The organism is Nocardiopsis sp. NPDC055551 (assembly GCF_053619415.1).
In genome coordinates this window covers 1-115,343 of sequence record NZ_JBSHJJ010000011.1, presented here as the reverse complement: position 1 = coordinate 115,343, position 115,343 = coordinate 1, and the positions used below count along the sequence as shown (strand labels likewise).

General features: G+C 69.6%; 99 protein-coding genes and 1 pseudogene (1 of these 100 running past the window's edge). 58 read left to right on the top strand and 42 right to left on the bottom strand.

Annotated features, from left to right (window positions below):
- A protein-coding gene (locus ACWGSK_RS20245) for a choline/carnitine O-acyltransferase (RefSeq protein WP_452456426.1) crosses the window boundary here: on the top strand, positions 1-1,442 show its 3' portion. The gene continues 382 nt to the left of window position 1, outside the view; only the last 1,442 of its 1,824 coding nucleotides appear in the window; the start codon falls outside the window, past its left edge; it ends in the stop codon at positions 1,440-1,442.
- A gap of 147 nt (positions 1,443-1,589) precedes the next feature.
- Here the strand turns inward: ACWGSK_RS20245 and ACWGSK_RS20240 are convergent, their stop codons facing one another.
- Positions 1,590-2,840 (bottom strand): hypothetical protein, encoded by a 1,251-nt coding sequence (locus ACWGSK_RS20240; RefSeq protein ID WP_358505301.1) that lies wholly within the window; start codon positions 2,838-2,840, stop codon positions 1,590-1,592.
- A gap of 579 nt (positions 2,841-3,419) precedes the next feature.
- Here ACWGSK_RS20240 and ACWGSK_RS20235 point away from each other — a divergent pair.
- Together ACWGSK_RS20235 and ACWGSK_RS20230 are read left to right on the top strand one after the other, a co-directional pair.
- The gene (locus ACWGSK_RS20235; protein WP_358505298.1) at positions 3,420-3,905 is read left to right on the top strand and encodes a GNAT family N-acetyltransferase; all 486 of its coding nucleotides are present in this window, start codon (positions 3,420-3,422) and stop codon (positions 3,903-3,905) included.
- A pseudogene (locus ACWGSK_RS20230) lies at positions 3,902-4,378 on the top strand (amidase family protein); the annotation flags it as partial. The gene ACWGSK_RS20235 and the pseudogene ACWGSK_RS20230, both read left to right, overlap by 4 nt.
- A gap of 73 nt (positions 4,379-4,451) precedes the next feature.
- Here ACWGSK_RS20230 and ACWGSK_RS20225 read toward each other — a convergent pair.
- A complete protein-coding gene (locus ACWGSK_RS20225; protein WP_452456425.1) occupies positions 4,452-5,927 on the bottom strand; it encodes a hypothetical protein in 1,476 nt (491 codons plus the stop codon).
- Positions 5,928-6,444: 517 nt separating this feature from the next.
- On the opposite strand from ACWGSK_RS20225, the gene ACWGSK_RS20220 reads away from it, so the two are divergent.
- Both ACWGSK_RS20220 and ACWGSK_RS20215 read left to right on the top strand, forming a co-directional pair.
- Positions 6,445-7,662 (top strand): FxsB family cyclophane-forming radical SAM/SPASM peptide maturase, encoded by a 1,218-nt coding sequence (locus tag ACWGSK_RS20220; RefSeq protein ID WP_358505292.1) that lies wholly within the window; start codon positions 6,445-6,447, stop codon positions 7,660-7,662.
- Complete coding sequence (locus ACWGSK_RS20215) at positions 7,663-8,976, top strand: HEXXH motif domain-containing protein (RefSeq protein ID WP_358505289.1); 1,314 nt, start codon at positions 7,663-7,665, stop codon at positions 8,974-8,976.
- Between the two features lie 49 nt (positions 8,977-9,025).
- Here ACWGSK_RS20215 and fxsT read toward each other — a convergent pair whose 3' ends face one another.
- Positions 9,026-11,581, bottom strand: coding sequence for an FxSxx-COOH system tetratricopeptide repeat protein (fxsT, locus tag ACWGSK_RS20210; protein ID WP_358505286.1), 2,556 nt, complete (start codon positions 11,579-11,581; stop codon positions 9,026-9,028).
- Between the two features lie 259 nt (positions 11,582-11,840).
- Between fxsT and fxsA the strand changes: the two genes are divergently transcribed.
- Complete coding sequence (fxsA, locus tag ACWGSK_RS20205) at positions 11,841-12,014, top strand: FxSxx-COOH cyclophane-containing RiPP peptide (RefSeq protein WP_452456424.1); 174 nt, start codon at positions 11,841-11,843, stop codon at positions 12,012-12,014.
- A gap of 252 nt (positions 12,015-12,266) precedes the next feature.
- Positions 12,267-13,973: an ATP-binding protein gene (locus ACWGSK_RS20200; protein WP_358505280.1), complete on the top strand. Its 1,707-nt coding sequence runs from the start codon at positions 12,267-12,269 to the stop codon at positions 13,971-13,973.
- Positions 13,974-14,376: 403 nt separating this feature from the next.
- Here the strand turns inward: ACWGSK_RS20200 and ACWGSK_RS20195 are convergent, their stop codons facing one another.
- On the bottom strand, positions 14,377-15,813 hold the full coding sequence (locus tag ACWGSK_RS20195; protein WP_452456423.1) for an MFS transporter: 1,437 nt from the start codon (positions 15,811-15,813) through the stop codon (positions 14,377-14,379).
- Positions 15,814-15,928: 115 nt separating this feature from the next.
- On the opposite strand from ACWGSK_RS20195, the gene ACWGSK_RS20190 reads away from it, so the two are divergent.
- Both ACWGSK_RS20190 and ACWGSK_RS20185 read left to right on the top strand, forming a co-directional pair.
- The gene (locus ACWGSK_RS20190; RefSeq protein ID WP_452456422.1) at positions 15,929-16,096 is read left to right on the top strand and encodes a hypothetical protein; all 168 of its coding nucleotides are present in this window, start codon (positions 15,929-15,931) and stop codon (positions 16,094-16,096) included.
- A gap of 56 nt (positions 16,097-16,152) precedes the next feature.
- On the top strand, positions 16,153-16,602 hold the full coding sequence (locus ACWGSK_RS20185) for a pyridoxamine 5'-phosphate oxidase family protein (protein ID WP_358505274.1): 450 nt from the start codon (positions 16,153-16,155) through the stop codon (positions 16,600-16,602).
- Positions 16,603-16,647: 45 nt separating this feature from the next.
- On the opposite strand, the gene ACWGSK_RS20180 is transcribed toward ACWGSK_RS20185, so the two are convergent.
- From ACWGSK_RS20180 to ACWGSK_RS20145, 8 genes are all read right to left on the bottom strand, one after another.
- Positions 16,648-17,772: an AAA family ATPase gene (locus ACWGSK_RS20180; RefSeq protein WP_358505271.1), complete on the bottom strand. Its 1,125-nt coding sequence runs from the start codon at positions 17,770-17,772 to the stop codon at positions 16,648-16,650.
- A complete protein-coding gene (locus tag ACWGSK_RS20175; RefSeq protein WP_358505268.1) occupies positions 17,756-18,541 on the bottom strand; it encodes an RNA ligase family protein in 786 nt (261 codons plus the stop codon). The genes ACWGSK_RS20180 and ACWGSK_RS20175 overlap by 17 nt, the downstream gene beginning before the upstream one ends.
- Positions 18,542-18,644: 103 nt before the next feature.
- Entirely contained in the window at positions 18,645-19,928 is a 1,284-nt protein-coding gene (locus ACWGSK_RS20170; RefSeq protein ID WP_452456421.1) for a DUF2786 domain-containing protein, read from the bottom strand.
- 78 nt (positions 19,929-20,006) lie between these two features.
- Complete coding sequence (locus tag ACWGSK_RS20165; protein ID WP_358505265.1) at positions 20,007-20,798, bottom strand: SAM-dependent methyltransferase; 792 nt, start codon at positions 20,796-20,798, stop codon at positions 20,007-20,009.
- A 204-nt stretch (positions 20,799-21,002) separates the two neighbouring features.
- Positions 21,003-22,172: an alpha/beta hydrolase family protein gene (locus ACWGSK_RS20160; protein WP_358505262.1), complete on the bottom strand. Its 1,170-nt coding sequence runs from the start codon at positions 22,170-22,172 to the stop codon at positions 21,003-21,005.
- Positions 22,173-22,334: 162 nt separating this feature from the next.
- Complete coding sequence (locus ACWGSK_RS20155; RefSeq protein WP_358505259.1) at positions 22,335-22,979, bottom strand: LutC/YkgG family protein; 645 nt, start codon at positions 22,977-22,979, stop codon at positions 22,335-22,337.
- Positions 22,979-24,406 carry a lactate utilization protein B gene (locus ACWGSK_RS20150; RefSeq protein WP_358505256.1) on the bottom strand — a complete coding sequence of 476 codons (1,428 nt, stop codon included), beginning with the start codon at positions 24,404-24,406 and terminating at the stop codon, positions 22,979-22,981. The genes ACWGSK_RS20155 and ACWGSK_RS20150 overlap by 1 nt, the downstream gene beginning before the upstream one ends.
- Complete coding sequence (locus ACWGSK_RS20145) at positions 24,403-25,143, bottom strand: (Fe-S)-binding protein (protein ID WP_358505253.1); 741 nt, start codon at positions 25,141-25,143, stop codon at positions 24,403-24,405. The genes ACWGSK_RS20150 and ACWGSK_RS20145 overlap by 4 nt, the downstream gene beginning before the upstream one ends.
- A gap of 159 nt (positions 25,144-25,302) precedes the next feature.
- On the opposite strand from ACWGSK_RS20145, the gene ACWGSK_RS20140 reads away from it, so the two are divergent.
- A complete protein-coding gene (locus ACWGSK_RS20140; protein WP_358505250.1) occupies positions 25,303-26,079 on the top strand; it encodes a FadR/GntR family transcriptional regulator in 777 nt (258 codons plus the stop codon).
- A gap of 43 nt (positions 26,080-26,122) precedes the next feature.
- Here the strand turns inward: ACWGSK_RS20140 and ACWGSK_RS20135 are convergent, their stop codons facing one another.
- The gene (locus ACWGSK_RS20135; RefSeq protein ID WP_452456420.1) at positions 26,123-26,437 is read right to left on the bottom strand and encodes a hypothetical protein; all 315 of its coding nucleotides are present in this window, start codon (positions 26,435-26,437) and stop codon (positions 26,123-26,125) included.
- Between the two features lie 164 nt (positions 26,438-26,601).
- Between ACWGSK_RS20135 and ACWGSK_RS20130 the strand changes: the two genes are divergently transcribed.
- The 6 genes from ACWGSK_RS20130 to ACWGSK_RS20105 all read left to right on the top strand — a co-directional run bounded on the left by ACWGSK_RS20130 (position 26,602) and on the right by ACWGSK_RS20105 (position 35,445).
- Positions 26,602-27,471 carry an ion transporter gene (locus ACWGSK_RS20130; RefSeq protein WP_358505245.1) on the top strand — a complete coding sequence of 290 codons (870 nt, stop codon included), beginning with the start codon at positions 26,602-26,604 and terminating at the stop codon, positions 27,469-27,471.
- A 142-nt stretch (positions 27,472-27,613) separates the two neighbouring features.
- On the top strand, positions 27,614-29,302 hold the full coding sequence (pgi, locus tag ACWGSK_RS20125) for a glucose-6-phosphate isomerase (protein ID WP_358505242.1): 1,689 nt from the start codon (positions 27,614-27,616) through the stop codon (positions 29,300-29,302).
- 179 nt (positions 29,303-29,481) lie between these two features.
- On the top strand, positions 29,482-30,507 hold the full coding sequence (locus ACWGSK_RS20120) for an ABC transporter permease (protein ID WP_452456419.1): 1,026 nt from the start codon (positions 29,482-29,484) through the stop codon (positions 30,505-30,507).
- 93 nt (positions 30,508-30,600) lie between these two features.
- Positions 30,601-32,415 carry an ABC transporter substrate-binding protein gene (locus ACWGSK_RS20115; protein ID WP_358505237.1) on the top strand — a complete coding sequence of 605 codons (1,815 nt, stop codon included), beginning with the start codon at positions 30,601-30,603 and terminating at the stop codon, positions 32,413-32,415.
- 195 nt (positions 32,416-32,610) lie between these two features.
- Entirely contained in the window at positions 32,611-33,624 is a 1,014-nt protein-coding gene (locus ACWGSK_RS20110; protein ID WP_358505234.1) for an ABC transporter permease, read from the top strand.
- A 15-nt stretch (positions 33,625-33,639) separates the two neighbouring features.
- Positions 33,640-35,445 (top strand): ABC transporter ATP-binding protein, encoded by a 1,806-nt coding sequence (locus ACWGSK_RS20105; protein WP_358505232.1) that lies wholly within the window; start codon positions 33,640-33,642, stop codon positions 35,443-35,445.
- Between the two features lie 42 nt (positions 35,446-35,487).
- Here ACWGSK_RS20105 and ACWGSK_RS20100 read toward each other — a convergent pair whose 3' ends face one another.
- A complete protein-coding gene (locus ACWGSK_RS20100) occupies positions 35,488-36,120 on the bottom strand; it encodes a TetR/AcrR family transcriptional regulator (RefSeq protein ID WP_358505229.1) in 633 nt (210 codons plus the stop codon).
- Between the two features lie 156 nt (positions 36,121-36,276).
- On the opposite strand from ACWGSK_RS20100, the gene ACWGSK_RS20095 reads away from it, so the two are divergent.
- From ACWGSK_RS20095 to ACWGSK_RS20080, 4 genes are all read left to right on the top strand, one after another.
- On the top strand, positions 36,277-36,663 hold the full coding sequence (locus tag ACWGSK_RS20095) for a hypothetical protein (RefSeq protein ID WP_358505226.1): 387 nt from the start codon (positions 36,277-36,279) through the stop codon (positions 36,661-36,663).
- A gap of 152 nt (positions 36,664-36,815) precedes the next feature.
- Entirely contained in the window at positions 36,816-37,178 is a 363-nt protein-coding gene (locus ACWGSK_RS20090) for a GntR family transcriptional regulator (RefSeq protein WP_358505223.1), read from the top strand.
- A 209-nt stretch (positions 37,179-37,387) separates the two neighbouring features.
- Positions 37,388-37,885 (top strand): hypothetical protein, encoded by a 498-nt coding sequence (locus ACWGSK_RS20085; RefSeq protein ID WP_358505221.1) that lies wholly within the window; start codon positions 37,388-37,390, stop codon positions 37,883-37,885.
- A 71-nt stretch (positions 37,886-37,956) separates the two neighbouring features.
- Complete coding sequence (locus ACWGSK_RS20080) at positions 37,957-38,373, top strand: hypothetical protein (protein WP_358505219.1); 417 nt, start codon at positions 37,957-37,959, stop codon at positions 38,371-38,373.
- A gap of 74 nt (positions 38,374-38,447) precedes the next feature.
- Here ACWGSK_RS20080 and ACWGSK_RS20075 read toward each other — a convergent pair whose 3' ends face one another.
- From ACWGSK_RS20075 to ACWGSK_RS20065, 3 genes are all read right to left on the bottom strand, one after another.
- A complete protein-coding gene (locus tag ACWGSK_RS20075) occupies positions 38,448-38,801 on the bottom strand; it encodes a hypothetical protein (RefSeq protein ID WP_358505216.1) in 354 nt (117 codons plus the stop codon).
- A gap of 168 nt (positions 38,802-38,969) precedes the next feature.
- Positions 38,970-40,379 (bottom strand): RNA polymerase sigma factor, encoded by a 1,410-nt coding sequence (locus ACWGSK_RS20070; RefSeq protein ID WP_452456418.1) that lies wholly within the window; start codon positions 40,377-40,379, stop codon positions 38,970-38,972.
- 589 nt (positions 40,380-40,968) lie between these two features.
- Positions 40,969-42,216 carry an AMP-binding protein gene (locus tag ACWGSK_RS20065; protein WP_452456417.1) on the bottom strand — a complete coding sequence of 416 codons (1,248 nt, stop codon included), beginning with the start codon at positions 42,214-42,216 and terminating at the stop codon, positions 40,969-40,971.
- A 178-nt stretch (positions 42,217-42,394) separates the two neighbouring features.
- On the opposite strand from ACWGSK_RS20065, the gene ACWGSK_RS20060 reads away from it, so the two are divergent.
- A complete protein-coding gene (locus tag ACWGSK_RS20060; RefSeq protein WP_452456416.1) occupies positions 42,395-43,378 on the top strand; it encodes an o-succinylbenzoate synthase in 984 nt (327 codons plus the stop codon).
- A 253-nt stretch (positions 43,379-43,631) separates the two neighbouring features.
- Complete coding sequence (menD, locus tag ACWGSK_RS20055; protein ID WP_358505210.1) at positions 43,632-45,353, top strand: 2-succinyl-5-enolpyruvyl-6-hydroxy-3-cyclohexene-1-carboxylic-acid synthase; 1,722 nt, start codon at positions 43,632-43,634, stop codon at positions 45,351-45,353.
- 66 nt (positions 45,354-45,419) lie between these two features.
- On the opposite strand, the gene ACWGSK_RS20050 is transcribed toward menD, so the two are convergent.
- On the bottom strand, positions 45,420-46,085 hold the full coding sequence (locus ACWGSK_RS20050) for a Uma2 family endonuclease (RefSeq protein ID WP_358505207.1): 666 nt from the start codon (positions 46,083-46,085) through the stop codon (positions 45,420-45,422).
- A gap of 216 nt (positions 46,086-46,301) precedes the next feature.
- Between ACWGSK_RS20050 and ACWGSK_RS20045 the strand changes: the two genes are divergently transcribed.
- Both ACWGSK_RS20045 and ACWGSK_RS20040 read left to right on the top strand, forming a co-directional pair.
- Entirely contained in the window at positions 46,302-46,703 is a 402-nt protein-coding gene (locus ACWGSK_RS20045) for an NUDIX domain-containing protein (RefSeq protein ID WP_358505429.1), read from the top strand.
- Between the two features lie 441 nt (positions 46,704-47,144).
- Entirely contained in the window at positions 47,145-49,169 is a 2,025-nt protein-coding gene (locus tag ACWGSK_RS20040) for a PhoX family protein (protein ID WP_452456415.1), read from the top strand.
- 192 nt (positions 49,170-49,361) lie between these two features.
- Here the strand turns inward: ACWGSK_RS20040 and ACWGSK_RS20035 are convergent, their stop codons facing one another.
- A complete protein-coding gene (locus ACWGSK_RS20035) occupies positions 49,362-50,645 on the bottom strand; it encodes an isochorismate synthase (RefSeq protein WP_358505202.1) in 1,284 nt (427 codons plus the stop codon).
- A 221-nt stretch (positions 50,646-50,866) separates the two neighbouring features.
- Between ACWGSK_RS20035 and ACWGSK_RS20030 the strand changes: the two genes are divergently transcribed.
- The 6 genes from ACWGSK_RS20030 to ACWGSK_RS20005 all read left to right on the top strand — a co-directional run bounded on the left by ACWGSK_RS20030 (position 50,867) and on the right by ACWGSK_RS20005 (position 56,374).
- Positions 50,867-52,501 carry a glycoside hydrolase family 10 protein gene (locus ACWGSK_RS20030; protein WP_358505199.1) on the top strand — a complete coding sequence of 545 codons (1,635 nt, stop codon included), beginning with the start codon at positions 50,867-50,869 and terminating at the stop codon, positions 52,499-52,501.
- A gap of 162 nt (positions 52,502-52,663) precedes the next feature.
- Positions 52,664-53,065 (top strand): TOBE domain-containing protein, encoded by a 402-nt coding sequence (locus ACWGSK_RS20025; RefSeq protein WP_358505196.1) that lies wholly within the window; start codon positions 52,664-52,666, stop codon positions 53,063-53,065.
- Positions 53,058-53,909: a molybdate ABC transporter substrate-binding protein gene (gene modA, locus ACWGSK_RS20020; protein ID WP_358505193.1), complete on the top strand. Its 852-nt coding sequence runs from the start codon at positions 53,058-53,060 to the stop codon at positions 53,907-53,909. The genes ACWGSK_RS20025 and modA overlap by 8 nt, the downstream gene beginning before the upstream one ends.
- Positions 53,906-54,730 carry an ABC transporter permease gene (locus tag ACWGSK_RS20015; protein ID WP_358505190.1) on the top strand — a complete coding sequence of 275 codons (825 nt, stop codon included), beginning with the start codon at positions 53,906-53,908 and terminating at the stop codon, positions 54,728-54,730. Before modA ends, ACWGSK_RS20015 begins: the two co-directional genes overlap by 4 nt.
- On the top strand, positions 54,730-55,830 hold the full coding sequence (locus tag ACWGSK_RS20010) for an ABC transporter ATP-binding protein (protein WP_358505188.1): 1,101 nt from the start codon (positions 54,730-54,732) through the stop codon (positions 55,828-55,830). Before ACWGSK_RS20015 ends, ACWGSK_RS20010 begins: the two co-directional genes overlap by 1 nt.
- A gap of 190 nt (positions 55,831-56,020) precedes the next feature.
- Complete coding sequence (locus ACWGSK_RS20005; protein ID WP_358505185.1) at positions 56,021-56,374, top strand: DUF3040 domain-containing protein; 354 nt, start codon at positions 56,021-56,023, stop codon at positions 56,372-56,374.
- A 254-nt stretch (positions 56,375-56,628) separates the two neighbouring features.
- On the opposite strand, the gene ACWGSK_RS20000 is transcribed toward ACWGSK_RS20005, so the two are convergent.
- The 6 genes from ACWGSK_RS20000 to ACWGSK_RS19975 form a co-directional block, all read right to left on the bottom strand.
- Positions 56,629-57,168, bottom strand: coding sequence for a CAP domain-containing protein (locus ACWGSK_RS20000; protein ID WP_358505182.1), 540 nt, complete (start codon positions 57,166-57,168; stop codon positions 56,629-56,631).
- 136 nt (positions 57,169-57,304) lie between these two features.
- The gene (locus tag ACWGSK_RS19995) at positions 57,305-57,526 is read right to left on the bottom strand and encodes a hypothetical protein (RefSeq protein ID WP_358505180.1); all 222 of its coding nucleotides are present in this window, start codon (positions 57,524-57,526) and stop codon (positions 57,305-57,307) included.
- Between the two features lie 100 nt (positions 57,527-57,626).
- Positions 57,627-57,896, bottom strand: a complete 270-nt coding sequence (locus tag ACWGSK_RS19990) for a hypothetical protein (protein WP_358505177.1) — start codon at positions 57,894-57,896, stop codon at positions 57,627-57,629.
- A 904-nt stretch (positions 57,897-58,800) separates the two neighbouring features.
- Positions 58,801-61,641, bottom strand: a complete 2,841-nt coding sequence (locus tag ACWGSK_RS19985) for a penicillin-binding transpeptidase domain-containing protein (protein WP_452456414.1) — start codon at positions 61,639-61,641, stop codon at positions 58,801-58,803.
- A gap of 384 nt (positions 61,642-62,025) precedes the next feature.
- Positions 62,026-63,372: an FAD-dependent oxidoreductase gene (locus ACWGSK_RS19980; RefSeq protein ID WP_358505426.1), complete on the bottom strand. Its 1,347-nt coding sequence runs from the start codon at positions 63,370-63,372 to the stop codon at positions 62,026-62,028.
- Positions 63,373-63,652: 280 nt separating this feature from the next.
- The gene (locus ACWGSK_RS19975) at positions 63,653-64,336 is read right to left on the bottom strand and encodes a lysophospholipid acyltransferase family protein (protein WP_358505172.1); all 684 of its coding nucleotides are present in this window, start codon (positions 64,334-64,336) and stop codon (positions 63,653-63,655) included.
- Positions 64,337-64,561: 225 nt separating this feature from the next.
- On the opposite strand from ACWGSK_RS19975, the gene ACWGSK_RS19970 reads away from it, so the two are divergent.
- On the top strand, positions 64,562-65,221 hold the full coding sequence (locus ACWGSK_RS19970; RefSeq protein ID WP_358505169.1) for a cyclase family protein: 660 nt from the start codon (positions 64,562-64,564) through the stop codon (positions 65,219-65,221).
- Between the two features lie 23 nt (positions 65,222-65,244).
- On the opposite strand, the gene ACWGSK_RS19965 is transcribed toward ACWGSK_RS19970, so the two are convergent.
- The 3 genes from ACWGSK_RS19965 to ACWGSK_RS19955 all read right to left on the bottom strand — a co-directional run bounded on the left by ACWGSK_RS19965 (position 65,245) and on the right by ACWGSK_RS19955 (position 69,328).
- Positions 65,245-67,332 (bottom strand): FUSC family protein, encoded by a 2,088-nt coding sequence (locus ACWGSK_RS19965; RefSeq protein WP_358505423.1) that lies wholly within the window; start codon positions 67,330-67,332, stop codon positions 65,245-65,247.
- A gap of 99 nt (positions 67,333-67,431) precedes the next feature.
- Positions 67,432-68,634, bottom strand: coding sequence for a coiled-coil domain-containing protein (locus ACWGSK_RS19960; RefSeq protein WP_358505166.1), 1,203 nt, complete (start codon positions 68,632-68,634; stop codon positions 67,432-67,434).
- A 151-nt stretch (positions 68,635-68,785) separates the two neighbouring features.
- On the bottom strand, positions 68,786-69,328 hold the full coding sequence (locus tag ACWGSK_RS19955) for a GNAT family N-acetyltransferase (protein ID WP_358505164.1): 543 nt from the start codon (positions 69,326-69,328) through the stop codon (positions 68,786-68,788).
- Positions 69,329-69,639: 311 nt separating this feature from the next.
- Here ACWGSK_RS19955 and ACWGSK_RS19950 point away from each other — a divergent pair, with 311 nt between their 5' ends.
- A complete protein-coding gene (locus ACWGSK_RS19950) occupies positions 69,640-70,569 on the top strand; it encodes a LysR family transcriptional regulator (RefSeq protein WP_358505160.1) in 930 nt (309 codons plus the stop codon).
- Between the two features lie 34 nt (positions 70,570-70,603).
- Here the strand turns inward: ACWGSK_RS19950 and ACWGSK_RS19945 are convergent, their stop codons facing one another.
- Entirely contained in the window at positions 70,604-71,539 is a 936-nt protein-coding gene (locus ACWGSK_RS19945) for a LysR family transcriptional regulator (RefSeq protein ID WP_452456413.1), read from the bottom strand.
- Between the two features lie 71 nt (positions 71,540-71,610).
- Here ACWGSK_RS19945 and ACWGSK_RS19940 point away from each other — a divergent pair, with 71 nt between their 5' ends.
- Complete coding sequence (locus tag ACWGSK_RS19940) at positions 71,611-72,654, top strand: EamA family transporter (RefSeq protein WP_358505153.1); 1,044 nt, start codon at positions 71,611-71,613, stop codon at positions 72,652-72,654.
- Here the strand turns inward: ACWGSK_RS19940 and ACWGSK_RS19935 are convergent.
- Positions 72,651-72,983, bottom strand: coding sequence for a winged helix-turn-helix domain-containing protein (locus ACWGSK_RS19935; RefSeq protein WP_358505150.1), 333 nt, complete (start codon positions 72,981-72,983; stop codon positions 72,651-72,653). The genes ACWGSK_RS19940 and ACWGSK_RS19935 overlap by 4 nt on opposite strands.
- Entirely contained in the window at positions 72,980-73,429 is a 450-nt protein-coding gene (locus ACWGSK_RS19930) for a hypothetical protein (RefSeq protein WP_358505147.1), read from the bottom strand. The genes ACWGSK_RS19935 and ACWGSK_RS19930 overlap by 4 nt, the downstream gene beginning before the upstream one ends.
- A 129-nt stretch (positions 73,430-73,558) precedes the next feature.
- On the opposite strand from ACWGSK_RS19930, the gene ACWGSK_RS19925 reads away from it, so the two are divergent.
- The 3 genes from ACWGSK_RS19925 to ACWGSK_RS19915 all read left to right on the top strand — a co-directional run bounded on the left by ACWGSK_RS19925 (position 73,559) and on the right by ACWGSK_RS19915 (position 77,189).
- Positions 73,559-75,361, top strand: a complete 1,803-nt coding sequence (locus ACWGSK_RS19925; protein ID WP_358505144.1) for a mediator of RNA polymerase II transcription subunit 21 — start codon at positions 73,559-73,561, stop codon at positions 75,359-75,361.
- A gap of 47 nt (positions 75,362-75,408) precedes the next feature.
- Positions 75,409-76,056 carry an alpha-ketoglutarate-dependent dioxygenase AlkB family protein gene (locus ACWGSK_RS19920; RefSeq protein WP_358505141.1) on the top strand — a complete coding sequence of 216 codons (648 nt, stop codon included), beginning with the start codon at positions 75,409-75,411 and terminating at the stop codon, positions 76,054-76,056.
- 77 nt (positions 76,057-76,133) lie between these two features.
- Positions 76,134-77,189 carry a magnesium and cobalt transport protein CorA gene (locus ACWGSK_RS19915; protein ID WP_358505138.1) on the top strand — a complete coding sequence of 352 codons (1,056 nt, stop codon included), beginning with the start codon at positions 76,134-76,136 and terminating at the stop codon, positions 77,187-77,189.
- Positions 77,190-77,205: 16 nt separating this feature from the next.
- Here the strand turns inward: ACWGSK_RS19915 and ACWGSK_RS19910 are convergent, their stop codons facing one another.
- On the bottom strand, positions 77,206-78,744 hold the full coding sequence (locus ACWGSK_RS19910; RefSeq protein ID WP_452456412.1) for a hypothetical protein: 1,539 nt from the start codon (positions 78,742-78,744) through the stop codon (positions 77,206-77,208).
- A 205-nt stretch (positions 78,745-78,949) separates the two neighbouring features.
- Between ACWGSK_RS19910 and ACWGSK_RS19905 the strand changes: the two genes are divergently transcribed.
- Positions 78,950-80,362 carry a GH1 family beta-glucosidase gene (locus ACWGSK_RS19905; protein ID WP_452456411.1) on the top strand — a complete coding sequence of 471 codons (1,413 nt, stop codon included), beginning with the start codon at positions 78,950-78,952 and terminating at the stop codon, positions 80,360-80,362.
- A 186-nt stretch (positions 80,363-80,548) separates the two neighbouring features.
- Entirely contained in the window at positions 80,549-81,115 is a 567-nt protein-coding gene (locus ACWGSK_RS19900) for a TetR/AcrR family transcriptional regulator (RefSeq protein WP_358505420.1), read from the top strand.
- Between the two features lie 27 nt (positions 81,116-81,142).
- Here the strand turns inward: ACWGSK_RS19900 and ACWGSK_RS19895 are convergent, their stop codons facing one another.
- The 3 genes from ACWGSK_RS19895 to ACWGSK_RS19885 all read right to left on the bottom strand — a co-directional run bounded on the left by ACWGSK_RS19895 (position 81,143) and on the right by ACWGSK_RS19885 (position 84,646).
- Entirely contained in the window at positions 81,143-81,370 is a 228-nt protein-coding gene (locus tag ACWGSK_RS19895) for a hypothetical protein (RefSeq protein ID WP_067605165.1), read from the bottom strand.
- Positions 81,371-81,527: 157 nt separating this feature from the next.
- Positions 81,528-83,792, bottom strand: coding sequence for a transcriptional regulator (locus ACWGSK_RS19890; protein ID WP_358505129.1), 2,265 nt, complete (start codon positions 83,790-83,792; stop codon positions 81,528-81,530).
- Between the two features lie 164 nt (positions 83,793-83,956).
- A complete protein-coding gene (locus tag ACWGSK_RS19885; RefSeq protein ID WP_358505125.1) occupies positions 83,957-84,646 on the bottom strand; it encodes a TetR/AcrR family transcriptional regulator in 690 nt (229 codons plus the stop codon).
- A 142-nt stretch (positions 84,647-84,788) separates the two neighbouring features.
- Here ACWGSK_RS19885 and ACWGSK_RS19880 point away from each other — a divergent pair, with 142 nt between their 5' ends.
- Entirely contained in the window at positions 84,789-86,294 is a 1,506-nt protein-coding gene (locus ACWGSK_RS19880) for an MFS transporter (RefSeq protein WP_358505122.1), read from the top strand.
- Here the strand turns inward: ACWGSK_RS19880 and ACWGSK_RS19875 are convergent.
- Positions 86,235-87,614 (bottom strand): MATE family efflux transporter, encoded by a 1,380-nt coding sequence (locus ACWGSK_RS19875; protein ID WP_358505119.1) that lies wholly within the window; start codon positions 87,612-87,614, stop codon positions 86,235-86,237. The genes ACWGSK_RS19880 and ACWGSK_RS19875 overlap by 60 nt on opposite strands.
- Before the next feature lie 334 nt (positions 87,615-87,948).
- On the opposite strand from ACWGSK_RS19875, the gene ACWGSK_RS19870 reads away from it, so the two are divergent.
- Positions 87,949-88,725 (top strand): hypothetical protein, encoded by a 777-nt coding sequence (locus tag ACWGSK_RS19870; protein ID WP_358505116.1) that lies wholly within the window; start codon positions 87,949-87,951, stop codon positions 88,723-88,725.
- Positions 88,726-88,975: 250 nt separating this feature from the next.
- On the opposite strand, the gene ACWGSK_RS19865 is transcribed toward ACWGSK_RS19870, so the two are convergent.
- Together ACWGSK_RS19865 and ACWGSK_RS19860 are read right to left on the bottom strand one after the other, a co-directional pair.
- Positions 88,976-89,797, bottom strand: a complete 822-nt coding sequence (locus tag ACWGSK_RS19865; RefSeq protein WP_452456410.1) for a nucleotidyltransferase domain-containing protein — start codon at positions 89,795-89,797, stop codon at positions 88,976-88,978.
- A 60-nt stretch (positions 89,798-89,857) separates the two neighbouring features.
- Positions 89,858-90,745 (bottom strand): alpha/beta fold hydrolase, encoded by an 888-nt coding sequence (locus ACWGSK_RS19860; protein ID WP_452456409.1) that lies wholly within the window; start codon positions 90,743-90,745, stop codon positions 89,858-89,860.
- A 50-nt stretch (positions 90,746-90,795) separates the two neighbouring features.
- Here ACWGSK_RS19860 and ACWGSK_RS19855 point away from each other — a divergent pair, with 50 nt between their 5' ends.
- Positions 90,796-91,386: a TetR/AcrR family transcriptional regulator gene (locus tag ACWGSK_RS19855; protein WP_452456408.1), complete on the top strand. Its 591-nt coding sequence runs from the start codon at positions 90,796-90,798 to the stop codon at positions 91,384-91,386.
- Positions 91,387-91,506: 120 nt separating this feature from the next.
- Positions 91,507-92,310, top strand: coding sequence for an SAM-dependent methyltransferase (locus ACWGSK_RS19850; protein WP_358505104.1), 804 nt, complete (start codon positions 91,507-91,509; stop codon positions 92,308-92,310).
- Here ACWGSK_RS19850 and ACWGSK_RS19845 read toward each other — a convergent pair.
- Complete coding sequence (locus ACWGSK_RS19845; RefSeq protein WP_452456407.1) at positions 92,307-93,464, bottom strand: helix-turn-helix domain-containing protein; 1,158 nt, start codon at positions 93,462-93,464, stop codon at positions 92,307-92,309. The two genes, ACWGSK_RS19850 and ACWGSK_RS19845, sit on opposite strands and share 4 nt — an antisense overlap.
- A 183-nt stretch (positions 93,465-93,647) precedes the next feature.
- Between ACWGSK_RS19845 and ACWGSK_RS19840 the strand changes: the two genes are divergently transcribed.
- Positions 93,648-94,916, top strand: coding sequence for a M20 family metallo-hydrolase (locus tag ACWGSK_RS19840; protein WP_452456406.1), 1,269 nt, complete (start codon positions 93,648-93,650; stop codon positions 94,914-94,916).
- A gap of 59 nt (positions 94,917-94,975) precedes the next feature.
- On the opposite strand, the gene ACWGSK_RS19835 is transcribed toward ACWGSK_RS19840, so the two are convergent.
- The gene (locus tag ACWGSK_RS19835) at positions 94,976-96,310 is read right to left on the bottom strand and encodes an MFS transporter (RefSeq protein ID WP_358505095.1); all 1,335 of its coding nucleotides are present in this window, start codon (positions 96,308-96,310) and stop codon (positions 94,976-94,978) included.
- 77 nt (positions 96,311-96,387) lie between these two features.
- On the bottom strand, positions 96,388-98,040 hold the full coding sequence (locus tag ACWGSK_RS19830) for an amidohydrolase (RefSeq protein ID WP_452456405.1): 1,653 nt from the start codon (positions 98,038-98,040) through the stop codon (positions 96,388-96,390).
- Positions 98,041-98,270: 230 nt separating this feature from the next.
- Here ACWGSK_RS19830 and ACWGSK_RS19825 point away from each other — a divergent pair, with 230 nt between their 5' ends.
- Positions 98,271-99,695 carry a serine hydrolase domain-containing protein gene (locus ACWGSK_RS19825; RefSeq protein ID WP_452456404.1) on the top strand — a complete coding sequence of 475 codons (1,425 nt, stop codon included), beginning with the start codon at positions 98,271-98,273 and terminating at the stop codon, positions 99,693-99,695.
- Positions 99,696-99,733: 38 nt separating this feature from the next.
- Here the strand turns inward: ACWGSK_RS19825 and paaK are convergent, their stop codons facing one another.
- A complete protein-coding gene (gene paaK / locus ACWGSK_RS19820; protein ID WP_452456403.1) occupies positions 99,734-101,092 on the bottom strand; it encodes a phenylacetate--CoA ligase PaaK in 1,359 nt (452 codons plus the stop codon).
- A gap of 244 nt (positions 101,093-101,336) precedes the next feature.
- Here paaK and ACWGSK_RS19815 point away from each other — a divergent pair, with 244 nt between their 5' ends.
- From ACWGSK_RS19815 to ACWGSK_RS19750, 14 genes are all read left to right on the top strand, one after another.
- Positions 101,337-102,572 (top strand): thiolase family protein, encoded by a 1,236-nt coding sequence (locus ACWGSK_RS19815; protein ID WP_358505083.1) that lies wholly within the window; start codon positions 101,337-101,339, stop codon positions 102,570-102,572.
- The gene (locus ACWGSK_RS19810; RefSeq protein ID WP_358505078.1) at positions 102,569-103,321 is read left to right on the top strand and encodes an enoyl-CoA hydratase/isomerase family protein; all 753 of its coding nucleotides are present in this window, start codon (positions 102,569-102,571) and stop codon (positions 103,319-103,321) included. Before ACWGSK_RS19815 ends, ACWGSK_RS19810 begins: the two co-directional genes overlap by 4 nt.
- Positions 103,318-104,202, top strand: coding sequence for a 3-hydroxyacyl-CoA dehydrogenase family protein (locus ACWGSK_RS19805; RefSeq protein WP_358505075.1), 885 nt, complete (start codon positions 103,318-103,320; stop codon positions 104,200-104,202). The genes ACWGSK_RS19810 and ACWGSK_RS19805 overlap by 4 nt, the downstream gene beginning before the upstream one ends.
- Complete coding sequence (locus tag ACWGSK_RS19800) at positions 104,199-104,990, top strand: enoyl-CoA hydratase/isomerase family protein (RefSeq protein WP_358505072.1); 792 nt, start codon at positions 104,199-104,201, stop codon at positions 104,988-104,990. Before ACWGSK_RS19805 ends, ACWGSK_RS19800 begins: the two co-directional genes overlap by 4 nt.
- A 112-nt stretch (positions 104,991-105,102) precedes the next feature.
- Entirely contained in the window at positions 105,103-106,077 is a 975-nt protein-coding gene (gene paaA / locus ACWGSK_RS19795) for a 1,2-phenylacetyl-CoA epoxidase subunit PaaA (RefSeq protein WP_358505069.1), read from the top strand.
- On the top strand, positions 106,074-106,385 hold the full coding sequence (gene paaB, locus ACWGSK_RS19790; RefSeq protein ID WP_358505066.1) for a 1,2-phenylacetyl-CoA epoxidase subunit PaaB: 312 nt from the start codon (positions 106,074-106,076) through the stop codon (positions 106,383-106,385). Before paaA ends, paaB begins: the two co-directional genes overlap by 4 nt.
- A 40-nt stretch (positions 106,386-106,425) precedes the next feature.
- Positions 106,426-107,304: a 1,2-phenylacetyl-CoA epoxidase subunit PaaC gene (gene paaC / locus ACWGSK_RS19785; RefSeq protein ID WP_358505063.1), complete on the top strand. Its 879-nt coding sequence runs from the start codon at positions 106,426-106,428 to the stop codon at positions 107,302-107,304.
- A complete protein-coding gene (gene paaD / locus ACWGSK_RS19780) occupies positions 107,298-107,822 on the top strand; it encodes a 1,2-phenylacetyl-CoA epoxidase subunit PaaD (RefSeq protein ID WP_452456402.1) in 525 nt (174 codons plus the stop codon). Before paaC ends, paaD begins: the two co-directional genes overlap by 7 nt.
- Before the next feature lie 2 nt (positions 107,823-107,824).
- Positions 107,825-108,928: a 1,2-phenylacetyl-CoA epoxidase subunit PaaE gene (paaE, locus tag ACWGSK_RS19775; RefSeq protein WP_452456401.1), complete on the top strand. Its 1,104-nt coding sequence runs from the start codon at positions 107,825-107,827 to the stop codon at positions 108,926-108,928.
- A complete protein-coding gene (gene paaI, locus ACWGSK_RS19770; RefSeq protein ID WP_452456400.1) occupies positions 108,925-109,350 on the top strand; it encodes a hydroxyphenylacetyl-CoA thioesterase PaaI in 426 nt (141 codons plus the stop codon). The genes paaE and paaI overlap by 4 nt, the downstream gene beginning before the upstream one ends.
- 202 nt (positions 109,351-109,552) lie before the next feature.
- Complete coding sequence (gene rhaI, locus ACWGSK_RS19765) at positions 109,553-110,716, top strand: L-rhamnose isomerase (RefSeq protein ID WP_452456399.1); 1,164 nt, start codon at positions 109,553-109,555, stop codon at positions 110,714-110,716.
- Positions 110,704-112,809, top strand: coding sequence for a bifunctional aldolase/short-chain dehydrogenase (locus ACWGSK_RS19760; protein ID WP_358505049.1), 2,106 nt, complete (start codon positions 110,704-110,706; stop codon positions 112,807-112,809). Before rhaI ends, ACWGSK_RS19760 begins: the two co-directional genes overlap by 13 nt.
- A 5-nt stretch (positions 112,810-112,814) precedes the next feature.
- A complete protein-coding gene (locus ACWGSK_RS19755; protein ID WP_358505418.1) occupies positions 112,815-114,269 on the top strand; it encodes a rhamnulokinase in 1,455 nt (484 codons plus the stop codon).
- Between the two features lie 220 nt (positions 114,270-114,489).
- Positions 114,490-115,116, top strand: coding sequence for a mycothiol-dependent nitroreductase Rv2466c family protein (locus ACWGSK_RS19750; RefSeq protein ID WP_358505046.1), 627 nt, complete (start codon positions 114,490-114,492; stop codon positions 115,114-115,116).
- The last annotated feature ends 227 nt before the right edge of the window (positions 115,117-115,343 follow it).

Genomic DNA, 115,343 nt, shown 5'->3' with positions numbered 1-115,343 from the left:
AGCGGCGCGTCGACGCCGAAGAGGTGCCCCCGGAGGCGCCACGTGGGCGGCCCCAATCGATGGAACAGCTCAAACGCCTCTTCGGTACGACCCGTATCCCAGGCGAGACGATGGACACCGTCCGCACCCCCTACAGCCCCGAACACCCCGGGCCTTCGCGGGCAAGACACATCATCGTGTTCACCCACGGGCACATGTTCTCCTTCGACGTGCTCGACCCCGACGGTCGCCCCCACACCCCTGACGAGCTGACCACAGGGTTGCGCGAGTTGCTCGCGACCGTGTCCGAACAGACCGCCCCGGGGCAGTCGGTCGGCCACCTGACCACCAAGGATCGGACCGAGTGGGCTCGCAGCAGGTACGCGCTGCTCGAGATCGACTCAGCCAACCTCGCGGCACTGGAGACCGTGGAGACCGCGCTGCTGTGCCTGACCCTGGAGGGGGACACCCCTACCGACGACCGGGCCGCGGCCGCCCGGCTCCTGCACGGTGACAGCGCGAACCGCTGGTTCGACAAGGTCCTCGGCTTCGTGGTCTTCCCCAACGGTCGGGCCGGTCTCAACTGTGAGCACAGCACACTGGACGGCACCACGGCCGCCTCCTTCCTCAACGCGGTCGATGCCTTCTCGGCACCGGAGCGCACCGGCACCGACAGTGGTCGCGTACCCGGGTTCGCTCCGGTGGAGTTCGTCCTCGACGAAGCGCTGCGCGCCGACATCCGTGAGTCCGGTGAGGCCTTCGCCGACTACGCGGCCCAAGGCGTCAACGCCACGTTCAGCAGCCGTGATTTCAACAGTGAACGCGCCAAGGCGCTCGGCGTATCACCCGACGCCTTCATCCAACTGGCCTTCCAACTCGCCCACCAGCGTGCCAAGGGACGACCGGGCGCCACCTACGAGTCGATCTCCAGCCGGCAGTACCACTACGGCCGCACCGAGTCGATGCGTGTGATCACCCCCGAGTCGGTCGCCTTCGTCGAGGCGATGGAGGACCCGGACGCGGACGCGGGCACCCGCGAGGCCGCGGCCCGAGCCGCCGCTCGCGAGCACTCGGCGCGCGCCAAGGGCTGCCAGGTCGGTGAGGGGCCCGAACGGCACTTGTGGACGCTCGAACTCATACGCAGGGACCGTGGTGCCGCGCTCGGAGCCGAGACACCGATGGCCCTGTACGACAGCCCGGGCTGGCGGATCATGCGTTCGGACCACCTGTCCACCAGTTCGGTGCCCTGCCGGTCGGTGAACCTGTGGGGGTTCGGCTCGACCGGCCCCGACTGCATCGGCATCGGGTACATCCTGCTGCCGGAGCGGATCGACCTCCACCTGCACGCTCCGCGAAGCCTGGCCGAGGTGCAGGAGCGCTTCGTCCAAGAACTGGGCGGTGCCTTCGAGGAGCTGGCGGAACTGTTGGCCGACGAGTCGACCATGAGCACGGCCCGGAACTGATCCTTGGCCCCATGGTGTTCACCGTCCGGTGGTTCGAAGCGTGGGCTTCGGACCACCGGACGGCGGGACGTGCGCCCTTCCCTGCCCCGCCGGTCTGCCGGTCAGGGCAGGGAAGGGTGGCAGCGCGTGCGCCGCACCGAGATGGACCTACCCGTTGTAGAACACGGGTGTGCGGCGGGCGGCGCGGGCCGGACGCGGCCCCAACGCGCCCAGGGCGATCGCACTGAGCACGCTGTCCGCGGCCGGATGGCCCGACCCCCACATCAACTTCGTGACGGTCTCCGGATCGCGCCAGAGCTCGCGATCCTCCGGCAACGGCAGTCCCGAATCCACCCGCACGGCGTAGGTGTCGAGCACGGCCATCACCAGTTGCGTGATCCGGACCCGCCCGGTCCGATGCCGGGCGTGCGCCACCCAACCACCCAGGACCGGGTGATCGCGGTAGGTGTCCAGTACTTCGTCGGCCTCGGGCCCCACCCCGCGAAGCACCCGGAAGGCGTGCACACGCAGCCGCCAGTCCGCGGGGTCGGTACAGGCCGCCAACAGCGACCGGGCCGCCTCTCGCGCACAACGCTCGGCGACCCACTCCGCGCCCATCGTCTCGATGTCGACCGACCGTGAGTCCCACAGGAGCAGCAAAAGCGCCCGCGCCGAGAGATCGCAGACCCGCGGATGCTCCAACAGCGGTTCGTCCCGCTCGTGTCGACGACGGGCCATGCCGTGGTCACCCAACCGGGTGATGCGCACCTGGCCGTTCGGGAGGGGCTCAACGGCCCCTGAACGGATCAGGGAGTGCACCGCCGCAGGGACACCTTCGACATCGTCGAGTTCGTGCGCCAACCCCTCCAAGGACCGACCACGGCCGGAGGTGAAGAGGATGTCCAGTACACGAAGAGCCGGATCAGGGCCCGCCAGGACCGGAAGGGCCCGCGACCAGGCCCGCACGAGGCGCTCATCGTCACACCAGATCTCCATGGCGTCCTCGGGCAGGACATCGGAGGCGCTCGTGTACAGGAATCCGGCACGCAGCGCCGCTTCGAACACTCGCGGGATCTCCTTGGGGGTCAAACCCAGCTCGGCGGCCGCCCGGCTCCGGTCCTCGGCGCGGAACCGCTCGGGCCCGCCCCCTCGGACAAGGGGCACCGCCGAACCCACCCACGAGGTCAACCGCAACGCGTCGATCAGGCCAGGGCAACTCCGCGCCTGAAGAGCCGCCTGACCCACCGGTACCAGACGGATGGTCAGTGGACCCTCATCGCGGGTCTGGGGACGCCACCGAAGGTCGACTTCCTCGTCCGACGAGGACATGGTCTCCCCGACGGACGAGTCGAAGGGTTCTCCCCGCTGATCGGACGTTTCGAGAGTGCTTCGGTCCATCGGCGCGGAGGTGGTGTCCACGGTGACCTCCTTGAGCGGTTCACGATGATGTCGACCGGTCGCCGGGGCGGGGATCCGATCGGTCTTGGAACGATCACCGGTCGGCCGCCACATCGCCCTCCGCGTACAGCCATCACTCTCGCCGCGCAGGGGGACGCCCATCCCACAACGGGGCCGACCGGTAGGAGAGGTCTTGGCCCCGTCGTACCGCCGGCACATATCGCTCATCGCGGTACTCGGGGGCCTGGTCCTGGGCGGCGGTTCTTCGGGGACGCCGTGCCTCGAAACCCGCCCGAGGCCCTTCGGGCCTGGAGGGGTGAGGGTGGGACGAGGTTGAAGGAACTCGTTCAGGGTGCGCAACCCCTCCTCGACGACGAGGGAGAGCAGGTACGGAATGGTGCCTCGAAGTAGGCGGAAGCGGACGGGTTCGACGATGGTCATGGCGCCCCACGGGAAGTAGGTGTCGGGATGGTCGTGCCCCCATCGTCGGTGAAATCGGAGAAATCCGCAGAAGGCCTGTGGATAACCTGGTTTTCCCAGGTCAGGGGGGCAAGGGAAAAATGGAGGCGGCGACCGGAACGACTCTGCTTCAATACCGGAATGATGATTCGCACCGCGCTGCCCTCCGAGCACACCGTGATCGGAGACCTGAGGGTTCGGGCCTACCGGGACCAGAGCCTGTTGGACACCGGCCCCTCCTACGCCGACACCTTGCGCGAACTGGGGTGGGACGCCCCGGACGAGGTCATGGCGGCCGTGGAGGGTGACACCGTGTTGGGCACGGTCGTGTACGTGCCCTGGGGGCCGCGCTGTGAGGCGGCGCGAGGGCCACGGGAGGCCGAGATCAGGGCCTTCGCCGTCGCTCCTGAAGCACAACGCCGCGGAATCGGCGCCGCCCTGGTCAAAGCCGTGATCGAACGCGCCGAACGTGACGGGCTCGATCGTCTGGTGTTGTCCACCCAGCAGATCATGATCGGTGCCCGACGCCTGTACGAGACGCACGGTTTCACCCGACTGCCCGAGCGTGACTGGTCCCCGATTCCCGCCGTGGACCTTCTCGTCTACGCCCGGAACCTGAGGGGATGAACGACCCGCGCCCGGACGAGTACGCCGAACTGGACTCCACCGCCCTGGCGGCGACGCTACGGGCCGGGGAGGCCTCACCGGCCGAGGTGGAGTCCGCGGCCAGGGAGTCCCTGACCCGGGCCCACACCGAACTCAACGCCCTGACCCGGCCGTTGTTCGAACCGGCGCTGTCCCATGACCCCCACGGACCCTTGGCCGGGGTGCCCTTCGTGATCAAGGACAGCGGCCCAGTGGCCCGAGGCGTGCCCTTCACCTTGGGCAGCCGGGCCCTGCGCGGCGCGTCGGCCGCCGTGGACCAGGAGGTGATGGCCCGTTTCCGTAAGGCCGGCCTGGTGACGCTGGGCCGGAGCACCGCACCGGAACTGGGGCTGAGCTTCGCCACCGAGTCGGTGCTGTACGGACCCACCCGCAACCCGTGGGACCCCGGACTCGGGGTCGGCGGATCCAGCGGTGGATCGCCGGCCCTGGTGAGCGGAGGCTCGTGCGCCCCGCATCGTGGTTTCGCCTACGGAGCGTGGCGGGTCCCGCCTTATCTGCTCTGGCGGGTCAGTGGCTCGACTCCGACTCCCAGTGCGGACTCGACTCCATGTAGGGCTGACCTTCGGTTCCGAAAGGGAACCCGTACCCACCGTCGGGGTCTTCGGGGAACTCGTGCTCATCAGCGAAGTCGAAGCAGGACTCGTCCTCGAACCGGTCCACACCGGCTCTGACGAAGGGCGACGGTGAGGGATCACGGGGTTCCGAGGAATCGGCCCGCCGCACGGCATCGGTCAGACGCGAGTCCTGACCGGCATACTCCAGGACGGTACCGCCCCGAGGGCGGTCGGTCATGGAACGAACGAAGTCCTCGGGATCATCCGGTGACAAACCGGCGGCGAGAAGTTCACGAGCGGCCTCGGACGGTTCCCGGCCCGCCGACCACTGATCCAGCAGGGGCTCGATGTCGATCGGCCGAGCCGCTGCCGCCAATCCCAGGAGTTCGGTGGAACTCAGCTCCGTGACCGGTGGTGTGGCGGGTACCTCGACCCCACAGGCGCTCAATCGGCGGGCGACGCAGTGGTCGCCCAACCCCGTGATCAGGTGCCGACCGTCGTCGGTCGCCGTCACCGCCCCCAGCTCGGTCAGGACCTCCAACACCCGGGGCAGATACGACTCCGGGTCCGGTTCGGCGCACACGTGGACCAGTTCGTCCGGAGACAGTGCCCTCCCGGTGAGGAAGAGTTCGCCGAGTACCAGGAAGGGTGTGGCCCCGGGCCGGGCGGTCATGCTGGACAGGGCATCGGCCCAGGCGTCGGCGACCGCACCCGGGGTCCTTCCCACCCACGAGTGCGCCGCCGGTCCAGGGCGGGCGTGCAGATAGTCGGTGCGCACCAGGCCCGCGGCGCGGGCGACGGAGAACAGGAACGGGATCTCGCCGGAGGGGACGTCCAGGACCCGGGCCGCCTCGGCGGTGTCGTTCTCGCCGAGAGCGTCGTGCTCGGTGTAGGGGCGAAGCAGAGCCTGCGGGTCCATCCACGCGGACAGTCGCGCGGCCAGGTGCAAGGTGGGGCACGCTCCGGCGCGGATGTCCAGGTCGGCCACGGGCGTGGGCAGGTAGGGGCGCGGTGGTTCGGGGTTCTCGGTCTCCCCATACCCCAGGCGTTCCAGGAGAGGGGCGGCGACCTCCGGTGGCGCCTCGGAGTCCGGCTCGGCGTGATCGGATCGGCTCAGGTCGACCTTCTCGATCGCCGTGCGCAGCCGGCGCGGGGTCTCGGTCGACACCAGGCGTGCGTCGGTGACCAGGTGGTCGCACCAGCTGAGCCAGGTCTCACGGATCAGTTCGGGCAACCGGTCGCGGTGACGGAGCAGGGTCGCCACCTCGTGGACGTCGTCCACGGTCCAGTCACCGGGATCGGTGGCGCCCGTGTCCTGGTGGGCGCTGAGTAGGAGTACCAGTGCCTCGATGTGCAGGGTGGGAGGTTCCTTGACGGTGTGCGCCCAGTCGATGCAGGCGGAGATGGCGGAGAGAAGGCGCTCAGTCATTAGATCTTCACCCAAAGTGACGGGGGTGGCCGAAACGGCATCAGACTAGCCGCACGCGGGGTCCTCGTAGGGGCAAACGTGGAAACCGGTGCCGACCCCGTACGCCCGACATGCCTGTTCGGGCGGTCGCACGGTTCGTGGAGGAACGGTTCGCCATTCCTCGCGGTCGCGGATCGTCATAACGAAGGTGGGTGAAAACCCTGAAAGGGATGGCGAAAGATCCTGGTTCGGGACGTGAGTAGGAAAGGGCTCGCTACCGCGTCGCGGGGTCGGGTAATCATCGAAGTGCCGGCCGGTATCGGCCATGGGGTGGAGTTCGTCGGCCAAGACACTGTCTCGGCCCGTCGCAGGATGAACCTGGACGGATCGGGCGTAAAGGACAGATTGGCGCTACCGGAAGGCGTGGATGGACTACCCACCGGTGAGGTTTGTGGATACCCCATGAGAGTACGTATTCCGGTAAATGCGATGATCAATCGTATTTCGCGCGTGCCCTCACCATAGGAGGACCCCCGGCGTGACAAGGAGTACCGGATCGGAAAGACCCACCGAATGGCCCGAAGACATGGACGTCGACGAACTTCTCGGCCAGGGATGGCGTCCCACACCCTTTCGCGAGTTCATCCTCAAGATCCACAGTCGCTGCAACCTCGCCTGCGACTACTGCTACATGTACGAGATGGCCGACCAGGGTTGGCGCTCCCAACCCAGACGCATGGCCAAGCCCACCGTCGACCGGGTCGCCGGACGCATCGCCGAACACGCCCGCACCCACGGCCGTGACCGTGTCGACGTCGTCCTGCACGGCGGCGAACCCCTGTTGGTGGGCCCCGACCACCTGAGGTACGTCGCCGAGTCGTTGCGCAAGGCCTGTGACCCCGACGTGCAGGTCGCCCTGCGCATGCAGACCAACGGCGTGCTCATCGACCGGCACTACCTCGACCTGTTCGAGGAGTTCGGTATCCGGGTCGGTGTCAGCATCGACGGCGCGCGCGAGGACCACGACCGGCACCGCACCCGCGCCAACGGACGTGGCAGCCACGCCGAGGTACAGACCGGCATCGAACGCCTCAACACCCGCGACCGCCGCCTGTTGTCCGGACTGCTCACCACCGTCGACCTGGAATCGGACCCCGTCGCCACCTTCGAGCACCTGATCGGGTACGGCCCACCCGGCATCGACTTCCTCCTGCCGCACGGCCACTGGGACGAGCCGCCACCGGGATGGTCGCCCACCGAACCCCACTACGGTCGCTGGATGGCAGCGGTGTTCGACCGTTGGTACGGCGCACCCGAACGCGAGACCAACGTCCGCATGTTCAATGAGATCATCCGCTTGCTCTTGGGCGGTCCCTCCCGTGCCGAGAGCATCGGGCTCTCACCGGCCGCGCTGGTGGTCGTTGAGACCGACGGAAGCGTCGAACAGGTCGACAGTCTCAAGTCCGCCTTCGAGGGGGCCGCGCACACCCCCTTGCACACCTTCACCCACCCCTTCGAGGACGCCCTCTACCTGCCCTCGGTGGCCGCCCGCCAGATCGGCGCCCGTGCCCTGAGTCCCACCTGCGCCGCCTGCCCACTGGCCAAGGTGTGCGGCGGCGGGCTCTACCCGCACCGCTACCGCTCCGGCCATGGCTTCCTCAACCCCTCGGTCTACTGCGCCGACCTCTACCACCTGATCACCCACATCCACCGGACCGTGGCCGCGGACGTGGCCCGGATCAGGAAGGAACTCTAGATGCCGGGACCGGTCCCCGACCCGCTGTTCGACGACCTGGCCCGAGGCTCAGGTGGGCGGGCCGCCGCCGTCCACCTGTGCTCCGCGCAGTACGGCAAGCACCTGCTCCTGCTGCGTCGCGTCGTGGACGTCGCCCACGAGACGGGGCACCCCGGGGCCGTACACGCCCGGGACGCCTACGAACTGCTGGCCCGCGCCCAACAACACGCGCCCGACCCGGTCGCGCGGTTGTTGCGCACCCCCACCGTCGGAGTATGGGCACGCCGTACCGCCCTGGCCCTGGCCGGTCACCGCGCCGAACCCGCCCGCGTCGAGGCGCTGTCCGCGCTCGCCGCGGCGGCGGCCCTGCGCGCCGGCTTGGACGCCCGAGTCGAGGTCCCCCTGGACGGCCCGACCGTTCCACTGCCCTCCCTGGGACGTGCCCTGGTCGGCGATGCACCCTCCGCGCTGGTGGAGATCGTCGACGGACGGGCCGCCATCGGGGTGGCGGGCCGGTCCGAGGTGGAGGTCCCCGAGGACCCGCACGAGGACGCCCCCGGATGGCACGCCCTACGAAGACTCGCGGCCGAACACCGAGGTCGGCGACTCGAACTGCTCCTGGACGATCAGGACCCGGACCGCATGCCCGGTACCGACCTGATCGCCCGGCGCCTGGACGCGGAGGAACTGTGCTGGTGGCGAGGCACCCTGCAGCAGGCCTGGGAGTCGCTGGTGGACCATCACTGGACCATCGCGGAGGAGACGTCGACCATCGTCACCACACTCACCCCCATCACCGCGCCGGGCGGCAAGGTGCACACCAGCGCCACGGCCCGGCACGCCTTCGGGAACCTGGGGTTGTCCCGTCCCACCGGGCCGGTGCCGTTCGCGCTCACCTTCGCGCACGAGGTCCAGCACGCCAAGCTCACAGCCCTGCTCGACCTGGTCGACCTGACCCTGCCCGAGGATGGGAGCCGCTACTACGCGCCCTGGCGCCCCGACCCTCGCCCCGCCTCTGGATTGCTGCAGGGTGTGTACGCCCATCTGGGCGTGGCCGGGTTCTGGCGCCGGTACCGGCATGTCACCGAAGGGGAGGAGGCGCGTCGCGCCCATGTGGACTTCGCGCATTGGCGCCGCTCCACGGTCGACGCGGCCCGCGTCTTGGCCGACTCGGGGCGGCTCACCACCGACGGCAAGCGCTTTCTCGCCTTGACCGACCACACCCTGCGGGAGTGGCTGGACGATCCGGTCCCGGACTCGGCCGAACGCGCCGCGCAGGACACGGCCCGCCGCCACCTGGACCGGTGGCGCGCCCGCAACGGGACCTCGGGCTGAGGCCCGAGGTCCCGCAGTAGAGCGGGGCCTCAGGGCTGGTGTGCCGGCCTCACAACAGGGGCGGGTCGAAGTCGGCGACCAGACGGCGGTTCTCCTCGCACGCGCCGGTGAAGGGGTGTTCACGGCCCAGGGCGCGTACATAGGCGTCGTAGGTGTGGTCGGACAGTTCCTTGGCCTCCGTCGACTTCTTCTCTGCTCGCAGGTCCAGCACCAGGTTGGAGGCGCAGGCCAGGCTGTTGGGGTGTTCCTCTCCCACCAACTCGCGGTAGCGACGCAGTGTCCCCTGGCCGAGCCGGGCGGCGTTGTCGGTGTCGCCCAACGCCGCCAGGTCGCCGGCCAGGTTGGTGGCGGCGGCCAGCGTGTAGTGGTGGTTGCGGCCCAGTCGGGCCTCCAAGGCGATCAGCGCACTCTCGTTCATCGACCGGGCTCGCTCCGGGTCACCCAACAGCCTGTACAGGAGTGCCACGTTGCTGGTGCATCCGTGCTTGTAGGGGTGGTCATGGCCATAGGCCTGGGCGTAGCGCAGGTCGGTGTCCTCGGCCAGTTCCAACGCGCCGTCCAGTTCCCCGGTCATCCGCCACAGGTTGGCCAGGCACATCGCCGCGGCCAGGGTGCTGGGGTGGTGGATACCGTGCAGACGCAGGTAACGGGAATGGGCGTCCTGGCCCAGGTCGAGGGCTTCCTCGACCTCCCCGGACAGGCGGCGGGCGATGGCCAGGTCCACCTGGGTGCGCAGGGTGCGAGGGTCCTCCACCCCCAACTGGTCGCGACCGTAGGCCAGGGCGTCTTCGCCCAGGTCGCATGCTTCCGTGTAGTCCCCGGACAGGCGCACCGCCTGTGCCAGCGCGTTCCAGTAGGCGAGCAGAACCGGTGAGCCGCCGGTCGGACCGACCCGCTTGAACAACATGTAGGAACGTTCGTGCCTGGCCTGGGAGCCGCCGAAGTCACTGGTCAACGCGTGGTCCAGGGCGAGGTTGTTCAGAGCCCGCAGGGTGGCGGGGTCGTTGGGGCCGAAGGCCTCCTCGTACTGGCGCAGTACCTCCTCGTCGTGTTCGCGGGCCTTCCAGAAGTCACCGCGGGCACGGTAATCGGCACCGCGGCCGGAGAGCACCGAGAGTGTGTCGGAGTGGTTCGCGCCCAGAACCCGTGTCATCGAGGGAAGGATCGCCCGGTTGATGTCCTGGGCTTCGGTGAACCTGCCCAGGTCGCGCAGCCGGTTGGCGTACTTGGCCTGGGCCCGCAGTACGTGCGGATCCTCGTTGCCCGAGTCGGCGCTCCACTTCTCGATGAACCCTTGTGCGTGCTCGCTCGCGGTCTCGTAGTTGCCCGAGGTGTACAGGAAGTCGAGCATGTTCAACCCGAACTCCCGCACCTGCGGGATGGCGGACTCGGCGACCCGCGCCGGACGCATGTGGGAGAGCAACTCCAGGTAGCGGGCCTGGGAGGCGGGATCGGTGAAGTTCTTGGGGGCCGCGGCGCTGAGCAGCGACCACACCTCCAGTCGGATCTCCTCCTGGGTCTGTTCGTCCAGTTCCTCGCGTACCAGCGCCTGGATCAGCCGGTGCACCTGGACGGTGCGGTTGGAGTTGTCCAGACGGACCAACGCGTACCGTCCCAACTGGCCGATGGCCTTGCTGAGACGGATCGGGTCGGACATCAGCTGTGCCATCTCCGGGCGCACCCTGCCCTCGTCCACGGGGAAGAACAGGTCCCTCGGGATCGGCTCGGGTCCGAAGAAGGCGCAGCACCGCAGGAGTTCCATCGCCTCGGGCAGGTTCTCCTGCAGCTTGGCCACCGACAACTGCCAGGCCGCCGTCATGGGCTGGGGGTACTCGGGCGGCTTGCCCTCCCGGAGCAGGGGACCGGTCCGTTCCGACAACAACCCCAGGTACTCCCCGACCGACATCCCGGTCTCGGACTGCAGCGCACCCGCCTGTTCCAGGGCCAAGGGCAGATGCCCCAACGCCTCGGCCAGCTCGGTGGCCTCGTCGCCGCTGATGCCCCGAGGGATGCGCTTCTTGAGGAACTCCACGCTCTCGTGCTCGGCGAAGACGTTCACGGGGACGGTCTCGGCCACCCCGCCCCACCGGTGGTTGCGCGTGGTGATGAGGACGTGTCCGGGACCTTGGGGGATGACGTCGTTGAGCTCTTCGGGCTCGTCGGCGTTGTCGAAGATGAGCAACCACCGAGAGTAGGGATCACCCTTGCGCAACGCCTCCAGGACCCCGTTGGCGGCCTCCTCCACACCGGTGACGGCGGGCCCCGCCAGTTCCAGGTGCGGCGCCAGGTGAGCCAAGGAGGAGCGGACCAGGCCGGGCTGGTCGGCCATCACCCACCACACCAGGTCGTACTCGTCCCGGAACCGGTGCGCGTACTCCACCGCCATGAGCGTCTTGCCCACGCCGCCGTACCCGTGAAGGGTCCGAGGCACCACCGGCTCGGGGGTGGGTACGACCGCGGTCACCTGGTTGAGCAGGCCAGCGCGTAGTTCGTTGAGTTGTTCGGTGCGTCCGGTGAAGTTCTTGTGGCGCGGTGGAACCCTGCCCCACACCTCCGGGAATCGGCTCCTGCCCTGGCCGGGAAAACGCCCCTGGGAAGTGGTCACTCGGTGTCCTCCGTTTTCACATAGGCCTCACCAGGCTCCCTATTTCTCACACTGTGGAAAAGCCCTGGTGTTGTGTTGTGTCGTTGGAAGTCGCTCGGGAATCACGTGTGAAAACTCAGCGTAGGCGATGATGTTAGTCGGCGACAGGTGTGTGGTAAGAACTCCCTACGACAACCGGTTCGAATGATCACGTGAAAGGGCGGTCCCCACCGTCCTTTCACGGTGGGCTGTCGAAAGACGGTGACACGGAGGGAAGGACATGGCGGAACACGAGTTCGGCGGCGGCACCGCCCTGGTCGACGTCGGCGGGCTGTCCCTGCACGACCTCGACGGAATCGGGGATTCGGTGATCGCGGAGGCCCTGCGCTCGGTACTCGACCCGAGGGAGGCCGGCGCCGAGGTGGTCGCCGGGTTCGTCAACGACCCGGAATGAGAAAACGGGGTATCGGTCACGGGCGCGGACTTCATCCGTGCCCGTTGTCGTCACCCGATCGACAACCATGATTATGTCGCGCTCGTGTTGGGCAAGTTCTCCAGAGAAGCGCGGACACGTTCCATGGTCGGATACAGCCTAAAAGCCACAGGAATGTCGCCGGGGCTCGAAAGAGCGCCTGGTTCGTGGCACTATGGACAGCGCTGTTTCGCGCCAGAACCGTCCTTGTTCTCGCCGGCCGGGAGCCCTTCCATGACACGAGCCGTCCTCGGGCGCGCACACGGTCCCTTCGTCGGGTTGCGCCACTATCTGGCCCGGGACCGCCCGCTCTTCCTCGGCCGAGACGAGGAGACCGAGGCGGTGGCGCGGGCCTGGACCGGGCACCGCCTCACGGTGCTGCACGGCGACAGCGGCGTCGGCAAGACCTCCTTGGTACGGGCCGGCGCGGCTCCCGCTCTGGCCGACCAGGGCCACATGGTGCTGCCCATCGGAGACCTGCGCTTCGACCCCGTTTTCCCCTCCGCGGTGCTACCCGCCCAGAACCCCTACACCCGGGCCCTGCTGGCGGTGTGGAGCCCGGACGAATTCCCCACCCACGTGCCGGGCACCTCGCTCATCGACTTCCTGCGCGCCCGCACCGAAACCGACCGCTACGGTCGCTCTCGCCCCATGTTCGCCGTATTGGACCAGACCGAGCTCCTCCTGCGTCGCTCGCCCGTACCCGAGCGGTGGCGCAAGGACTTCCTGGAGGAACTCTTCGGCGCCCTGGAGGCCCGCGAGGACCTGCATCTGCTGGTGACCGTGCGCAGCGGACACCTCGACGAACTGCGCCGACTCGTCGACAAACGCGAGGTCGAGCACGCCGAGGTCGCACTGGGACCCTTCACCCCGGACACCGCCCGCTCCGTGGTGGCGGGCTGCCTGGCCACGGTGGGATCGCGGATCGGGCCGATGGAACCCGGGCGGCTGGTGGAGGAGGCGCGCACCATCCGCACCTCCGGCGGACGCCCCGACCACCGCACCAAGGACGTCGAACCGGCGCTCGTGCAGTTGCTGGGCCTCACCCTGTGGGAGGAGGCGGCGGAGCAACAGACCACCCTCGTCCCCGAAGACGACACCGAGATCGACCGGGCCCTCACCGAACGTCTGGCCGGGCTCTTGGAGGAATCGGCGGCCGAACACCTGGTCCCACCCGATGTCCCACAGGCCTGGCTGCGCAGACTCGTGGCCTCCGGAGACCGAGGCCCGACCGGCTCCTCGCACGTCGACCCCAACGGCCCCCTGACCCTCGGCATCGTCCACACCCTGGAGGATCGGCGGTTGGTCACCACCCATACCGAGGGCACCACCTGGGTCCTGCGCCACCCCCGCCTGGCCCGACCCCTCATGGGCCTGGCCATGTCCCCCTACGCCCGGGAGATGCGCGCCTGGGGGGAGCAGGACCGGCTGAGTGTGGCGATCAGCGCGCGCACCCGAGGGGAGTTCGTGCTGTCCGCCGAGCACTCCACGCAGGCATTGCGGTCCCGCCCCGCGCCCGGCCCGGGGACACACGCGCTCTTCACCACTCTGTCGGCCGACCTGGCCTTCGAACGAGGCGAACTCCGGGACGCGGCCGAGTACTACGCCGAGGCGGCTCGAACCCGGGAGTCCATCGGTGAGGGCGCCGCGGTGCTCCGCCTTCTGGTGGCCGAGGCGCGCAGCAGGCTCCTGTGCGGAGAACGCGCGAGCGCCCTGAACCTGGTCTCCGCCATCACCGGTCGTGTGCACGGTGACCCCAGTCTGCGGGCCGGTATCGGCCAGGTGCTGTGGCTGGCGGGACAGCCGGAGGCCGCCTTGGACGAGTTGGAGGGTGCCCTTCGGGGCGGAGGTGGTGTCTCCGAGGCGCGGCGTACGCGCGATGAGATCCGAGACGTCGAAGCCAAGGAACAGATGCCCCCGCGACACCGATGGAGGGGGTGAGGAGTGGACCCGACCGTTCTGGTGGCGCTGATCACCGGCGTGGTGACGGCGACCAGCACCCTGGGGGCCACGGCCCTGGCCGCCTGGCGGGCCGAGACGGTGGAGCGATGGCGCGCCGAGCACAATCTCGACTTGGAGCGGGAACGACGGGCGAACGAACGCGAGCGCGCACGCGTACGGGAGGTTCGGCAACGCCTGGAGGACGTTCGCCACGGGGTGCACCGGCTCGACCAGAGCATGCGGCAGATCGGCGCGCTGCGCAGACTCGGACCTCCGGGAGAGGGTGGGAACGACCTGGCCGAGGAGGTGCGCGAGTGCCGAGGACACCTGTACGAGGCGGTGATCGCCGTCGAACGTGTGCGCGACCTGGTGCCGACGAGCGAACAGGAGGCGGTCGACAGGCTCAGGGACGCGGTGGACAGGACCCTGGGCCACGTCCAGGCACGGCCGGATCCGGATGGGGGAGCGGAGCCGGTTCATCGTGAGCTGATGGAGGGGCTTCGGGAGCTCGCGGAGGTGTTCGGGCGGGGCGGGCACGATCTGGTACCCGCTGCGCCTGAGGAACCAGTGTGACGGTCAACGCGACGGACCCGGCGATGACCACCACCAAAAGCAGGGTGGTGTGCACGCCCAGGTGTTCCAACGCGTAGCCCCCGGCCAACAACCCCAGGGGCAGGGCGGCACCGGTGAGGAACCGCAGGGTGCCGGTGAGCCGACCCAACATCCGGGAAGGGACGTGGGCGGTGTGGTAGGTGGTCACGGTGACGTTCATGTGCGCGCCGACGAACCCGATCCCGCCCCAGATCAGCGGCAGGACCACCGTCGTCCAGTCGGGGCCGGCCCGGTCGGCGCTCAGCAGCACCACGGTCAGCACCAGCCACGCCCACGTGCACACCCGCACCATGCGGGCCGGGTTCAGCCGGCGGACCAGGTAAGGCGCGGCGATCGCGCCCAGCAGGCCGCCCGCCCCGGTCGCGGCCAGCACCAGCCCCAGAACGAATGGTGAGATGCCCTCTTGGCTGGTCATCAGCATGATGACCAGCCACACCACCTGGAACAGGGCGTTGGTGACCGTGCACACCATCAGTGAGAGCAGCAGGAAACGATCACCGCGCACCAGGACGAACCCCCCGGCGAGTTCACGGGCCAACCCGATGGCCCTGGATCCGCGTCGACGATCGCGGCGATCACGGTGGGCTCGTCGATTTCGCACCGGTGCGCTCTGTTGGCGCATGGGGGGAAGCAGCAGCGTGGCCCACAGCGACAGCAGGCACACCAGGACGTCGAACAACGCGGGCAGCCCATGCGCCAGCCCGTACAGGGCCCCGCCCAGAGGACGCCCGAGCATCTGGGTGGCGTCGTTGCGCGCCTCGTTCTTGGCGGCGGCCCCTGCCAGTTCCTCGTGTGGGACCAGATGGGGGACGGCGGCGGCGCCCGCGGTGGAGTGCAGGGTTCCGCACACCCCGTGTAGGGCCGAGGCGAGGGCGAGGATCACCACGGGGGCGTCCAGTACCAGGACGGGGGCGACGAACAGGGCCACGCACAGGATGCGCCCGATGAGACCGGCGATCATGACGCTGCGGGGGTCGTGTCGGTCGACCACCAATCCGACCGGGATGTGCAGCAGGGTCCGGGGAACCATCCCCGCCGCCGCGATCCATCCGGCCAGGGAGGGAGAGCCTGTGTGGAACAGTGCCAGGAGCGGGATGGCCAACCCGAACGTCATGGTGCCGAGGCCGGACAGGGCAACGCCGCTCCACAGCAGGGCGAAACGGCGACGCCAATTGACGATCGCCCGTGACGGAGCGGTCTCACCATTGAGTTGGTCTGTGCTGGACATCGCTATCCGTGCCGGTGGTTGAACGGTGTGGCCCAAAAGACCCGAAAAGGACGTTCAGGTGATAAACGCAAATTCGGCACGTGCTGTGTGGTCGAGCCTGTGGTGCCCCGGCCGCGTGATCGACGCCGTTCTCCAAGACAGCGATCATCGTAGCGGGAAAGAATTCACCTTGCCCGTGGTTGTAGAACGTGTGGCGCCGGGTGGCAAGGGGGAAATCGTGATGTGTCGAATTTTTCCCGCGGTTTTGATTCTGTTCGAGCCGAACACGGGTGCGGTCGGTTGACCTGAACCAGGGTCGAGGTCCTAGCCTCCTCCGGTGAACCGAAACGAAGGAGAGCCGTGACCGGTGATGGCGCCCCGAACCTGGCCCCCACACCCCGAAACGTCCTGCGACGCTTGGCGGGCGAGCGCAACGTCTGGCTGTGCACCCTGCGCGCGGACGGCTCCCCGCACTTGGTGCCCGTGTGGTTCGTCCACCTGCGCGAACGCTGGTGGATCGGGGCCTCGACCCGCTCGGTGAAGGTCCGCAACGCATTGCGCGACCCCAGGGTGAGCCTGGCTCTGGAGGATGGTGACCGGCCCGTCGTGGCCCAGGGGCGGGCGACCGTGCGCGAGGACTTCCCCGACGATGTGCTCGCCGCCTTCGAGGAGCGCTACGGCTGGGATCCCCGCACACCCTACGGAGCCGACCCACGCCGATCCCTGCTGGAGGTCGGCGTCACCCGCTGGCTGATGGCCGGTGCCGCCCCCGAGAGCACTCCGTCGGGGACGGCGCCGGACAGCTTCTGAACCCCGACCGATCTCGCCGCGGACGGGTTCGGAGCCGTCGCGGGCTCACGCCGTCGCGTCGTGCACGACCCGGTGGGCCTCGGTCGGATCGGGCGTCTCCCACTTGTGGACCAGACGTCGCATCGCGGCGGTCGGAACAGGGGACGGCCGCCGCGCCATCCGCTCCCGTAGAACCCGGGGCGGGGCCTCCAACGCCATGATCTCCACCCGCGCCCCGTAGTCGGCCGCCAAACCCACGGACCTGTCGCGTAGGTCGCGCGAGACGTGCGTGGCGTTCCAGACGAAGGAACGCCCGGCGCGCAGGTGCTCACGGGCGCGTTCGGTGGCCGCCACGGCGACCGGGCGCTGGTCGGCGGTGGCGGGGATCCCCAGCTCGGCACGGAGCGCGTCCAGACTCACCACGGGCAGATCGGGGCGGTTTTCACCGATCCAGTGGTCCTTGCCCGCACCGGGCAACCCCGACATCACCGTCACGGTGAGCCGGGTGTCGTCGTGGGCGGCGTAATCGGGGTCGCGGTCGGGCTTGCGGAAGAACCAGAACCGGGCATGGTCGGAGGGGAAGTCGCGCGGGCCGTCCAGACAACGCTGCTCTGCGCAGTACTCGGTGTACAGGTCGATGTTCTCCAGCACCTCGGCGGTGTCCCCGCAACAGCGGCCCAAGATGTCGGCGGTGGCCAGCAGCACCAGGTCGTCGTTGCGCGCGGTGAGGCTCACCCGGAACACGATATTGCGCAGGTCGGGGCGTTCTAGGGCCCAGAACGGCACCTGGTGGTGGCGAACCAGGGACGCCACGTGCTCGCGCCAACCGATCGGCGCCCCCGCCTCCCACAGGATGCGGCGCACCATGAGGTCCCCCCGGCGCGAGTGCCCGTGGGCGGTGACACGCCCCTCCCCGTCCCGTCGCGTGCACACGGGCTTGGCCACGTCGTGCAGGAGTACCGCGGCGAACAGGCGCACCCGCTCCGACTCCGGTCTGGCCCGCCACGCGGGCAGCTCGGCCAGCGCCTCACAGGCCATACGGGTGTGCACCTCCACATCGCCTTCGGCGTGATGCACGGGGTCCTGCTCGACCCCGTCCAGGTCGCGCACCCACCCGAAAGCGTCCCGTACGGCGCTCCAATCCAGATCCCAGTGCGGGGGAGCGGGACACAGGTCAGCGAACTCCCGCATAGAGCACCTCCGGGTCGGCCAGGGCGTTGGCGATGAGGGGACGGTCCATCCAGTGGCCGCCCGAATCCGCGAGGGCGGAGGTGAACCCCGAACGCACCCACTTGTACCGGTCGACGGTCAGGTCACCCTCCTCGACCTTGACGTACAGGCCCTCCATGAGGTCGGAGGCGTCGGTCTCGGTCAGCGCCCGCGCGGGGTCGACGCCACCGGCCACCGCCGCCTCGGACAGGATCTCGCGCCAGACTCCACTGCGGTAGAGCGAGGGGCCCACCAACGCGGTGAGTGCGTCGAGGGACGCGATCGGACCCTCATGAAGCACCGGTACCGACACCACCGGGGTACCCGCCAACAACTCACGTCGGCGTCGTGTGGAAAGGAAAGCGTCTTCCACGGTGTCCAGCACGTCGAACTCGCAGAAGTAGTGGGGGAGCGTGTCATAGAACACCGTGTGCTTGGCGTACAGCCACTCCCCGTACAGCACGTAGCGCTCACCCAACCGGGGCCACAACGTCGGGGCCACGGTCGCCGCCCAGGCCTTGAACGGGCCGAACTGGCGCTCGCGTGGACCACCGGTCAGGTAGTGGCCCCGGCTCTGCAACCGCAGTTCACCGCCAGGGCCGAAACCGATCCCCGCGTTGGCCCCGTCGAGTTTCTCCTCCACCACGAGGTGCCGCCCGCGCAGCACGTCGAAGGGCGCCGCGGCCAGGTCGTGGTCGCCGGCCTGAAGCCGCGACCCACGAATGTGCCGGGTGCGGGGGTACTTGTGCATACCGAGGTTCTACCGGTGACGGTCTCCCCGAAGCCACCGGTTTTCCCACGACAGGGGGCCGGCCGGAACCCGGCCGCTCCGGATCCCGGTCGGACCGAGGGACTCAGCGGGTGACACCGCTGCGGGTTCCCAGGGACGCGGCGTCGGCGGCGGCCCTGCCCTCATACCACCCGTCGGGGTCGGCGGGGCCCCGTACCCGCGAGGTGGTCAACGCGCCGAAAGCCTCGTCCACGGCGGCCTCCACCGCGCTCTCCCGCGCGGCGAACACCCGAACCAGGTCGGTGCCGGTCTCGGCGCCGACCGCCTCCTCGGTCGCTCGTGCGGACTCGGTGAGCCGTTCACCGACCCGCACGGCGAACGCCGCCATGAACGAGGCCCGGTAGTCCTTGCGTGCTCCACGCCCGGACCTGTCCCGAGCCGATCCGCTCACCCGCATGGCCTTTTCCGCCTGGACCAACAACGACGTGTAGAGCAGGTCCACCGCCTCCACGTCGCCGGGAAAACCCATCACGGTGCTCAGACCCAGCTCGCGGTGCCACACGGCACGACAGTGGTTGGCCTCGGCCACCTCGTTGAGCAGCACGGCACGGTGCTCGTCGTAGGGGGAGTCCACCGGAAGCCTGCGCGCGGAGGCGGCGTCCGGTTCCTCGGGATCGGCCTCCACCAAGGCCAGGTCGATGCTGTGCCGGGCCATCATCTCCTGGGCTCGGGCGGTCAGTGCCTCGGCCTCTTCGGGGAACTCGGTGGACTCGGCCTTGGCCAGCAACGCCCGAACCCGCTGCAATCGACCCTGGTCCACGGCCGCCGGGGCCCGGGTGCCGGGCCGGAACGTCCCGGGCGGTGGGCCCAGACGACGCATCGGTGGAAGGGTGCGCAGGATCGCCAGCAGCCGCAGCACCACCTCGACCGCCTCGAACCGCATCAGCCCGTGCTCGGCGGACAGGTGGTCCAGATGTCGTTCCTCCGACAGGTGGGCGGTGTCCACACCGAGGGCACGCACCTGCTCGGTCCATCGAGGGTCCACGGTGGCGAGGGAATGGCGTTCAAGGTCGACGGTGACGGCGTCGGCGCACACCGCCGCGGCCAACGCGTCCGCCTCACGCCGCACGTGGCGGACGGTTTCGGCGGGTTGCCAACCGCGTGCCCAGGCGTCGGCCACCCCGAACAGCAGGGTGTCGAAGAGCGAGCGCGCGGCAGCCCCCGCCCAGTGGGTGTCCTCCACGTCGGCCAGGCGAGCCGCTGCGAGGTCCACCCCGGACCCTTCGCGGCGACCGACGATGGCGTCGACGGCTTGGCCGATCACCTCCATGGGGGTGTCGTCGGGGGAGGGCCCGGCCCACTCTTGGACGCCCCGGTCGGTGCCGTGTCGGCGACCTTTCCTGCCCACGTGTTCTCCCTGGTCGAAGGGGACCTGAACCGACAGGCCATCCTACCGGCCGGTACGGGTGGGCTTCGTCCGTGGATGTCAGGGCTTGCGGGCCACGCCTCCGTACTGGGCGGCCTCACGGATCTCTCCGACCCGTGACGGGTCGGGACGCCAGTAGGGGAGGGAGACGACGCCGGGCTCCAACAGCTCCAGACCCTCGAAGTAGGCCTCGACCTGCTCGGGGGAGCGCAGGTGGATGGGCAGGGCGGCGTTCTGGTTCCACGCGACGGCCGAGTCGATGATCTGCTGACTGGTGTTCGTGCTGTCGTTCAGCGCCAGGAAGCTCCCCGAGGGCAGCGCGTCCACGTAGGTGCGAACGAGGGCGTAGAGCTCGTCGTCGGCCGGGTAGTGCACGAGGGTGCCCATGAAGGTCAGCGCGATCGGTTGTGTGAAGTCCAGGTGTTCGCGTGCCTGGGCCAGCAACGCTTCGGGCTGGAGCAGGTCGGCGTCGATGTAGTGGGTGCTGCCCTCGGGGGTGCTGGTGAGCAGGGCTCGGGCGTGGGCCAACACCATGGGGTCGTTGTCCACGTAGACGACCTTGGCGTCCGGCGCGGCAGCCTGGGCGACCTGGTGGGTGTTGTTCGCGGTGGGCAACCCGGTCCCGACGTCGAGGAACTGGCGGACACCCTCTTCCTTGGCGAGGTGGGTGATGGAGCGGATGATGAACTGCCGGTCGGCCCGGGCGATCTCCACGATCTCGGGGAAGGCCTGTTCGATCTGCTCGCCCAGTTCACGGTCGACCGGGTAGTGGTCCTTCCCGCCGAGCCAGTAGTTCCATACCCGGGCGGAGTGGGGGACGGTCGAGTCGATGGCGGGGGTGGCGTCGGTCATGGGTTCCCTTCACGGTGGGCCGCCGTGGTGGCGGGGCAGCCGTATTCTCCCCCTGGGAAAGCGGATTCCACAAGGTCGAAAGCCTTACCCCATCGGGCTTTGAGGCTTCTCGCAGGTGGTGCGGCGCGGTGAACGGAAAAAGTGGGGGCGCCGGTACGTCAGGGTCGACGTGCCGGCGCCCCCACCGGCCGGCGGAGAAGGGCCTCACTCTTCCGGGCCCACCTCGACCAGCTCGGGATGGACGCTCTGCGGGTCGTCCAGGATCGGTTGCTCTCCGCCACGCAGGTGGTGGTCGAAGAACCCGGTGGAGTAGTCGCGCGTGAGCCGCACGCCGTGCTCGGGTTCCAGATCACCGAACTGTGCTCGCCACTGTTCCGGGGTGAGGAGTTCGCGCAGCCCCAACCGGTCCATGATCACGCCTCTGTCCAAGGCGTTGGAGTGACCCGAGTCGGTGACGCGGATCCACTGTCGCCAACCGGTCAGCCCCTCCCAACGCTCGTCCCATCCCTCCCAGGGGTTGCCCTGGTCGTTGGCGAGCAGTGCCAGGGGCCGGTTGATCTCACCCTCCAACTGGGAGGCGTAATAGGGCCCGTCCAGGTTGATTCCGGCGGCCACCCGATCCTCGTCCAACATGCTCTGGGCGACCGCGCTGCCTCCCCAGGAATGCCCGATCATGCCCACGGCCCCGGTGTTCAAAGTGGGCGACCATTCCAGGACCTCGCCCCTTTCCAGCTCGTCGAGCAGGAAGGTGACGTCGGCGGCGCGGGTGCGAGCACCCAGATCCCAGTCCTGGGCCTGGCAGCCGACGCACTCCTCGACCAGCCCGTCGGGGAACTCCACCGGGGCGGCCTCGTTCCGGTGGTCGATCCCCGCCACCGCGAATCCGTGCGAGGCCAACTCCGTGGCGAGCGAGGACGCCCACACCCGGGAGAGCCCGGAGCCGGGGGAGAACAACACCAGCGGCAGATCGGCCTCGTCGATGGGAGCGGTGTCCGGTGAGGTGTGCGTGTCCACCTGGATGAGTGACTCGGCGGGGAGGTCGTCCAGGTCGAGTTCGGCCAGGGTCGCCTCGGCCTCCGCCTCGGTCAGGTAAGGCGCCCGCTCCCCGGTGTCGGCCTCGGTCGGATACCACATCGTCACCATGAGTTCCCGGGCGCCGTCGACCCACGGATCCTCGCGCTCGTCGTCCATCAGGTGGAATTCGGTGCCGCCCACCGCGTATTCGCCGGTGGGTTCGGGCAGGGACACCCGGGGCGGAGTCGGGTGTCCTTCCTCGGCACCGGTCAGGACGGCGCTTTCCGCGCCGCAGCCGGCCACGGTGACCAGGCCGAGCACCCCGGCCAGGGCGCCGATCGTTCGTAGGGGGAATGCCATGCGATCCGTCCCTCGTGTCGACTCCGTTTCCGTCAACGCTAGGGATCCGGGGTCGGCTCGCACGAGAGGGCAGAGTGGAGGAGTGGTCGAGGTCGTGCCTCACCCACCGAGGTAAGGCACGCCCTACCTCGACCGCCCCCATCTGCGACGATCGGGCCGCTCTCAGACCCGGGTCTCCACCAACAACACCTCCAAGGTGCGCGGGCCGTGCACGCCCTCCACCCGGTTGAGTTCGATGTCGCTGGTGGCCGAGGGCCCACTGATCCAGGTGAGGGGCCGTGCCGGATCCAACCGACGCACCCCCTCCGGGACCCCGTCGACGACCTGGTCGGTCCGGACCACGCACAGGTGGTAGTCGGGGACCAGGGTCAGCGCCCGGCGGCCCTGGTCGGGGCCCGCGTCCAGGACGATGGTGCCCGTCTCGGCGATGGCCACCGCGCAACCGGTCACCACCCCGTCGGTGGCGTCCAGGTCGGCCGACGACAAGGGGGCGTCGGGCCCATCGCCCACACGTTCCACAGAGGATCCGGCCAGCCACTCCGGTGGCAACCCCGGTGGGACCACCACACGAGCCGCGCCACGCCGTTCCAGCGCAGCCGCGATCCGAACCGGAAGTTCTTCCTCCGGTACCCGCTCCACCAACGCCTTGTAGTCCAACAAACGATCCACCAGTACCTCCAGGGCGTCCCCCTCGAAGTGGCCGTCGGCGTAGGAGCGGCGTTGGTGACGCTCCACCGGCTCGTCGGCGGGCACGTCGGCCAACGCCGCGCGAACCCGCGCCAGTACACGTTCACGGGAGCCGCCCATCACCGGCCCTCCTCTCGTTCGTTCCACCATGAGCGGAAGGAGCCCTTGGGAATGTCGGGGATGTCCCGGGTGTCGGTCCACTTGCCCGCGAGCCCCGGCAGGTGCTCGGGCACCGCGCCGCGCACCACACCGGCCGCGCGCTGGACCGCGTCCAACGCCATCGAGGAACCGAACACCGCCTCTGCGCCCGCCATCATGGCCTTCTCGCCCAGGGGCGCGTCGGTGGACGCCACCTGTTCGCGCAGGTGCACCAGAACCTCGGGGATATCGATGGCCACCGGGCACACGTCGTAGCAGGCCCCGCACAGCGACGACGCGTACGGCAGCGCACGGTCCACCTCCGAGGACATCCCGCGCAGCTGAGGGCTGAGGATCGCACCGATCGGCCCCGGGTAGACCGAACCGTAGGCGTGCCCTCCGGTGCGTTCGTAGACCGGGCAGATGTTCAGGCACGCCGAGCACCGGATGCAGCGCAGCGCCTGGCGCCCCACGGTGTCGGCGAGCACGTCGGTGCGACCGTTGTCCAACAGCACCAGGTGGAAGTCCTGTGGCCCGTCCCCGGGCGTCACCCCTGTCCAGGTCGAGGTGTAGGGGTTCATCCGCTCACCGGTGGAGGAACGCGGCAACAACTGCATGAACACCTCGAGGTCGGACCACGTGGGCACGATCTTCTCGATGCCCACCACCGAGATGAGCGTCTCCGGCATGGTCAGACACATGCGCCCGTTGCCCTCCGACTCCAAGACCACGAGCGTGCCGGTGTCGGCCACCGCGAAGTTGGCGCCCGACACCGCCACCTTCGCGCGCAGGAACAACTCCCGTAGGTGGACCCGGGCGGCCTCGGCCAGCGCCCGCGGGTCATCGGTCAGGCCCTCCGGTGCGGGGACGCCCCACTCGGCCATCTTGTCCAGGAAGATCTCCCGGATCTGCGCACGACCCAGGTGGATGGCCGGCACCAGGATGTGGGACGGCAGGTCCTCGCCCAACTGCACGATCAGCTCGGCCAGGTCGGTCTCGTAGGCGGTGATGCCCGCAGCCTCCAGGGCGTTGTTGAGCTCGATCTCCTGGGTGGCCATCGACTTGACCTTGACCACCTCGGACTCACCGGTCCGTTTCACCAGGCGGGTGACGATCGCGTTGGCCTCGGTGGCGTCGGCCGCCCAGTGAACGGTTCCGCCCGCGCGGCGGACCGACTCCTCCAACTCCTCGAGGTAGTGGTCCAGGTGGCGCAGGGTGTGGGTCTTGATCGCCTCGCCTTCGGCACGCAGGTGCTGCCAGTCGTCGCCCAGTTCACCGACGACGGCGTCGCGTTTGCCGCGGATCGTGTGCGTGGCCTTGTGCAGGTTGTGCCGGGTGCGTGAATCCGCCACGGCGCCGCGGGCCGCCTCGGGAAAGGGCGGCATGCCCAGGAACGTCGCACTGCTCATAGGTTCGCGTACTCCTTCTCCGTGCTCGCCAGGATCTCCGCGATGTGGGTGATCCGCATGCCCGACCGTTGCCGCGACAGCGTTCCGCCGATGTGCATCAGACATGAGTTGTCCACCGCGCACAGCACCTCGGCGCCGGTCTCCACAGCGTGGCGTGCCTTGTCGAATCCCATCGCGGCGGACACGTCGCCGTTCTTGACCGAGAACGTTCCGCCGAATCCGCAGCACTCGGTGGCCCCGGGCAGTTCCAACAACTCAAGGCCGCGTACCGCGCGCAGCAGCCGGTAGGGGCGGTCGCCCAGACCCAGGAACCGCAACCCGTGACAGGTGGGGTGGTAGACCACCTTGTGCGGGTAGTACGCGCCCACGTCGGTCACCTGGAGCACGTCCACGAGGAACTCGGTGAGGTCGTACACGCGAGGTCCCAGGTCGGCCATCTTCCGGGACAGTCGGCTGCCGGTGCGGCCCAGCTTCGGATAGTGGTCCCGCACCATGGCCGCGCACGAGGCGGACGGGACCACGACGGCGTCGGCCCCATCGAAGGTCTGGACGAAGCGCACCGCGAGGCGGGCCGCGGGCCTTCGGTAGCCGGTGTTGTAGTGCATCTGGCCGCAGCAGGTCTGGCCGGCGGGGAAGACCACTTCGTGACCCAGCCGCTCCAGCAACCGCACGACCGCGCGGCCGGTATCGGGGAAGAGCGTGTCGTTGACGCAGGTGATGAACAACGCGATCCGCATGTGCCTCCTTCGTGCCCCATCGGTCCCACTCGATGATGATGCGGGGCTCGACGCCGACGGGGCGCTCGACGCGCCGCGTATACGGGACGCCGAGTGGTCCGACCACTGTGCAGCAACTTGATGCCGTGGGCAAGAGGGGCGATGCGCCGAGCGGATAGGATGTCAGCGTGTTCACAGCGACAAAGGTGGGGGAGACGCGTGGTTGACGGAGTGCGCACGCCGGTCGCGCAGCGGACGGTCGAGCAGATCAAGGCGATGATCTCGACGGGAGAGGTAGGACCTCAACAGCGATTGCCCACGGAACGCGACCTTTCGGCGCGCTTCGGCGTCTCCCGCGGCTCGGTGCGCGAGGCCATCCGCATCCTCACCACACTCGGCGTCCTGGAGGTCCGCCATGGCGCGGGCGTGTACGTCACCGCTTTGCGTCCCGACGACCTCCTGGAGGCCTTCGGGGTCCTCTCGGAGGTCTCCCCTGACCCCACCCTGCTGGAGGTATTGCAGGTGCGGCGGATGATCGAACCCGCCGCCACCGCCATCGCCGCGGCCCGCGCCACCGATGAGGACCTGAAGCGCATCGGCGAGATGCTGGACCGGTTGGAGGACACCGACCGCTCCGCCGAACCGGGCGACTCCGGTGCCTTCGACCTCGGTTTCCACCGCGGGATCGTGGCGTGCGCCGGCAACGCCACCCTGACAGCCGTGCACGCCGGGCTCTCCTCGCCCACCCTCAACGAACGGGTCTGGGCCGGCCACGACGCCGCAGGCATCGCCCGGGACCTGTACGAGGACCACCGGCGCATCCTGGAGGCCCTCCGCGATCGCGACCCCGAGGCCGCGCGGGCGACGGCGACCGCCCACGTCTTGCGGGTGGAACGTTGGCTGCGTTCCCACCTGCGCTCCGTGGGTACCTCGCTCGGGGGCGAACCCGAACGCTGAGGGCCCTTGACACCGAGCCCCACAAGGGGCGTCGAGCGAGCGCTCACCCCTCCAGGCGGCGTTCCACGCGTTCGGCGTACTGTTCGGCGCGCAACAGACGGGACGTCTCCTCGCGGCTCCGAGCCGGCGGGTTCTCATCCTCGGTTCCGGTGGCCTCATCCGGAACCTCCTGACGCGTCTCCGCGTCTATACCGAGTACCTCGTGGTCATCGATCTCCTCGATGTGGTAGTCGTTCGGGTGCTCCTCCAGGTACTCCGCCACGGCGGTGTCCTGGTCCGGGGCTCCCACGTCCATCTCGGCGTCGATGTCCTCGGCGTCCCCGCCGGGTTCTCCGGTCGTGTTCGCGGATTCCGTCACAGGCGGCCCCCTCGCCTCGGTTCCCTACATCGATCATGCCCGTTTCCGCCGGTGGGCACCAGTGGGCCGTGTACCGAGGGCGACGAGGATGAATCGAGGCGCAGTGTGCGGCGGTAGGATTTTTCGTCGCCTGTCCGACATGAAGAGACGGAGTTCCCCTCCTAGTGACCGCACGCGAACGGGTCCGATCCCTGGTCGACGCATTCTGGTTCCAGACCGGAGTCATCACCCTCATCCTGATCAACGCCGTCATCCTCGGCTTCGAGACGTCCAAATCGGTGATGGAGGCACACGGTGACCTGCTCACCGGTATCGACAGGGTGATCCTGACCCTGTTCGTCGTCGAGTTGACCCTACGGATCTTCGCGTACCGCAAGGACTTCCTGCGCGACGCCTGGGGCTGGTTCGACGTGATCATCATCGGTATCGCGCTGTTGCCGGCCACCGGACCGTTCGCGGTGCTGCGGGTGCTCCGGGTCCTACGGGTCCTGCGGTTGTTGTCGGTGATACCGACCCTGCGACACGTGGTGGCGGGCCTCTTCCGTGCCCTGCCGGGCATGGTCTCCATCATGGTGCTGGTGGCGCTGCTGCTCTACGTGTCGGCTGTGATGGCCACCAAGCTCTTCGGCGACGACACCCCCCGCTACTTCGGTGACCTGTGGACGTCCCTGTTCACCCTCTTCCAGATCTTCACCGCGGACGGTTGGGGGAACATCGCCAAGGAGGTCATGAAGGCCCAACCCCTGGCATGGGTCTTCTTCGTGGTCTTCGTGCTGGTGTCCACGCTCATCGCGCTCAATTTGTTCATCGCCGTCGCGGTGGAGGCGCTCGACAAGGCGGGACACGAGGAACGCGAGGCCGGCGGTGGGGGCGGCGAGTCGGGCCAGGGCGCGAGGGGACCCGATGGTGGCCCCCAAAGCGGCCCCGACGAGGGGCAACGCCAGATCCTCGCCGAACTGCGGTCCCTGCGCGAGGAGATCGCCCGCCTGCGCGAGCCGCGCAACGACCAGAGCGGTGATCGCAGCCCCGTCTGACCTTCTCCACCCGCACGGTCCACGACGTCGACCCCTTTCGTGGGAAGGTAGGGGCACAGCCACCGATTCCCGGGCGCGGCGCGTGGGCCGGGCGACCGTGGACCCGCGCACACCCGGAGCATGGACGACGAGGAGTCACCGGATGTCTGCCAGCACACCCCTGCCGTCGACCGAGGGCACCGGCGATCAGGCCTGCACTCCGCTGGACCGCAGGGACGAGTGGGTCCGCCTGCGTGAGCACCGCGCCGGGCTGGGCGAGACCCATCTGCGCGGGCTCTTCGCCGACGACCCGAAGCGGGCCGAACGTTACGGCCTCGACGTGGGTTCGCTGCACGTCGACTACTCCAAGAACCTCGTCACCGACCGGACTTTGGGGTTGCTGACCGACCTGGCCGCCGCCACCGGGGTGACCGGGCTGCGCGACGCCATGCTGCGCGGTGAACGCATCAACGTCACCGAGGACCGTGCCGTCCTGCACACCGCTCTGCGCGCGCCCCGAGAGCAGGTCATCCGAGCCGACGGCCGGGACGTGGTCCCCGAGGTGCACGAGGTCTTGGACAAGATGGCGGGCTTCGCCGAGAAGGTGCGCTCGCGCGCCTGGCTCGGGCACACCGGCAGGCCGGTGACCCGCGTGATCAATATCGGTATCGGCGGCTCCGACCTGGGCCCGGCCATGGCCTACGAGGCGCTTCTGCCCTACACCGACCGCGGCCTGGAGTTCCGGTTCGTCTCCAACGTGGACGGCGCCGACCTGAACGAGGCGCTCATCGACGCCGACCCCGAGCACACCCTGTTCGTGGTGGCCTCCAAGACCTTCACCACCATCGAGACCATCACCAACGCCACCGTCGCCCGTGATTGGCTGCTCGAAGGGCTCGGCGCCGGTGACGACGCGATCGCCCGTCACTTCGTGGCCGTGTCCACCAACGCCGAAGAAGTCGCGAAGTTCGGTATCGACACCGCCAACATGTTCGAGTTCTGGGACTGGGTGGGTGGCCGTTACTCCTACGACTCCGCCATCGGCCTCTCCCTCATGGTGGCGATCGGACCGGAGTCCTTCCGGGAGATGCTCGCCGGGTTCCACCTCATGGACACCCACTTCGCCACCGCACCGGTCGAACGCAACCTGCCGTTCCTGCTCGGGCTCCTCGGCGTCTGGTACGGCGGCTTCTTCGACGCCCAGTCGCACGCCGTGCTGCCCTACAGCCACCACATGGCGCGTTTCCCCGCCTACCTGCAACAGCTCGACATGGAGTCGAACGGCAAGTCGGTCCAACGTGATGGGCGTCCCGTCACCTGGCAGACCGGTCCGGTGGTGTGGGGGACCCCCGGCACCAACGGTCAGCACGCCTACTTCCAGCTGTTGCACCAGGGCACCCGTTTCGTTTCGGCCGACCTGATCGGTTTCGCCCGACCGGCCCTCGACCTGGCCGAGTCGCTGGTGCCCCAACACGACCTGCTGATGGCCAACATGTTCGCGCAGGGGCAGGCCCTGGCCTTCGGCCGCACCGAGGAGGAGGTAGCCGCCGAGGGGGTGAGCCCCGAACTGGTGCCGCACCGTTCCTTCTCGGGTGACCGGCCCACCACCACGATCCTCGCCGAACGGCTCGACCCCTCCACCCTGGGTCAGCTCGTGGCCCTCTACGAGCACAAGGTGTTCGTGCAGGGGGCGGTGTGGAACATCAACTCCTTCGACCAGTGGGGGGTCCAGCTCGGCAAGGTCCTGGCCAAGAAGGTGGAGCCCGCGCTCACCGAGGGCGCCGAGGTGCCCGGCCTGGACGCCTCGACCGAAGCGCTGGTCCTTCGCTACCGGGACCTGCGCGGCCGCTGACGGCCGAACGGGCGAACCACCGAACAAACGAACCGCTCACGAGGGCTCGGGTCGGGCATTTCCCAAAAGGGGGTGCCCGGCCCGTTCGTCTTCGGCGCGGACACTGGAAACCCTCACGACCACTGATGCACACTCTGCGTGGTGATGTAGTCACTACTGGAGATCGGGGGTGGGGGTACATGACCACACCGATGGACGTGCCCGAGTCGTCCCAACACGCCGACCCGGAAGCCGTCGCGGCGGGTGCCGAGGGTGCCGCCGGCAGATCCCTGCGCCAGATCGCCTGGCGACGCTTCCGCAGGGACAAGGTCGGCATGGCCGGCGGCGTCATCGTCATCCTGCTCATCCTCATCGCGTTGTGCGCGCCGTTGCTCGCAGCCTGGTTCGGTCACCCGCCCAACCAGTTCAACCAGGGGCTCGTCGACCCGCTCACCGGCGGTGTGCTGCGCGACCCCGGCAACACCACCCAAGGACTCGACCCCTGGGGCGGCATCAGCGCCGAACACCTTCTGGGGGTCGAACCCGTCAACGGGCGCGACCTGTTCAGCCGCATCGTCTACGGTGCGCGGACCTCACTGCTGGTCGCCACCGTCGCCACCGTGGTGTGCGTGGTCATCGGTACCGTCCTCGGCATCCTCGCCGGCTACTTCGGTGGTTGGGTCGACACCGTCATCAGCCGCACCATGGACATCTTCCTCGCCTTCCCGCTGCTGCTGTTCGCCATCGCCCTGGTCGGTGTCATCCCCGACGGGGCCTTCGGCCTGGAGGGCAACTACCTGCGCATCGGTGTCCTGGTGTTCATCATCGGGTTCTTCAACTGGCCCTACATCGGCCGCATCGTGCGCGGACAGACCCTCACCCTCAAGGAACGCGAGTTCGTGGAGGCCTCCCGCAGCCTGGGGTCCGGCAACACCCACATCGTCTTCCGCGAGATCCTGCCCAACCTCATCACCCCGATCCTCGTCTACTCCACCCTGCTGATCCCCACCAACATCCTCTTCGAGGCGGCCCTGAGCTTCCTGGGGGTGGGCATCAACCCGCCCATGGCGACCTGGGGCGGCATGCTGGAGAACGCGCTGCGCTTCTACACCACGTCACCGCACTTCGTGATCGTCCCGGGTCTGGCCATCTTCATCACCGTCCTGGCGTTCAACCTCTTCGGTGACGGTCTGCGCGACGCCTTCGACCCGCGTTCCTCCGACTGAACGACCCCGTCTATGGTCGTCACGGTCGGTACCCACCCACTCACAGGGACGTGCTCCGCACTCCATCACCACCGAATCCCACCAGGAGGCAAGGTGACCACCCATCACTTCACGCGTCAGGGGCCGCCCCGATGGTCCGGCGTGCTCCGACGAATCATGGCGCCCGCCGCGGCCGGCACCGCCCTGGCCCTGGTCCTGTCCGCCTGTGGCGGCGCGGGCGGGGGAGGCGGGGCGGGACAGTCCGACGCCGAGTTCAACGAGGGCGAGACCGCCGTCGTCAACCCCTCCGACGAGACCGGCGGAACCCTGCGCTACGCCATCTCCGCCGACTTCGACTCACCGGACCCGGGCAACACCTACTACGCGTTCGTGTGGAACTTCTCCCGCTACTACGCCCGCACCCTGCTGACCTACACCGAGGCCCCCGGCGAACAGGGCGTGGAGCTCCAGCCCGACCTCGCCGAGGAGATGCCCGAGGGAAACGAGGACTCCACGGAGTGGACGGTCCGCCTCAAGGAGGGCCTGCGCTTCGAGGATGGCTCGGAGATCACCGCCCAGGACGTCAAATACGCCATCGCGCGCAGCAACTTCGGCGACCAGGCACTTCCCAACGGACCCAAGTACTTCCAGGAACTGCTCGCCGACAGCGACGACTACGAGGGCCCCTACGCCAACGAGGACGACCCGCTCGAAGGGTTCGACGGGATCGAGACCCCGGACGACCACACCCTGATCTTCCACCTGAACACGAGCTTCTCGGAGTTCCCGTACGTGCTCATCCAGCCGCAGACCGCGCCGGTGCCCGCCGACGCCGACCGTGGTGAGCAGTACCAGAGCAACGTGGTCTCCTCCGGGCCCTACAAGTTCGACGGAGAGTACCGGCCCGGCGCGTCCCTGAACCTGGTGCGCAACGAGGAGTGGGACCCCGAGACCGACCCGATCCGCAAGGCTCTGCCGGACCGGGTCGAGGTGCAGTTGGGCGTCGACCAGAACGAGATCGACCAGCGTCTGGTCAACGGCGAACTCGACGTCGACCTGGGCGGCACCGGTGTGGGCCCGGCCATGAAGGGCACCCTGATCACCGACGAGGCCGAGCGCCACAACATCGACAACCCGCAGACCAGCACCCTGCGCTACGTCAACGTCAACACCGTCATCGAACCCCTGAACGACCCCGCCTGCCGCGAAGCCATCATGTACGCGGCCGACCGGGACGCCCTGCAGCGCGCCTGGGGTGGCGACACCGGCGGTGACATCGCCACCCAGATCATGCCCACGTCCTTGCCCGGGGCGGACCCGAGCATCGACCTGTACCCGTCCGAGGACAACAAGGGCGACCTGGAGATGGCACAGGAGAAGTTGGAGGAGTGCGGGCAGCCCGACGGGTTCTCCACCTCCATCGGCGCTCGCGCCGACCGCCCCGCCGACGTGAGCACCGCCGAGGCGCTCCAGCAGGCGTTGGCCCGGGTGAACATCGAGACGGAGATCAAGCAGTACCCCTCCGACACCTTCACCAACACCCAGGCGGGTTCCCCGGACTTCGTGCACGACAACGACCTGGGTCTGACCGTCTACGGGTGGGCTCCGGACTGGGCCAGCGGTTACGGCTTCATGAGCAAGATCCTGGACGGTGACTCCATCCAGGAGGCGGGCAACTCCAACATCGCCGAGCTGGACGACGACCAGATCAACGAGTGGTTCGACGAGGTCGTCTCCGAGGAGGACCCCGACGCCAGGGCCTCGATCTACACCCAGATCGATGAGCGGGCCATGGAGCAGGCCGCGATCCTGCCGGCGGTGTTCGAACGTACGGTGCTGTACCGGCCGGCCAACCTGACCAACGTGTACTACCACGCGGGCTACAGCATGTACGACTACATGAGTCTGGGCACCGGCAACACCGACTGACCGGTGTGACGGGTTCGAGGGCGGCGGTCTCCTGGAGGGGCGCCGCCCTCGGCATGCCGGGCGCCCGCGTACACGCCGGTCACTAGCCGTGAACGCCTGGTTTCCGTGGGTTAGTGTTTGGCTTCGGGGGTGGAGTCACCATCGCCCCGGGCCAGGGCCCCGGGGCTCGGGTACCGACGATAGAAAGCACGCGCCATGCTGACCTACATCCTGCGCCGACTGGGCGCCGGGCTGCTGCTCTTGGCCGTGGTCACCATGGTCACCTTCGCCATCTTCTACGTGGTGCCGCGATGGGCGGGCCGCACCACCGAACAACTCGCCACCATGTACGTGGGGCGGGCTCCCACCCCGGAGGCCATCCAGGCCACCATCGAACGGCTGGGGCTGGACCAACCGATCGCCGTGCAGTTCGGCGAGTTCGTCCGCGGTATCTTCTTCGGAGCCCAGTACCGGTTCGGCGGCCAGACCATCGAGTGTGCCGCCCCCTGCTTCGGTTACTCCTTCCAGACCTACCAGGAGGTCTTCCCCGAGATCCTGGCCCGGCTCCCGGTGACCGGGTCGTTGGCCCTGGGCGCCGGCGTCATCTGGCTGGTCGGCGGGATCGCGGTGGGCGTGATCTCCGCGGTGTGGAAGGGCAGCCTCTTCGACCGACTGGCGATGGCGGTGGCCCTGGCCGGGGTGTCGCTGCCGATCTTCTTCACCGGTCTGCTCGCCCTGGCCTTCCTCGTGCATTCCTGGGGTCTGTTCGGGACCCCCGGGTACGTTCCCTTCACCCAGGACCCGTTCGGCTGGGTCCAGGGGCTACTGCTGCCCTGGCTGACACTCGCGTTCCTGCACGCGGCCATGTACGCCCGCCAGACCCGCGCCGGCATGCTGGAGGCGCTCAGCGAGGACTACATCCGCACGGCCCGGGCCAAGGGGCTGAGCGAGAGCAAGGTGGTGCTCAAGCACGCCCTGCGCCCTACCTTGACCCCCATCGTCACCATCTTCGGCCTCGACCTGGGGCTGGTCCTGGGCGGCGCGGTCCTGACCGAACAGGTCTTCTCGTTGAACGGCATCGGTCGGTACGCCGTACAGGCCATCACCCAGAGCGACCTTCCGGTGATCCTCGGCGTGACCCTGTTCGGCGCGTTCTTCATCGTCATCTGCAACCTGATCGTGGACCTGGTGTACCCGCTGATCGACCCGCGTGTGCGCATCCACGGCTGAAGAGAGGCGCCCTACATGAGTGAATCCGCTCCCGCCGCCACGGTCGTGCGCGTGGACGACCTGCGGGTGACGTTCCCGACGATGGACGGTGAGGTCCGCGCGGTGGACGGATTGTCCTTCGAAGTCCCGGCCGGAGGAGGGCTGGGCATCGTGGGCGAGTCGGGTTCGGGCAAGAGCGTGACCTCCCTGGCCCTGATGGGTCTGCACCGGGGCACCCGCGCCGAGATCACCGGCGGGATCGAGGTGGTGGGCAACGACGTGGTGGCCGCCTCCGACAAGCGACTCCGTCGGATGCGCGGCAACGACATCGCGATGGTCTTCCAGGACCCGATGCAGTCGCTGCACCCGCAGTACACGATCGGTAACCAGCTCATCGAGGCGTTGCGGGTGCACCGGTCACAGGTGTCGCGATCGAAGGCGCGCGAGCGGGCGATCGAGTCGCTGGAGCGCGTCGGCATCCCCGAACCGGCCAAACGGATCAACTCCTACCCGCACGAGTTCTCCGGCGGCATGCGTCAACGCGTCCTCATCGCCATGGGGTTGATGTGCGACCCCAAGGTGCTGCTGGCCGACGAACCCACCACCGCGCTGGACGTGACCGTCCAGGCCCAGATCCTGGACCTGCTCGACGAGCTGCGCCGTGACCTGAACATGGGCCTCATTCTCGTCTCACACGACCTGGCCGTCGTGGCCGGTTCGGTGGACGAGGTCGTGGTGATGCGTCACGGCCGGGCGGTGGAACGCGGCGACGTGCGCCACGTGCTGTCCGAACCCGAGCACCCCTACACCCAGGCGTTGCTGGACGCGGTGCCGCGTGTGGAGGTCTCCCGGGCCCAGCGTCGCGCCCGGGACCGCGCCGACCGAAAGGAGCGGGAAAGCGGGGGAAAACCGCCCCGCACCGTGCGGGAGGGGGCCGAGGAACCGGCCGGTGGGGCAACCGCTTTCCCAGCTTTTTCCTCGGCTACCGAGGGCGCCGGCAAGGGCGAGCCGCTGCTTCGGGTGAGCGACCTCTCGCAGAGCTTCAAGGTCCGCGGGGGACTGTTGGGCCGCTCCAGCGACTTCTGGGCGGTCAAGGGGGTGAGCTTCGAGCTGCGCCAGGGCGAGACCCTGGGCATCGTGGGTGAGTCCGGTTCGGGCAAGAGCACCCTCTCCCGCATGATCATGCGTCTGTTGGAGCCCACCGCGGGGACCGTGGAGTTCCAGGGACGCGACATCACCCACCTGCCGGAGCGGCGCATGCGCCCGCTGCGCAAGCAGATCCAGATGGTGTTCCAGAACCCCTACTCCTCGCTGAACCCGCGGCTGACCATCGGTGAGAGCATCGGCAGCGCCCTGAAGGTGCAGGGTGAACGCGACGGCAAGAAGATCCGCGTCCGTGTCCAGTCGCTGTTGGAGAGGGTGGGCCTGGAGCCCGAGCACTACAACAGGTTCCCGCACGCGTTCTCCGGTGGTCAGCGTCAGCGCATCGCCATCGCCCGCGCGCTGATCCTCAAGCCCAAGCTGATCATCTGCGACGAGCCGGTCTCCGCGCTGGACGTGTCCACGCAGGACCAAGTGCTGCGTCTGCTCTCGGAGTTGCAGGACGACTTCGGTCTGACCTACATCTTCGTGGCCCACGACCTGGCGGTCGTGCGTCAGGTCAGTGACCGCGTCGCGGTCATGCGCAAGGGCGAGGTGGTGGAGATGGGCGACAGCGACGGCATCTACGAGAACCCGCGGAGCGACTACACCCGGCAGTTGCTCACCGCGGCCCCGGTCCTGGACCCCGACGAGGCCCGCAGGCTGCGCGCCGAACGCGTGCGACAACGCGTCGCCGGCTGAACGGTGACAGTGGCCGTGGGGCAGGGGCGCGAGGCGGATCGGTCAGGAGGCGCCGAGCCCTCGCAGAAGCGCTCGCAGACCGAAGAGGAAGCGGGCCAGGGCCTCGACCTCACCGGGGGAGTCATCGCGGCCCTCGTAGCGCACCTGGTGTCCCACGGAACCCAGACAGTACGCGAGGAGGGAGTCACGCCCCCGGGCCACGTCGTCTCCGGACAATCCGGCCTCCTCCAGGGCCGCGTCCAACATGGCGACGGTGCGCTGCTCGGCCAGGGTCAACGGCGCCCGGTGCATCAGCAGCGACATCGCGCCCGAGTAGGTCAGGAGCCGGGTGCGGTAGGACTCGGCCCACGCCGTGATCCGGCGGTCCCACGACAGGTTCTCGACCCGGTCCGGGTCCTCCTCGGCGATCCCGGCGGCGGGCAGCTCCTCTTCCTCGGGCCCTTGACCCTCGGTCAGGCCGCTCACCACCCGAGCGGTGGTGACATAGGCGGCGATGGCGTTGAACAGCTGTTCCTTGCCCCTGGGGAAGTGATGGTAGATCGCCATGGCCTCCACCTCCAGGGCGTCGCCCAGCCGGCGCATGGACAGGCCGCCCAGGCCACGTCCGGCGATGATGTGCAAGGCCTCCACGATGATGCGCTCGCGGCTGAGCCCTGCGTTGTTCCTACTGACCACGGGTTCCTCCGGGGGCTCGAGGGGATCTACTGAGTAAGGTGACAGGTCGGGTCGGTGAACGCCCGCACCGACCCGCGCCCCGGGTCGCGGGATGATCCTCGTCACCTCTAGAGTTGCGGCGAGACCGCCGATGTTACGCCCGATGGAGAGCGCAAGATGCGAGTTCCCAAGCAGGACAGGACCCAGGCGCGCGAGAGGCTCGCTCGCGACCAGGAGTTGGCCGACCGACTGCCCGAGCTTCTCAAGAGCGTGTCCGAGACCGAGGACGCCCTGGATTCGGCTCATCGGCACAACGCTCCCGTGGAGGAGCTCCGTGACCGCGGATTGGCCCTGGACACCGCGCTCACCGACGCCATGCGCGCGGCCTACGCGCACGAACGCGTCCTCGTCGGCCCCAAGGGGTACGTCGACCGCATCCAGCGTCGCAAGCGCATGGCCCGCCCCGGGGTCAAGCGGGCCACGCAGGTCGCGGAGCGTCTGCTCACCGAACGCGAGGCCCACCGTCTGCACGGCATCCAGCGGGTGCCGCGCCGCGTGGTCTGACCCACGCCCCGCACGGGCCCTTCGCCCCGATGGTGGACGCGGGGCCCGTGCGGCCGCCCCGAGTGGTCGATCGGTGGGCGATAGGTTGGGGTGGCGTGCCCGGTCGAGACCGGGCCGGGAGCAGGCGATCCACGTAGGGAGCGAAAAGGGACATGGCGGATTTCATCCGCATTGATCCGGTGTCGAAGGTACCGCCCTACGAACAGATCAGGGCCTTGGTCGCGATCGCGGCCGCCAACGGTGAACTTCCGGTCGGATACCGGTTGCCGACGGTACGGGCCCTGGCCGGAGAACTCGCGGTCGCCGTCAACACCGTAGCCCGTGCCTACCGCGAGCTGGAGCAGGCCGGAGTGGTGGAGACACGCGGCCGTTCGGGTACCTTCGTGGCGGCGGCCGGCGATGACCAACGCGCCGAAGCGCTCGCCGCGGCACGGGTATATGCCGAGGTCATCACCAGGGTGGGTCTGGACCATGACGAGGCCGTCGAGATCCTGCGGGCGGCCCTGGACGGTTGAGGCGCCCCGATGGGAGACGGCGTCGGCTTCGGTGGAGCCCCCGACGGGCACGACGCATTCCGGGCACTCGTGGTTCCACCGCGTAGTGGTGATGACCATAACCGGACGAAAGCGCTCACACCCCCCTGAACTGCGAAGACAGAGGCTAATCTCGTAGTGGCGCCGTTCCCCTGACGGCGCCGGCAAGAAAAATCCCCCAAGGAGGCCCCATGAACAGGAGATCCGGCGGAGGACGGTCATCGGGAGGACGCTCCGGTGGCGGTCGTTCGGGTGGAGGCCGCTCGGGCGGTGGTCGTTCGGGCGGTGGTCGTTCGGGCGGAAGCCGCTCCTCAGGTGGCTTCAGCGGGCGCCGGGCGGGTGGTTCCTCCCGTTCCGGTGGCGGCTTCAGCTCACGTAGTGGCCGATCGGCCCGTGGCGGAGCCGCGCGCTCCGGTGGCGGTTTCAACTCCCGGAGCGGTCGCCCGGCTCGGCCGGCACGTACCCCCAGGTCCGCCAGACCCTCACGGGCGACCCGGTCCAACCCCGCCTACGTGGTCGCGCCGTCCTCCGGGTACCGGCGCCGCTGGTACGGCGGAAACCGGCACCACTACGACGACGGACACGGTTACGCCCCGCGCCGCCGAGGCGGCGGCATCGCCTCCGCGATCGGCTGCCTGGCGTTCGCCGTGGTGGTGTTGGCCGTGGTCATCGTCTTCGCCGTCCTGTGACCCGCACGGTCCCCGCTCGGCCGTCGGATCCTTCCCCCACCGCACATCACGAGTAGGAACGAGCACCACCCGTGTCGCACCCCCGAACCAACCTTCGTGTTCTGTCCCTGGTCGCCGGCGCCCTGGCCCTGCCGCTGGCACTGAGCGCCTGTTCGGGTGATCGGGCCGAGATCGACGCGGCCTGCGCCGACATCCAGGCCAACATCTCCGCGGTCGACATGGCGGCGTCCAGCATCGAGCAGGACGTCCTCGTCGACGGGGTGTCCTACCAGGATCAGCACGCCGACGAACTGGTCGCCCACCTGGACGACGTCGAACGTCTGGAGGAGGTCGCCCGCGGCGACCAGCGCGATGACGCCACCGAGCGGGCCGACGCCGTCGACGCCATTCTGGCGGAGCTGGACAACGGGGACGAGGCCGGACTGGCGGACGCCCTGGAGTGGACCGCGGAGACGCACGACATGATCCTGCGGGCCTGCGGCTTCTAGGGAGTGGAACAGGGCGGGGCGGGGACCGGCATGGTCCCCGCCCCGCCCGCTCTCACCCCATACCGGCCCGGCCCTCAGCGGCGCAGACCCGCCACCGCGACCAGGTAGAAGCCGATCAGGCCCAGCCACACCACGAGGATGGAGCCGGCGCCACCGGCCACCGCGGCGGCGATGGCCGTGGCCGGAACGCTGATGCCCAGGCACACCAGGGCCAAGACCATCCGCACGGTGTTGGAGGCCACGCCCTTCCGGGACTCCTGCGCGCCCATCTGACGGGCGACATGATGTTCGACGCGCTCCTCGATGGCGTCGTCGACCCGTTCCACCAGGGAAGCGGAGATCGCGTCGTCGTATTCGGGCCCCAGCTCGCGACTCGCGCGTAAGGCGGCGGCGATCTCGTCCTTGTTCCCCCGAGGGTGGTTCGTCATGTTCGCCATGGTCCCACCGCGCACGGGGCCGTGTTAAGACGGGAGGTCGATTCCAGGGGGATCTCGGGGTTCTCCCCGAGATCGTGATCGGCGCGCCGTACAAGGCCCCGCACACACGGACGGGGCCGTCCTCCGAAATGGAGGACGGCCCCGTGTCCGTCGCGATCCCTAGCTGGCGAAGTCCAACAGCTGCTGGGCCCGGCTCGGGTGGCGCAGCTTGGCCAGAGACTGCTTCTCCAGCTGCCGAATGCGCTCGCGGGTCAGTCCCAGGTGTTTGCCGATCTCGTCCAGCGTGCGCGGTCGACCGTCCATCAGCCCGAATCGCAGCGACATGATGGTCGCCTCGCGCGGCTCCAGATCGGACAGGGCGTTGCGCAGCTGGTCGGCCATGAGCTGGCGGTCGACCACCTCGGAGGCCTCCGAGGCGTCCACGTCCTCGATCAGGTCACCGATGCGGGTCTCGCCGTCCTCACCGATGGTCGAGTCGAGGCTGATGGGCTGTCGGGTGACCCGCAGCAGCTCCTCGATCTGGGTCGGGGTCTTGTCGAGCTCGTGACCCAGCTCCTCGGGCGTGGGTTCGCGGCCCAGAGCCTGGTGCATGTCACGCTCCAGCCGGCTCACCTTACTGAGGAGCTCCAGGACATGTACGGGCAGGCGGATGGTGCGCGCGGAGTCGGCGAACCCGCGCTGGATGGCCTGACGAATCCACCACATGGCGTAGGTGGAGAACTTGAAGCCCTTGGTGTAGTCGAACTTCTCCACCGCGCGGATGAGGCCGAGGTTGCCCTCCTGGACCACGTCCAGCAGCGACATCCCCCGGTCACTGTATTTCTTGGCCACCGACACGACCAGACGCAGGTTGGCCTCGAGCATGTGGGACTTGGCCTTGCGGCCGTCCTCGGCCACCCATTCGAGTTCCTCGCGCTCGACGTCGGCCCTGGTGAAGGACTCGTCGATCTCGCCGTGCTGACCGAGCCGGTACTCGGCGTAGAGTCCGGCCTCGACACGCTTGGCCAGGTCCACCTCCTGCTCGGCGGTGAGCAGCTGCCGCCGCCCGATCGCCTTCAGGTAGGTGTGGACCGAGTCGCCCATGGCGGGCGACTGGTCGTCGAGGTCGGCCTCACCGGTCTCCGGGTCGATGGAGGCCTGAGAGGTCTCGGTCTTCTTGGTGCGTCGCGTGGTGCGGGTCTTCCTTCGGGTGGAGGGACCCTTTCGCGCCGCGACCTTGCCGGATGCGGCCTTGGGTGCCTCGTCGGTGTCGGGCACCGTCGCGATGAGAGTGTTTTCCAGCACGTCGTCCTCGGCGTCAGGTTCGGCCACCTTCACGGACTCCTCGCCCCCGTCGGCGAGCCGGACCCCGTGGTCGGTGAGTTCACGCAGGATGGAGCGGCCGTCACTGGAGGTGACTCCGGCCGCGGAGAAAGCGGTACGTAGTTCGGAGAGGGACAGGTGTCCCTGAGCACGTCCCTGGGCGATCAGGTCGGTCAGGGCCGCGCCGGCCTCGGGGGCCGGTTTCGGAGCTGCGCCATCGGGGGCCTGGGCCGAGTGGCCGGAGGCTGCTAGGGCGGTGCTCGTCATAGGGGCACATCCCTCCCTTCCAAGACGTATGGCACGTGGCGGAGGATCACCGCCGACTGGACGCGCCAATATGTCCAACGTGTCGGCGAGTCAAATGTTCCCTGTCTCGATTGGATATCGAGGATGGTGGTATAGATCACCGGGCCATGAGTGGCGGGGGTCGGGCGAGTGCGGGTAGTGGAGACGCCGTCATGTCGGCCTTCGGGAACCCCGAGGCGGGATCGTCCCGACATGGGGGAGGCCGCGCGAACGCGTGCGGATGAGCCGATGGCTGCCGCCAACTGCGGACCTCCTACGGAACGGGGGCCGAAGATCTCGGATACTCGGATAGACGTCGGGGAGCTTTGGGAAGTTCCCCACCTTTTCGGTTCCGATCTGGATCGATCGTGGTCGAAAGGGTGGAAACACCGCGTGCGCTCCCGGAACAACCCGGGCCGGCGGGTGATCGAGGTGCCGGGGACGGCGCCCGCCGCGGCCAGGGTCCCATGGGTTCGGGTACTACCGGTAACGCCGCTGCGTACGGGCCGAATTCCCGCAGCTCCTGGCGCGATGCCGACCGGGACGGAAAACCTCGGTCGGGAGGGCCCGATCAGGACGCGGGGCGGCGCAGCGCCACCAGGTCCGGTTTTCCGGAGGCGAGCATCGGCAGCTTCGCGCGCACGTCCAACTCCCGAGGCGCGGCGTAGGCCGGCAGCCGCTCGCGCACGTGGGAGCGCAGTTCGTCCAGCAGGGGCGGGTCGGCGGGATCGACCGGGACCACGACCGCGCACACCCGTTCGCCCCATTCGGGGTCGGGGCGGCCCACCACCACCGACTCGGCGACCTTCGGATGTTCGCTCAGGATGGTGTTGACCTGGCCGGGGACCACCTTGTGCCCGCCGGTGTTGATCACCTCGTCCACGCGGCCCAACACCTGGAGTCGACCGTCGGGCCCGAACCGCCCCAGGTCGTTGGTGCGCAGTCGTCGCCCGGTGCCGTCGTCGGCCAGGACGCCCGGGTCCACCACCGTCTCCGGGGGCATGCGGTAGCCGGTCAACAGGGTCGGACCGCCCAGCAGGATCCGCCCGGGGGCGCCGTCCTCCTCCGCGTCGACGTGTACCCGGACCCCGTCCAAGGGGACACCGTCGTAGACACACCCGCCGCAGGTCTCGCTCATGCCGTAGGTGGTGATCACGCGACCCCCCGCGGCGTGGGCGCGCTCCAACAGGTCGGGTTCGGCCGCCGCGCCGCCGAGCAGGATCGTGCCGAACAGCGACAGGTCGCCGCCTGCCGCGAGGAGCCGACGCAGCTGGGTGGGGACCAGGGAGACGTGGGGGCGCAGCCTCTCGGCCGCTTCGAGGACACCGTCCACGTCGAAGGGGGCGTGCACGGCACGGGTCCCGGTGACGTAGGCGCGCGTCATCACCTGCACTCCGGAGATGTGTCCGGCCGGCAATACGCACAGCCAGGTATCACCGGGGGCGGCGCCGATTCGGGCCACGGAGGCACGGGCCGACGTCCGCAGCGCGGTCGCGGACAGCTCCACCCCCTTGGGGGCGCCGGTGGAACCCGAGGTGGTGATGACCAACGCCGCGTCCGGTCCCACCGCGACACCGTCGTCGAGGGGGACGACCCCCTCCGGGGCGCGCAGTGACGAGGGGCGCATGGAGACGAGGAGTTCGGTGACACGAGTGTCGGGGGTGCCGTCGGGGATGGGCAGCAGGGCCGGCCCCGTGCCGTCCAAGGCCTCGACGAGCATCGCCTCCAAACGCTCGGGGGACAGACCGCGTACGGCCTGGAGGGGACGTCCGTCCTGCGTGCGAGGGGACGGGGACCGGTGTTCTTCGACTGCTGCCACGGTGCCCCAGGGTAGTCCGGGTGGCGGGGCGGTCCGGATCGTCGGAGTCGGGTCCGTGCCCGTGTTCCTCGGTCCGCCTGACAGAATGCGAAGGATCGACCTGCGGACACCGGGGCCTGCGAACCTCTCCGGTTCGGGTGTGCGCCAAAGATTTCCGTGTGAGGGAGAAGCAGGAGCGGTGAGCTGCGTGATCGATGGGGACGGGACGGTCGGCCAGGTGGGGGAGCCCGTTCGGGGGCGGGCCTTCGCGATCGGTCTGCGCAATCGTTTCCGCGGTATCACCGTACGAGAGGGGCTGCTCGTGCACGGGCCCGCCGGGTGGGGCGAGTTCTCGCCCTTCGCCGAGTACGGGCCGCGCGAGGCCTCCCGTTGGTGGGCGGCCTGCCGTGAGGCGTCCCACCAGGGGTGGCCCGAACCCGTGCGCGACCGGGTCCCGGTCAACGTCACCGTGCCCGCGGTGGACCCCGAACGCGCCGCGGCGATCGTGACCGCGGGAGGGTGCTCCACGGCCAAGGTGAAGGTCGCCGAGAAGGGCCAGAACCTGGGCGAGGACATCGCCCGGGTGGAGGCGGTGCGTTCGGCCATCGGCCCCTCCGGCCGGGTACGGATCGACGCCAACGGTGCCTGGGACGTGGACACCGCCGTTCGGATGGTCCGCGAACTGGACCGCTTCGACCTGGAGTACGTCGAACAGCCCTGCGCCTCCCTTGAGGAACTGGGTGCGGTCCGCCGCAGGGTGGACGTGCCGGTGGCGGCCGACGAGTCCGTCCGTCGAGCCGAGGACCCGTTTCGGGTGCGCGCCGCCGAGGCCGCCGACATCGTTGTGCTCAAGGTCCAACCCCTGGGCGGGGTGCGGGCCGCGCTACGGGTGGCCGAGTCCTGTGGCCTGCCGGTCGTGGTCTCCAGTGCCGTGGAGAGTTCGGTGGGGTTGGCCGCGGGTGTGGCTCTGGCCGCCGCCCTGCCCGAACTGCCCTACGCCTGCGGGCTGGCGACCATGCAGATGCTGACCGCCGACGTCACCACCGACCCCCTCCTGCCGGTCGACGGCTTTTTGCCGGTCCGGCCGGTCACGGTGGACGAGGAAGCGCTTTCCCGGGTGGAGGTCGACGCCTCGGCCTGGCGGGAACGCGCCCGGAACGCGGCCGAGGCGGAGACACCCTGAGAACCTGGAGAGCGCGATTCGCCCCCGTTTCGACCTGTGCTTACCGTCAACGCGCCGGGCGTGGCCGGCCGGATGGGCATGAGATCACAGCCGGGTTCGGTCGCAGGGAGCGCCCGAACGGGGTTCACTGGAAGCGGCCCCGGCGACGCACACGCGCGTGGGAGCGTGGCCGTCACGGATACGGGGCGCCGTGCGATGCGGTCCGGTCGCGCGGTGATACTGGGTCGACACCTCGACGAACGAAAGACTTTGCATGAATCCGTCTACCGCCTTGGCGCGGGTCCTCGTCGACGAACTGGCCCGCTGCGGACTGGCCGAGGCCGTCGTCGCGCCCGGGTCGCGCTCGACCCCTCTGGCGTTGGCGCTGGTCGCGCACCCCGGGATCCGTGTCCACGTGCGCGTGGACGAACGTTCCGCGTCCTTCCTCGCCTTGGGGCTGGCCCGGGCCTCCCGGCGCCCGGTGGCGGTGGTGTGCACCTCCGGCACCGCGGCCGCCAACTTCCACCCGGCGGTGATGGAGGCCGACGAGAGCGGGGTGCCGCTGCTGGTGCTGACCGCCGACCGGCCCCCGGAACTGCGCGGCACCGGCGCCAACCAGACGGTGGACCAGATCGGTCTGTACGGCGGTGCGGTGCGCATGTTCGCCGAGGTCGGAACCCCCGACCACGCGCCGGGCATGGTCGCCTACTGGCGTTCGCTGAGCGGTCGTGCCTGGGCCGCGGCCCAGGGCGGACGCCCCGGACCCGTCCACCTCAACGTAGCCTTCCGCGACCCCCTCACCCCCGATCAGCCCACCGGTGGCGGCCCTGAGTGGACCGAGCCCTTGGACGGACGCGCCGACGGTCGCCCCTGGATCTCACGGCCCGGCCCGCGTACCGAACCCGCGCCCTACGTATTGCCCGACGTCGAACGCGGCGTCATCGTCTGCGGCGACGGCGACTACGACCCGGTGCCGTTCCTGGCGCTGTCGGAACTGACCGGATGGCCGCTGCTGGCCGAACCCACCTCCAACGCCCGCCGCTCGGGCGCGGTCTCCACCTACCGGCAACTGCTGGCCGTGCCGGGTTTCGCCGACGCCCACACCCCCGAACTCGTGGTGAGCGTGGGAAAACCCAACCTTTCCCGGCAGATCCTCGCCTACCTCCGCCGCGCGGAACGGCACGTGGTGGTCACCGCCGCCACGGTCGGTGACCCCGCGGCGAGCATGCTCAACGACTTCTCCGACCCCGCCCGTACCGCCACCGACGTGGTCGCCGCGGTCGCCCCGCCCAACGGACCGAACCGGGACGAGTCGGCGTGCACCGACTGGTCGCGTTCCTGGGAACGCGCCGAGGCCGCCGCCCGCGCGGCCGTCGACGGGGTACTGGACGCCGAGGAGACCCTGACCGAGCCGCGTCTGGCCCGTGACCTCGCCTCGCAGATGAGCGCGGGTTCGCTGTTGTTCGCCGGCTCCAGCATGCCCATCCGCGACCTGGACGCCACCATGCACCCCCGTTGCGGGGTGCGTCTGGTGGGCAACCGGGGCGTGAGCGGCATCGATGGGACGGTGTCCACGGCCATCGGTGCCGCGCTGGCCCATCAGAGCGAGGGGGAGGGGCAAACCTACGCCCTGCTCGGCGACCTGGCGCTGCTGCACGACCAGAACGGGTTGATCATCGGCCCCGGTGAGCCGCGCCCGGACCTGGCGATCGTGGTGGTCAACAACGACGGCGGCGGAATCTTCTCCGGTCTCGAACAGGCCGGCCATCCGGACTTCGAGAGAGTGTTCGGCACCCCGCACGGGGTGTCCATGGAGAGGGTGGCCGCCCTGTCGGACCTGCCCTACACCCGGGTGGAGTGGGCCACCGACCTGCCCAAGGCCCTTCTGGGCGAGAGCCTGCGAATCATCGAGGTGTGCACCGAACGCGCCGGTAGCGCGGCCCTGCGCCGCCGGCTGCAGGACGCCGTCGACACCGCTGTGGCCGGGACGTTCTGACCCGGGTCGGGGCGACGTGACGAAGGGGAGACATCGGAGGTCGATGTCTCCCCTTCGTCACTTGGGTCAACGGTGCAGGATGTCCGTCAGGTCGAACTCCAACTTCACCGGGACGGAGGTCTTGAGGGTTCCCCGGTGGATGGTCGGCCTGCCGTAGCCACCGGAGGGAGAGGCCGGGTCCTTCTCGTACTCGTAGAGCACGGCGTCGTTCCCATCCCGTTCGATCCGCCAGAAGAATCGGACACCGGCACGGGCGTAGAGCTGGGGTTTGCGCTCCCGGTCCCTGATCTCCGATTCCGGGGAGACCACCTCCACCGCCAGTTCGACGACCTCCGGCGGAAACCACGTTTGGTCCAGTTCCCGGAAAGCGTTTGCTCGCACCAGCATCAGATCCGGCTCCGGCCGTTGCCGTTCGTCGAGTTTGACCGAGAACTCTCTCGCCAGACGCAGGTCTCCAGGTGCGTGTGCTTTCAGTGCGTCCCCCAATAGTTCGAGGACGAGCATGTGGAACAGCTTCTGCGGGCTCACCAGCACCAGGTTTCCGTCGATGAGTTCGGTGTGCGGCGGAAGATCCGGGATGCGGTCGAGGTCCTCGGCGGTGAAACCGTCCTGTGGGGGCATGGGGATGACCACGCCGTCGGTGACCTCTGACTCTCGTTGCGGGGAGACTGTCGGAGCGGACACGTGACTGCCTTCGGTGGTCGGATCGTTCTCGTTGCTCACGGTAGCCATCCTCATCACCTTGCCGTGGTGCTTTCGGCGATTTCCCCATCCGGGCCATGGTGCGTTACCGATGGATGTTCCCTGAGGGTGGCACACGGGAAACGGTCCTGCCTACGCACTCGGGTTCCTCATCGAGGACGGCGAACGAAGGAGCCAGGTGTGACCACAGGACAGAACAGCCCACTCCAGGACGAAACACGCCCGGGTCGCCGAGTGGGCGAACGGATGGTCCGGGACAAGGCGTTGTGCTGCGTAGCGCGGGAGGGACACCTGTTGGTGTTCCGGCACGTGGACCACGCCCCGAGGATGTGGGTCTTCAGGTCCCCGCGGGGAGGTTCGGCCGGGGGAGGCCCCCGAGGCGGCGGCGTTGCGCGAGGCCTGAGAGAAGAGACCGGTCTGGACGGGCTGCGCGTGGTGCGCCCGCTCGGCGTGGTGGAGTACGAACTCACCCCTACCGGTTCGAGGTCCAGCGCCGCCATGTCTTCGAACCGGCGGTGGACGGCCCGGTCCCGGAACGTTGGTCCTCGGCCGAGGAGGACGACGGAGTGGGCGAACCCATCAGGTTCGAGTGCTTTTGGGTTCCCCTCTCCGCCGCGCACGTGTGGCGGTCCGGCCAGGGGGCGTTGATCGGGCGGCTCTTCGATTGAGCGGGCCGGCCTCGCCCCGGGCGAACGAGAACGGGCACGGGATGACCCCGGCCGCGAAGCCGGAGTTCCTTTGCGCGGTCGACGGCCCCGACGCCGAGGGCATGGCGGACGAACTCGACGGGATGACCGGATCGTGACCCTGCCCACCTGGGCGAGGCATGTGGACGTGGCGGAACGGGTAGGCGAGGATCACCACGAGGTCCGACCGTGGGTGTTCGTACTACTGCTCTATGTGGGATGACCTCAGCCGTGTAGAGGAGTTGTAGGGGCGTTCACACCGGTTTCACCCGAACGTGTGGAACCTCGGCCAAGGTCGATAACGACCGGCAGGACCCACTGCCCGCACCACTCCGCACCCCCGAGCGGAGCCCCGCAAGCCCCCTCGGGACCGCGGAGCAGTTACCCATTCCGAGGAGAACGCGTGCCCGAATCCGCGCCCCGCCGCCGTCTGTTGCCGCTCATCGGCGGTGTCGGCGGTGGTCGATCCGCGAAGACGTGCCTGTACCGCTGTGGCAACGCCTGCTTCCACCCCGCCCCCAACAAGAGCGAAAACGCCTACTTCGGCGACATCTTCCAGGGCGTACTGTCCCGCCGTTCCGCCCTGAAGGGGGCACTGGTCGGTGCCGGCGCGGGCTCCCTGGGCGTGGCCGCCCTGAGCCCGGCCGCGGCGGACCGCGGACCGAACCGCCCGCATCCCGCGCCGCGCCCCACGTTCAAGACCGTGCTGCCCAACAACCGTGACGAGATCACCGTCCCCGAGGGCTACGACCACCACGTCATCGTCCGCTGGGGCGACCCGGTGCTTCCCGATGCCCCCGAGTTCGACTTCGCGAACCAGACCGCTCAGGCGCAGGCCCGGCAGTTCGGCTACAACTGCGACTACGTCGGTTTCTTCACCCTGGACGACGACCACGGTCTGCTGTGGGTCAACCACGAGTACACCAACGAAGAGATCATGTTCGCCGGGTACACCGACGGTGAGTCGGCCGACCCGGAGTGGATCAAGATCGCGATGGCCGCGCACGGCGGTTCCGTGGTGGAGTTGGAGCGGGTCGACGGCACCGGTCAGTGGAAGCTGATCACCGAGGGCGAGCGTCCCTTCAACCGTCGTATCACCGATCAGACCCCGTTCAGGGTGGCGGGTCCGGCGGCCGGGCACGAGCTGCTGCGCACCGACGCCGACCCCGAGGGCGTGAACGTGCTGGGCATGCTCAACAACTGCGCCGGCGGAATGACGCCCTGGGGCACCGTCCTCAGCGGCGAGGAGAACTTCAACCAGTACTTCGTTGGCGCCCCCGACACCGAGTCCTACGCCCGTTACAGCTTTTCCAGTGACTACTCCGGTCGCCGCTGGGACCGGGTGGACGAGCGCTTCGACCTGGCCGAGCACCCCAACGAGGCCCACCGCTTCGGGTACATCGTGGAGATCGACCCGCACGACCCCGACTCCACCCCGGTCAAGCGCACCATGCTGGGCCGCTTCAAGCACGAGGGCGCCAACGTCAACATCACCGAGGACGGCCGGGTGGCCGCCTACATGGGCGATGACGAGCGCTTCGACTACCTGTACAAGTTCGTCAGCGACAAGAAGTACGTCGAGGGCTCGCACAAGCACAACATGACGCTGCTGGACAGCGGCACGCTCTACGTGGCGCGGCTGGAGGGCAACAGCCCCGCCGAGGAGATCGACGGCACCGGCACGCTGCCCTCCGACGGAGAGTTCGACGGCACCGGCGAGTGGACCGCGCTGTGCACCGACTCCGAGAGCTTCGTCGACGGGTTCTCCGTGGCCGAGGTGCTCATCTTCACCCGCCTGGCCGCGGACAAGGTCGGCGCCACCAAGATGGACCGTCCCGAGGACGTCGAGCCCAGCCCCGTCACCGGCAAGGTGTACTGTGCGCTGACCAACAACACCTCCCGCGAACCGGGTCAGGCCGACGAGCCCAACCCCCGCGGCCCCAACAAGTTCGGTCACGTCCTGGAGATCATCGAGGACGGCGCCGACTCCGCGGCCACCACGTTCACCTGGGTCGTGCCCCTGGTGTGCGGCGACCCGGAGGACGACTCCACGTACTACGCCGGTTTCGACAAGTCCAAGGTCATGGCGATCTCGGCCCCCGACAACCTGGCGTTCGACAAGCACGGAAACCTGTGGATCTCCACCGATGGTCAGCCGGGCACCCTGCAGACCAACGACGCCCTGCACGTGATGCCGGTCGAGGGTCGCTTCCGCGGTGAGCTGCGGACCTTCGCCACCGTCCCGGTCGAGGCCGAGACCTGTGGTCCGCTCATCTCCCAGGACCAGAAGACGGTGTTCCTCGCCCCGCAACACCCGGGTGAGAACGGCACCGTCGAGGAGCCCACCAGTGTCTGGCCCGACGGCGACTTCCCGCGCCCGTCGGTGGTGTGCGCCTGGCACAAGGGCGGCCGCGACGTCGGTAACTGACACCCGCCCGAGCACCCGAAACGGCTGCGCCGAAGGCGTCCGTTGAGGGTGGTGGCGGGCGACGGGTGGGACGAAGCGTTAGGGCGTGTTCCGCGAACACCTACCCTGCTGCGCGGCGCCCCAGCGGCGGTGCGTAACCGACACCGACCACCGGCCCCGGTCTCTCCGTCGTGGGGGAGGACCGGGGCCGGTTCACGTCCCAGGGTCGGTGAGGGCCTCGCGCATCACACGGAACTTGGCCTCGGTCTCGGCGAGTTCGGACTCGGGGTCGGACCCGGCGACGATCCCACCGCCCGCGTACAGGCGTGCGCTCGCCCCGTCCACGCGTGCGCTGCGCAGGGCGATGCCCCACTCGGCGTTGCCCGTTCCGTCCAGCCAGCCCACGGGGCCTGCGTATCCGCCACGATCCATGCCCTCGGTCCGGGCGATCAGCCGCATGGCGGCCTCGGTGGGGGTACCGCCCACGGCGGCGGTCGGGTGCAGCGCCGCCACGGCGTCCAGGGCCGACACCCCGGGCGCCAGACGCGCGTGGGCACTGGTGGCCAGGTGCTGGACGTTGGCGAGCTTGAGAAGGTGCGGCCGGTCCGGGACGGTGAGTTCCTGGGTGAGCGGCTCCATGGAGGCGCGCAGTGAGTCCACGGCGAAGGCGTGTTCCTCCACGTCCTTGGCGGAGGTCATCATCTCCTGACCCAGACGCAGGTCGGATCCCTCGTCATCTCCGCGCGGGCGGGTACCGGCCAGCACCAGGGAATCGAACTCACTACCCTCCACCCGCAGCAGGAGTTCGGGGGTCGCCCCGACCATGCCGTCGACGGAGAAGGTGAAGCAGTCGGGGAAGCGGGCGTGCAGGCGCTTCAGCAGCATGCGCACGTCCAAGGGCGCTTCGGCCTCGGCGTGGGCGTCGCGGGCCAGGACGGCCTTTTCGAGTTCGCCGGCCTTGATGCGCGTGACCGTCGAGGTGATCACGTCCTTCCACCGTTGCGGGGTGAGGGACCCGGGTCTCCATTTCAGGGAGCCCACGGGGCGTGGTTCGGTGACCGTGCGCAGTGTTTGCTCGGGGTGTTCGCCCGGCTCGTCGCCGATGGTGGTCAACCAGGTGCGGTCACCGCGTCTGCCGATGAGCACTCTGGGCACCACGAGCGCCGAACCGGCGGAGGTGGGCGCGAAGGTGAACGTGCCGAAGGTGACCGCGCCGGTGCCGGGCAGCCCCACCTCGTCCTCGACCCGGGCGTTGTCCAGTAGGTCGGCGAACCATCGGGCCGCCTGCCCGATGCGGGAGTTGTCGGTGGGGGCGGTGCCCTCGGGGGCGACCTCGGGTTCGAAGCGTGCCGCCCGACCCCACGCGACGAGGCCGTCGTCTCCGTTCAACCAGGCCAGTGGTGTCCCCTCCGGCAGCCGGTCGATCAGGTCGCCGACGTGGTCGCGCAACGGGACGGTATGGACGAAGAGTTCGGGTGGGCTCTGCACTGCGTTCACGGGACCCGAGTCTAGAACCTCGCCCGGGGAGCGGGCACGTCCGGGCGTCCGTCCTCGGGGTGCTCCATTGACCTGGGACGACATTCCCGTGGTACGTCCTGTGCGATGTTATCCACACATTGGCCGAATCGTATCCGAAACTTGACATCTTGCCCTAATCTGGGTCCCGGCGTGGCGCCAGGCCGAACGGCGACGCGCGGACATCCCCGAAGGAGAACTTGATGCGATCCATGGCACGGGCCCTGACCAAGCCGCGCGCCGGGGGACGGTGGGCGGCGATCGCGGCCACGGCCACCGTGCTGCTGGCGGGCTGCTCCGCCAACGGCCAGGGCCCCTCCTCCGACGATGCCCCCGAGCCGGGCGGCGAGGGCATCGCGGCCCCCGTCTCCTGCCAGGCCCACGACGACAAGCGTCAGATGCGCGGAGCGTGGCTGACCACCGTGCGCAACATCGACTGGCCCTCCGAGCCCGGCCTGTCGGCCGAGGAACAAAAGGCCGAACTGGACGCCTGGCTCGACGACTCGGTGGAGATGGGCCTCAACGCCGTCTTCCTGCACGCCCGCCCCACCGCCGACGCCGTCTACGACTCCGAACTGGAGCCGTGGGCCCGCTACCTCACCGGTGAACAGGGCGGCGACCCCGGCTACGACCCGCTGGAATACGCGGTCGAGGAGGCGCACGAGCGCGGTCTGGAGCTGCACGCCTGGTTCAACCCCTACCGCGTGGGCCTGCAGGACCCGGACGTGGAGAACCTCGCCGACGACCACCCGGTCAAGCAGAACCCCGAGTGGCTGGTGGACTTCGGCACCGAGGCCTACGTCGACCCGGGCAACCCCGAGGTCCGCGAGTGGGTCACCGAGGTCATCATGGACGTCGTCGACCGCTACGACGTCGACGGCATGCACTTCGACGACTTCTTCTACCCCTATCCGCAGGAGGGCGCGACCTTCGACGACGACGCCAGCTGGGAGGCCCACGGGGGCGACTTCGACGACCGTGGGGACTGGCGGCGCGACAACGTCGACCAGCTCATGCGGGACGTGCACGGAAGGATCCAGGAGAGCAAGCCCTGGGTGAGCTTCGGTGTCTCCCCGTTCGGCATCTGGCGCAACGACAGCACCGACTCCTCCGGCTCGCCCAGCTCCGGACTGCAGTCCTACGACGCCCAGTACGCCGACACCCGCACCTGGATCGAGGAGGGCACCGTCGACTACATCGCCCCCCAGCTCTACTGGGAGCGCGGCTTCGAGACCGCCGACTACGAGGCGATGACCGACTGGTGGTCGAACGAGGTCGAGGGCACCGACGTCGACCTGTACGTCGGCCAGGGCGCCTACCGGTTGGGTGAGGACGGTTGGACCGGCGACGACGCCCTGAGCAACCAACTCGATTACTCCGGTGAACTCGACGAGGTCTCCGGCGACATCTACTTCTCCATCAAGAACCTGCGCGAGAACGGCGACGTGGTCGACCACCTGCTCGACGGCCACTACGCCAACGCCGCCCTGCCACCGGTGATCGAGAACCCCGAGGGCGATGAGCCCCTGGTCGGCGCGGTCGACGACGTGACCGCGCAGAACGTCGATCGCGGCGTCGAGGTGGAGTGGGGCGAGATCGAGGACGCCCGCTTCTACGCCCTGTACCGACTGTCGGCCGAGGCCGTCCAGGCTCTGGAGTCCGGGGACGAGGACGCCTACTGCACGGCGCTGACCGCGGACAACCTGGTCGGCATGACCGGTGGGTCGACCCTGACCGACACCGATCCCATGGAGGACGGTGCCGGTTACGTGGTCACCGCGCTGGACGACTACCGTGCCGAGGGCCCGGTCGGCGAGGTCGCCGACGTGCGCAGCTGATCCGGTCGTCGGAACACACGACGGGCCCGTTCCCCTTACGGGGGACGGGCCCCTCTCATGTGCGCGGAATCGGTTCATGCCCCAGAAGAACGAGTGAAAAGTTATGATCTGCTAGCGGAAGCTCCATTTCACCCTTGCTTATGCGACTAGTAGGTTCTTCGTATGCCCACCTTCCAGATCAGTGAGGCCGCCGAGCTTCTCGGGGTCAGCGCCGACACCGTCCGACGTTGGGTCGACTCGGGGAAACTGGCCGCCGAACGCGACGCCACCGGACGCCGCAACCTCGACGGGGCCGAACTCGCCTCCTTCATGCGGGCCGGCGCCGATGATGACCCCGGCCGTCGCGTCTCCTCCGCCCGCAACCGCTTCCGGGGACTGGTGACCAGTGTGGTCCGCGACCAGGTGATGGCCGCCGTCGAACTCCAGGCCGGACCGCACCGGGTGGTCTCCCTGATGAGCCGTGAGGCCGCCGACGAACTCGGCCTGGAGGTCGGGAGCGTGGCCACCGCCGTCGTCAAGTCCACCAACGTCGTCGTCGAGACCAGCGGAGAACACCATGCGTGAGTCCACCACCCGCGCCCCCCGTGCGAGGCGTGTCGCCCAAGGGCCGACCGCGGCCACGTTCGCACTCGTCCTGGCACTGACCGCCTGCTCGGGTGGGACCACCGACACCGACGAAGGGGCCGGGGGAGGGGCCGACGGCGCCGCCCCCGGTGGTGAACTCACCGTCTTCGCCGCCGCGTCCCTCATCGACGTGTTCGAGGAGATCGCCGCCTCCTTCGAGAAGGAGAATCCGAGGGTGGAGGTCACCTTCAACTTCGCCGGTAGCAGCGAGCTCGCCCAACAGATCGACTCCGGCGCACCCGCCGACGTGTTCGCCGCCGCCAACACCGACACGATGGACCAGGTCGTGGCCGGCGAGGGCCTGGACGCCGACTGGGCCGCCGAGAACGGTGAGGGTGGTCGGATCTTCGCCACCAACAACCTGCGGATCGCCGTGCCGCCGGACAACCCCGCCGACGTCGAGAGCCTTGACGACCTGGCCGAGGACGACGTCGACGTGGCCTTCTGTTCGGAGGAGGTGCCCTGTGGTTCCGCCACCGCGACCGCGCTGGAGGCCGCCGACCTGGACATCACCCCGGTCACCCTCGAAGAGGACGTGCGGGCCGTCCTGACCAAGGTCGAACTGGGGGAGGTGGACGCCGGTCTGGTCTACGCCACCGACGTCATCTCCGCCGGGGACCGCGTGCGAGGCCTGGACTTTCCCGAGTCCGAGGAGGCGATCAACGACTATCCGATCGGTGTTCTCTCCGCCTCGGGCGACCCCGACCTGGCCGCCGTCTGGGTCGACTTCGTCACCACCGAGGGTGCCCCCGTCCTGCGGGACGCGGGGTTCGGCACGCCATGACCGCCCTCACGCCCCGCCCCGACCGGCGCGCCCCGCGCACCCGGTCGGGGCGGGTGCCCTGGATCCTTGTCCTTCCTGCCCTGACCGGCCTGGCGTTCCTGATCCTGCCCTTCGCCGGGCTGCTCGTGCGCGCGCCCTGGTCTACCATGGTCCGGCGCGTCACCGAGCCCGAGGTACTGGCCGCCCTGTGGCTGTCGCTGTCCACCGCCACGGTGGCCACCCTCGTCTCCCTGATCTTCGGCGTCCCGTTGGCCTGGCTGCTGGCGCGCACAGAGTTTCCGGGCCGTCGCTTCGCGCGCGCACTGGTCACCATCCCCCTGGTCATCCCACCGGTGGTCGGAGGTGTGGCCCTGCTTCTCGTCCTGGGCCGCAACGGGCTGGTCGGACGATACCTGGACGCCTGGTTCGGACTCACCCTGCCCTTCACCCCCGCCGCCGTGGTCATCGCCCAGGTGTTCGTGGCCATGCCCTTCCTGGTGATCAGTGTCGAAGGGGCGTTGCGCGGCGCCGACCGACGCTATGAGGAGGCCGCCGCCACCCTGGGTGCGAGCCGCGTCACCGTCTTCACCCGTGTCACCCTGCCCATGGTGCTGCCGGGCATCGGCGCGGGCGCGATCCTGTGCTGGGCGCGCGCCCTGGGCGAGTTCGGTGCCACCATCACCTTCGCCGGGAACTTCCCCGGAACCACCCAGACCATGCCGCTGGCCGTCTACATGGCCATGCAACGCGATCCCGAGGCCGCCATCGTGCTCAGTCTGGTCCTGCTCCTGGTCTCCCTGGCCGTCCTGGCCACCCTGCGCGAGAGGTGGGTGAACTCCTGATGGCCGCCCCGGTCACCCGCACCCCGACCGAACCCGATCCCGTTCCGCGTCCGGGCCTGGACGCCGACCTGCGACTGACCCGAGGTTCGTTCGACCTGGACGTCCACCTCTCCTGCCCGCCCGGACGCGTCCTGGCGCTGTTGGGACCCAACGGGGCGGGGAAGTCCTCGGCCCTGCGCGCCCTGGCCGGTCTGGTCTCGCTCACCGGCGGGCACATCCGCCTGAACGGCGACGACCACACCGCCACGGCCGTCGAACACCGCCCCATCGGCATGGTCTTCCAGGACTACCTGCTGTTCCCGCACATGAGCGCTCTCGACAACGTCGCCTTCGGGCCGCGTTGCCAGGGCGTGGGGCGCGTCGAGGCCCGCGAACACGCTCGCGCGCTGCTGGAGCACATGGACCTGGCCGACCACATCGCTTCCCGACCCCGGCGACTGTCCGGTGGCCAGTCCCAACGGGTCGCCCTGGCCCGTGCCCTGGCGGTGCGTCCCGGCATGCTGCTGATGGACGAACCCATGGCCGCCTTGGACGCCAGCACCCGGGTGGCGGTGCGCTCACGCCTGAGGCGCCTGCTGGAGGAGTTCGAGGGGGTGACGGTCCTGGTCACCCACGACCCGCTCGACGCCATGGTGCTGGCCGATCACATCGCCGTCATCGAGGAGGGCCGGTTGGTGCAGGAGGGCACTCCGGCCGAGGTGGCGCGCCGCCCCCGCACCACATACGTCGCCCGACTGGTGGGGCTCAACCTGTTCCGGGGCCGGGCGCGGGAGAGCACCGTCACCCTGGACACGGACGGTGGGGGAGAACCTCCCAGGGTGGAGACCCGTGAGGCGCGCCACGGGCCCGTCCTGGTGGCCTTTCCGCCGCGCTCTGTGGCCCTGTACCAGGAGCACCCGCACGGCAGCCCGCGCAACATGTGGCGGCTACGGGTGGAGGGGATCGAACGATTCGGCGACCAGGTGCGGGTGCACCTGGAGGGCAGGCTGTCCCTGGCGGCCGACATCACCCCGGCGGCCCTGGCCGAACTCGGGCTCGCCCGGGGCGAAGAGGTCTGGGCCGGCGTCAAGGCCACCGAGGTCGAGTGCTACCCCGGTTGAGGACCTCCTTCCCCGTCGGTCCAGGACCTATGACCCTCGCGGGAACGGGCCTCTCGCCCCGATTTCACGAATCGGATGAAAAGGGACCAGGAAAATCCTGTGGACGCTTGGATAAGGGCGGCCCGCCTGGGGGAGACTGTTAGCACCCGGCGACGACACAGTCCTTCCCCCGGCGGCTGAGGAGGGTGCCATGTCCCTGAGAGAACACGAACGCAGGATTCTCGCCGAGATCGAGAAACAACTCAGCGAGGACGCTCCGGAGCTGGCCGGCCGTCTTGAGGCCTTCGGAACCGAGGACCCGGACGTCCCGGCCGACCCGGGGTTACAGAGCTGGCGACCATGGGTGGCCTGTGCCCTGATCGCGGCGGTCACCGCGGGGCTCTTGGTGCTGTTGTTCGTTCTGACACCGAGCGCCCCACAACCGGAGCAGCCACGATCTACCGGAACCTCGCAGAACAGCGAGGGCACCGATACCGTGTCGGACCCGGTCCCAGAGGGGGAGACCGTGGACGAACCGGCCGAGCCCGCCGACCCGGTCGGGTAGCGTCTCGGGTCCCACGCCCGCCGAGGCTCGCCGAACGGACCCGGCGCGTCGCGCTCGGGGCACCGTGTGCCGGAGCGGGGCCCTTCGGGCGACCACGGCAGGAACCGGCCGGCTCTCGAACGTAGGGGGAAGGTCCCGTCGGTCGACGGAACCTTCCCCCACGCGTGTCGGCTTCAGAGTGTCGGTGAACCCGACCGCGAACGGAAGACGCGGTGTGTGCGGGCGCAACGGCCGTTCCGTGGCAGGAGGCGGCCTCAGGGGCCGAAGCCGAAGACCTGGGTCCAGTAGACGCCGTCCTCGGCGGTGACCACTCCGACACCGGTGTCCACCGAGTCGCAGTTCATGATCACCTCTCGGTGCCCCGGGCTTTCGATCCAGGTCCGCACCGTCTCCGCGGCCGTGTCGTAGCCGGCTGCGGTGACCTCGCCCGAGGGCCGGTCGTAACCCGCCGCCTTGGCCCGTTCGGTGAAGGAGCGGCCTTGGGAACCGACGTGGGTGACCGTGCCTTGTCGGGCCATGTGTCGGCTGTGTTCGAGAGCGACCCGAGCGAGGCGTTCGTCGACCTCGACCGGATCGCAGCCGCCTCGGGCCCTCTCCTGGTTCACCAGGTGCACGGTCTCCTCCTCGGCCTCGGACCACGCCTGCGTCGACGAGGCTTCGAGCCAGGTCGGCGGCCATTCGCCGGTGACGCCGGGTTGGGCGACCGGGAGCGTGGCACCCGGGTTCGTGCCGGTCGTGTCGGGGTGTGCTCCGCCCGTCACACCCGCGCAGCACAACGTCAGAGCCGTTCCCATGAGTATGGGTTTCCAATGGTGGCGCATCTCTTCCTTCCGCTCACCGTTCGTGCGATCAGCCGTGTGCGCGGTCGGGCTCCTGGCTCGGACACATGTGGGCGGGCAGTCGATGACTGCCCGCCCTGGCCGTGATGGTTCATTCGGCCATGCTGTTGACCCGGTCCACCGCTGCGCCCTCAGGCCCAGCGGTGTAGGTCACACGTTCGTAGCTCACGTTTCCGTCATCGCTCACGTGACTGCGAACCACGCTCAGGGTGGCGCCCTCCGGCCCCGCGGCGCTGGAGTCGTGCTGGAAACCCGCGTCGGCCATCGCCAGTGAGGGCGCGCCCACCGTCAAGCCGAGTGTCGCGATACCCACGCACAGCGCTCCTCTTACTGAGGGCATTGGTGCTACCTCTTCCTCCGGTGCGTGGCCGGGCGCGGCGGTTCGGGACGCGCCGCGCCCGGCAGGGTCAGAGTCAGTTGGCCGCACTCGTGATGTTGTGGCTGGCGGCGCCCTTGAAGCCGGCGGCGCTGGAGTCGTGCTCGTAGTAGGAGCCACCGCCGTGCTTGTGGTCACCGTCCACAGCCACGGCCTTCACGCTGTTGCTGGTGGCGCCCTTGAAGCCGGCGGCGGTCGACTCGGCGGAGAAGTAACTGTCCGCCATCGCGGCGGCGGGAGCACCGAAGGCCAGGGTCGGAGCGACGACAGCGGCGAAGGCGATACGAGCGACAGTCTTGCGGTTCATGCTTTGCCCTTCCCATGTGGACCGACACCCTGCCGGTCCGGGCGCCTGCTCCGTCGACCCTCGGTCGGCGAAGCCCTTTCGGCGCCACAGGTTGGAATTCCCGAACACCCCTGCCGATAACGTTATGTAATTATAGAGTTGCACAAAGTAATAATAACTCTCTCTGGAGTAATCCCGTCCTCCTTCTTGCGCGTCGAAGGGGCGACAGTGGTGTGGGGGATGAACTCGTCCTCGTAGCCGAAAAAGCCCGACTCGGACACGGCTCTGATGGTCGAGGGCGGGCACATATGGGGCTGCCGTACCGCCCGGCCGTTCGAAACGGGCACTCTCGTCCCTGGTCGGTCGGCGGGTTCGAGGGCCGAGCCTGTTCCGGGCGAACAACGAATCCACGCCACGCCCTTGTGCTCGTCCTTGCCCGCCCGAGCACGGAGGGATTCTCGTGGACCCGTGTAGGAGGTTGCGAAGTGCGTGGTGGTGTCGGCCGGCCGGTAGGTGGCCACGGGAGGGGGGAACTCGTCGCGGTCCGATTCCGTCAGCGACCGAAGGCTCCAGACGAGTCGGCCCGGAGGAACCGAAGCCCGCTGACCCTGGGTGCAGAGGGGGCCGTCGCCGGACTCGGGGGCGGCCCCGCGCGTGCTCCCCCGACTCGGACAGGTCCTGGCCTCGCGGCCAAGGCATCGGGGCGACGCATTGTGGACCCGCGCCCTTCCGTCACCCGGCCAGGCCCCTGGGCCGACGGTCGGCGCGGACACGTTCGTCCCGGTCGCCGGGTCCCGCCGCGACCTGGTGTGGGGAGATGGGCAGGTCAGCCGTTCCCATGGGGCCGCTCCCCGGTCGATGGAACCGGATTTCCAGTCCATCTCCCAGGGAGCGGATCACCGGGCGGGCCCTCGGCTCAGTACACCTAGAGCGCGTTGGTGAACTTCGCGGCCAGCGGACCGGCCACGGCCGAACCGCCTCCACCACCGTCCACCACCACGGCGAACGCCACGTCGCCCTTGTAACCGACCATCCACGCGTGGCTGGGCAGTTCGTCGTCCTCGTCGGCGTCCTCGGCGGTCCCGTACTCGGCGGTGCCGGTCTTGCCGTACACCTCGCCCTCGAAGTCGACGCCCTTGGCGGTGCCGTCGGTGACCACCGCGCGCATCATCGGCCGCAGCGCCTCGGCGTTGCCGATGGCGGTCGGCTCCGGCAGCTCCTCCGCAGCCGGTTCGGTCACCAGCACCGGGTGGCGCCATGAACCGTCGGCGACCGCCGCGGGCACCGTGGCCATGTGCAGTGGCGAGGTGAGGATCTGACCCTGACCGATGCCCTGCGCGCCCATCATGGTGGTGCTGTCCACCGGCGGGAAGCTCGGCTCGTGAGTGGCCACACCGATGTCCAGCGACTTGTTCATCCCGAACTGCTCGGCACTGGCCAGCAACGTCTCCGGGTTCAGGTGCTCACCGATCTCGTGCACCAGGGCGGTGTTGCACGAGGTCGCGAACGCCTCGGTCACCGACTGTTCGCCGTACTCGGCGTCGCCCGCGTTGCGGAACGGCCACCCGCCCAGCTCGTACTCCTTGGGGCAGTCCATCGTGGCGTCGGTGGACAGACCGTTGTCCAACAGTGCGCTGTAGGTGACGATCTTGAACGACGAACCGGGCGCGTACTGGCCCTCGAAGGCCCGGTTGAACCCACCGGGCACGTTCACCGCGGCCAGGATCTCCCCGGTGGAGGGGCGGATCGCGACCAACCCGGCCGGGTCGTCGGCGTCGATGATGGCGTTCGACGCCGCGTTCTGGACACCCATGTCGACGCTGGTGGTGATCGACTCGCCGTCGGACCCGTCCAGGGTCGCCAAGGTGTTCTCCTCGGTGGCCTCCAGCGAGTCGGGGTCCTCGGCCTCGGCGGCGTCCACCATCAGGATGGTGGTAGCGGCCTCACCGGCCAAGCGCTCCTCGTAGGTGCGCTGGAGCCCGCTCTTACCGACGGTGTCACCGATGTTGTAGGCCGGGCCCAATCTCTCGATGTCGTCCTCGTCGGCCTCGCCCAGCGTGCCGACGATCATCTGCAGCGAACCGGAGGTGTCCGGGGTGTCCAGCCGGGTGCCGTCGGCGGCGTGGATCTGGCCGCGCTCACCGAACACGGCGGTGCGGGCGAGCACCTGACCCTCGCCCAGCCCGGGGTAGGCGACCTCGGGTGAGAAGTCGACCCACCACTCACCGTCCTCGCGCACGAGCGGGAGTTCGCCCTCCCAGCCCCAGTCCGAGGCGTTGGTCAGCGACAACGTCACCTCGTAGGAGGCGCTGCCGGTGCCACCGTCGGTGACCGGTGTGCCGATCTCCACGTCGACACCGTCCACGCCCAGCCCGGCGTCGATCCCACCGAGGATGGCCTCGGCGTCGTCACCGGTGGTGACGGCGGCCAGACGGGCGAAGTCCTGCTCCTCCCAAGCGGCCTCGTACTCGCCGGTGGCCTCCTCGGGCTCGGGCAGGGTGTAGACGTACCAGCCCACGCCACCACCGATCAGGGCCAGCACGACCACGACCGAGGCCAGGGCGATGAGCAGCCCGCGACGGGACTTCTTCTTCGGCGGCCCGGCGTCGTAGGAGTCGTCGTAGTAGCCGTCACCGTCATCGGGGCCGTGCGGACCCTGGGGACCGCCGGGCCCGCCGGGGCCCTGGCCACCCGGACCGCTGTAGAGGTACTCGTATCCCTGACCCTGCTGGTCCGCCCGCGGGGCGGACCCCTCCTCGGGCCCGAGCGGGGCCGAACCCGGGTAGGGGGTGTCGCCCCCGTAGGTGGGCTGTCCGCGGTAGGGCGTCTCCCAGGACTCGATGGAGGGCTGTTCCGGGGTGGACCGTCCCGACCCTGCGTGCTGTCCCGATCCTGTGTGGGCGCCGGTGCTCGGCGCGCCCCACTGCTCCTGTACGGGTTCGACGGGGCCTCCCCGCTCGCCGGGGGCGGACTCCGCCTCCGGCGGGGTGCCCCACCGCTCCTCGCCTGCTCCGGAGGCCGACCGGTGCTCCCAGGAAGGACTCTGGGCGGGGCCGCCCCACTCTTCGGCGGGTTGTTCGGGGAAGGTCTCCTCGCCCCAGAGCCTGCGCGGGTCGCCGGCCTGTCCGCCGTATTCCTCCCACGCGGGCCGCTCGGGCGAGTCGCCTCGACCGCTCTGTGCTCGATCCCAGGACGCCTCGGGGGGCGGGGCGTTCCATGGCTCCGGTTCCGCGACGTGGCCGTGGTCCCAGCTGTCCTGACCGGAGGGTGGTTCGGGGGCCAGACCCCAGCCGGCGGCGCCGGGCTCGGGTTCGCCGGCGGAGGTCGGGCTCTCCCACACGGGTTCGGTGGAACCCTCCCGAGGCTCTTCGAAGCCGTCGCCCGGGGTGTCCCACGAGCTACGGTCGGCGGTGTCCCAGGAGTTCTCCGCGGGCCGTTCGCGATCTTGGGACACGGGATCGGTGGGGCTCACGTCCCAGGGGCGGGGACCGTGGTCGAGGGCCGGCTCGGCGACGCTCTCGCGGTCCTGGGTCTCACCGGTCTCCCGCGGCACTTCCCATGCCTCGGTGGCGGGCTCACCCGGCTCGGGGTCCGCGGGACGCGGATGCCCGAACCCGAAGCCCCCAGAGTCCTTGGGACGAGCCCCTGATGGCCGCTGGGGGATGCGATAGGGGTTCTCCGGGCGCGGCTGCAGAGCGCCGTCACCGTCCGACCGATCGTCGGGCGGTCCGGAGGAATCCGGCTGTCGGGGGGACCAATCGTCCACGCCTGACCGTCCTTCGTTGCGTTTCCGGGAGAGACCAAGATGCCCCACTCCCACTTCGGTGGGAGCGGGGCAAGAGGTTGATGGTCGGCATGGCGGTCGCCTCTCGGCGCGGGGCACAACGGGGCTCCTGGCCGTCCGGTCCGTCCCACCCCGAGGGGCGGGTGCCGGACGCGGTATTCCGCGAAGGCAATAGTTGAGGCCCGGGGGACACTTGCTACCACACCGACCAACAGTGACTCTAACCCATCGGTCCGGGCAGTTGTTCCACGAACCGGGAGAGAGCCGAATGTGCAATCTCACGGTGCCAGAAGCGCCAAGGGTGGGTAAAGGGCAAGGGCCGGTCCCGCAGAGGGGCGCGGGACCGGCCGGGAATCACGCGCGAGGCTAAGCCTGACGTGCGACGCTGGTCTGTTCCTCACGACTGAGCAGCTTGAGGCGCTTGCGGCCGCGTTCGGCGCCCAGCTCCTCCTCCTTGGCCTCGATGCGCTGCCAACCCTCCCAAGTGGTGTACTCGACACCGCGCTCGGTGAGCAGGGCCCGGAAGGAGACCGGGTCGGGCTCGGTGGCGGGGGTGAAGGAGTCGCGGTCGGCGACCAGGTTGGTGACGGTCTCCAGGGCGTCGCCCTTGGTGTGGCCGATGAGGCCGACGGGGCCGCGCTTGATCCAACCGGTGGCGTACACGCCGTCGATGGGGTTCTCGTCCAGGTCCAGGACCCGGCCCTCGGAGTTGGGGACCACGCCCCGCTCCTCGTCGAAGGGCAGGTCGGCCAGGGGCGAGCCCAGGTAGCCGATGGCGCGGTAGACGGCCTGGACCTCGGTGTCGACGAACTCGCCGGTGCCCTTGACGTTGCCGTCGCCGGTCAGCTCCATGCGCTCGGTACGGATCCCGGTGACCTTGTCCTCGCCCAGGATCTCGGCGGGAGCGTGCAGGAAGTGCAGGTGCAGGCGGCGCTCGGATCCGCGCTCGTCCCGGATCGCCCAGTTCTGCAGGACCTTGACGTTGGTCTTGACCTGGTTGGAGTCATCGCAGGCCTGGAGGCTGCCCTCGTCCATGTCGAAGTCCTCGGCGTAGACCAGGACCTCCACACCGGGCTGCTTGTCCAGCTCGCGCAACTCCATAGGAGTGGCCTTGCACTGGGCGATGCCACGGCGGGAGAACACGTGCACGTCGGTGATCTGCTTGGCGCGCAGACCCTCGTAGACGTTGTCGGTGATGTCGGTCGAGAGCAGGTCGTCGGCGTCCTTGGCCAGGATACGGGCGACGTCGACGGCGACGTTGCCCGCGCCGATCACCGCGACACTGGTGCCCTCCACGTGCCAGGAGGGGTTGACGTCGGGGTGGGAGTCGTACCAGAAGACGAAGTCGGCGGCGCCGTGGCTGCCGGGCAGGTCCACGCCGGGGATGTCCAGGGGTCGGTCGCGGTCGCTGCCGGTGGCGAAGACGACCGCGTCGTAGTGGCGGCGCAGGTCCTCCAGCTTCAGGTCCACGCCGTACTCGACGTTGCCGTAGAAGCTGACCTGGGGCTTGTCGAGGATCTTGTGCAGCGCACCCTGGATCTGTTTGATCCGGGGGTGGTCGGGGGCCACACCGTAACGGACCAGGCCGTACGGCGAGGGCAGCTTGTCGAGGATGTCGATGCTGACGGACGTGCCGCACGCGGACAGGGTCTCGTCCTTGGTGAGCAGGTCCGCGGCGTAGATGCCCGCCGGGCCCGCACCCACGATTCCCACTCGCAGTGGTCGCGTCATCGCACAGCTCCAAGTCTTCGCGCCAGGGTCGGACGCCATCGAAAGGTAAGGCTTGCCTAATCTATCCGGTGTGGCCACCGGGAAAACCCACTATAAGGGTAGGGAATTCTTCTCTCGCCGAGGGGACGAGCGAGAGTGACCCGAGGGGCTCGTGTGCTCGAAAGCCAGGCCGGGGCGCGGATTCGAGCTTGAAAAAGGGCCCTCGACTTCGGGTCAACGTCTCGTCAAGGGCGAATGAGCCCCGGAAACTCTGTGGGGAAAATCACCCCTGTTCGAGCTCCGCCTTGACCGAGGCGGCGAACCGCGCCACCTGCTCCTGCCCGGACAGCTTGGCGATCGCTCCCATGATCGCGTCGGTCGCCTCCCGGCGGGGCTTGGCCTTGTGCGCCTTGTCCCGCCACGGCGACAGGTCCACCGGCTCGCCGAAACGGAGCCCCACCCGGTTGAAGGAGGGGACCTTGCGCCCCGGCGGCAGGATGCGCTCGGTTCCGGTCAGCGCGACCGGGACCACCGGCGCCCCCGTGGTCAGGGCCAACCAGGCCAGCCCGGTCTGTCCCTTGTAGAGGCGGCCGTCGGGAGAACGGGTGCCCTCGGGGAAGATGCCGAACACCTCGCCGCTCTCCAGTACGGCCAGGCTGTTGTCCATGGCCTCCTGGGAGCTCTGGCCGGGCCGGCGGTCCACCGAGAGCGGGCCCAGGGCCCGCAGAGCTCGCGCGATGATCCGCTTCACGAAGGTGCTCTCGTCGAACAGTTCCTGCTTGGCGATGAAGCGGACCGGTCGAGGGCAGGCCACACCGACGAAGAGGGGGTCGATCAGCGCCAGGTGGTTGACGGCCAGGATCACCGGGCCGCTCGTGGGGACGTGGTGAACGCCCTCCACGCGCTGGGGCCACACCATGCGGCTGGCGGGCGCGACGAGGGCCTTGGCCGCTCCGTACATTGACACGATGGAGTCGCCCCTTCTCGGCGGGTGAATCTGCTGTGGGGGTGCGCGGACGGTCGGGGGTCGACGGTCCGCCGCGGTGCCTACGAGCTTAGCGGGGGCCGGATGCCGTTCGATCGGGGTCCTCAACCCCTGTCGTGACCTGTGCCATGCGCGCTAGGGTCGTGGTCTAGACCTCTGGCCCGGTTCAGAGGCCCTCCTGACGGATACGAGCGAGGAAGCACAGCCATGCCGAAACTGGTCGACGTCAGCCACCAGATCACCGACGGAATGAGCACCTGCCCCGGGCTGCCCGAACCCGTGATCAAGGAGAGCACCACCGTCGCGGGCGGGGTCCCCGGGCACGGCGACAGTAGCGGCAGGGTCTCGATGGTCGGGGCGACCGGAACCTACGTCGAGATCCCCGCCCACCCCTACCGTGACGCCGCGGACCCCGCCGATCTGGACCTGGACCGGGTCGCTTGCCTGCCCGGGATCGTGGTCGACGCCACCGCTCGACGACGGATCGGACCCGAGGCCTTCGCCGGGCTGGACCTGCGCGGTCGCGCCGTTCTGCTCCGCACGGGCTGGGACCGGCATTGGCGGACCGAGACCTACGGCGGCCACGACCACCCGCACCTGACCGAGACGGCCGCCAAGACCTTGGTCCAGGCCGGGGTCACCCTGGTCGGCATCGACTCGATCGGGGTCGACGACACCTCGCCGGCCACCGAGGGGTCCCGTCCGGCCCAGGCCACCCTGCTCACCGCGGGGGTGCCGATCGTCAGCCACCTGTGCCTGCTCGACCGGCTGCCCGCCGAGGGGTTCACCTTCCACGCGGTCCCGGCCAAGGTGCGCGCGGTGGCGGCCTTCCCGGTCCGGGCGTTCGCGGTCCTCGACCAGGACTGAGCCCGGCGGGCCCGCCGAGGCCGCTACAGGTCGGCGTCCACGTCCCGCTGGGCGCGACGCTGTTCACGGTGGGCCCGCCGCTCGGCCTCCTGTCGGGCCGACCTCTCGTCCTGGGCCACCGCGGTCGTCATGGCGGTGGCCAGCGCCCGCAGTTCCATGTTGATGCGCGGGTAGGCGGGCAGCCTGGGCAGCGCGCCGAGCCGCGGGGTCCGCCGTTCCTCCATGGCCGAGATGAGTTCGCCGAACGCCAGGTCCACGCGTTGCAGGGTGATGACGCCGACCGGATCGGGGCCGCGGTCCTGGGAGAGCGCGGCCAGCGCCAGGTAACCGATGCGCTGGGTGGCCACCACCACCGGCCACAGCGGTCGGGTGGAGGCCGCCCGGGGCGCGTCGCCGAGGGCGCTCTCGTACACACCCCGCAGGCTCACCGTGGCCGCGCGCATGTCCCTGCGTAGCCGGTACCGGTGCTCCTCGGTGATCTCCGAGTCCTGGTCCAACACCGCCATCATGCACTGGCGGGTGCGCTCCAGCACACTGGAGATGGCCTGTGGCAGGCGGGTCGCCGAAGCCTTGCGCCACAGCAGCAGCGCCCCGGCCAGACCGAACACCGAACCCACCACGGTGTCGATGAACCTGGACTCGGCGAGGTCGGCGAGGGGTGCCGGTTGGGCCGTGTAGGACAGCATCAGCGCCATCGGGGTCAACACGATCGAGGCGTAGAAGAAGTTGCGGGCCACCACGAGCTGCGTGGTGCCCTGGAACAACCCGGCCAGGATGATCACCACGGCCAGCGGTGGGTTCAACATGAGCAGTCCCACCCCGGCCAGCACACCCAGCAGGGTGCCCAGGGAGCGCTGCACCGAACGGTTGAAGGCCAGGGCCACGTTGCCGGCCTGCAACACGGAGGTGGTCGTCAGCGCCACCCAGTAGTAGTGGTCCAGCCCCATCCATAGACCGAACATCCCGGCGGCGGTCACCGTCAGCCACATGCGCAGCGCGGTGGGCCGGATCAGGGACTCCGAACTCAGGCTGGAGCGCAGGGCGCTCGCCAGGGCCGGGTAACGCTCGTCGTGCAGGCCGGCGGAGCGATGGTCGTCCTCGACGTCCTCGTCCTCGGCGCTACGACGAGCGGTCTGGGCGGTCCTGGTCAACAGGCCGTAGAGGCGGGACTCCAACGAGCGTGGCCGCATCCCACGGCGCAACTCGTGCAGGGACTCGGGGTCGGGGGATTGAGAGGGGTCGGCGACGGCCGGTGCCAGCCGCTCGGCGAATTCGGCGGCCTGGGCCGGCAGGGGCGTGGTTCGGGCGATGCACACCTGGGTCGCGGCCAGATGGACGTCGGAGACCCAGCGCAGCAGCGCGCGCAGGCGGGCCGCCTCGGGGGTGGGGCTGTAACCCCGGGTCTGCCCCAACAACACGATCCGCCAGGCCTCGGCCACCGCCACCGAAGCCTGGTGCTGGGCGTGGTCGAGTTCGGGCGTGCCCACGGAACGCAGCAGGGCGGCCAGTTCCCGGAAGGCTTCGGCCACCGCGTGGTATTCGGGACGACGGGACCGGAACGGGGCACCGGACATCGAGACCGTCCAGCCCACCGTGGCGCCCAGCGCGGCGATGAGTGCGTGCAGGGGGACCTCGGCGACCCCGCCGGGGGCGATGGTGGAGATGGTGGCGACAAGGACGAAGAACATCGGTCCGGGCTTGTCCACCCGCCAGGCCGCGCAGACCCATGTGCTCACGCCGGCGGTCAGACCGATGGAGGCCACCGCCGCCCAAGGGGACAAGGACGAGGCCAGGGAGTTGAAGGTCACCGCGGCGACGAAACCCAACCCCACCAGGGCGAGGGCGGCGGCGCGGTAGGAGTAGGGCGTCTTCTTCTCGTACAGGACGGTCATGGACCCGAGCGCGGCCAGGGTGCCGAGCTGGGGGCCGAAGAGCATCGTGGCCAGGGCGAAGGAGACCGTCATCGCCACGGTGGCGTGCACCGCGGTCCGCCACGCCCAGTGCCCCGCCTCCAGGCCGAAGAGCGCCCGAAGGTCCATTCGGGGGCTGGGGCGATCGCCGATGGTCGCACGCCGGGGAGCTTGGTCGGACCGACCATCGCCCAGCGGCATCGGGCCGGTTTCACCAGTGGTTCCCAGATCTCGCACGGCCACCATTCTAAGCCGAATAAAAGGTGCAAAAGGGGACGTAAGTCATATGAGGGGGTGGGCTCAGGCGGATCCCGCCTCCTCGCGAGCGCGCTCCCTCAGGGAATCGAGTTCCGACTCGGCCCGCTCGGCCCGCTCCAAGGCGAGGTCACGAGCCTCCTCGGCCACCGACAGCCGTGCCGTCCCGGCCTCGCGCGCCTCGTTCAAGGTCAGCTCGGAGTTGCGGCGCTGGGACTCCGACTCCGCGGCCAGACGTTCGCGTTCGGCGTTCGCCCGTTCCAACTCCGCGGTCAGGCGCGCCCGCTCGGCCTCGGCGGCCGCGCGGTCCGACTCCGACCGCTGATGGGCACGCTCCAACTCGGTGTCGAACCGGGACCGCTCCGCCTCCAGGTCCCGAGTGGCCCGGTGGGTCCGATCCTCGGCGGCCTCGGCGCGGGCGCGGGCCTCCCGCGCGGCCAGATCGGCCTCCTCACGCAACCGGGACTGTTCGTTGAGCTCGGCCCGTGCCCGCTCGAACTCGCCACGTGAGCGGTCCAGACGCAGCGCGGCCTCGGTGCGCTCACGCTCCAGGTCGGCGCGGGCGCGTTCGACGGTGTCGGCGATCCGACGCTCGGCGGCGGCCAACCCGGCGTTGGCCTCGGCCACGGCCGCGTCGCGCTCCAGCCCCGCGGCCCGGGCGGACTCCGCCGACCGGTCGCGCTCGGCCTCGGCGGCGTCCCTACGACCCAAGGCGTCCTCGGCCATGCGCTCGGCGTCCTGGGTGTCGGCCACCGCCGCGGCGGTGGCCTCCTCGGCGGCCCGCCTGGCCGCCTCGGCCTCACGGCGACGGTTCTCCGCCTCCAACCGTGCGGAGTCGGCCTCCGAGACCCTGCGCGCGGACTCCAGACGGGCCGCCTCCACCTGGGCCTCGGCTGCCGCGGGGTCGGACATCGTCGTGAAGGCCTCGGTGGCCGCGGTCAGGGTCGCTCCGAGCTGTTCGGTCTGCACGGCGAAGCGGGTGAGCAGGTCGTCGGCGCGCAGCCGCGCGGCGGTCACGGGCTCGGCGGCCTGCGGGGTGGTGGCGGGAGCGTGTTCGCGCTGTTCGGCGAGGGCCTCGCTCTGGGCGTTCTCCGCCTCCTGGGCCAGCCGCTGGCGTTCTTTCCAGGCCCGCCACCGCGTGTGTTCGGGCAGGTCGCAGTATTGCGGCGGACGTCCGGGGGCGGTGCCGCGAGGGACCGGTCGGGTACAGCCGGGAAAGACACAGGTGTTCGAGTCGGAGGAGGCCACGGGGCGAGCGTAGCGTCTTCGGCCTTCGAGCCGCCGGGGTGTGTCGCCGGGGTCCGACACGGGGAAGCCCCCGCGCGGGACGTGGGTATGACCGCGCGGGGGCCGGTTCGAGTCGCCGACCCGAAGGGGAGGCCGGCCAGGTGACCTTTGGTCAGTCGTGGGCGCCGAAGCCGTCGACGCGGCACACCATGGTGGTGACGAAGGGCCGAAAACCCTCCTGCTCCAGGAACCGGATGTCCTCGGAGGCGGTGGCCATCGCGGAGAATTCGATGTCCCGCACGTTCATGGCGGCCAGCTGTCGGCGGACCTCCTCCAGGAGCTTGGAGCCCACCCCGGTGCCGGTGTACTCGGGGTCGATGGCGAAGGTCTGCACGACCGCGACCTGTGCGCCCCGGTCCCAGCTGCCCTGCGCGTTCTCGCGGAGGGTCACCATCGCGTACCCGGCCAGGTCGCCCTCGTTCTCGGCGAGGATCGCCATGGTGTCGGGATCGGACATCCAGGACAGGTACTGGGCGCGACGCCGACGCCAGGACTCGTCCAGGCTCACGGCGCTGATGATGTCCTCCAGGTGCGGGGCGGTCACCGTGTGCTGCTGGTGGAGTGCGCCCCACAGGTCCGCGAGCTCCTCCACCTCGTGGGCGCCGAGGTAGCGAAAACCGAGAACACCGATGTTGTTCGGTCGAGGTTTGGTCATCAGCGAATTTTGCATTTTCTTCTCACCCGTTCCACCAGCTTGGGCACTGGAAGCCTGGAAGCCGCCCGATGCGGATTCGTGGTTGAGCTGTGAGTCTGACTGTACGTGCCGGTAATGGAAGGGGAAGGCGCGACACGTGGAAAAACCACGCGCGGCATCGCTAATCGAGAAAAAATACGAATCTTTCCTATGGAGGTATTGCGGGAGTGTGGCGTGTTCGGTGGGGTCGTGTGCAGCGAATCACCCGCAAAGAACCCATGATCGGATCGAAATCACATCGAAACCTTAGGGCCCTGCCATAAATTGGGTTCATGATCGATGTCCGACGTTTGCAGCTCCTCCAGGCCCTCGACCACCACCGCACGGTGGCCGCCACCGCGGAGGCGCTCAGCGTCACACCTTCGGCCGTCTCCCAACAGTTGGCCGCCCTGGCCAAGGAGACCGGTGTCCCGATGGTGGAACGCCAGGGCCGGCGCTTCCTGCTCACCGGGGCCGCGCGCGTGCTGCTCAAGCGGGCGCACGTGATCTTCGCGGAGATGGAACGCGCCACCGCCGACCTCGCCGAGTACTCCGACGGGGACCGCGGCGTCGTTCGCGTCGGCTCCTTCTCCACCGCCATCAGCGACCTGGTCGCGCCCGCACTGGCTCGACTGCGCGACAGCCACCCCGGGTGGAGCTTCGAGGTCGTGCAGGCCGAGCCCGAGGAGAGCGCCGAGATGGTGCGCTCGGGCCGCCTGGACGTGGCCGTCACCATGTCCTCCAGCCACCTGCCGTCCGCGGGGGACCCGGACTTTCGCACCGACCGGGTGATGGTCGAGCTCTTCGACGCGATCCTGCCCTACCAACACCCCCTGGCCACCCGCACCAGCCTCCACCTGGCCGATGACCTGGCCGACGAGGGCTGGATCCTGTCCGGGCCGGGCACCGCCTGGCACGCCTGCGTGACCGCCGCCGCCAACCAGGCCGGATTCCAGCCGCACGTGCTGCACACCGTCGACGACTTCAGCGCCGTGTTCTCCATGGTCCAGGCGGGTCTGGGCGTCGCCCTGATGCCCCGTCTGGCCTGGACGGGTCTCAACCACCCACAGATCGTCGTGCGCGGGGTGCGCGAGACCGCACGCCGGCACATCATCGTGCTCTCCCGGGCCGGGGCCACCCCCGAACCCCTGCTCGCCGCGGTCCGTGAGGCCGCGAGCAAGGTGCCGGTGCCCTCGGTGGGCCCCTTCGCGATCGCGGGCTGACCCGGCGGGCCCACCCCTTCCCCGACCCTCCTGATCACTCCGCCGTCGTGGACCACGGCAACGGTGGAACGTCGTCGAGTACGTCCTCGGCGGATTGGTGCAGATAGGCGGCGACCACCCGGATCGGTCGCCAGGACCAGCCGCCGGTACGCCCGGCCAGGTACACCTGTCGCACCCCGCCCAACTCGCCGAGGGGTGCGTGGGCCACCCCGCGCCGGGTGGCCGTCGACAGTCGGGGCACCACGCCCACGCCCAGCCCGGTGGCCACCAACTCCTCGAACAGCTCCAGGGTGTCGATCCGGTGCACAATCCGCGGAGTGAACCCCGCGTCGGCGCACATCCGGTGCACCAGGGCCTCCTCGTCTCCCCGGTAGGGGCTGGCGATCCAGGCCGCTTCGGCCAACTCACGCAGGCGCCGACGGGTGAGGGTGCGGCTGTCCGCCCCAAGAGAGGGCTGGGACAACAGCAGCCCCTCCGTTCCCACCGGATGCACCGTCAGCGTCCCCGGGAAACGTCGGGGGAGAAGACTGTACTGGTACACCACCCCCAGATCCGCCTCGCCATCCTGCAACAGCGCCAGCGCCTGCTCCGATTCGTACTCGGTCAGGTGGATGTCGATCCCCGGGTGATCACGGCTCAACCGGCGTAGCGCGGGCAGCACGATCGGCGCCGCCGAGGTGTACATGACCAGGTCGACGCGGCCCACCGGGTCGCCCTCACCGGCGAACTCGGCCCGGGCCGCCTCCACCCGGGCGAGGATGTGCACCGCGTGTTCGGCGAGCCTGCGCCCGGCCGGGGTGAGCCGTACCCGGCGTCCGTCGGGGGCGAGCAGGTCCACCCCCGCCTCCTTCTCCAGAACGGCGAGGTGCTTGGAGACCGCCGAGGTGCTCATGCCTGTGACCTCGGACACGGCCGCCATGGTGCCGAGCCGGTCCAGTTCCACGAGGAGACGCAGACGCGTGAAATCCATCCACCGAAACTACATGGTCCATCAACCATGAGTTCGTGGACAGAAACGAAGAGCTTGGATCGAATGATCGGGTGATCCGCTCATTCCTCCCCTCATTCAGCCCTGCCCGCTTCCGGGTCCCGGCTCCGCTGATGCTGCTCATCGGCATGTTCACGCTGCACACCGGCAGCGCGCTCGCCGTCACCGCGTTCGAGCACGCCGGGCCCGCCACGGTCACCTGGCTCCGCCTCAGTTGGGCCGCGGTACTGCTGCTGGCGATCGGTGGTCGCCCTCTGTGGCGGGCCGTGCGCGCTGCGACCCGGCGTGAGCTGGGTGCCGTGGTGATCCTGGGCACAGCGAGCGCGGGGATGATGATGTTCTACTCCGAGGCGACGGCGCGGATCGAGCTGGGCACCGCCACCTCCATCGAGTTCCTCGGAACCCTCGTGGTGGCCGTGGCCGCGATGCGCAGACGTCGCGAACTCGTGTGGATCGTCGCCGCCGTCGTCGGCGTGGTGTGCCTGACCCGTCCCTGGCACGGCGACCTCGACCTGGTCGGTGTCGGTTTCGCGCTCGCCGGCGCGGTCTGCGTGGTCGGCTACATCATCCTCACCCAGAAGGTCGGCGCGGGCTTCGGCGCCGTCCATGGGCTGACCCTGTCGATGGTGGTCGGCGCGCTGGTCACCGCCCCGCTGGGCGCCCCGGCCGTGATCGCCGAACCGAACCTCGAACTGATCGGGTTCACCCTGCTCATCGCCCTGCTGTTCCCGATGGTGCCGTTCCTGCTGGAGATGATCGCCCTGCAGCGGATGAGTCGGACCGGCTACAGCACCTTCTCCAGTCTGGAGCCGGCCGTGGCCCTGGTGATGGGCATGATCGTCATCGGTCAGGCGCCGGTCACCGTCCAGCTGGTGGGTATGGGGTTGGTGGTGATCGCCGGTATCGGTGCGGCGCGCGGGGACCGTGGTTCCAGGCCGGCCGTCCCAGAGAAGAAGGTGGTGCGCGAGCGCCGGGTCCGAACGGGTCCGGGGGTGAAGGACGGCGCCTCCGGGCCGCACACCCCCGCACACGCCGAGGTCCTCGATCCTGAAGGGTTCGAGGACCGGGAGCCGGTGCGCGGGGTCACCGCGGCCTAATCGCCTTCTCGATCGTCCTTGGACGGGGGGAACGTCATCCCGTCGGCGATGTCGCGCAGCGCCCGCACGTGCTGGTCGAACGCCCTGCGCCCCTGCGAGGTCAGCGTGAGCGAGGTGCGGGTACGCCGACCCACCCGGAACTTGCTCACCGCGACGTACTCGGCGTCCTCCAGAGTGGATATCTGCTTGGACAACACCGAGTCGCTGACCTCCACCAGGTCGCGTAGGACGCGGAACTCGATGGTATCGGCCGAGGCCAGTGCGGCCACGACGGAGAAGCGGACGGGGGAGTGGATGACCTCGTCCAGTCGAACGCGTGGATGGTTCACTTCGTGTTCCTGCTGCGACGCAGGGCGATCAGTCCGGTGACCGTGGTCGGCAGGGCGCTCAGCACCGCCATCGGGGCCCACCAGAGCAGGTCTCCGGGGAAGACGTACATGCCCACGAACAGGGCGACGCCGTAGATCACGCCCCAGGCGGCGATGCCCCACGCGTGCAGTGGGCCGTACCCCAGGGGCTTGACCGGCTGTCGCGCCGAGTAGACGCTCAGCAGGCAGATGATCGTCACCGCCACCACGCTGGCCACCAGCGATCCGACCGCGGAGTTGGTGATGCCCAAGGACAGCACCAGTCCCAGGCTCACCATCCCGTAGGCGATTCCGTAGAACGCGTACCAACCGCCCATGGGGCGGACCCTCTCGTTCAAGTTCTGGGCCTGTTCCAGTGCGTCCCAGGCATCTTCCCTGCGCATGTGCACGCCTTCCGTGGTCGTCATGTTTCTATGTTGGCATTGACTTTCCAGTCTGGCAAGTAATGTCCACGAAGAAACCTACCGGGGCATGGCACGTCCCACGTTCCCGAGAAGCACGCGCCCGGCGCCGAATGCACTAACTTGGTGCGAATCATGGCCGAGACAACTGACCTCGAACTCCTGCGTGCCCACGAACCGGTTCTCGTGTGCACCAAGGGCGAACTCTTCTTCCCCACCGACGTGGACGCCTACGTCCGCAACTGCAGCCTCTGGATCGAGGAACCCGGCGGACGCGAGAGCGTCATTGTCCCCGTCGGAGAGCTCACCCTCGATCGCCTCGCGCAGGCCGAGGAGGAATGGCCGCGCCGGCACAAGCACCTGCGCTTCGTCCAAGAGGAGACCCTGCGCGAGGAAGCCCGACGCTTCAAGGGCATCGCGCGCTCGGTCATCCCCAAGAGCGGCCGTCTGGCCGCCGTGGGCGTGCTCGGCCGCGTCCTCGACATCCTGATGAAGCTGTCCCTGCTCATCCGCGGCGCGGTCCCCGGCGGAGTCACCTTCGCCGCCGTCACACGTTTCCGTGAGCGGGTCGACAACGGGGGCGCCACCTACTACGGGCGCGTCACCCGCGAGGGCGGCTACACCATCCTCCAGTACTGGTTCTTCTACGCGATGAACGACTGGCGCACCATCTACGGCGGGGTCAACGACCACGAGGCCGACTGGGAACGCGTCACCATCTACGTCGTGGAGAACCCCGACGGCACCACTCGTCCGGTCTGGGTCGGCGCCTCCTCGCACGAGTACCACGGCGACGATCTGCGCCGTTCCTGGCAGGACCCGGACCTGCACCGGGACGGGGACCATCCGATGGTCTACGTCGGCGCCGGCTCCCACTCCCACCAGATGCTGCCCGGCGACTACCTCATCCAGGTCGACCCGGCGATCCTGCGCGGCCTGGTCCGATTCTGGCGACGATTCACCAGCCGCCTCTTCCGAGCCGACAGCGCCATCAACCGGCACGGCATCGGAGTGCCCTTCGTCGACTACGCCCGTGGTGACGGCGAACGTCTGGGCCCCGGAGGGGACCGGGAGTGGAACGCCGTCCTCATCGACGACGAGACCTCCTGGGTCAAGGGCTTCCGCGGCCTGTGGGGGCGCGACACCGGCGACTTCTTCGACGGCGAGCGAGCCCCCAGCGGGCCCCGCTACGAACGCGACGGCACCATCCGCCGCTCCTGGGCCGACCCCCTGGCCTGGGTGGGGCTGCAGAAGGTCGCCCCCACCGAGTCCGCCGCCCGCGCCGAACTACGCGCCCATGTGCGGACCCTTGAGGGGAACGTGCGTGCCCACGACGCCGACATCCTTCGTCGCCGTGACGAACTGCGCCGGCTGGAGGCCGCGCGCCTGGTCCTGCGTCGAGAAGCCCAGTCCCGAGCCCTCGCCCACGAGTACCAGGAGCGGATCGAGGACCTGGAGGAGGAACTCGCGGAGGTCTACGAAAAGCGCGTCCTGACCGCGGACGAACGCGACACCCACCTGCGTGCCCTGGAAAGCGCCATCCCGCTGGTGCCCACGCCGACCGGGCACCTCAAGGCCCCGCACATGCCCTACGCCTCGGGGGAGCAGCAGTCCACCCGCTTCCTGTACCTGTGGGTGGCCCTGAGTACCCCGCTGCTGCTGATCTCGCTGGCGCTGACCCTGTTCCTGCTCGACGGTCAGATGACCCTGTGGGCGATGCTCGGCGTCGTGCTGTTGTTCGCCGCCATCGACTCCGTGGCCCGCCGCAGGTTCGTCCAGTACCTCACCGGGGTGGCCGCCCTGATCGTGATCACCGCGGTCCTACTGGGGGTGGTGATGGCCTTCGTCGCCGACTGGCGCATCGCCGTCACCGTCCCCATCGGCCTCATCGTCGTGGTGCTGTTGATCGTCAACATCCGCGACCTCGTCCGACGCTGAAGCCGAGCCCCGTGCGAGGCACGCCCGCACGGGGCACAATGGGGTCCATGGACGACGCCCTGTTCGGCTCCCCACCGGTGCACGTGGCGCCCGGAGCGGTCCACCTGCCCGGGAGGATCCCCCTGGACTCCCAACGCGAACTGCTCGAACGCTGCCGGGAGTGGTCGCGCGGACCCGCCGGGATGCGACGGCACGTCATGCCGCGCGGCGGGATGATGAGCGTCGCGATGGTCTCGTTGGGATGGCACTGGAAACCGTATTCCTACAGCCGCTCCCTGCCCGATGGGACCCCGGTTCGGCCCTTCCCCGACCTGCTGGGCGACCTGGCGCGAAGCGCGGTCGGGGAGGCCTATGGAGCGCCCCACGAGGGCGACCCCTACGACGTCGCGCTGGTCAACTTCTACGACGCCGACGCCCGCATGGGCATGCACCAGGACCGCGACGAACTCTCCCGCGCCCCCGTGGTGTCGGCCAGCCTCGGCGACACCTGTGTGTTCCGCTTCGGCAACACCGAGAGCCGCAACCGGCCCTACACCGACGTCGAACTGCGCAGCGGCGACCTGTTCGTCTTCGGTGGCCCCTCCCGGATGGCCTACCACGGGGTGCCCCGGGTGCGTCCCGGCACCGCCGATCCCGCGCTCGGCCTGCGTGGACGGCTCAACATCACCGTCCGGGCTTCCGGGATCGGCGACTGATCGGAGCGTGTCCTCCTGGCCGAAGGTCCCCGCCTTGGCCAGGATCGGGCGTGGGGAGAACCGAAGGAGGCCGACCCATGACCGAATCCGCGCCCGAGCGCATCATGGCCCTGGGCAGGAAGGACGCCGTCCTGCCCGTCGACGCGCCGTCCGGGGAACGCCGGATCCTCCTGTACCGGGAGGGGGAGCCAACGCGTGAGGTCGACGGCTTCACCGAGGTCGACGAGGCGATCGCCGCGGATCCCGCCACCGTGGCCTGGGTCGCGCTGAGCGAACCCAACCGCGAGCAGGTGGAGGAGGTCGCCGACCACTTCGACCTGCCCCACCTGGCGGTGGAGGACGCGATCGTGGCCCACCAACGGCCCAAGATCGAGACCTATGGAGACACCCTGTTCGTGGCCCTGCGCCCGACGGTCTACGACGAGGACCAAGAGAGATTGCAGGTCGGTGAACTCCATGTCTTCGGCGCCCCCTCCCTCGTGGTCACCCTCCGCCACGGGGTCGGGCCGGACCTGGAGCGGATCCGCGCCCGCCTGACGGAACACGCGGACCTGAGGGAGCGGGGCGCGCTCGGGATCGTCTACGCCGTCCTGGACCGCGTGGTCGACGACTACGCGCCCGCGGTCGCCGGACTCCAGGAGGACGTGGACGAGGTGGAGAACCAGGTCTTCAGCGAGGAGAAGGGTGTCTCACGGCGTATCTACCGCCTGATGCGCGAGGTCATCATCCTGCAACGGGCCGTGGACCCGCTCGGCGAGGTCCTGGACGAACTCACCGAGCGCTGGGAGCGATCGAAGGGGGAAACGCAAGGTGGACTGATCACCTACCTGCGCGACGTCGCCGACCACGTGTCCGCGATCCGCGAACGCGTGGACGGCTTCCGTCAACTCCTGCAGGACATCATGGCGGTGGAGAGCAGTCTCGTGGACCAGGCCCAGAACGAGGTGATGAGGAAGGTCTCCTCCTGGGGCGGCATCCTGGTGGTGCCCACGCTCATCTCCTCGGTCTACGGGATGAACATCGCCCCCCAGCCGGGCTTCCACTGGTTGTTCACCTGGCCGCTGACCTTGGCCGCCATGGCCATGGTCAGTCTCGTCCTGTACCTGATCTTCAGGCGCAACGGCTGGTTGTAGGGCCCGGGGGACGCACTCACGGGTTGAGCAGGCGGCGGATCTCCTTGAGGTCCTCGCCGGCCATGGCCTGGTTCCGCTCGGCCTCGGCCTGGTTCTCGCGCCACTCACGGACCGCCTTCTCGACCTGCTCGTCGATCCGGCGCAGCTCATGGGAGCGGACCTGCTCGGTGTTCTCCCGTTCCTTGGTGGTGGAGCGGTAGGCCAGCCCGATGCCACCCAGAGCGACCAGCGTCAGGAACCATAGGAAACCGTGCATCGTCAGCAGGGACAGGATCAGCAGCACGCCGGCCGTGGCCATCGTGATCCACAGCATGCTGCGGGAGTCGCCGCCGGGGGTGGCCGCGACCTCGGCCTTCTTTCGGGCCTGCTCCAGCTGTCCGCGGTCCGCTCCGGAGGCGGTGATGGTGACGGAGGTGCCCCGCAGCGTCACGCTGGTCCGGTCGGGCGCGGACTCGGTGGCCCGGGCTGCCAGCTCCTCGGCCCCCTCCAGCACGGCGCCGCGTTGCAACACCAGGGCGAAGGTCCGACGGTGCGGGGGCGCCTTCTCGGAGACCAGGTCGCGCTGGAGCAGGGTGCCGACCTCCTCGACGTTCTCGCCCCAGGAGGGCAGGACGATCTCTTCGCCGGATCCCTCGATCACCGCGCGCAGTCGGTTGGCCTCGGCGAGCAGGGGTGCCTCCTCCGGGCTGCCCTCCTCCACCAACAGGCGCAGGGTCTGCAGGAGGAAGTCGGCGCTGTCCTGATCCGGCGCGAGCACCTCGGTGGGGCTGTCCTCCGCGCTGAGCGTGGTGACGCGGGTGACACGTTCGCGCACCTCGGACAGGCGGCGGGCCGCACCGGAACGCGCGGCGAGTCCGCTTTCGGATCGGGGCCCGCGGCCGGAGGGCGCGGTGGCGAACCAGGCCTCCACCTTCGGTGCTCGGACTCCCTGGGCCGACCAGTGGCGCAGGCTGGACAGCAGTAGTCGTTCGCGGGCGTCCTCGCCGAGGGAACCGTCGGCGCTCAGCAACCACAGGGCGCGCTGGCCGCGGGTGAGCCGGGTGCCCGGTACCGGGAGGTGGGGGAGGAGGTCGGCGGCCGTGTTCTCGCCGAGGGCGCGGGCGTGTTCGGCGCTGGTGAGCGCGGCGGCCAGGGCGCTGAAGCTGCGGGCGCGCTCGGGGTCGATCGCGGCGGCCTCGTCGAAGCGGACCCGTGCCCGGGCGAGGTCGCCGACGAGCAGGCAGTGCAGGCCTCGGGCCGCCGGGGCCAGCCAGTAGCCGGGCACGTCGTCGAGTTCGAGGCTTCTCGGCACGGAGCCGTCGATCATCTGCAGGGTGCGGTGCCGGGCGATGGCGGCGCCGTCGAACATGGTGAGGGTGACGCGCAGGTCGCTGAGTTCGATGAAGGCGTCCAGGGTGGCGGAGACCCGATCCAGTCGTTGTTCCAGGCCGCCCTTGAGCCGTCCCAGCTCCGAGCGCATGCGGCTGCGCTCACGGGCCATCTGTGAGTGTGCGCTGTCGAGACTCTCCTGTAGGTCACGGATGCGCACGTTCTGCGAGTAGTCGGTCCAACTCATGCCTTCGCCCTTTCTACGGCGTGCGGGGGACGCGGCGCGCTGGAGGTTGTGACGGTGCCGGGTCCGATCCGGTTCGGCGCGGTAGATCTCGTCTCGGTAGCCTTTTCGTCGTCACCCTGCGTGTTCGATCGAACGCGCGGTGGTGGTTGATCTTCGGGGTCGCGTGGATCACAATTGGGAGCGCTCCCAAAGGAGGGTGAACCCTATGGCCGGCCCGTACTCCCAGGCAGACCCCGTGCTTCCCGCAGAACTCCTCTTCGGCACCGCCACCGCCGCCTACCAGGTCGAAGGCGCCGCCGACGAAGGCGGTCGAGGTCCCTCGATCTGGGACACCTACTGCCGCACCCCCGGACGCGTCGCCCGAGGTGAGAGCGGCGACGTGGCCTGCGACCACTACCATCGCTATGGCGAGGACGTCGCCCTGCTCGCCGAACTGGGTGTGGACCTGTACCGCTTCTCGGTCTCCTGGCCGCGCGTGCAACCCACCGGTAGCGGCCGCCCCAACCCCGAGGGGCTCGCCTTCTACGACCGGCTGGTCGACACGATCCTGGGCGCCGGCATCGAACCCGTGCTCACGCTCTACCACTGGGACCTTCCCCAGGCCCTGGAGGACGAGGGAGGCTGGCGGGTCCGCGACACCGCGCACCGCTTCGCCGAGTACACCGCGATCGTCGCCGAACGCCTCGGCGACCGCGTCAACCGGTGGATCACCCTCAACGAACCCTTCTGTTCGGCGTTCGTCGGGCACGCCATCGGGCGCCACGCCCCCGGCACCAAGGAGGGCGCGCCCGCCCTGGCCGCGGCCCACCACCTGCTCCTGGCCCACGGCATGGCCGTCGGTGAACTGCGGGCCGCCGCCGCGGGGGAGGTCGGCATCACCCTCAACCCCGACCACCTGGTGCCCGCCACCGACTCCGCGGCCGACCACGCCGCGGTGGAGCGGGCTCGGACCCTGCACAACCGCACCTGGTTCGACCCCATCTTCACCGGTGCCTACCCCGACAACGAGAAGGAGGTGTGGGGCGCGCTCGCCGAGGGCGCCCACCGCGTCGAGGGCGACCTGGAGACCATCGGGCAGCCCCTGGACTTCCTCGGGATCAACTTCTACCGACCGATCATGCTGCGCGACGCCCCGCACGTCGAACCCGACCCGACCCGACGCACCGCCGTCGACATCGGTGTGGAACAGGTCCCCTACGAGGGCGTCCGACACACCACCATGGGCTGGCCGGTGGTGCCCGAGAGCTTCACCGACCTGCTCGTCGACCTGGACCGCCGCTACCCGGGCCTGCCGCCCATCCTCATCACCGAGAACGGATCGGCCGAACCCGACGCCCCCGACGACACCGGCCATGTGCGCGACACCGACCGCGTCGACTACCTGCGCGACCACCTGGCGGCGCTGGGCCGCGCCATCGAGGCCGGGGTGGACGTGCGCGGGTACTTCGTGTGGTCGTTGCTGGACAACTTCGAATGGGCCTATGGATACGACCGCCGGTTCGGACTGGTGCAGGTCGACTACGACCGGCTGGAGCGCCACCCCAAGGACAGCTTCCACTGGTACCGCGACTACCTGACCGCCCACCGGGCCGCGCGCGCGAAAGCCGACGGTGCCTGACCGGAACCCCGTTCCACAGGGGTGTCCCGGTGGCCAACGCCGTGTTGGCATCCGTTTCGATCTGGGGCAAGCTGGACTCCGTTAGTTACGCGAGGGCTGTGGGAGCCCATGACGGACGGATCGGGTATGACGGCGCCGCAGGATTCGAGTCCGGGGACCAGCGGGAGCCTGCGCGCCGCGCAGCGCATGCTCCAGCTGCAGAACAGCCTCGTGGAACTGCTGCGCACCAAGCCCTTCAGCCAGGTCACCTACAAGGAGATCACCGAGGGCGTCGACATCGACCGCTCCACCGTCTACCGCTACTACAACCACAAGAACCAGGTGCTCCAGGCGGCGGTGGACGTGCGCCTGACCGCGTTCGTCTCCCAGGTGGACCTGACGTTCGGGCGCATGGAATCCATCGACGGCTACATGGGACGTCTGGTCGACGGCTGGATCGAGCTGTGGCTGGAATCGGGCGCGCTGCTGGCGGCGGCCTCGGGGATGGGCGCGGAGCCCGGCCCTCAGCGGACATGGTGGCGTGGGCGCGTCGAACCGTGGATCGAGGCGGTCCGCGAGGCCATCGAGGTCGCCCGTTTCGTGGAGGAGCTGCCCAAGGACGGGCGCCCGGCCGGGCCCCTGGCCGAGATGACGGTGGGCATGTGCCTGTCCACCTTCAACAACGAGCTGACGGTCCCGCACGAACTCGAACACCGCACCATGGTGCGGGACCTGCTGCTGGACGCGATCCTGCGGACCATGGGCCGCCGGTAGGGGTCCGTGGGGGCGAGTCGAGTCGGGTCAGGCGCGCTGGCGGGCCACGTCCCCGAAGGCGCCCACGACCGCACCCAGGGCGAACATGGAGGCCTCGTCCTCGTCCATGTGCACGATGCCGGCGGGAACACGGACACGGTAGGGCTTGTCCTCGGAGGGGAGGATCTCCAGACCGTCGATGATCCCCTGCCCCTCCAGCATCAGGAGAGCCTCACCGACTCTCCCGGTGCGGTCTCCCCGCGCCCATATCGACATGCGTCTCACCCTAACTACGGCGTGTGGCCGACGGCGGAGCCGACCTCCCGGTCCGAGGTGGGCGACTGCGTACTCCAGTGTTATCACCGGCGGTGCAGGTGCACGTGCACGCTCTCGTGTGGATGGCCGGATCCGGCCACCCATCGGCTTTGTCGGTTCAAACCGCGCCCTTGGGGGAGCGTAGCGTCTCCGGGGCGATCGCCGACATCCAGTGCGGCCGGATCGTCCACCCCAGGAACACCGTCCCCCCGTTCGATTCTGGGGGTCGTCCCGCCACGGCCGCGCGCAGCCCGGCCACCACCGGGGTCAGGCGGTCGCGCACGTGGGACGGCTGCCGTTCGGACAGGTGCCGCATCCACTCCACGCTCGCCCGCTGTTCCTCGGGCGAGCAACGGGACAAGAGGAACACCGTCTGCCGCCAGGAGAACGCGGCGTTCTTCACGTGCGCCAAGACGTCGAAGACCCTCGGCAGGGTCTCGACCAGCCGCACCGTGTGCAGGTGCGCCCGGCGCGCCGCCTCGGCCCACCCGTCGGCGGGGCGGGCGCCGGACAGGGTCAGGGCCGCCAGGTTGTGCGTGGTCAGGATCTGGGCCTGCTCGATGATCATGCCGTTGCCGGGCACCGACCAGTCGGGGTCGCCGGCCCGTTCGACGCACAGGGCGGCGAAACCGGCCGGGTCGTGTTCGTCGTCCAAGGCGAGTACGCGGGCGGTGTCGATCCCGTAGTAGCGGGCGTACAGGCCATCACCCAGCAGGTCGGCGGCCACCTTGGCGGCCCGCACGAACTTGGCGGAGAAGTCGCGCATGAAGATGTCGGCGGCCAACTCCTCCACGAACCGCACCGGTGAGTCGGCGGTGCCGGCCAGCCCGTTGAGCTCGCGCACCAATGGATTGGGCGTGATGGTCCCCGGGAAACGGGTCAACGTCGTCTCGCCCAGACGGGTGATGAGGGTTCGGGCCGCGGACCGGCGCAGGTCGTCCGTGGCGTGGTGGGGAGCCGCCTCCCGGACCCAGGGCAGTTCCTCTCGCCGCACCTGCGAGGACAGGTTCAGCAGCAACAGGGAACGCCGCGCGGCGAACGCGCGGTGGTGCACGGCCACCAGCCGGTTCAGGGTCGGGTCCTCGATCGCGGCGGCCTCGGCGGTGGCGGCCAACGTGGGCACCAGCGAGGCCAGAACCTCGGCGGAGGGGATCAGCCCGCGTTCCACCAGGGTGTCCAAGGGGGCGATGACCGCCCGCTCCACCCGCTCTCGCAGGGGCGCCGGGATCGCCGTGGCCTCGGGGATGTCGAACTCTTCCTCCTCCAAGGGGGAGACCGGTGTCAGCACCGACTCGGGGTCGGCCAGCCCGGAGTTGGCGGCGAAGGCGGACAACCGATCCGACAACATGGTCGCGAACACGTCGTGGGTGGGCGGCGCCGCCTGCACGGCCTGGGCGGCGCGCAGGGCGGTGTGCTCGGCGGAACCGGGCACGCCCCGCTTGGCCACCATGGAGTCCACCGCGTGCCGGAGCAGGCCGCGTCGGCGTGTGCTCAGCCCTTCCTCGGAAAGGGCCTCGCGCAGCGCGGCGAGCAGGATCCCCAGGTTCTCCTTGGGATCACGGTGTTTGGAACACAGGGTGTGCTCGGCGGCCAGTCGTTCGTACTCCGCCAGCAGTTCGGCGCCGTGCGCCTTCCAGCCCTCGGTGCGGCGCGAGTCGACCACTTCGTCCTCGACCGTCTCCCACCAGTGCGCCAGGACCCGGTCGGCGAAGGGGTTCCACACGCGCAGCGCCTCGCGCTGGGTGGTCGGTCGAGGGGCGGGCTCACGGGCGGCCCTCTCCAACCCGGTGCGCACCTGCGCCACCGACCAGCGAAAGACCGATCCCTTGGGCAGGTCCACGGCAGGGGCCGGGCGCGGGGTCAGGCACAGCGACGCGGCGAAGGGGTCCAGGGCGCTCAGTAGCCGCAGGGCGGCGGCGGTGTCCCCGGCCCGTAGCAGCCACACCACGGTGAGCAGGGCGGCCTGTTCGGGCTGGTCGAGTTCATAGCCGCCGCTGTCGAGCAGCGCGCCCAGGTGGGCCAGCCCGGTCTCGGTCAGGTGATGGGAGTAGAGCGAGCCGCGGTCGGCCCTGAGCCCGTGCCGTTCGATGAGTTCGAGTTCGTGCGGGCGCAGCGGACCACCGGCGGCGGCCGCACCGGTGGCGAATCCACCGTGCACGACCTCGGGGGTGACCCACGCGGGCAGGTCCCGCACCGGGGTGCGCGACCCGATGGCCAGGGTGCCATCGCCCATGCCGCCCAGGACACGCAACCAGGACGCGGCACGCCGCTCGGCGGCCCGGCGCACGTCCGGGTCGTCGTGGGAGGCGGCGGTGCTCAGTGCCTTGGCGAGTCGGCTCGCGGGGTAGGTCCGGCCGACGTGGACGGGAGGTCGGTGTTCCATGCCGGTGCGGCGGGTTCCGCCCCCGCGCCCTCCCGGGCTAGAGCCGGGCGCTCTACTGCTGAGCTACGCACCGTGACGCCCCGTGGCGGGGCCTGCTCGCACACTAGCGTCCGTGTGGCGGGCGCGAAAGCCCTTATCCGTGGCTTGTGCGCCCGCACAGGTGTTCAGGAGCGCGTGGAACGCACGACCTCCGGCTCGCCCGGTTCCGGGACATCGGTGACGGGCGCGAGCCAGAGGCCGGTGAGGGCGTCGGTCAGTCCGACGGCGGCGCGGTTCCAGGAGTCTCGGCGCGTGTCCGTACCCTCACTCAGGGCGCGCTCGCGCTGTGCCAACGTCAAGAGCATGAGTTGCCGCGTCATGTCCTGGCGTTCGGCGCGGACCTCGTCGGGAAGGTCGGGCAGGCACGCGCGCAGCGCTTCCCCCACTCGGACGAGGGAGGAGCAGTCGAGGGCCTCCCGAGTCACGATCTCGCGCAGGGAGAGGTCGCTCATGACCTGGACTGTGAACCTCGCGTACCAGGAGGGCGTGCCCAGGTCGGCGAGGTGTTGGACGAAGGGTTCCACCATGCAGGAGACCCAGTCCCTGACCTCGGTGGAGCCGTCGACGCTCGCCACCATCCCAAGGCGGATCTCCTCGATCCCCTCGGTGTGCTTGCGCGCGATCGCGCGCACCAGAGCGGCCTTGGAGCCGAAGTGGTAAGTGACGGCGGTGTTGTTCCCCTGGCCCGCCGCCTGACCGATCCGACGGTTGGACACACCGGAGGGCCCGTGTTCGGCGATGAGTCGCTCGGCTGCGACGAGGATCCTCTCCTTCGTCGCGGAGACCCGATCCGATCTCGTCACCCTGTCGTTCATGGGATCCACCGTATCGACGTGCCCTTCCCCACCGCTCACTCCGTGCTCGGGAGGGACCTTCTCCCCTCTACAGTAAGACTAAGTCATGCACCTGACTTAAAGTTCGGGTGTCTTCGTGTGTTCGGAAACGGGGATCTGCTCTATGGACCAAGCTATCGCCGAGGCGGCGGAGAACGAGAAGGCCTCATACCCGCGGCCACAAGTGGTCGTCGCGGTCCTGGCCTTCGGGGGCATCGTCGTCTCGCTCATGCAGACCCTGGTCATTCCCCTGGTGCCGATGCTCCCCGAACTCCTGGGAGCCACCCCCGGGGACACCGCCTGGGCGATCACCGCCACGCTGCTCGCCGCCGCGATCGCCACCCCGACGGTGGGTCGACTCGGAGACATGTACGGCAAGCGCCGCATGCTGTTGATCAGCCTCGCGGTGCTGGCGGCCGGTTCCGTTCTCTGCGGCCTGGCCACGAACCTGCCGATCATGGTGGTCGGACGGGTGCTCCAGGGATTGGCCGCGGGTGTGATCCCCTTGGGCATCAGCATCATGCGCGACGTGCTTCCGGCCGAGCGGCTCGCCGGGGCGACCGCGCTGATGAGCGCCTCGCTCGGCGTGGGCGGCGCGCTGGGGTTGCCCGCCGCCGCGTTCGTCGTGCAGAAGGCGGACTGGCACGTCATGTTCTGGATCGCCGCGGCGCTGGCGGTCGTGGTCGCGGTTCTGGTCCGCGCCCTGATCCCCGACTCCGGAGTCCGTACCGGTGGCCGATTCGACCTGCTCGGCTCCTTCGGGCTGTCCATCGTCCTGCTCCTATCGCTGCTCGCCGTCTCCAAGGGGTCCGACTGGGGTTGGGGGAGCGGGATCCCGGGCGTCATGCTCGTCGTGGCGGCGGTGGTGCTGGCGATCTGGGTCTGGTGGGAGCTGCGCACGCCGAGGCCGCTGGTCGACCTTCGGGTCAGCGTGCGACGCCAGGTGCTGCTGACCAACGCCGCCTCGGTGGTGTTCGGTTTCTCGATGTTCGCGATGTCCCTCGTGATCCCCCAGGTGATCCAGCTCCCCGAGCTCACCGGATACGGTTTCGGACGGACGATCCTGATCGCGGGCCTGGTGATGGCGCCCAACGGCCTGGTCATGATGGCCATGTCGCCGGTCTCGGCGCGCATCTCCCGAGCCAGGGGGCCGAAGACGACCCTGATGGCCGGTGCCCTGTTGGTCGCGCTGGGCTACGGTCTGAGCATGGTCTTCATGTCGGGGATCTGGGAGCTCATGATCGCCTCGACCGTCATCGGAGCCGGTGTGGGCCTGGCCTACGGTGCGATGCCCGCCCTGGTCATGGCGGCCGTCCCTCGTTCGGAGACCGCGGCGGCCAACAGCCTCAACACCCTGATGCGTTCCATCGGCACCTCCGTGGCCAGCGCCGTCGCCGGAGTGGTGATCGCCACCGTGACCATGAGCGCGGCAGGAGAGGTCTTCCCCGATCGCGACGCCTTCACCCTGATCCTGGGTCTGGGCGCCTTGGCCGCGCTCACCGCGTTCGTCATCGCCGCGTTCCTGCCCGGCCGTGGGAAGACCGCCGAACCGGTCGAGTCCGTCCGGTGGTCAAGGACGCGTCACGGTGAACCTGAGGAAGTTGCCGGCCTGGCCCAGGACAAGGCCTAGGGAAGCCACCGCGTAGGCGGCCCAGAGCCACGCCAGTCCGCCGGCGGCGGCGACGGGGAAGGCGACCAGGGCCAACGCCCCGAAGCAGACCGCGAACGTGTACAGCGTCGGGGTGGTGCGCTTGATGGCGAGCAGGCCCATGCCGGGCAGGACCTGCGTCCCGTCGGCCACCACCACGACGAACAACACCGGCAGCAGGGCGATCACCAACGCCCGCACCCGAGGGTCCGGGGTGAACACACCCAGTAGCGGGTGGGCCACCAGGAAGACCAGCAGCACACTGGCCGCCACCACCGGCAGGGCCAGACAGACCCCGGCCAACAGGGAACGGCGCACCTCTCGGTAGCCGTGTCGGTCGGTGTCGGCGGCGGCCCGGGCCATGAACGGCACGGTCGCCTGGCCAACGGCCGTGGCCGGCAGGAACACGAACGTGGCCAGGGTGACCATGATCTGGTGGGCGGCGGCGTCGGCCACGCCGGCGGTCGCCGCGGCCATCGCCAGTACGCCCAGCACACCGAACTTGATGAGCATGGTGGAGCCCATGGGCAACCCGACCCGGGCCATGCGCCACACGGTGCTCCAAACGGGCCGGCCCAGGCCGACGCGGCGCCCGTTCAAGGCGGTGCGGCGGCGCAACAACAGGTGGGCGGTGGACAGTGCCGCGGTGGCGTTGACGAACATGGCCACGCCCGCGCCCGTCATGCCCAGGGCGGGCAGCGGCCCCGGTCCCAGGACCAGTGCCGGGATGAGCACGACCGAGGATCCGGTGCCGACCAGGCCCACCCACAGGGCCTCCTTGGAGCGGCCCAGGGCGATCAGCAGCGTGGTGGCCGAGGCCTGGAACGAGACGACCACCAGGGTGAGGGCCATCAGGTAGGGGAAGGGGCCGAAGGCGGCGAGGGTCGCCTCGGGTACGCCGATGAGAGTGGACAGGGCGGGGACGGCGGTCACCGCCAGGCCGCCCAGGGCGCCGGCGCACAGGGCCAGCCACATCGCGTCGCGGAAGGTGGATTCGAGCTCGCCGGGATCGTCGCCGCTCTGGGCGACGAAGGGCATGGAGCCGCGTAGTGCGCCCTGGACGATCATGACGGCCGGGTTGAACACGGCGACGGTCATCGCGTAGGCCGCCAGGGACGCGGTGCCGGCGTGGCCCAGGACGGCGGCGGTGACCAGGGTGCCCACGACACCGGCGACCATCGACAGGTACAGCGGGAACGTCTTGGCGGAGATGTCCCTGATCAGGGCGGGGATGGGGCGAGTGGCGGCGTTGCCCGTGGATGGTTCGTCGGGGGATCCAGGGGCGTCGGCCGAGGAGGACATGGCCTACTTTCGTGGTCGAGGAGTCGGCGTCAACCTACCAGCGTGAGAACTGGAGCGAATCGGACAATCTACGTCATAAAGGTGCGGATTCGGGAGTCCGAGTTCATCCTCGTATCGGGTTCCGTAGGCTGTTCCCGCGCGGTTCTCGCGCGAAGGGGTCGGTTCGGGGCGTAGTGGACGGATGCCCCGGACCGACCTCGTGGTCCGATACGGGTGTGAAGTGTGGATCGCGCGGCCCTCCCCTTGTGCGCACGTATCCATGGGTGTTGCATGTTCTCTGATCCGGCGGCCGAGACGACGGTCGGGCCGCCACGTGGCGGAGGGGCGCGTACGCATGGCAGTGGGGCTCTGGCGGTGTGGCATGTGCGCCGCCCGCAATGAACCGTCCAAGCACACCTGCATGGTGTGCGACACGGTGCGCGCCGTGGGTACGCGTGAGGACTCCGACGAGGGTGACCTGTTGGCCCCGACCGAGAGCACGGCCTTCTCACCCCAGGAGGCGCCACCGCTCCGGGTGAGGCGACCGCCGCGACGCGCGGAATCGGGTTCGATGTTCGTCCCGGCGGGATCCCGCTCGGGTGGGGAGACCACGAGAACGGACGAGGGCGACACCGAAGCAGGGCCGGGGGCCGAATCCCACCGTCGACGGTCGAAGCGGGGTCTGCCGCGGTGGCCGCAAGGGACGGTGCGTGCTCTGGCACTGGTGGTGGTCGGTGCGGTGGTGCTGATCCTGGTGTGGGTGCCGCCGAACCTGGCCGGAGACGCCACGGACGGGGTGCCGGGGGAGCCCGCCGTCGAGGAGTTCTGCCCCGACCGGGTCTCGGAATTGGTACCGGGGGAGGGGCCGGGCGCGTTGGAGTCGGCGTACGAGACCGTACGCCACCGGATCATGCTGTGCTCGAACAGCGTGGGAGAGCTGTTCTACTTCGGAGAGTTCCTCGATGGTGAGGGCGAGGCGATGGTCGTGCCCGCGGAACGGACCGAGGAGGGCTATGTGGCCGAGTCCGGGCAGACCCTCTACGAGATCGTCGGCGACGAGGTGGTGATCACCGACGCGGACGGCCGGGAGATGGCGCGGCTGACCCTGGAGAAGGTGGAGAATCCGAGCTAGCGCGCGAGGCGGCGGGTGCGATCGAGGCGCACCCGCCGACGCGGTGCTATCGGGTCTTCACGACGGCCGCGAGGAGACCGGAGATGATCATCATCGACAGGCTGATGATCATGAGCACGAATCCGATGGTTCCGACCATGGTGTTTCCTTCACTTGTCGTCCTCCGGGTGCCGGGGGCCGTGTCCCCGGCACCGGCACGCCGGGCCGTCCGGAGTTCCGGACGCGGCATGTATCTCTTCGGTGATTCACCCTATCTCGCCGTCGCGGCGGGGCCACTCGGGGTGCGGCCCCGACCAGCGTGTCCCTGGTCCCAATGGTGTCGGTAGGTGTCGGAGAGCCACCGGTCGGCCCATCGGGCGTCGGGTGACTCGGGCAGGGACGAGGAGCGGCACAGGTCGGTGAGCCGGTCCTCCAGGTCGCCGGTGCGTTCCAGGGCTTGGGCTCGGGTGTGCTCACCGCGACGCAGGGCGAGCAGCCAGGAGCGGTCGGGTTCGGGGGTGGGCAGGGTGATGTGGCCGGTGGAGAGGAGTTCCACGCCCTGAAGGCCGAGCCGGACCATGTGGTAGGCGTACTTGGTGTCGAAGCCGTGCCGTTCGACGAGTTCGGGGCGGTTGGTGTGCTTGCCGCCGCGAACCCCCTCCATCCGGTCGCGTTGGGCGCGCAGGTAACCGAGAAAGCGCTCTCCCGCCCTGCGGGAGACGAACCGGTGGGCGTTGGAGCGCAGGTCGTGGCCGACGTCGGTGACGGTGACGATCTCGGACTCGGGGACGAACAGCGGCAGCAGCACGGTGGGGTTGCCGTCCAAGGCCAGACGCGTCCACTTGCGCAGGGAGTAGACGGTCAGGTCCAGGTCGTCGTGGCCGGAGCGGGTGTCTTCGGCGACGCTGCGGTAGATGTACTGGTCGAAGGAGCGCAGGCCGATGACGTACTCGGGCGGTTCGAGGCAGATGCCCATCTCGTCGCGGTCGGCGGAGCCGGGCAGGTCGAGGCCGTGGACGCGGGAGCCGACCTGACAGCGCAGCACGGTGCCCTGTGCGGCGATGCGAGCGTGCTCCTCGTCGGAGTGCTTCACCCGGGCCTCCAGGTTCGGTGGGTCGTGGCGCCACCGAACCTATCGTTCGGCCCGGTGCGGTCACGAGCGGTTTTCCGTGCCCGCGACGAACTCCAGGATGGCGCGGTCGGCACGTTCGGGGTCCTGTGCGGCGAGGCCGTGGAGGGCGTCCGGCCACAGTTCGACCCGGGCGTTCGGTAGGAGGTCGAGGGCGCGTCGGTGGGCGCGCTTCGGGTGGTGCATGACGCTGCGTCCGGCGATGGCGACCAGAACGGGCATGTCGAGGCCGCGGATCTGCTCGTCGGTGGGGTAGTCGGGGTAGGGCAGCGTCAGGGTGAACTCGCTTTGGGCGGCCATGATGGTGCGCAGGGCGGGGTGGCCCTCGGGTACCTCTTCTCCCTGGTGGATCCAGTCGTGGAAGCGGGGCTGGTAGCGCGGTCCGATGCCGGGAAGGAAGAGCAGAACCGTGCGCCCCACCAGGCCCACGGAGAGGCGGGCGAAGGTCTGGACCGGGTCGAGCAGACAGAGCGTGGTGACCTTGTCCGGGTGGCGTGTGGCCAGGTCGGTGGCGAGTCGGCCGCCGAAGGAGGCGCCGACCACGTGAGCGGGCGCCAGGTCCAGGTGGGTGAGGGTCTGGGCCAGCCAGGAGGCCTGGTCGGCCGAGTCGGTGATGGGGGCGGTCTGTTCGCTGCGGCCCGCCTCGCCGAGCAGGTCCACGGAGTAGACGGTGCGGTGGCGGATGAGTTCGGTGATGTTGGGTTCCCACATGACGGTGGTGCCGCAGCGGCCGTGGAGGAGTACGAGGGGTTCGCCCGGCTCGGTGCCGAATCGGTAGACACGGACGGTGCCGTAGGTGGTGGGGACGTCGTGGGTCTCCTGTGGTGGGGGCAGGGTGGCCATGCCGGCGTCGTAGACGGAGTCGAAGCGGGCCTTGTGGGCGGGTGTGGGGTAGCGGCCGATGGCGTTCATGGTCCCCCGTTCAAATACATTTGTATTTAAACGGTACTCGAAAGGCGGGCATGGTGCCACGGAAGGTCGATCACGGACTGCGTCGGGAGGAGATCGTGGGGGCCCTGTGGCGCATCGCGGCCCGACGGGGTCTGGAGGCGGTGACCATGCGCGAGGTCGCCATGGAGGCGGGGGTCTCCTTGGGGCGCGTGCAGTACTACTTCGAGAGCAAGGACGAGCTGGTGCGCCGTGCCGCGGTGGCCCTGCGCGCTCGGGTGGACGGGGTGGTGCGGTCCAGGCTGGAGGGCGTGTCCGGTGACTCGGTGCGGGTGCTGCGCGCCATCCTGCTGGCGCTGTTGCCCCTGGACGAGGAGGGGCGGGCGGGTGCGCTGGTGGGCATCGCGGTGTTCTTTCGGGCGTTGCGCGATCCCGAACTGGTCGGGGACCTTCGCCGGGGGGACGAGGCGCTGATGGAGGTGCTGGGCGACCGGGTGCGGTCGGCGGTGGTCGAGGGGCGTCTGCGCCCCGATCTGGAGGTGCGGTTGGAGACGCGTCTGCTGATGGCGGTGGTCAATGGGCTGGGATCGGATCTGCTCACCGGTTGTGTGTCCTCGGAGGAGGCCGTGGCAGCGATCGACCACCAATTGTCACGACTTGCCTGAAACATCCGATTTCCCGGCGTAGAAGGGGTTTTGGTACTTGTGCGACAGGTGGGAGATCCGTTTACTGGTGCCGTACCCCGTCCGGCGTCCGCCGGGACCCGTAGTGGAAAGAGCAGGACCGTGCCCCCCGAGATCCCCGAAGCGAAGATCGACAGCTCCATCCCGCACAACGCCCGTATCTGGAACTACTGGCTGGGCGGCAAGGACAACTACCCGGTCGATCAGGAGATGGGCGAGCAGATCCGCTCCTTCTTCCCCGAGATCGTCGACAACGCCATCGCCGACCGTGCCTTCCTGGTGCGCACCGTCACCCACCTGGTCCGGGAAGAGGGGATCCGGCAGTTCCTGGACATCGGCACCGGACTGCCCACCCACAACAACACCCACGAGGTGGCCCAGGCAGTGGCCCCCGACGCGCGGGTGGTGTACGCGGACAACGATCCGCTGGTGCTCGCGCACGCCCGCGCCCTGCTGGTCGGTTCCGAGCAGGGGGTCACCGACTACGTCGACGCCGACCTGCGCGACCCCGAGGCGATCCTCGAAGCGGCGTCGCGGACCCTGGACCTGTCGCGTCCGGTGGCCCTGATGCTGCTGGGCGTGGTCAACTTCATCGGTGACGACGCCGAGGTACGTTCCATCCTGGACCGGCTGATCGAGGCCCTGGCGCCCGGCAGCTTCCTGGTCGTCTCCCACCCCACCGATGACATAGACCAGGAGAGGGCCCACCAGGTGGCCGAGGCCTGGAACGAGCGGGGCACCCCCAAGCTGACCATCCGGACGGCGGCGGGCATCGAGTCGCTCTTCGACGGTCTGGAGCTGTTGGAGCCGGGCGTGGTGTCCTGCTCCCTGTGGCGCCCGGACCCCACCGAGGTGGGGGACAGCCGCCCGGTCGCCGAGTACGGCGGTATCGCCCGTAAGAACTAGCCGCCCGCCCGCCCCTGCCGGGCGGGGGCTCGGTCGGCGAACAGCACGAGGGCCAGGGCGGCCTGGGCCGGGACGGTCGGGTCCAGGCCGCTCACCTCGCGGAAGTGCTGGAGCCGGTTGACGACCGTGTTGCGGTGGCAGTACAGGGCCGCGGCCGTGGCCTTGACCGATCCGGTGCCCGTGTAGTGGGAAAGCGTTTCCAACAACCGGGCGCGCACCTCGGGTTCCAACGCCTCCAGGCGTTCCACCGCACGTCGGCCGAAGCCCGGAACCAGGGCCTCCACCCGGTCGCGTGCCAGAGCGGGCCACACGTCCTCGGGACCCACCGGGGCCTCCCCGGGGCGGGCGTAGCGCGCCAGGACGCGGGCGGCCTCGATGGCCGAGGGCACCTCCGCCAGGCCCCGGGTGTCGCGGACGCGGGCGCCGGCCGGTTTCTCCGCCAGTGCGGGCGGGCGCGTGCGTCCCGGGTCACGCACCAAGGCCACGCCGTCGTTGAACTCCCATGTCAGGCAACCGGCGCGGGAGAGTGCGCGGGTGTCGACGGGGCGATCGCCTTCGGGTGGAATGGCCACGAAGGTCACTTCGAGAACACCGTGCAGAGGCAGCCCCAATACCGAGGCGACCTCCTCGGCCACCTCGGGGGTGCGCTCTCCGGCGCTCAACAGTCGGGCGAAGGCCTGGGCCGCCGCCGCGCGGGAGTCGCGTTCCAGGACGGCGCGCTCCTCCAGGAACGCGGCCTGCACGTCGCTGATGAACTGTTCGACCGTCTCCAGGATCTCCTCCACGTGCAGGACCAGGGTGGGCGCGGAGTCGACGCCGCCGGCGCGCACCAACCCGGCCCACAGCACCCGAAAGTCCAGACGCACCGCTTCCAGGAGGTCGTCACGGGCCACGCCCTGGCGGGCCCTGCGCACGCCCAGACGTGTCGCCAGGTCGCCCAGGTGGGCGGAGACCGGGAGGCCGGAGATTCGCCGGGTGAGCAGGTCGAAGGTGTCCCTGGCGGTCTGGCGCAGGTCGTCGGCGGGTATGAGTTCGTCGTCGTAGTGGCCCAGGGAGCGCAGACGTTGGAGGAAGTCCTCCACCAGTCGATCACGGTCCCGGGCCAGGAGTTCGAGTGTGCCGGGCCAGGAACGTGGTCCCGGTGCCTGTGTCACGGTGTCTCCTCCTGTCCGACGTGCGAAGACGATGCTGCCACGTTATGGATGGTCATGTGCACAGCACCGCTGGGAAAACGTGGGTGGATGACGATTGAGCGGGACCGGCGGGTGTGCCCAGGATGGACGGAGCCCCGTGCACGAGTTCGGGGCGCATCACGTCTCACCCGGGAGGTTCACCCCTTGAACAGCGACGACACCCGTTTTCTGGCGGATTTCGAGGCCATGAGCGCCTTTGGGGCCACCCCTTCGGGCGGGGTGGACCGGCAGGCGGCCACCGAACCCGACATCGCCCAGCGCCGGTGGCTGTCGGAGCTGCTGACCGGACACGGGATGCGGGTGGTCCACGATCGTGTGGGCAACCAGTTCGGGTTGGTGGAACGGGTTCCGGGCGCGCCCTACGTGGTGGTCGGCTCCCACATGGACTCCCAGCCCACGGCGGGGCGCTTCGATGGGGCCTACGGTGTCCTGGCCGCGGTGCACGCCGTGGCCCGTGCGGCCCGTGACGACGCGGCCGAGGGAGTGGACCCGGTCTACAACCTGGCGGTGGTCAACTGGTTCAACGAGGAGGGTTCCCGATTCGCCCCGTCCATGATGGGCAGTGCCGTGTACACCGGCAGGATGCCGTTGGAGACGGCGTTGGCGGTGCGGGACCGGGCCGGGGTGTCGGTGGCCGAGGCCCTGGCCGACACCGGTCTCCTCGGCAAGGACGACGGCCCCGAGGCGGCGTTCTGCGCCGAGATCCACGTCGAGCAGGGAAGGGTGTTGGAGGACTCCGGGACCACGATCGGGCTGGTGGCGGCCTGCTGGGCGGCTCGTAAGTATCGGATCGTGGTGCGTGGGGAGCAGGCGCACTCGGGCGCGGCCGTGATGGGCGACCGTCGGGACGCGTTGTTGGGCGCCTCGATGCTGGTGGTGGCCGCCCGTGAGTTGGCCGACCGTTTCCCCGGCGCGCTGCACACGGCCGTGGGCAGCATGGACGTGTATCCGAACTCGCCGGTGGTGGTGGCCTCGCGCGCCGAGTTGCTGCTGGACCTGCGCTCGGAGGACGAGGGGGTGCTGGCCGAGGCCGACCGATTGCTGCGCGAGCGGGTCGCGGCGGTGGAGGAGACGGCGTCGGTGTCGGTGGAACTGGAGTTGTCCCACGCCTGGGGGATCGACCCCTACCAGCCCGAGGGGGTGGAGCTGGCCAGGGGCGGCGCGCGTCGTCTGGGGTTGAGCCATCGCGAGGTCAGGACGGTGGCCGGACACGACTCGATCAACATGAAGGCGCGGGTGCCCACGGTGATGCTCTTCGTGCCGTCGGTGGAGGGGGTCTCCCACAATGAGGGCGAGTACACCGAGGACGCGGACCTGGTGGCCGGGACGGCGATGCTGACCGAGGTGGTGCGTCGCCTGGGCGTGGGTGGGCTGACCTCCACGGGTACCTACGACCCCGCGGCGTCGAACTGAGAGCGGGTGGGCCCCGGCCGGAGCGTTTCCGGTCGGGGCCCACGCGTGTGCGGTCGGGGTCAGCGCACCACGACCTCGTCGCGAACCCGCAGCCGTTCGCCGTACAACCCACCGAACGCGGTGACCAGGGCGATGCCCGCCAGCAGCAGGGCCGCCACCCAGGAACCACCGCCCGCGTTGTTCAGCAACGCGGTGGCGATGAAGGGCAGGAAGCCGCTGAGCGCTCCGGCGAGGTTGTAGGCCAGGGACACCCCGCTGTAGCGCAGCCTGGCGGGGAACAGTTCGGTGAGCAGGGCTCCGGAGACCGCGTAGGCGATGGACAACACGGCCACCCCGGTGGCCACGGCCAGCACGACCAGGACGGGGGAGCGTGTGTCGATCAGCCAGAACACCGGGAAGGCGATGAGGGCCGTGGCCAGGCCGCCCCACATGGTCACCCGGCCCGGGCCCATCCGTTCGGCCAGGCGACCGAAGACGAGGATGACGGCGATCTGGGCGAGGGCGGCGATCAGGGTGGCGTTGACCATGAGCTGACGCGGCAGCCCGAGCGTGTCGGTGCCGTAGCTGATCGCGAAGGTGGTCATCACGTAGAAGCCGCCCACGCCGAGCATGGCCGAGGCGATGGCGATCAGCAGCCGGCCCCAGGCCTGGCGGAACACGTCCAGGGCCGGAACCTTGGAGCGTTCCTGCTGTTGTTCCATCTCCTCGAAGACGGGGGACTCCTCCACCTTGCGGCGGATGTAGACGGCGACCAGCAGCAGGGGGAAGGCGGCCAGGAAGGGCAGGCGCCAGCCCCAGGAGTCGAACTGGTCGGGCGGCATCATCAGGACCAGGGCGAAGGCGCCGGAGGAGAGCAGGGTGCCCACGGGGGAGCCGATCTGCGGCAGGGCGGCGTAGCGTCCGCGCTTCTCGGGCGGGGCGTGTTCGACGGCGATGGTGACCGCGCCGCCCCATTCGCCGCCCACCGCGACGCCCTGGATCAGCCGGAGCAGGGCCAACAACAGGGGTGCGGCGATACCGATGGAGGCGTAGTCGGGGAGTACGCCGATGAGTCCGGTGGCCGTGCCGATGGCCACGACCGTGAGCAGTAGGGCGGGTTTGCGGCCGATGCGGTCGCCCATCCAGCCGAACAGGACGGCGCCCAGGGGGCGGGCGACGAAGCCGACACCGAAGGTGGCGAAGGCCGCCAGGGTGGCCGCGGTCGCGTTCAACGTCGTGAAGTACAGACGGTTGAAGACCAGGGCGGCGGCGGTGCCGAAGAGGAAGTAGTCGTACCACTCCAGGGCGGTGCCGACGAAGGCGGCGAAGGCGATCTTGCCCGCTTCGCGTTCCTTGACCACCGCCGAGCCGGTCGGCTCCGGTTCCTGGGCGGCCCCTGAATCGAGGTCACGCATGGGTGGGATTCTCTCCAATCGGAAGGTCCGCGCCCGGGACGGGGCGCGGTCGTTCGAAGTACGGGATCGTGCGACCGTCAGTGGCCGTGGTTCGCGGTGTGACGGTCGGGCGGGCCGAGGATGTCGGCGCCGTGGACGGGGCGGCCGTCGACCAGGGTCGCGAGGACGTCGATCGAGCCGATGCCCTGGTCGGCGGTCTCGACCGGGTCGCGGTCCAACATGACCAGGTCGGCGAGTCGGCCGGGGGCGAGGCTGCCACGACGGTGTTCGTCGTGGCTCGCCCAGGCGGCGTCCAGGGTGTAGGCGCGCAGGGCCTGTTCGGGGGTGACTCGTTCGTCGGGGGCCAGGACGGCGCCCCCGGAGGTGGTGCGTTCGACCATCGATTCCATGCCCAGGAGCGGGGCGCCGGGGGCGACGGGGCGGTCGGAGCTGCCCGGGACGCGGATGCCATGGTCGAGGAAGGAGCGGTGGCGGTAGAGCCAGGGGACCCGGTCCGGGCCCAGGGACGTGGCCATGGCGTCGCCGACGCTGTGCAGGAAGCGGGGTTGGGGCACGGGGACCACACCCAGCGCGGCCATGCGGGGGAGCTGGTCGGGGCGTACGATCCCGGCGTGCTCGACGCGGTGACGTACGTCGGGGCGCGGGTGGCGGCGTTGCGCCTCCTCGAAGGCGTCCAGGGCCAGATCGATGGCGTCGTCGCCGATGGCGTGGGCGGCCACCCGCCAGCCGGAGCGGTGGGCGGCCACGACCAGGTCGTGCATCTGTTCGGGCGGGTTCTGGTAGACGCCGTGACCGTGTCCGCACAGGGGTTCGGTGACGGCGGCGGTGCGGCCGATGAGGGAGCCGTCCAGCCAGATCTTCATGGGTCCCAGGCGCAACCGGTCGTCACCGAAGCCGGTGCGCAGACCCAGGTCGATGCCGGTGGTGACGGCGTCGTCGGGGTGGGCGGCCAGGGGGTGGAGGTTGTCGGCGGCGACCATGAGCTCCACACGGGGCAGCAGGATCCCCAGGTCGCGGGCGCGCTGGTAGGCGGCGGCCTCCACGGGGGAGCGGCCGACGAGTCCGTGGCCGATGCCTGCTTCGACGACGTGGGTGAGGCCCTCGGCCGCGTAGACGCGGGAGGCCCGGCCCAGGGCGTCGGCGAGTTCGTCGACGGGGTAGGGCATCACCAGGGCGGTGACCAGTTCCTGCGCACGTTCTTGGAGTAGTCCGGTGGCGGTGCCGTGGGCGTCGCGGACGATGACGCCGCCCTCGGGGTCTGGTGCGTTCTCGGCACCGGCCAGGCGCAGGACGGCGCTGTTGACCGTGCACATGTGGCCGGAGCGGTGTTTGAGCCAGACGGGACGTCCCTGCGCGGCCCGGTCCAGGGCGTGGCGGTCGGGGTGGGCGCCGAGCACGGTGTCGTCGTAGCCGGAGCCGACGATCCAGTCGTCCTCGCCCAGGGTAGGGGCCTTCGCGGCGACGGCGTCGTAGAGCTCGTCCAGGGTCGCGGCGTTCTCCAGGGGGAGTTCGCCCAGGGACTGTCCGAACCAGGCCATGTGGTTGTGGGCGTCGGAGAAACCGGGGACGAGCGTGGCGCCTTGGCAGTCGACCTCGGTGCGGGCGGGCAGCTCGGCGACGTCGTCGTCGAGGCCGAGGATACGGCCGCCGACGATGCCCACGGTGGTGGCGCGGGGGTGGGTGTCGTCGAGGGTGCGCACACGCGCGTGGGTGAGCTTGAGGTCGAGCATGCGGGCAGGGCTCCAGATGGGGTGCGTTCGGGCTTCCCTCCAGGTTGCAGGGTGTGTGACCTCGGGCTCAATGACGATTCACCCTGGATCCGAGGTCCGGTGATGGGCAGATGCACAATCGGGCCTCGGTCGGTGGTGCGGGCCCGGACCCTTGTCGGGCGGGGTGGCGGGTTCTATCGTGACGGCGGACCTTCGCACGGGATTCTTCGACAAAGGGACAGGGGAGCGGGTTGACCACGCACACGCACCGACCCATCGACATCGACCACTGGCGGGAACGGCTGGCGGCGCTGGCCGAACGGCACGGCGTGCCCGGAGCCCAACTCGGCATCCTGCGCCTGGGCGCCGATGGTGACGACGAGGTGGTCGAGGTCGCGCACGGTGTGCTCAACGTCGGGACGGGGCACGCCGTCGACACCGGTTCGGTGTTCCAGATCGGGTCGATCACCAAGGTTTGGACGGCCACCGTCGTTTTGGGTCTGGTCGACGAGGGGCTGCTCTCCTTGGAGACCCCGGTGGTCGAGGTGCTGCCCGAGTTCGGTCTGGCCGACCCCGAGCACGCCGCGCGGATCACCGTTCGTCACCTGCTGAACCACACCAGCGGTATCGACGGTGACCTGTTCACCGACACCGGGCGCGGCGACGACGCCCTGGAACGGTACGTGGAGCGGTTGCGCGACTCGGAACCGACCCATCCGCTGGGCGCCACCTTCTCCTACTGCAACTCCGGGTTCCCGCTGTTGGGCCGGATCATCGAGAAGCTCACCGGGCGGGTGTGGGACGAGGCCATGCGTGAGCGTCTGTACACCCCGTTGGGGCTGACCCGGGCCGGGACCCTGCCGGAGGAGGCGGTGCTGCACGGGGCCGCGGTGGGGCACGTCGTGGATCCGACCGGCGCGGTGCCGGTCCCGGTGTGGGGCATCACCCGTTCGATGGGGCCCGCGGGGCTGGTGCACGCCAACGCCGCTGACGTGTTGACCTTCGCCGCGGCGCACCTGCGCGGTGGCCGCACGGCCGGGGGCGAACGGGTGCTCTCGTCGGAGTCGGCCGAGGCCATGACGCGTCACTCGGTGGACCTGCCCGATCCCGACACCCTGGGCGACTCCTGGGGCCTGGGCTGGATCCGCTACGGCTGGGACGGGTACCGGTTGGTGGGGCACGACGGCAACACCATCGGACAGTCGGCGTTCCTGCGCCTGTTCCCGGAGGCCGGCCTGGCGGTGACGTTGCTGACCAATGGCGGCCAGGCCCGTGACCTGTATCAGGAGCTGTACGCGGAGGTGTTCGAGGAGGTGGCGCGGGTGCGGATCCGTCCGGCGCCCGTCCCCGCGGTCGAACCCGGACCCGTGGCGGACGCCGAGGACCTGCCGCTGCTGGGGGCCTATCGCAACGCCGTGCAGCGACTGGAGGTGCGCGGCACCGGTGAACGGCTCGTGCTGCGCGTGGTCGACCTGGGCGGACTGACCGGGATCGCACCCGAGCCGCCCAAGGCCCATCCGTTGGCACCGCTGCGTGAAAACGCTTACCTGTTCCGTCCCGAGGAACAGCGCACCTGGGTCCCCGTCACCTTCTACGCCTTGGAGCCGGGGCACGAGTACGTCCACGTGGGCGGGCGCGCGCTTCCCTTGGTGGAGGGTGAGGGCCTGACCCGGTAGGACGCGTCGTGGGGCCGGGGACCCAGAGGGTCGGGGTGTCAGTCCTGGGGACGCTGGTCGATGATGCGGCGGAACTTGCCCACGGAGCGTTCGATCCGCTCGGGGTCGACGACGTCCACGGTGACGTTGACCCCGACCTTGTCCTTGATGGTGGCGGTGATCTCGCGGGACAGGACCACTCGGCGGTCGGAGGTGCAGTCGGGTGCCGCCTCCACACGCACGGCCATGCGGTCCAGGCGGCCCTCCTTGGTGAGCACCAGCTGGAAGTGCGGCGCCAGACCGTCCAGGCCCAGCACGATCTCCTCGATCTGGGTGGGGAAGACGTTGACCCCGCGCAGGATGATCATGTCGTCGCTGCGGCCGGTGACCTTGTCCATGCGACGCATGGGGCGGGCGGTGCCCGGGCGCAGGGTGGTCAGGTCACGGGTGCGGTAGCGGATGATCGGCATGGCCTGTTTGGTCAGCGAGGTGAAGACCAGTTCGCCGTTCTCACCGTCGGGCAGGACGTCCTGGGTGATGGGGTCCAGGACCTCGGGGTAGAAGTGGTCCTCCCAGACGTGCAGGCCGTCCTTGGTCTCCACGCACTCGTTGGCCACGCCCGGGCCCATGACCTCGGACAGGCCGTAGATGTCCACGGCGTTGATGTCGAAACGGTCCTCGATCTCGCGGCGCATCTTCTCGGTCCAGGGCTCGGCGCCGAAGACACCGATCTTGAGAGAGGTGGAACGCGGGTCGATTCCCTGATTCTCGAACTCGTCCAACAGCGTCAACATGTAGCTGGGGGTGATCATGATGATCTCGGGGCGAAAGTCCTGGATGAGCTGGACCTGCTTGGCGGTCTGGCCACCGGAGGCGGGGATGACGGTGCAACCGAGCCTCTCGGCGCCGTAGTGGGCGCCCAGGCCACCGGTGAACAGGCCATAGCCGTAGGAGACGTGCACCTTGTGCTCGGGGCGTCCGCCGGCGGCGCGGATGGAGCGGGCCACGACCTCGGCCCAGGTGTCGATGTCCTCGCGCGTGTAGCCGACCACTGTGGGTTTGCCGGTGGTGCCGCTGGAGGCGTGGATGCGGCTGATCCGGTCCTGGGGCACGGCGAACATGCCGAAGGGATAGTTGTCGCGCAGGTCGGCCTTGGTGGTGTGGGGGAAGAGGGCGAGGTCCTCCAACGTCCTGAGGTCCTCGGGGTGGACGCCCGCCTCGTCGAACTTGCGCTTGTACAGGGGCACGTTGGTGTAGGCGTGCTCCAGGGTCCAGCGCAGGCGGTCGAGCTGCAAAGCGCGGAGCTCGTCGACGCTCATGCGTTCGGCCGGGTCGAGCGACTCGGGCGCGGGTGCCTGCCCGAGTCGTCGGGGGATCGTGGTGCCGGCCGGCTGCGTGGTGGTGTCCTGGCTTGCCATGGGCCTCTCCGGGTACGGTGCGCGGTGGCCCGCGCAGGCCCAAGGCCTGGGTGGGTGGGCGGTCCGCCGCGCGGTGACGGGTGTGGGTCGGCCCTGTCAAGGGCCGGACCGACTTGCTTACTGACCGAACGGTCGGTTACTAATGCATTTATCCAGTCTCCGACCTGCCGTGTCAAGGAGATGTGTCGATGAGTTCACACCACGCGGTGGCGCACGCCACCGCGCGCAACATGGGAGGCCGTTCGTGAGCGACGTCTACGTGGTCGACGGGGTCCGCACCCCTCAAGGCCGGTACGGGGGCGCCCTCGCCTCAGTCCGTCCCGACGACCTCGCCGCCCGGGTCGTGGCCGAGGTCGTGCGCCGCAGCGGAGTACCCGGCGAGGTCGTCGACGAGGTCATCCTCGGCGCCGCCAACCAGGCGGGCGAGGACAACCGCAACGTGGCGCGCATGGCGACCCTGCTCGCCGGCCTGGACCCCAGCGTGCCCGGCTACACCGTCAACCGGCTGTGCGCCAGCGGCCTGACCGCCGTCTCCTCCGCGGCCCAGGCCATCCGCTCGGGTGAGGCCGACGTGGTGGTCGCCGGCGGCGTGGAGTCGATGACCCGCGCCCCCTGGGTGATGGCCAAGCCCGGCACCCCGTGGGCCAAGCCGGGCGAGGTCGCCGACACCTCCCTGGGTTGGCGCTTCACCAACCCCCGCTTCGCCGAGGCCGACGCCCAGGTGTCCGAGGACGCCTCTCCCGACGAGTTGCGCTACACCCTGTCCATGGGCGAGACCGCCGAGGAGGTCGCGCGTCTGGAGGGGTTGAGCCGCCAGGAGTGCGACGCCTTCGCGCTGCGCAGCCACGAGCGCGCCATCGCCGCGGCCGAGGCAGGGCGCTTCGACGGCGAGATCGTCCCGGTCACCGTGCACGGTCGCAAGGGCGCGACCCACGAGGTCACCGCCGACGAGGGGCCGCGCGCGGGTTCGAACATGGAGAGCCTGGGCAGGCTGCGCCCGGTGTTCCGCCAGGGCGGCATCGTCACCGCGGGCAACTCCTCCTCCCTCTCCGACGGCGCCTCCGCCCTGCTCTTGGCCGGCGCGGACGCGGTGGAGCGGTACGGTCTCACTCCCCGCGCACGTGTGGTCTCCTCGGCCTCGGCCGGCGTCGCACCCCAGGTGATGGGTCTGGGCCCGGTCCCGGCCACCCACAAGGTCCTGGACCGGGCCGGGTGGAAGCTGGACGAGGTCGGCGCGATCGAGCTCAACGAGGCCTTCGCGGCACAGTCGCTGGGGGTGATGCGCCGACTCGGCCTGCAGGAGGACCGTGTCAACGCCGACGGCGGCGCCATCGCGCTGGGCCATCCGCTGGGTTCCTCCGGTGCGCGCATCCTGGTCACCCTGCTCAACCGCATGGAACGCGAGGACGCGCGGCGTGGCCTGGCCACCCTGTGCGTGGGCGTGGGTCAGGGCGCGGCGCTCCTGGTGGAGCGAGTATGAGCGAGAACGACGAGGACTTCGAGACCCTGCTGGTGGAGCGGCGCGAGGACCGCACGGTGGTGGAGTTGCACCGCCCCGAGGCCCGCAACGCCATCAACGGGCGGATGATCGCCGAACTGCACCGGGTGTGCGCCGAACTGGAGGCCGACCCCAAACCCCTGTTGCTGACCGGGCACGGCACGGTCTTCGCGGGCGGCGCCGATATCTCCGAGCTGCGCGAACGCGGCCGCGAGGAGGCCTTGGCCGGGATCAACAGTCGCCTGTTCGAGCGGTTGCACCGACTGCCCGCGCCCACCGTGGCGGCGGTCGACGGTTGGGCGCTGGGCGGCGGCGCGGAACTGTCCTATGCCTGCGACATCCGCGTCGCCACCCCCACCGCGGTGTTCGCCCAACCCGAGCCGGGCCTGGGCATCATCGCGGGCGCCGGCGCGTGCTGGCGGCTCAAGGAACTGGTGGGCGCCTCGGTGGCCAAACAGGTACTGCTGGGCGGTTTCCGGCTGGACGCCGAGGCCGCGCTGCGTCACGGGCTCATCGCGCGGATCGTCCCCTCCGAGGAGTTGCGCGAGAGCGCCCACGCCCTGCTGGACCGTATGGCGGCCTCCTCGCCGATGGCCCTGCGCATGACCAAGATGGTCCTGGACGCCGACGGGGTGCACCCGCTGGCCGACGACCTGACCCAGGCGGTGCTGTTCGAGAGCGCCGACAAACACGAGCGTATGACCGGTTTCCTGGAGAGGAAGAAGCGTTGACCGAGATCACCCCACGGGGCGTACCCGAGATCGTGGCCGTCGTCGGCGGCGGCACCATGGGTGCCGGCATCGTCCAGCAGTTCCTCATGGCCGGCGCCCGCGTGGTGCTGGTCGAGGCCACCGTCGAGGCGGCCGAGGCGGGCCGCGGTCGGGTCGCGGCCGGGCTGGACAAGGCGCGTGAGCGCGGCAAGATCGACCTCGAACCCACCCTCTACCTGGCCCGGATGGACGTGGTCATCGACACCGCCGACATCCCCGCCGAGGCCGGGATCGTCATCGAGGCGGTGCCCGAGAGGCCCGAGCTGAAGATCGCGGTGCTCACCGCCGCCGAGGCGGTAGTGGGCGAGGAGACCGTTCTGGCCTCCAACACCAGTTCGCTATCGGTGACCGAACTGGCCGCGGCGCTCAAGCGTCCGAGCCGATTCCTGGGCACGCACTTCTTCAACCCGGTCCCGGCCTCCAAGCTGGTGGAGATCGTCACCGCGCCCGAGACCGACCCTGCCGTGCTGGATGCGGTGCGCGGCTGGGCCGACGCCCTGGGCAAGACCGAGATCGTGGTGCGCGACGCACCCGGTTTCGCCACCAGCCGTCTGGGCGTCACCCTGGGCCTGGAGGCGATCCGTATGGTCGAGGAGGGCGTGGCCTCGCCCGCCGACATCGACACCGCCATGGAGTTGGGCTACCGCCACCCGATGGGGCCGCTCAAGCTCACCGACCTGGTCGGACTGGACGTGCGGTTGGCCATCGCCGAGTACCTGGCCGCCGAACTGGGGGACCGGTTCACTCCTCCGGAGCTGTTGCGCCGTAAGGTCGCCGAGGGCAGGCTCGGCCGCAAGAGCGGCGAGGGCTTCCACATCTGGGACGAGGGAGACAAGGCGTGAGCGAAGACAGGGCGGCGTGGTTCGAGGAGGCCGACGGGCTGGCCACGATCCGGCTGAACACCCCGGCGCTGACCATTCGGGTCAAGGAGGAGCTGCTGGAGGCGGTGAACCGGGCGGCCGAGTCCACCACCGCGCGCGCGGTGCTGTTCCTGGGGTCGGACAAGGCGTTCTGCGTCGGACAGGACCTTGCCGAGCACGCGCGTCTGCTGGAGGACCCCTCCGGCCCGGGCGCGTTGGACACGGTGCGCGAGCACTACAACCCCATCGTGCTGGGCCTGGAGCGTATCCAGGTACCGCTCGTGGTGGGTATCGGCGGGGCCTGCGTGGGCGCCGGCATGGGGTTCGCGCTGGCCGGTGACGTGCGGGTGGCGGCCCGCCGCGCCAAGTTCGGCACCGCCTTCACCGGGGTCGGTCTGGCCTCGGACTCGGGGTTGGCGACGCGTCTGGTGCGTGCTCTGGGTCAGGCCCGGGCGATGGAACTGATGCTGCTGGGCACCATGATGGTCGCGGACCGAGCCCTGGAACTGGGTCTGGTCACCGAGGTGGTGGACGACCAGGACTGGGAGACGCGCGCCCACGAGGTGGCCCGGAAGCTGGCCTCAGGACCCACCGCCGCGTTCGTGGCGGCCAAGCGCGAGGTGCGTTCGGCGGCCGAGGGCGGCCTCGAAGTGGCGGAGTTGCTGGAGGAGGAGGCGGACCTGCAGAACCAGCTGGGGGAGACCGCCGACCACGTGGGCGCGGTCAACGCGTTCCTGGCCAAGCAGAAGCCCACCTTCACCGGGAAGTAGTCCCCCGCGGGGTGCGCGCCGGTCTTCGTGGCGCGCACCCCTTGCATCGGACCACCACATCCGGCGATACTAATTACTGACCGAACGTTCGGTTATGAATGGGGAATGATCAATGTCGACCACGGCCCAGGAAGCGCCCCCCGGCGCCGACGAGGCTCTCCAGGCGGAATTCGACGCCAGGATCGCGGCCAACCAGCGCGTCGAACCGCGTGACTGGATGCCCGAGGCCTACCGCAAGACCCTCATCCGTCAGGTCTCCCAGCACGCGCATTCGGAGATCATCGGGATGCAGCCCGAGGGCGACTGGATCGCGAGCGCGCCCAGCCTGCGCCGCAAGGCCATCCTGCTGGCCAAGGTCCAGGACGAGGCCGGACACGGCCTGTACCTGTACGCGGCCGCCGAGACCCTCGGCGTGGACCGCGCCGACCTCACCGAGCGCCTGATCGAGGGACGCCAGAAATACTCCTCGATCTTCAACTACCCGGCGCTGAGCTTCGCCGACGTGGGTGTGATCGGCTGGTTGGTGGACGGCGCCGCGATCTGCAACCAGGTCCCGCTGTGCCGCACCTCCTTCGGCCCCTACGCCCGCGCCATGGTGCGCATCTGCAAGGAGGAGTCCTTCCACCAGCGGCAGGGCTACGAACTGCTCATGCGCATGATGGCCGGCACCGAGGGCCAGCGCGCGATGGTCCAAGAGGCCGTGGACCGCTGGTGGTGGCCGTCCCTGATGATGCTCGGCCCGCCCGACGCCGACTCGCCCAACACCCGGCGGTCGCTGGACTGGGGCATCAAGATCGACACCAACGACGACCTGCGCCAGAAGTTCATCGACATGACCGTCCCGCAGGCCGACAAGCTGGGCGTCACCCTGCCCGACCCCGAACTGGCCTGGAACGACGAGCGCGGCCACTACGACTTCGGTGAACCGGACTGGGACGAGTTCAAGCAGGTCATCTCGGGCAACGGCCCCAAGAACGCCGAGCGTGTGGAGCGGCGTCGCGCCGCCCATGACAACGGTGCGTGGGTCCGCGAGGCCGCCACCGCCTACGCCGACAAGCACAAGAGCGTCCGGGAGGTCGCGGCATGAGCAACACCGACGGCACCGGCCCGGCCCGGCCCGAATGGCCCCTGTACGAGGTCTTCGTGCGCGGCAAGCGCGGCCTCAACCACGTCCACGTGGGCTCCCTGCACGCCCCCGACGACGAGATGGCCCTGCACAACGCCCGCAACCTCTACACCCGGCGCAACGAGGGCGTGAGCATCTGGGTGGTGCTCGCCCAGAACATCACCGCCTCCAGCCCGGACGAGAAGGACCCCTACTTCGAGCCCAGCGGTGACAAGGTCTACCGCCACCCGACCTTCTACCCGATCCCCGAGGACGTCCCGCACATCTAGCGCGAACACACGGGGACGAACGAGGTTTCAAAGGAACGACATGAGTGGCGACAACATCTTCACCGGCCTGACCGAGGAACACGACGGCGACGCCCGCTGGGCCTTCGGTACCGGTTTCACCGAGGCGCTCGCGGGTGTGGACACCACCCTTCCCACGGGGGTGGACGGCCATGACCTGGCCCTGTACTGCCAGATGCTCGGCGACGACTCCCTGGTCCAAGCGCAGCGGCTCGTCCACTGGGTGACCGACGCCCCCGAACTGGAGGAGGAGGTGGCCCTGGCCAACATCGCGCTGGACCTGCTGGGTCAGGCCCGTCTGCTGCTGGCCCGCGCCGGCCAGGCCGACGGGACCGGGCGCGACGAGGACGCCTTCGCCTACCACCGGGACCCCGAGGAGTTCCGCAACGTGCACCTGGCCGAGGCCCCGCGGGGTGACTTCGCCCGGTGCGTGACCACGCTGCTCGTGCTCTCCACCTGGCGACTGGCCCTGTTCACCCGGTTGGCCGACAGTGGGGACCCGGTGCTGTCCGCCATCGCCGCCAAGGGCGTCAACGAGGTCGCCTACCACCGCGAGTACGCGGTTTCCTGGGCGCTGCGCCTGGGTGATGGAACCGAGTACTCGCACGAGCGCATGGCCCGAGCGGTCGCCGACGTGTGGCCGCTGACCGGCGAACTCTTCGCCACCCACCCGGTGGAGGCCGCCCTGGCCGACCAAGGGGTGGCGGTGGACCCGGCCACGGTGCGCGAGGAGGTCCACCAGGTCCTGGACCAGGTGCTGACCGCGGCCACGTTGGAGGCGCCCGGGTCCTTCCCCGAGGCCGAGCCGGCCGGGCGCGAGGGCCGGCACACCGACGAACTGGCGCCCCTGCTGACCGAACTCCAGCGGGTGGCCCGCAGGCACCCGGAGGCGACATGGTAGCCACCACATCGCGGACCGAGGAACATCGTCGCCTGTGGGCGGCGGCGGCCGCGGTCACCGACCCCGAACTTCCCATGCTGACCCTGGCCGACCTGGGCATCCTGCGCGAGGTCGAGATCACCGAGGACGGTGCCGCCCAGGTGTGGATCACCCCCACCTACTCGGGCTGTCCGGCCCTGGCCGAGATGCGCGTGGACGTGGACACGGCCGTGCGCGCGGCCGGGTTCGAGCAGGTGCGGGTGCGCACCACGCTCTCCCCGCCCTGGACCACCGACTGGATCACCGGGGAGGGGAGGCGCAAGCTCACCGAGCACGGCATCTCGCCGCCCGGCGGGGCGCCCGAGCGGCCCGCCGGCCCCGTCCCCCTCACCCTGCTGCCCACCCGAACCGTCCCGCGCTGTCCGCTGTGCGGTTCGGCCGAGACCGAGGAACTGTCCCGCTTCGGCGCGACCTCCTGCAAGTCGCTGCACCGTTGCCGTTCCTGCCTCGAACCGTTCGAGCACGTCAAGGAGATCTGACCGTGACCACACCCGTCACCGAGACCGCCCCCGCCGCCGGACGCGGCCGGGCGGCGTTCCACCGGCTGCGCGTGGCCGCCGTCGAGCGCCTGTGCGAGGACGCCGTCGCCGTCACCTTCGACGTCCCCGACCATCTGGCCGAGGTGTTCGCGTTCGCCCCCGGGCAGTCGCTGACCCTGCGTCGTGTGATCGATGGTGTGGAGGAGCGTCGCAGCTACTCGATCTGTGCCCCGGTGGGCGAGGCGCCCCGCGTGGGTGTGCGTCTGGTCGCCGACGGCCTGTTCTCCACCTGGCTGGTCCGCGAGGTGCGCGCGGGCGACGAGATCGAGGTGGGCGCGCCCACGGGCCGCTTCAGCCCCGATTTGACCGAGACCGCCCGGCACGTGCTGGTGGCCGCGGGTTCGGGCATCACCCCGGTGCTGTCCATGGCCGCTTCGCTGCTGCGCCGCACCGGCTCCCACGTCACGTTGTTGTACGGCAACCGCCGCAGCGACACGGTGATGTTCGCCGACGAGCTGGCCGACCTCAAGGACTCCTTCGGACCACGACTGGAACTGGTGCACGTGCTCTCGCGTGAGCCGAGAGAGTCGGAGCTGTTCACCGGGCGTCTGGACGGCGCCAAGCTCGACGCGTTGCTGTCGACCATCATCGCTGCGGACGGTGTCGACCACTGGTGGCTGTGCGGGCCCTACACGATGGTCACCGACGCCCAACGGGTGCTGGCCGAACACGGGGTGGACGGCGAACGCGTCCACCAGGAGCTGTTCTTCGTCGAGGGTGCCGAACCACCGCCCCAGGCCCGACACGAGGACCCCGAGGTCGAGGGACCCGCCAGCGAGGTCACCGTCGTGTTGGACGGCCGGACCACCACGCTGACCCTGCCCCAAGGGGTGCCCGTGCTGGACTCGGCCCAGCGCTACCGTCCCGACGTTCCCTTCGCCTGCAAGGGCGGGGTGTGCGGGACCTGCCGGGTCAAGGTGTGCGGTGGTGAGGTCCAGATGGTGCGCAACTACGCGCTCACCCCCGCCGAGGTGGAGGCCGGGTACGCGCTGGCCTGCCAGTCGCTGCCGGTGACCGACGCCGTGACCGTGGACTTCGACTCATGAGCGGGGCGGAGGCGCCCAGGGGGCGCAACGAGACCGCCTGGCGGATGTTCGAGGCCGACCGTGCCTCAAAGAACCTGGGCATGCGCCTGGTGGAGGCCACCGATGGGCGTGCGGTGGTGGAGATGGTCGTCGGCCCGCTCATGCTCAACGGCTACGACATCGCCCACGGAGGGTTGTTGTTCACCCTGGCCGACACCGCGTTCGCGTGCGCGTGCAACGTGGACGGCGGAGGGGTGACCGTGGCCTCCGGCGCAGACGTCACGTTCGTGGCTCCGGCCCACGAGGGCGACGTGTTGGTGGCCACCGCCGAGGAGCGTGTGGTCTTCGGGCGCAGTGGCGTCTACGACGTGACCGTCCGCCGGGGCGAGGAGATCGTCGCCGAGTTCCGCGGACGCAGCCGCACCCTGGCCGGGCGCGGATAGACAGGTCGCAGGACCGGGAGAGGGCCGGGGCGAGGAGCCCCGGCCCTCTTTTCGGACCGAGGAGTAAAACGTTGTAACCAGGGTGGATAAAGGTGACCGTTGACACCCTTCCAGGTGCCGGGATAGCTTCGTCGATACTTGAATGAAACGATTCAATGATCGCGAGCTCCGCGATCCCACCCCACCGAACGGAGCCCCCATCGTGGTCACACCGGACACCCTCGCCGTCCTGCGCCGCCAGCACATCGAGCTTCCCTCCTGGGCCTTCGGCAACTCCGGGACCCGATTCAAGGTGTTCGCGCAACCCGGGGTGCCCCGCGACCCCTGGGAGAAGATCGCCGACGCCGCCGAAGTGCACCGCCACACCGGGGTCGCCCCCACCGTCGCACTGCACATCCCCTGGGACGAGGTGGACGACTACTCCGCCCTGGCCGCCCACGCCCGCGACCTGGGCACCGCCATCGGCACCATCAACGCCAACGTCTTCCAGGACGACGACTACCGGCTCGGCAGCGTCACCAACCCCGACGCCCGCGTGCGCCGCAAGGCCATCGACCACCTGCTGGAATGCGTCGACGTCATGGACGCCACCGGCTCGCGCGACCTCAAGCTCTGGTTCGCCGACGGCACCAACTACCCCGGCCAGGACGACCTGCGCGCCCGCCAGGACCGTCTCGCCGAGGCGCTGCGCGAGGTCTACGACCGATTGGGCGGCGACCAGCGGATCCTGCTGGAGTACAAGCTCTTCGAACCCGCCTTCTACGCCACCGACGTCCCCGACTGGGGCACCGCCCACGCCCACTGCCTGGAGTTGGGCGAGCGGGCCGTGGTGTGCGTGGACACCGGCCACCACGCCGCGCACACCAACATCGAGTTCATCGTCGCGTTCCTGCTCCGCGCCGGGAAGCTCGGCGCCTTCGACTTCAACTCGCGCTTCTACGCCGACGACGACCTCATGGTCGGCGCCGCCGACCCCTTCCAGCTCTTCCGCATCATGTACGAGGTGGTGCGCGGCGGGGCCCTGGCCGCCGACACCGAGGTCGCGTTCATGCTCGACCAGTGCCACAACATCGAACCCAAGATCGCCGGACAGATCCGCTCGGTGATGAACGTGCAGGAGGCCACCGCCAAGGCCCTGCTCGTGGACGCCGAGGCCCTGGCCGCCGCGCAGGACTCGGGCGACGTGCTGGGCGCCAACGCCGCGTTGATGGACGCCTACAACACCGACGTGCGCCCCCTCCTGGCCGGGCTGCGCGAGGAACAGGGCCTGCACCCCGACCCCATGGCCGCCCACGCCGCCTCCGGGTACGTGGAGCGCGTCGCCGGCGAACGCCAGGGCGGGACCCAGGCCGGATGGGGCGCATGACCGGCCCCGACCGGCCGGCACGACCGACACACCACGACACAGAACAGGGAAACACCGTGTCCGATCCCGTCGTCGCCCAGCTCATCGCACGCAGTAACGCCCTCGGTGCCGACCCGCGTAACACCAACTACGCGGGCGGCAACACCTCCGCCGAGGGCAGCGCCACCGACCCCGTCACCGGCCGACCCGTCGACCTGCTGTGGGTCAAGGGTTCCGGTGGCGACCTGGGAACCCTCACCGAGGACGGTCTGGCCGTCCTGCGCATGGACCGCCTGCGCGCCCTCGTGGACGTCTACCCGGGCGAGGGACGCGAGGACGACATGGTCGCCGCCTTCGACCACTGTCTCTTCGGTAAGGGCGGGGCCGCGCCCTCCATCGACACCGCCATGCACGCCTTGGTGCGCGCCGCGCACGTGGACCACCTGCACCCCGACTCCGGGATCGCGCTCGCCACCGCCGCCGACGGTGAACGACTGACCCGCGAGTGCTTCGGCGACCGCGTGGTGTGGGTGCCCTGGCGCAGGCCCGGCTTCCAACTCGGGCTGGACATCGCCCGCATCGCCGAAGAGAACCCGAACGCCATCGGCGCGATCCTTGGCGGACACGGCATCACCACCTGGGCCGAGACCAGCGAGCAGTGCGAGGCCAACTCCCTGGAGGTCATCCGCACCGCCGAGACCTTCCTCGCCGAACGCGGCCGCCCCGGCCCCTTCGGTCCGGTCCTGGACGAACACCAGGCGCTGCCGCAGACCGAACGCGCCCGGCGCGCCGCCGCCCTGGCCCCGGTGATCCGTGGTCTGGCCTCCACCGACCACCGACAGATCGGCCACTTCACCGACAGCGAGGAGGTCCTGGACTTCCTCGCCCGCGCCGAACACCCCCGACTGGCCGCCCTGGGCACCTCCTGCCCCGACCACTTCCTGCGCACCAAGGTCCGCCCCCTGGTGTTGGACCTGCCGGCCACCGAACCTCTGGAACGGGTCGTCGAGCGTCTGCGCGAACTCCACCGGCAGTACCGAAAGGACTATCGCGCCTACTACGAACGCCACGCCACCGCCGACAGCCCGGCCATGCGCGGCGCCGACCCGGCCATCGTCCTGGTGCCCGGGGTGGGCATGTTCTCCTTCGGCAAGGACGCCAAGACCGCGCGCGTGGCCGGCGAGTTCTACGTCAACGCCATCAACGTGATGCGCGGCGCCGAGGCCGTGTCCACCTACCGGCCCATCGAGGAGTCGGAGAAGTTCCGCATCGAGTACTGGGCACTGGAGGAGGCCAAGCTCAAACGGCTGCCCGCGCCCAAACCCCTGGCCGGCCGGGTCGCCCTGGTCACCGGTGCCGCGAGCGGTATCGGCAAGGCCATCGCCACCCGCCTGGCCGCCGAGGGTGCCTGCGTGGTCGTCTCCGACCTGGACGCCGATCAGGCCGCCGAGGTCGCGGCCGAACTCGGTGGTGCCGACACCGCCGTCGGGGTGGGCTGCGACGTGAGCGACGCCGACGCCGTGGCCGAGGCCTCGCGCGCCGCCGCCCTGGCCTTCGGCGGGGTGGACCTGGTGGTCAACAACGCCGGACTGTCCATCTCCAAGCCGCTGCTGGAGACCACCGAACGCGACTGGGACCTCCAGCACGACGTCATGGCCAAGGGGTCCTTCCTGGTCTCCCGAGAGGCCGCGCGCCTGATGATCGAGCAGGACATGGGCGGCGACATCGTCTACATCGCCTCCAAGAACGCGGTGTTCGCCGGGCCCAAGAACATCGCCTACTCCGCCGTCAAGGCCGACCAGGCCCACCAGGTGCGCCTGCTCGCCGCCGAGCTGGGCGAGCACGCCATCCGGGTCAACGGCGTCAACCCCGACGGTGTGGTGCGCGGCTCGGGCATCTTCGCCGGCGGGTGGGGCGCCCAGCGCGCCAAGGTGTACGGGGTGCCCGAAGAGGAGTTGGGCGCCTTCTACGCCAAGCGCACTCTCCTTGGTCGTGAGGTGCTGCCCGAACACGTGGCCAACGCGGTGTTCGCGCTCACCGCGGGGGAACTGGCGCACACCACCGGCCTGCACGTGCCCGTCGACGGCGGGGTCGCCGCCGCCTTCCTGCGGTGAGCGCGGTGGGACCGCACGCCGCGATCGACCTGGGCGCTTCCAGCGGTCGGGTGATCACCGGCAACCTGCGCGACGGTGCCCTGCGCACCGAGGAGACCGCACGGTTCGCCAACACCCCGGTGGCCGTGGGCGAACGACTGCACTGGGACGTGTTGTCGCTGTACTCCGGAGCCGTCACCGGCCTGGAACAAGCGGCCCGGGACCATGGCCCACTCGCCTCCGTCGGCATCGACTCCTGGGCCGTGGACCACGGCCTGCTCGACGCCGACGGCGCACTGCTGGGCAACCCCGTCCACTACCGGGACCGGCGCACCGACGGTGTGCCCGAGCGGGTGTTCGAGCACCTCCGCGCCGCGGACCTGTACGCCGTCAACGGGCTACAGGTGCAGCCCTTCAACACCGTCTTCCAGCTCGTGGCCGCCGCCGGAAGCGCCCAGCTCGCGGCCGCACGCGACCTGCTACTGATCCCGGACCTGTTCGCCTACTGGCTGACCGGCCAAAAGGTGGCGGAGTCGACCAACGCCTCCACCACCGGGCTGGTGGACGTGAAGGGGCGTCGCTGGGCCGAAGCCTGCCTGAACCTGTTGGAGGATGCCTTCGGGGTTCCCGTGAGGAACCTGCTCCCCGACCTGATCGACCCCGGCCACATCATCGGCCCGGTGAGGGATCGCGGGACGCCGCTGGTCGCGGTGGGCTCCCACGACACCGCCTCCGCCGTGGTGGCCGTACCCGCGCGCACCTCGCGCTTCGCCTACATCTCCTCGGGCACGTGGTCGCTCGTGGGAGTGGAGTCGGACCGTCCGGTGCTCTCCGAAGAGGGGAGGAAGGCCAACTTCACCAACGAACTCGGTGTGGACGGGACCGTGCGCTACCTGCGCAACGTGACCGGGCTGTGGTTGCTTCAGGAGTCCCTGCGCACCTGGCGGGACCAAGGCCTCGACGTGGATCTGGCCGACCTGTTGGAGCGAGCGGCTCGTCTACCGAAGCTGAGGTGCGTGGTGGACGTGGACGACCCCCGGTTCGCGCCACCCGGTGACATGCCGGCCAGGATCGCCGAGTTCGCCACCGAGACCGGCCGGCCCCCTCCCGGCGACCCTGTTCAGGTGGTGCGGTGCGTGCTGGATTCCTTGGCCCTGGCCTACCGTCGGGCCGTGCGACAGGCCGCCGAGTTGTCAGGCCAAGAGGTCGAGGTGGTGCACATCGTCGGGGGAGGGTCGCGGAACACGCTGTTGTGTCGCCTCACCGCCGAGGCCACCGGCCTGCCGGCGATCGCGGGACCGGCGGAGGGCACCGCCGTGGGGAACCTGTTGGTGCAGGCCCGGGCCGTGGGGGCTGTTCAGGGAGGTCTGCCCGAGCTGCGTCAGGTGGTCGTCGACTCCTTTGAAACACGCACCTATCTTCCAGAGGAGGAAAGCTCTCCCTGGGCGAAAGCCCAACGCTTCCTCTGGCCAGGGGAGTAGGTGAGTAGGGGTGATCGAGGGTTTCCCGGCCGTCTTGTGCCGGCCGGGAACCTGGGTGAGTCTTTCGGAGCGACTGCGGAGGTTCGGTGTCTGGTTTGTCTGTTTCTCGACCGGTTGCGGATTCGGGCCGGTGGGCCGGATGAACCCGCAGGTCAACGAGTCCTGCTCCCCGTGCACGCGGGGATGGACCCGGGTATTACCGCCCAGGTAGGAGAACGACATGAGCACCACAACCGCAGGAACGACCGTTACCGATGCCCAGACCGGTTGGGTCGTGGACTTCTGGCTCGATCCCGCCTGCCCGCTCACCCGTCACACCGCACGCTGGATCACCCAGATCGCCGACGAAGTGCCGCTCGAAGTGAACTGGCGTGTCATGAGTCTGTCGATCCTCAACGAACATCGCGACGACGATCCTGAGGGCGATCCCCACGGCTACCTCTGGATCCCCGCACGTGTTGCCGCAGCCGTCCAGACCAGGCACGGACACGAATCGCTCGGTGCCTTCTACGACGCACTCTGGACCAACCCAGATGGCACCGAACGGCAATGGCTCGGTGAACTCGGTGAGGCGCTGCAACGCACCGGTCTGTCTGTCGAACTCGTGAAAGCCGGCACGTCCACCGACTACGATGCCGAGCTACGTGCCTCCCACCGTGACGGCGTCGACCGCATCGACGCTGAAATAGGTACGCCGATCATGGCCATTACAGCGCCAGACGGAGGACAGCGGACATTCTTCGGCCCGGTCCTCGACACAGTCCCCACGATGACCGAGCGGTTTCGCCTGTGGGAAGCACTGCTCCTCTTGACCAAGGTCCCGAGCCTCCGAGAGATCAAGGCATGAGCGAGCCGACCACGGCCTGACGGTCTTCGCTTTGGCAGCAGTTCTGGCAACAACGTTCTGTCCTGTAACGCTTAGCCCGGATGGGCCTGGGGATCAACGGGGCTGTTCTTGGTGCAGATGGGAATTTTTTGCTGGTGGGGCGCCTGGGGTCGAGTTCCTTGGGGTTGTTGGGCGGGGTGGGGGTGGGTTCTCCCTCCTTCCCCGCCGCGTGATTGTTGCCGCCCGCA

Coding starts and splice junctions, on each gene's coding strand:
- ACWGSK_RS20010 (WP_358505188.1), top strand. CDS start 54,730: ATGGCCGCCCCGGTCACCCGCACCCCGACCGAACCCGATCCCGTTCCG.
- ACWGSK_RS20195 (WP_452456423.1), bottom strand. CDS start 15,813: ATGTCCAGCACAGACCAACTCAATGGTGAGACCGCTCCGTCACGGGCG.
- modA (WP_358505193.1), top strand. CDS start 53,058: ATGCGTGAGTCCACCACCCGCGCCCCCCGTGCGAGGCGTGTCGCCCAA.
- ACWGSK_RS19930 (WP_358505147.1), bottom strand. CDS start 73,429: ATGACGACCACGGAAGGCGTGCACATGCGCAGGGAAGATGCCTGGGAC.
- ACWGSK_RS19880 (WP_358505122.1), top strand. CDS start 84,789: ATGGACCAAGCTATCGCCGAGGCGGCGGAGAACGAGAAGGCCTCATAC.
- ACWGSK_RS19810 (WP_358505078.1), top strand. CDS start 102,569: ATGAGCGAGAACGACGAGGACTTCGAGACCCTGCTGGTGGAGCGGCGC.
- ACWGSK_RS20030 (WP_358505199.1), top strand. CDS start 50,867: ATGCGATCCATGGCACGGGCCCTGACCAAGCCGCGCGCCGGGGGACGG.
- ACWGSK_RS19860 (WP_452456409.1), bottom strand. CDS start 90,745: ATGAACGCCATCGGCCGCTACCCCACACCCGCCCACAAGGCCCGCTTC.
- ACWGSK_RS20000 (WP_358505182.1), bottom strand. CDS start 57,168: ATGGGAACGGCTCTGACGTTGTGCTGCGCGGGTGTGACGGGCGGAGCA.
- ACWGSK_RS20110 (WP_358505234.1), top strand. CDS start 32,611: ATGCTGACCTACATCCTGCGCCGACTGGGCGCCGGGCTGCTGCTCTTG.
- ACWGSK_RS19830 (WP_452456405.1), bottom strand. CDS start 98,040: ATGCTCGACCTCAAGCTCACCCACGCGCGTGTGCGCACCCTCGACGAC.
- ACWGSK_RS20140 (WP_358505250.1), top strand. CDS start 25,303: ATGTCAGCGTGTTCACAGCGACAAAGGTGGGGGAGACGCGTGGTTGAC.
- paaK (WP_452456403.1), bottom strand. CDS start 101,092: ATGGCAAGCCAGGACACCACCACGCAGCCGGCCGGCACCACGATCCCC.
- paaB (WP_358505066.1), top strand. CDS start 106,074: ATGAGCAACACCGACGGCACCGGCCCGGCCCGGCCCGAATGGCCCCTG.
- ACWGSK_RS19955 (WP_358505164.1), bottom strand. CDS start 69,328: ATGACCAAACCTCGACCGAACAACATCGGTGTTCTCGGTTTTCGCTAC.
- paaC (WP_358505063.1), top strand. CDS start 106,426: ATGAGTGGCGACAACATCTTCACCGGCCTGACCGAGGAACACGACGGC.
- ACWGSK_RS20045 (WP_358505429.1), top strand. CDS start 46,302: ATGGTCCGGGACAAGGCGTTGTGCTGCGTAGCGCGGGAGGGACACCTG.
- ACWGSK_RS19870 (WP_358505116.1), top strand. CDS start 87,949: ATGGCAGTGGGGCTCTGGCGGTGTGGCATGTGCGCCGCCCGCAATGAA.
- ACWGSK_RS19835 (WP_358505095.1), bottom strand. CDS start 96,310: ATGCGTGACCTCGATTCAGGGGCCGCCCAGGAACCGGAGCCGACCGGC.
- ACWGSK_RS19750 (WP_358505046.1), top strand. CDS start 114,490: ATGAGCACCACAACCGCAGGAACGACCGTTACCGATGCCCAGACCGGT.
- ACWGSK_RS20070 (WP_452456418.1), bottom strand. CDS start 40,379: ATGACGAGCACCGCCCTAGCAGCCTCCGGCCACTCGGCCCAGGCCCCC.
- ACWGSK_RS20175 (WP_358505268.1), bottom strand. CDS start 18,541: ATGCACAAGTACCCCCGCACCCGGCACATTCGTGGGTCGCGGCTTCAG.
- ACWGSK_RS20050 (WP_358505207.1), bottom strand. CDS start 46,085: ATGGCTACCGTGAGCAACGAGAACGATCCGACCACCGAAGGCAGTCAC.
- paaD (WP_452456402.1), top strand. CDS start 107,298: ATGGTAGCCACCACATCGCGGACCGAGGAACATCGTCGCCTGTGGGCG.
- ACWGSK_RS20090 (WP_358505223.1), top strand. CDS start 36,816: ATGGCGGATTTCATCCGCATTGATCCGGTGTCGAAGGTACCGCCCTAC.
- ACWGSK_RS20200 (WP_358505280.1), top strand. CDS start 12,267: ATGACACGAGCCGTCCTCGGGCGCGCACACGGTCCCTTCGTCGGGTTG.
- pgi (WP_358505242.1), top strand. CDS start 27,614: ATGTCTGCCAGCACACCCCTGCCGTCGACCGAGGGCACCGGCGATCAG.
- ACWGSK_RS20225 (WP_452456425.1), bottom strand. CDS start 5,927: ATGACTGAGCGCCTTCTCTCCGCCATCTCCGCCTGCATCGACTGGGCG.
- ACWGSK_RS20005 (WP_358505185.1), top strand. CDS start 56,021: ATGTCCCTGAGAGAACACGAACGCAGGATTCTCGCCGAGATCGAGAAA.
- ACWGSK_RS19920 (WP_358505141.1), top strand. CDS start 75,409: ATGGACGACGCCCTGTTCGGCTCCCCACCGGTGCACGTGGCGCCCGGA.
- ACWGSK_RS19855 (WP_452456408.1), top strand. CDS start 90,796: ATGGTGCCACGGAAGGTCGATCACGGACTGCGTCGGGAGGAGATCGTG.
- ACWGSK_RS19950 (WP_358505160.1), top strand. CDS start 69,640: ATGATCGATGTCCGACGTTTGCAGCTCCTCCAGGCCCTCGACCACCAC.
- ACWGSK_RS19910 (WP_452456412.1), bottom strand. CDS start 78,744: ATGAGTTGGACCGACTACTCGCAGAACGTGCGCATCCGTGACCTACAG.
- menD (WP_358505210.1), top strand. CDS start 43,632: ATGAATCCGTCTACCGCCTTGGCGCGGGTCCTCGTCGACGAACTGGCC.
- ACWGSK_RS19875 (WP_358505119.1), bottom strand. CDS start 87,614: ATGTCCTCCTCGGCCGACGCCCCTGGATCCCCCGACGAACCATCCACG.
- ACWGSK_RS20095 (WP_358505226.1), top strand. CDS start 36,277: ATGCGAGTTCCCAAGCAGGACAGGACCCAGGCGCGCGAGAGGCTCGCT.
- ACWGSK_RS19895 (WP_067605165.1), bottom strand. CDS start 81,370: ATGTCGATATGGGCGCGGGGAGACCGCACCGGGAGAGTCGGTGAGGCT.
- ACWGSK_RS20075 (WP_358505216.1), bottom strand. CDS start 38,801: ATGACGAACCACCCTCGGGGGAACAAGGACGAGATCGCCGCCGCCTTA.
- ACWGSK_RS19970 (WP_358505169.1), top strand. CDS start 64,562: ATGCCGAAACTGGTCGACGTCAGCCACCAGATCACCGACGGAATGAGC.
- ACWGSK_RS20155 (WP_358505259.1), bottom strand. CDS start 22,979: ATGGGCGGCTCCCGTGAACGTGTACTGGCGCGGGTTCGCGCGGCGTTG.
- ACWGSK_RS19885 (WP_358505125.1), bottom strand. CDS start 84,646: ATGAACGACAGGGTGACGAGATCGGATCGGGTCTCCGCGACGAAGGAG.
- ACWGSK_RS19900 (WP_358505420.1), top strand. CDS start 80,549: ATGCTCCAGCTGCAGAACAGCCTCGTGGAACTGCTGCGCACCAAGCCC.
- ACWGSK_RS19965 (WP_358505423.1), bottom strand. CDS start 67,332: ATGCCGCTGGGCGATGGTCGGTCCGACCAAGCTCCCCGGCGTGCGACC.
- ACWGSK_RS20105 (WP_358505232.1), top strand. CDS start 33,640: ATGAGTGAATCCGCTCCCGCCGCCACGGTCGTGCGCGTGGACGACCTG.
- ACWGSK_RS19925 (WP_358505144.1), top strand. CDS start 73,559: ATGGCCGAGACAACTGACCTCGAACTCCTGCGTGCCCACGAACCGGTT.
- ACWGSK_RS20145 (WP_358505253.1), bottom strand. CDS start 25,143: ATGCGGATCGCGTTGTTCATCACCTGCGTCAACGACACGCTCTTCCCC.
- ACWGSK_RS20120 (WP_452456419.1), top strand. CDS start 29,482: ATGACCACACCGATGGACGTGCCCGAGTCGTCCCAACACGCCGACCCG.
- ACWGSK_RS19990 (WP_358505177.1), bottom strand. CDS start 57,896: ATGAACCGCAAGACTGTCGCTCGTATCGCCTTCGCCGCTGTCGTCGCT.
- ACWGSK_RS19905 (WP_452456411.1), top strand. CDS start 78,950: ATGGCCGGCCCGTACTCCCAGGCAGACCCCGTGCTTCCCGCAGAACTC.
- ACWGSK_RS19945 (WP_452456413.1), bottom strand. CDS start 71,539: ATGGATTTCACGCGTCTGCGTCTCCTCGTGGAACTGGACCGGCTCGGC.
- ACWGSK_RS20085 (WP_358505221.1), top strand. CDS start 37,388: ATGAACAGGAGATCCGGCGGAGGACGGTCATCGGGAGGACGCTCCGGT.
- ACWGSK_RS20015 (WP_358505190.1), top strand. CDS start 53,906: ATGACCGCCCTCACGCCCCGCCCCGACCGGCGCGCCCCGCGCACCCGG.
- ACWGSK_RS20235 (WP_358505298.1), top strand. CDS start 3,420: ATGATGATTCGCACCGCGCTGCCCTCCGAGCACACCGTGATCGGAGAC.
- ACWGSK_RS20025 (WP_358505196.1), top strand. CDS start 52,664: ATGCCCACCTTCCAGATCAGTGAGGCCGCCGAGCTTCTCGGGGTCAGC.
- ACWGSK_RS20165 (WP_358505265.1), bottom strand. CDS start 20,798: ATGACCGACGCCACCCCCGCCATCGACTCGACCGTCCCCCACTCCGCC.
- ACWGSK_RS20150 (WP_358505256.1), bottom strand. CDS start 24,406: ATGAGCAGTGCGACGTTCCTGGGCATGCCGCCCTTTCCCGAGGCGGCC.
- paaA (WP_358505069.1), top strand. CDS start 105,103: ATGTCGACCACGGCCCAGGAAGCGCCCCCCGGCGCCGACGAGGCTCTC.
- ACWGSK_RS20215 (WP_358505289.1), top strand. CDS start 7,663: ATGCCGGGACCGGTCCCCGACCCGCTGTTCGACGACCTGGCCCGAGGC.
- ACWGSK_RS19915 (WP_358505138.1), top strand. CDS start 76,134: ATGACCGAATCCGCGCCCGAGCGCATCATGGCCCTGGGCAGGAAGGAC.
- ACWGSK_RS19890 (WP_358505129.1), bottom strand. CDS start 83,792: ATGGAACACCGACCTCCCGTCCACGTCGGCCGGACCTACCCCGCGAGC.
- ACWGSK_RS19760 (WP_358505049.1), top strand. CDS start 110,704: ATGGGGCGCATGACCGGCCCCGACCGGCCGGCACGACCGACACACCAC.
- paaI (WP_452456400.1), top strand. CDS start 108,925: ATGAGCGGGGCGGAGGCGCCCAGGGGGCGCAACGAGACCGCCTGGCGG.
- fxsA (WP_452456424.1), top strand. CDS start 11,841: ATGGCGGAACACGAGTTCGGCGGCGGCACCGCCCTGGTCGACGTCGGC.
- ACWGSK_RS20180 (WP_358505271.1), bottom strand. CDS start 17,772: ATGCGGGAGTTCGCTGACCTGTGTCCCGCTCCCCCGCACTGGGATCTG.
- ACWGSK_RS20160 (WP_358505262.1), bottom strand. CDS start 22,172: ATGGCATTCCCCCTACGAACGATCGGCGCCCTGGCCGGGGTGCTCGGC.